This window comes from Pseudomonas sp. GNP014, from assembly GCF_054344005.1.
This window is the reverse complement of the sequence record NZ_JBTGUS010000001.1, coordinates 2,716,631-2,827,330: the sequence shown is the minus strand read 5'-3', so window position 1 is coordinate 2,827,330 and position 110,700 is coordinate 2,716,631. Positions and strand designations below refer to the sequence as shown.

Below are 110,700 nucleotides of genomic sequence, written 5' to 3'. Positions count from 1 at the left end.
CCAGGTGTCCACCGGGAAGGTGCGGCCGGAGACTTCGACAATCGGTGCGTCATCGAAATGTTTGGAGAAGCGCTCCAGGTCGATGGTCGCCGAGGTGATGATGACTTTCAGGTCCGGACGACGCGGCAGCAGGGTTTTCAGGTAACCGAGCAGGAAGTCGATGTTCAGGCTGCGTTCGTGGGCTTCGTCGACGATGATCGTGTCGTAGCGTTCCAGATAGCGGTCGTTCTGGGTTTCCGCCAGCAGGATGCCGTCGGTCATCAGTTTGATCAGGGTGTTGGAATCGCTCTGATCCTCGAATCGCACCTGATAACCGACCAGCGAGCCGAGCGGCGTGCCGAGTTCTTCGGCAACCCGGCTTGCGACGCTGCGTGCTGCAATTCGGCGCGGCTGGGTGTGGCCGATCAAGCCATGCTGGCCACGACCGATTTCCAGACAGATTTTCGGCAACTGAGTGGTTTTGCCCGAGCCGGTTTCGCCGGCGATGATCAGCACCTGATGCTTTTCCAGGGCCTGTTTGATTTCGTCACGCTTGGCCGCAATGGGCAGGCTGTCGTCATAACGAATCACCGGCAGGCTGGCCTTGCGCGCCAGCACCTGATCGCAGGACGCCTGCATCCGCGCCACCCACTGGGCCAGCTTGGCCTCGTCAGGTTTCTTGCGCAGCTCAAGCAACTGCCGCCGCAGCCGGTGACGGTCGGCGAGCATGGCGTGATCGAGGTTTTTCAGCAGTTTGTCGATGGAGGGCGATTCGTCGGTCATCGGGTACGCAATTCGGTCGTCTATTTATGCAGGGGGCGGATTGTCGCAGATTTGGCGGATTTGTGGCGTGTCTGGGGGATTGCGGCCCTCACCCTGGCCCTCTCCCAAAAGGAGAGGTGACCGAGCGAGTCAACTTTGCCAGCTTCACCGACCTGAACGTGCATGACCGAATCCATAATCGCCAAGGCCTTTCAGGTCGATGCTTGCTCCCTCACCCCAGCCCTCTCCCTCCGGGAGAGGGCTGGGGTGAGGGAGTTTTTAAGAGGGCTATTCGTTATCCAACCCTTTACGCCGATAAGGAAAGACATCAATCACTTTCCCGGCGCGAATCGCCTCCTGCAGGCTCTTCCAGTAATCCGCGTTATACAACTCGCCATGCAACTGATCGAACAACTTGCGCTGCCCCGAATCGGCAAACAGAAACGGCGGAAACTCCTCAGGAAAGACATCCAGCGGCCCGATCGAATACCACGGCTCGGAGGCCATTTCGTCCTCCGGCGTGCGCGGTGCGGGGATGTGGCGGAAATTGGCTTCGGTCAGGAAGCAGATCTCGTCGTAGTCGTAGAACACCACCCGCCCGTGCCGGGTGACGCCGAAGTTTTTCAACAGCATGTCGCCAGGAAAGATGTTGGCCGCCGCCAATTGCTTGATCGCCAGGCCATAGTCTTCCAGCGCCTCGCGCACCTGTGCATCGTTAGCGTTTTCCAGATAGAGGTTCAGCGGGGTCATCCGGCGCTCGGTCCAGCAGTGGCGGATCAGCACCGTGTCGCCTTCGACCGAGACGGTGGATGGCGCCACCTCCAGCAGTTCTTCCAGGCACGCCGGATCGAACTTGCTCAGCGGGAAACGGAAATCGGCGAACTCCTGGGTATCGGCCATGCGCCCGACCCGGTCGACGCTTTTCACCAGCCGGTATTTCTCGATCACTGTGGCGCGATCGACGTTTTTCGACGGCGAGAAGCGGTCCTTGATGATCTTGAACACGGTGTTGAAGCCCGGCAGGGTAAACACGCTCATGACCATGCCGCGCACGCCCGGGGCCATGATGAACTGGTCATCGGTATTGGCCAGGTGGTTGATCAACGCGCGGTAGAACTCGGACTTGCCGTGTTTGTAGAAACCGATTGAGGTGTACAGCTCGGCGATGTGCTTGCCCGGCAGTATGCGTCGCAGAAAACCGATGAATTCCGCCGGCACCGGCACATCGACCATGAAATACGAGCGGGTAAAGGAAAAGATGATCGACACGTCGGCTTCGTCGGTGATCAACGCGTCAATCTGAATCCCGCGTCCTTCACGGTGCAGCAGCGGAATCACCAGCGGCCACTGTTCGTCACGGGTGTAGATGCGCCCGACCAGGTAGGCCCCCTTGTTGCGGTAGAGCACCGAAGAAAACAGCTCGACGCTCAGTTCCGGGTCCTTGCACACCCAGTCCGGCAGGTTCTCGCGCAGTTGCGCTTCGAGGCGGCGCAAGTCGCCGGGCAAATCGGCGTAATCTTCGCTGAAGCGGTAATCGGCAAAAATGCTCGCCAGCATCGCGCTCAACTGGCCTTGCGGCTTGTAGGTGCGGGTCTGCGCGGCCCGTGCGCGGCGCAGGCTCGGACGCGTGGTGTGGATGAACATGCAGCCATCGCTGATCAGGTCATGGCTGAACAGCCCGCAGAAGATAGAGTTGTACCAGGTCTCGGACAATTCATCGTCGAAGCGCAGGTCGATGACGCTGATGTAGGCGCTTTTCACCAGTGGCCAGCAACTGACATTCATGAGTGCTTCGTCATCGAAGTACTCCCGCAGGCGGGCAATGGTTTCGCCGACTTTCTCTTCGTAGAGGTTGATTCGCGCCGCCGATGCGGTTTGCGTCTCCTGCCAGCGAGCCTGTTCGAAACGCTCCCGGGCGCCGTCGGTAATGCGCCGGAAATGCTCGCGGTAATCGTCAAAGCCTTCGAGAATCATCCGGGCGATGTCGGTGGCTGGCCATGGCTGCGGCATAGATGAGACCTCGGCGTGCAAGTGGGAATCCGTGCCTGAGCTTAGCCATGGATGCACCGGCAGGAGAAGTGCAATTTCTGCCAAATGCGCGGCAGGGTTGTACAACGACACAGTTTTTATCAAAGTTTTTTTAGTCGACCGCTCGGTCAGCAAAGCCACCGGGCAGTCGCGCACAAAGCCCGCCAACCACGTGGCGCGGAGCCGCGTATTCATTGGCTTGCGGATCCAATAGCCGCCCCAGCGCTCTAGCCTGCATCTCTTCCTCTGTTACTCGTGCTGCAGCAACACTCGGCATGACGTGCGCAGATTGGTCTTACCAAAATAGTGGCACTTTGATATACAAGCCGCCATCACCCTCTTCACAACAAGATCCTCGACTGACGGGGACGACCTCTCCCCCCAAAGATCAAGGAGCACATTGATGTCTATCCGCAATCTGCGCATCGGTTTGCGCGCCGGTTTGAGTTTTGCCGTGCTGGCCAGTCTGTTGGTGATCGTCGGCCTGTTTGGCCTGGGTCAGATGAAAACTCTGCGTGAAAGCGCTGCGGTCATCGAAGAGTCGTGGATGCCGAGCATCGAAAGCATTCATGACGCCGCCGCGAACATTGCCAGCATCCGCCTCGAATCCCTGCGCCTGATCACCAGCACCCAGCCAGCCGTGCGTGACAGAAGCAAAGGCCTGATCAAGGTGCAGCGCGAAGAATTGCTCAAGCGTCTCAAAGACCATGAAGCCTTGCTCACCAGCGATCAGGAACGGGGCATGCTCGCAGGCTTGAGTGCCGACATCGGCAAGTACATGAGCATCCTCGACCAGATCATCAGCCAGATCGACGCCGGGCAAACTGAACAGGCCTACACCCGTTTGAACAATGATCTGGCGCCACAGGGCAGAGTGCTCGACACGACCCTGGAGCAGATGATCAGCCTCAACCAGCAAGGTGCCGACGCCGCCGCCGAGGCCGCCGCCGACATGTACCAGCGAGCGCTGTGGATCGTTGCGACGATTATCGTCACCGCGTTGATTGCCACGCTGTTGCTGGCGTGGCAACTGACCCGCAGCATTACCACGCCGATCAATCAGGCGCTGAAGGTGGCCCAGCGCATCGCCGCCGGCGACCTCAGCGGCGAGATCGTCAGCAGCGGTCGCGATGAGGCCGCGCAATTGCTCGATGCCCTCGCGCAAATGCAGGGCAATCTGCGCTCGACCATTCGCGGCATCAGCGAGTCGGCGCAGCAACTGGCCTCCGCCGCCGAAGAAATGAGCTCGGTGATGGAACAAAGCACCCGCGGCCTGCAACAGCAGAATGACCAGATCGAACAGGCCGCCACCGCCGTCACCGAGATGAGCACAGCTGTGGATGAAGTCGCGGCCAACGCCGTGTCCAGTGCCGAGGCTTCCGAAGCGTCGAACGAAGACAGCAAGCATGGCCACGTCCAGGTCAGTGAAACCATCTGTTCGATTCAAGAACTGGTCACCACCGTGCTCGGTGCCTCGGAACAGGCCGAAGGCCTCGCCACCCAGGCCCAGGACATCAGTAAGGTGCTGGAGGTGATTCGCGGGATCGCCGGGCAGACCAACCTGCTGGCGCTCAACGCCGCCATCGAGGCTGCGCGGGCCGGTGAGGCCGGGCGCGGTTTTGCCGTGGTCGCCGATGAAGTGCGTTCGCTGGCGCAGCGTACGCAGAACTCCACCGAAGAAATCGAGTTGATGATCAGCAGCATCCAGCACGGCACCGGCGCGACGGTCGGCGCGTTGCAAAGCAGCGCCGAGCAGGCCAGTCACACCCTGCGTCGGGCCAACAGCGCCGGGCAGGCACTGGAGAAGATCACCGCGTCGATTGGGCAAATCAACCAGCGCAATCTGGTGATCGCCAGCGCCGCCGAACAGCAGGCGCTGGTGGCGCGCGAGGTCGACCAGAATCTGGTCAGCATCCGCGATCTCTCGACGCAAACCGCGGCCGGCGCCACCCAGACGTCGGCCGCCAGCCAGGAGCTGTCGCGGCTGGCGGTAGACCTCAATGGTCTGGTCACGCGCTTCGTGATCTGAGGGAAAAATTAAATGCCCCGATAGCGGTTGCCATCGCCGGGGCGCTCGGCAACACTCTCGTCCCGATCAAGGAAGGAGTGTTGTCGTGAGCCCTGTCGATATTTTCCGCATGCTGTCGCTGGCCGCCATCTGGGGTGCGAGCTTCCTGTTCATGCGCATTATTGCGCCGGTGATCGGCACGATTCCGACGGCATTCTTTCGGGTGTCGATTGCGGCTGTCGGGCTGCTGGTGATTCTCGGCCTGATGCGTATCAACTGGGATTTCAAGGGCAAGCTGAAAACCGTGATGTTGCTGGGGGTGATCAACTCGGGCATTCCGGCGACCCTGTATTCGGTCGCGGCGCAAGTGTTGCCGGCGGGTTATTCGGCGATCTTCAACGCCACCACGCCGCTGATGGGCGTATTGATTGGCGGCTTGTTCTTCAGCGAGAGGCTCACCGTCGCCAAACTGACGGGCGTGTTCCTGGGATTGTTCGGTGTCGGCGTGCTCACCCGCGCAGGGCCCGTGGCCTTCGACCTGGAATTATTGATGGGCGCCCTCGCCTGCCTGCTCGCGACCACCTGCTACGGTTTTGCCGGATTCCTCACCCGTCGCTGGCTGGACCATACCGGTGGGCTCGACAGCCGACTGTCAGCCGTGGGCAGCATGCTCGGTGCCTCATTGTTTCTCTTGCCGCTGTTCGGCTACAGCGTCATCACCGCGCCACCGGCAAGCTGGGGTGGCTGGAGTGTCTGGCTGTCGCTGCTCGGCCTGGGCCTGGGTTGCACGGCATTCGCCTACATCATTTACTTCCGCCTGCTCAGCTCGATTGGCCCGGTAAAGTCGATGACCGTAACCTTCATGATTCCGGCGTTCGGCGTGCTGTGGGGCGCATTGTTGCTGGATGAGCCGCTGTCGATGGCGCATCTGTATGGCGGGGTGTTGATTGCCTTGGCGTTGTGGCTGGTGTTGAAGCCTGCGGTGGTGAAGCCTGCCGAGGTGGCGGCTCGCTGATTCAGTCTTCGCGGGCAAGCCTGCTCCCACAGTGATTGATGTCGTCCACATCCTGCGGCTCGACACAAAACCCTGTGGGAGCGGGCTTGCCCGCGATGGCGACCGAACAGCCGCCACCTCAACTGGCTATCAGCTGGATTTACGGAACACAAACGCCAGACCGACAATGATCAACAGCATCCCCAGCACGCTCAACGCGGCCAGACGATTACCGAAGATCAGATAGTCCATCACCGCTGTCACCGCCGGCACCAGATAAAACAGGCTGGTGACATTCACCAGATTGCCCCGCGCGATCAGGCGATACAGCAACAGCGTCGCCAGCACCGACACCACCAGGCCCATCCACAACACCGGCACGATAAACCCTGCGCTGTGTTCGAAATGAAACGGCTGGAACGGCACGAAGATCCCGCACAGCAACAGCCCGGCCAGGTATTGCACCGGCAGCGTGCCGAGGGGATTGTCAGTGATGCCTTTCTGCATGATCGAGCCCAGTGTCATGCTCGCCAGCGCCAGCAGACCGAAGAGCATCCCGGCCCAGGACATACCGGCCAGACCGATCCCTTGAAACACCACCATGATCAGCCCTGCCAGCCCCAGCGCCAGCCCGAACAGGCGGCTCGCCGAGCGCTGCCGCTCCATCAATACAACGGTGAGAATCGGCTGCACGCCCATGATGGTCGCCATCACTCCCGGAGTGATTCGGGTGTTAAGGGCCAGCAGATAGAAAATCTGATAAGCCCCCAACAGCACCACCCCGGTGGCGATTGCATAGAGCATCGGCCTGCCGCCCTTGGGCAGCTTCAACTTGAGCAACGGCGCCAGCAGCAACAGCCCGCACAGGGCAATCACAAAGCGAATCAGCAGAAAGGCGAAGGGTGACGCATGGGCCAGGCCCCATTTGGAGAAGATCGCCCCGCTGCTCCACAGCAGAACGAACAGGCTCGTGGACGTCGCCGCGAGCACGGTTTTTTTCGAAAGGACAAACATGAATACCACCTGTAGTCAGGCAAGAAGCCAACTCAGCCGAAGCTGAAGTTCAGTAGGTTTTTCTGGCGGGCGCAGGGGTCAGCAGAGAATGCCGATCAGCCCGAAACGCCAACGCCCGGCGGTGATACGACTGCGCACACCGGCGTGCTACTGACAGGTGGAGGGTAATGACTGATCTGCACAGGCGGCTGATTCCCGCACGGCACGACGCCAGCGTTGACCGCTGAATCGACTACCGCGTTGATGAGGGATGCAGGCATTTGGGCAGATCTTTTTTTGAAGGGTTGGACGTGAGCCATGGGATTCACGAGCGCCGACTATAACCAGCGCGGGACATGGATTGCAATGATTAGGACAAAGGGCCAGCAGGGACAGCTCGAAGGCAGGCGCATAGGCTGATGAGCAACGGATAGGCCCATTGATGGGGAGACAGGGAATGCTCGAAGTCACATGCCAAGCGAACGGACGAATTTGCGGTATCAGTTGTATCGGTCAGAGGCGAGGAAGCAGGCGGCCAATACTTTTGCAAAACTACAGAAAGATTTGCAGCAGAAGGGGATCGTCGATGTCGACCACTCCAGAGTCCGATTTGAAGCTGTCGATGCGCTGGCTCTGAATGCCTATGAAGAATGGCTCGACCCTCATTTTTCATGGCAAGAAATTGTCAGGTGGAAATCCAGAGAACCGATGGGTTTTGATTTGGCTATCTGGTTTGACCATGAGCTCTGCGGGCTGTGCTTTGCAAACCCGAATCAGAGTCGGTTACGCGTGAAAATCGTGCGACTGGAAGGCAAGCCTGGCAACGATCACCCGCTCAAGAGTCGGATCGCGACGTTTGCCCTGACAGCTGTTACTCACTTCGCGCGAATCATTGGCAGTAAGCAGATCGAAATTCAGGAGCCTCTAGCAGGGGTTATTCCTCTCTACCGGCAACTGGGTTTCGATTTCGACTCAGAGGGGCGGCTTGTGATGCCTGTCGACTACGTCTAGTATCAGCTCAACTGCTCATTTAATGATCAATTTCGGAGGCGCCATGAAAAATCTCGTAGAAAGCAAAGCGCCAGACGTCAAATCGACCAACAGCAAGCGCTGTTCTGGGGAGTTGTCTGAAAAAGAGTTGCGCCGAATTACAGAAGCATTGGCAAAGCCCGCCAGTGAGGAGCCGGGAGGTGTTCTCGCCGGCGCCTCATTCACCTTCGCCTCATGAAAAAACCGCTCACAAGGAGCGGTTTTTTTAGTGATTGCGTTCAGCCTCAACCAAACAGCCAATACCCCAGCAATGTCAGCACCACCACCGCCAAAATCGGGCGCATGATGCGGTAGGCCTTGGGATTGCGGCGTTTCCACTGTTTGACCACCCCACTGAACCTGTCGCTGAAGTTCTTGCTCCAGGCATAGGCCTGGTTGATGCCGCCAACACGCTCGTCGTCAAGGTTCTGCGGTGCCGTTGCGCGCCCCAGCCAGCCGCTGATGAAGCGGTTGATGCGAGTCATCAAACGGTTGCTCAACGGACGCTCGATGTCGCAGAACAGAATGACGCGGGTTTTCTCGGTTTCGTTCTTGACCCAGTGCACATAGGTCTCGTCGAACATCACGTCTTCCCCGTCGCGCCAGGCGTAGACCTGACCATCGACGAAGATCCGGCAATCGTCAGAGTTTGGCGTCGACAGGCCCAGGTGATACCGCAGGGAGCCGGCAAACGGATCACGGTGCGGGTTCAGGTGGCTGCCACCCGGCAACAGCGCGAACATTGCCCCTTTGACATTGGGAATCGCACTGACCAGCGCCACGGTCTTCGGGCACAGGGCCTCGGCCGATGGCAGCGGCTTGTCGTACCACTTGAGGTAGAAACGTTTCCAGCCCTTTTTGAAGAACGAACCAAAACCGGCATCGTTGTTCTTCTCGGCGGCACGAATATAGCCCTCGTCGAACAGGTGCATGGCTTCGTCGCGAATGGTTTCCCAGTTGTCGCGCAGCACGTCCAGCTCCGGGAACTTGCTGCGATCCAGATACGGTTTGGACGGCACACCGGAGAACAGGTACATCAGGGCGTTGTACGGAGCGAACAGCGCCGAGTGGTTGACGAACTGACGCAGGACCGGCAAACGCGCCCGACCGCGCAAATGCACGTAGAGGATGCTGCCCACGAACAGCAGCAACACCAACACCTTGGCGGCTAACGAAAAGGTCATCAACGACTCCTTGAATAAAGACAACGCTGCGCAAGGCCCTTTACTCGGCATGGCAGCCGGCCATGATAAACACTACCGGCCTCGGGAAAAACCCGCCCAAGCCAAGATTCAGTGTTAAGAATTGCGCAACAAAGCATTTATTAGCATAACGATCCTGAATCCCGGCTGATTTGAATCAATGGGTTTACTGCTGATTCTCCTGCTCGGTGAACAGATCGCTGAACAACATGCTCGACAGATAGCGCTCGCCGGAGTCCGGCAGGATCACCACGATGGTCTTGCCCTGCATCTCCGGCGTTTCTGCCAGGCGTACCGCTACCGCCATGGCCGCGCCGCACGAAATACCGCACAAAATCCCCTCTTCCTGCATCAATCGCAGCGCCATGGCCTTGGACTCGTCGTCGGTCACCTGCTCCACCCGATCAACCATCGACAAATCGAGGTTCTTCGGCACGAAACCGGCACCAATCCCCTGAATCTTGTGTGGGCTCGGCTTGATCTCTTCGCCCGCCAGCGCCTGACTGATCACTGGCGAGGACACCGGCTCCACCGCCACCGACAGGATCGGTTTACCCTGGGTATTCTTGATATACCGCGAAACGCCGGTGATGGTTCCGCCGGTCCCGACACCAGCCACCAACACGTCGACTGCGCCATCGGTATCGTTCCAGATTTCCGGCCCCGTGGTTTTCTCGTGAATCGCCGGATTGGCCGGGTTGTCGAACTGCGACGGCATAAAGAACTTGTCGGCATCACTGGCAACAATTTCGGCGGCCTTCTCGATCGCACCTTTCATGCCCTTGGCCGGTTCGGTCAACACCAGCTCGGCGCCCAGCGCCTTGAGTACTTTACGGCGCTCGATGCTCATCGAAGCCGGCATGGTCAGCATCAACTTGTAGCCTCGGGCGGCCGCGACAAAGGCCAGGCCGATGCCGGTGTTGCCCGAAGTCGGCTCGACAATGGTCATCCCCGGCTTGAGTTTGCCGCTGCTTTCGGCGTCCCAGATCATGTTGGCGCCAATCCGGCACTTGACCGAATAACCGGGGTTACGCCCCTCGATCTTGGCCAGAATGGTGACGCCGCGCGGCGCGATACGGTTGATCTGCACCAGCGGTGTGTTGCCGATGGAATGGGCGTTGTCAGCAAAAATACGGCTCATGGCTGGGTCCTTATGCAGCATTGAATTCAACGCCCAAGGTAAGCCTGTTGCCCTGCGCAGTCCAGTCAGGTCGAACGTCTGCGGCACACAACAGTCAATCGCTTACATCGTCAGGGAATTACCGTCATGAAGCGTCGCTACAGCTGGCCATTAGGGATTTTTGCCGTCGTCGTTGTGTTGCTGATCGCGCTGCACATCGCCCTGCCCTACATGGTGCGCGACTATCTGAACGGCAAACTGGCGGACATGGGCGATTATCGGGGCCAGATTACCGACGTTGATCTGGCTTTGTGGCGCGGCGCCTACAAGATCAACGGGCTGAAAATCGTCAAGGTCGACGGCAAGGTACCGGTGCCGTTCGTCAACGCCCCCGTGATTGATCTGGCGGTCAGCTGGCACTCGCTGTGGTACGACCATGCCGTGGTGGCGCAGGTGCAGTTCCTCAATCCCGAGGTCAACTTCGTCGATGGCGGGGCCAACAAGCAGAACTCTCAGACCGGTGAAGGCACCGACTGGCGTGCACAACTCAGTAAATTGCTGCCGATCACCCTCGACGAGGTGCAGATCCACGACGGCAAGATCAGCTTCCGCAACTTCAGCTCCAGCCCACCGGTGAATATGAATGCCACCCAGGTCGAGGCCAGCGTCTACAACCTGACCAACGTGGTCGACAAGCAGGGCAAACGCGATGCCCGCTTCGAAGGCAAGGCCCTGCTGCTGGGGCATGCACCACTGGAAACCACCGCCACCTTCGACCCGCTGAGCAATTTCGAAGACTTCCAGTTCCGCCTGCGTGCCCGTGACATCGAACTCAAGCGCATGAACGACTTCGCCTCGGCCTACGGCAAGTTCGATTTCAACGCCGGCCACGGCGACGTGGTCATCGAAGCCCAGGCGAAAAAAGCTCAGGTCAGCGGCTACATCAAGCCACTGCTGCGTGACGTCGAAGTGTTCAACTGGCAACAGGACGTGGAAAACAAGGACAAGAGCATCTTCCGCTCAGTCTGGGAGGCCATCGTCGGCGGCTCGGAAACCGTGCTGAAGAACCAGGCCAAAAACCAGTTCGCCACCAAGGTCGAACTCAGTGGCAACGTGCATCAGCAAAACATCAATGGATTCGAAGCGTTCTTGCAGATTTTGCGCAATGGTTTCATCCAGGCTTTCAATGCGCGGTATGAACGGCCGAAGCCGGATGCGGGCTAAGACTTACGATTGACCACATATCGACCAGACTCTTCAGCTGCCAGCGTGGACTTTTGCTGCAATGAGTCCCAACCGAGACAAGCCAAGGCTAATGACCTTGGCACCGTCTCCCGCCCGTTACTGTATCGGCTGATGCTGCGGGCACTGACACCCAGCGCCTCGGCTGCCTGATTCAGAGAGAGTCCGGTACGTGCGCGCCAACCGATGAAAATACGGGTGTTTTCATCGGCAGTGTTTTGAGCCAGTGCATCCATATAAAGCGTGTCTGCGCCAATCTGTATATCGGGCTCGAGCCATTCGACAGTCCAGCCATGGTCGTCCAGGGTCGCAGTCGCAAACAGTTCGGGATCCAGCAATGGTTGCAGACCTGGATAAGCGTGGATATCTCGGCGCAGATCAAGCGTCAGATCCTGACCATCAATAAAAGTCAGTTTCAATCGAAAATCCGATAGCGCCTGCACAGCCGACAGACGAGGCCTTTTCATGGATAACATCGTTTCCAGTCCTCCCGCCGTCGCGCTTGATGAGCCGCCACCCAAGCCAATGCGTCCTTGATAATCAGCGGTGGTGCCTTGCCCGTCGTGACTTCAACGCTTTCAACGCTCAGCATCACTTCCACCCCGCCACCGATCAAGTGGACATGGGGTGGAGGGTGATCCTTCTCACGCAACTGAATGCGGTATTTGTCGCGAAATCGGTATTTAGTCGTCATGCCCGAAAGGCTATCGCCAAATCGGCGATACCTGAATACTGGCCCCGCGCCGAAACCGAGTCAACATGTGACGCCCCATTCAGAGACTGAATAAGCCGTCTGCGTTCACAGTCGACCGGGCTGCGCGTTATAGTCGGGGCATCCGATTTTTTCGCCCCCGCCCTGCCCGTGCAGGTCGGCGTTACCGTTCGAGGATTAGCAGATGAAGTTCGAAGGCACCCAGGCCTACGTCGCCACCGATGACCTGAAGCTGGCGGTCAACGCCGCTATCACCCTGGAGCGGCCGCTGCTGGTCAAGGGCGAACCGGGCACCGGCAAGACCATGCTCGCCGAGCAACTGGCCGAATCGTTCGGCGCCAAGCTGATCACCTGGCACATCAAGTCCACCACCAAGGCCCACCAGGGTCTGTACGAGTACGATGCGGTCAGTCGTCTGCGCGACTCGCAACTGGGCAACGAAAAAGTCCACGACGTGCGCAACTACCTGAAGAAGGGCAAGCTGTGGGAAGCGTTCGAGTCAGAAGAGCGGGTCATTCTGCTGATCGACGAAATCGACAAGGCCGACATCGAGTTCCCTAACGACTTGCTGCAAGAACTCGACAAGATGGAGTTCTACGTTTACGAGATCGACGAAACGATCAAGGCCAAAAAGCGCCCGATCATCATCATTACCTCCAACAACGAGAAAGAGCTGCCGGACGCTTTCCTGCGCCGCTGCTTCTTCCACTACATCGCCTTTCCGGACCGCACCACCCTGCAGAAAATCGTCGACGTGCACTACCCGGACATCAAGAAGGATCTGGTCAGCGAAGCGCTGGACGTGTTCTTCGACGTGCGCAAGGTGCCGGGCCTGAAGAAGAAGCCGTCGACCTCGGAACTGGTGGACTGGCTGAAGCTGCTGATGGCTGACAACATCGGCGAAGCGGTGCTGCGCGAGCGCGATCCGACCAAAGCCATTCCGCCGCTGGCCGGTGCGCTGGTGAAGAACGAGCAGGACGTGCAACTGCTTGAGCGTCTGGCGTTCATGAGCCGTCGCGGCTCTCGATAAGGGCATCGTCATGCTGCTCAATCTGTTCAATGAAATGCGTGCAGCCAAGGTGCCGGTGTCGGTGCGCGAGCTGCTCGACCTGATCAACGCGCTGAAACAGCGCGTGACCTTCGCCGACATGGACGAGTTCTACTACTTATCGCGGGCGATTCTGGTCAAGGACGAACGGCATTTCGACAAGTTCGACCGCGCGTTCGGCGCTTACTTCAATGGCCTGGAAAAACTCGACGATCACTTGCAGGCGCTGATTCCCGAAGACTGGTTGCGCAAGGAATTCGAGCGCTCGCTGACCGATGAAGAGCGCGCGCAGATTCAGTCCCTCGGTGGCCTCGACAAGCTGATCGAAGAGTTCAAGAAGCGTCTGGAAGAACAGAAGGAACGCCACGCCGGCGGCAACAAATGGATCGGCACCGGCGGCACCAGTCCGTTCGGTTCCGGCGGTTTCAACCCGGAAGGCATCCGTGTCGGCGATGCTGGCAAGCGTCAGGGCAAAGCCGTCAAAGTCTGGGATCAGCGCGAGTACAAGAACCTCGACGACTCGGTGGAACTGGGCACGCGCAACATCAAGGTCGCCCTGCGTCGTCTGCGCAAGTTCGCCCGCCAGGGCGCGGCGGAAGAGCTGGACATCGACGGCACCATCGACCACACCGCCAAGGACGCCGGCCTGCTGAATATCCAGATGCGCCCGGAACGGCGCAACACGGTGAAGCTGTTGTTGCTGTTCGACATCGGCGGCTCGATGGATGCACACGTGAAGATCTGCGAGGAACTGTTCTCGGCCTGCAAGACCGAGTTCAAGCATCTGGAGTACTTCTACTTCCACAACTTCATTTATGAATCGGTGTGGAAGAACAACATGCGCCGCACCTCTGAGCGCACCTCGACCCAGGACCTGCTGCACAAGTACGGTGCCGACTATAAAGTGATCTTCATCGGTGATGCTGCGATGGCGCCGTATGAAATCACCCAGGCCGGCGGCAGCGTCGAGCACTGGAACGAAGAGCCGGGCTACGTGTGGATGCAGCGCTTCATGGAGAAGTACAAGAAGCTCATCTGGATCAATCCGTATCCAAAGGACACGTGGGGCTATACCTCCTCGACCAATATCGTGCGTGATTTGATCGAGGATCAGATGTATCCGCTGACCCTGCGCGGGTTGGAAGAAGGGATGCGGTTTCTGTCCAAATAATTGCTGCTGTCTGGACGGACGCCATCGCGGGCAAGCCCGCTCCCACAGTTCTCGAGTTGGACACAAATCTTGTGAACACCGCTGAACACTGTGGGAGCCGGGCTTGCCCGCGATGCTTTTAGCGAATCGAAAAGCGCTGCAAATACTCGACATGCTCCCGGTGCGCGACTTCTTGCACCACCGGTCTCAACCGCACCTGCGCCCCCGGCAGACACTGCGCCAGACGCGCCAGCGCCAAAGGCGTCAACGCCCCCAACCGCGGATAGCCGCCAATGGTCTGCCGATCATTGAGCAGCACAATCGGCTGCCCGTCCGGCGGCACCTGCACCGCACCCAACGCAATCCCCTCGGAAATCATCGGCTGGCCCTGATACTGCAACGCTTTGCCCAGCAGCCGAATGCCCATGCGGTCGGCGCGACTGTCGAGCGTCCAACGACTGTTGAAGACATCAAACAGACTTTGCCCACTGAACTGGCCGATCTGTGCGCCGAGCACCAGGTCCAGCGGCGTATTCAGCCGCAAATCAGGTCGATGTTCCTGCGACATTTCACGCACCGGCAGCACTTCTGCGTGGTAACTCAGCGTCGCGCCCTTGGCCAGTGGCAATCCCAGCCCCTCGAGACCACCGAGTTCTTCGCGCACCACGGTGGCGCTGCTGCCCAGCACCTTCGGCGCATCAAAACCACCGGGGGCTGCCAGATAAGCCCGGGCCCCGAGCAACGGTTGGGTGAACTGCAGTTGCTGCCCTTTGCCCAGTTTGAAACTGCGCCATGGCGCCAACGGCTGACCGTCGATTCGTGCATCGAGATCAGCGCCGGCCAAGGCCAGCCAGCAATCCTCCTGCGCTACCACGGCAAACCCGCCGAGGGTGATTTCGATCACCGGCAGGTCCAGTCGATTACCCAGTAGCCAGTTGGCCCAGCTCATCGAACACCAATCCGCCGCGCCGCCCTGGGTCACGCCCAAATGGCGAACGCCAAAACGTCCGGCATCCTGCAACAAGCACAGGGGCGTGCTCGCCTCTATCATCAGTCGGCTCATGTCAGCGCCTCCAGCGGGGTGTCGTCGCCGCCAAGATTAATGAACTCGGCGTGACTGACCGCTTCGAATCGCACCGTGTCACCCGGCTGCATCAGGCTGTAACCGTCGCGATGGCGGTCGAACAGTTTGGCCGGGGTGCGCCCGATCAGGTTCCAGCCACCGGGAGACACCACGGGATACGCGGCGGTCTGGCGCTCGGCGATACCGACGCTGCCAGCGGCGACTTTCTTGCGCGGGGTGTCCAGACGCGGCGCTGCCAGCACCTCTTCCACCAGCCCCATGAAGGCAAAACCCGGGGCAAACCCAAGCGCAAAGACCTGATATTCCCGTCCACTGTGACGCCGGATCACCTCCTCCACCGACAAGCCGCTGCGTTGCGCCAACAGGCTCAACTCGGGGCCGACACTGAGGTCGTACCAGACCGGCAGCACATGACACTGGCCGGCCGTTCGGGCATTCGGCGACAGCTCGATCAGGGCTTGCGCGATCAATTCACGGGCCTGATTCGGGCTCAGCGCGGTCAGGTCGTAATGCACCATCAACGTGGTGTAGGACGGCACCAGGTCGATCAACTGCGCGCCAAACGTGGCCCGCAGGCGTTCACTGGCGGCGAGCATCCACGGCATGTTGGCTTCGGCGATTTCATCGAACAGGCGCAGCATCAGGCAGTCCAGGGCCACCACTTCAATCCGTGGGTTCATGGCGCGCTCTGCTGGTTCAGGGCCTCACGAATGCGTTGCACGGCGGCCACCGAACTGGCGTTGTCGCCATGCACGCACAAGGTGTTGGCCTGCAGGTACAGCGCGCTGCCGTCGCTGGCAACGAGGTCGCCGCCACGGGCGATGGTCAGGGCCTGTTCGATGATGGTTTGCGCATCGTGATGCACTGCGCCCGGCTGTTGCCGCGATACCAGTCTGCCGGCACTGTCGTAGGCACGGTCGGCGAAGGCTTCGAACCACAGGGTCACGCCGTACTCGTCACCGAGCTGTTGCGCCAACGCGTTGTCGCGGGTGGCCATCAGCATCAGCGGCAAGCTGCGATCGTAAGCGGCGACAGCTTGAATCACCGCACGCAATTGCGCCGGGTTGGCCATCATGTCGTTGTACATCGCGCCGTGGGGTTTGACGTAGCTGACTCGCCCGCCCTGTGCCCGACAAATGCCGTCGAGGGCGCCGATCTGGTAATGCAGGATGTCTTGCAGTTCTTGCGCCGAATACGCCATCGAGCGGCGGCCGAAACCGACCAGATCCTGATAGGCCGGATGCGCACCGATCTGTACGCCGTGGCTCAAGGCGAGGCTGACGGTTTTGCGCATGATGCCCGGATCACCGGCATGGAAACCGCAGGCCACATTGGCGCAATCAATGAAAGGCATGACTTCGGCGTCCAGACCCATGGTCCAGCTGCCGAAACTCTCGCCAATGTCGCAATTCAATAACAGGCGGCTCACGGTCAACACTCCTGTAGCTTTTTGTCTTTCTATCCGTAGGACAAATGCCCGGTGGGCACTGCCCCCGCAGGTTATCAGTTACTGCGCATCCAGTTGCTTGCCGCGGGTTTCCGGCAGGCTCAACGCCGCCAGGATCACCACCCCGTAGGACACCGCCGCGAACGCGCCGATACCCACGCTCAGCGGGACTTTCTGACTGAGCAAGCCGATCAGCAGCGGAAACAGCGCCGCCAGCGCCCGGCCGATGTTGTAGCAAAACCCTTGGCCCGAACCGCGAATCCGCGTAGGAAACAGCTCGGTGAGAAACGCGCCCATACCGCTGAAAATTCCCGAAGCGAAAAAACCCAGCGGAAAACCCAGCCACAGCATCACGCCGTTGCTGACGGGCATCTGCGTGTATAGCAAGACGATGGTGAACGAGCCGACCGCAAACAGGATGAAATTCTTTTTACGTCCCAACAGGTCGGTGAGATAAGCACTGATCACATAGCCGACGTAGGAACCGACGATCACCATGGCCAGATAGCCGCCGGTGCCGAGCACGCTCAAACCGCGTTCATTCTTGAGGAATGTCGGTAGCCAGGAGGTGATCGCGTAGTAGCCGCCCAAAGCGCCGGTGGTCAACAGGGAAGCGCGGAACGTGGTGAACAGCATGCCGGGGGCGAAAATCTCGTAGAACTTTGCCGAATTCTCCGGGGTTTGCGCAGCCTTGGCCTCGCGATAGATCTCCGGATCTTTCACCAGGCGACGGACGAAAATCACAAAAATCGCCGGCACGATGCCGAGGATGAACAGCGCGCGCCAGGCGTCTTCCGGCGGCAATACCGAGAACAGCAGCGCATACAGAATCGCCGTCAGCCCCCAGCCCAGGGCCCAGCCGGATTGCACCATGCCCACCGCTTTGCCGCGGTCCTTGGCGCGGATCACTTCACCGATCAGCACCGCGCCGGCGGTCCACTCGCCGCCGAAACCGAAGCCCATCAGGGTGCGGGCGATCAGCAGTTGCTCATAGTTCTGGGCGAAGCCGCAGAGGAAGGTGAAGAAGGCGAACCACAGCACCGTCAGTTGCAGGGTGCGCACGCGGCCGATGCGGTCGGAGAGAATCCCGGCCACCCAGCCGCCGATGGCCGAGGCGATCAGGGTGCTGGTGTGAATCAGCCCGGCCTGCCCGGTGCTGATGCCCCACATGGCGATCAGGGTCGGCACCACGAAGCTGAGCATCTGCGTGTCCATGCCGTCGAGGCCATAGCCGATCTTGCAGCTCCAGAACGTGCGACGCTCTTGCTGATTGATGTTGCGATACCAGTCGAACGGCCCCGGACGCGCCGTTGCCGTGGATGCTTCTAGGGTGTCGGGAGCACTCATGGCTTATCTCCGCAGGTTTTTTATTGGTCTTGTTCGTAGCCCCGACGACGCCTATCGTGGGGGCCGGATACGCCGATTTTTGGGCGCGTCGCCCGGCTGCGTCCAACGAATAAAAACCCGCCTTAGGCATAAGAAAAATTTGTCACCCGAGCCGTTGCCATGAATCTGAAGTTTCTCGAGACCTTTGTCTGGGTCGCCCGGCTGAAGAGTTTTCGCCTGACCGCCGACAAGCTGTTCACCACCCAGGCGTCGATTTCCAGCCGCATCGCAGTGCTCGAGGGCGAGCTGGGGGTGAAGCTGTTTTTACGTGATTCACGCGGCGTCAGCCTGACGCCCGAAGGCCTCAAGGTGCTGGACTATGCCGAGCAGATGCTCGACACCATGCAGGCGCTGAAGCACTCGATCGAGACCCGTTCGAGCAAGGTCGGCCGGGTGCGCATCGGGGTGATGGACACGGTGATCCACACCTGGCTCAGCCCGTTGGTGGCGCAGATGACTGATCTGTATCCACGGGTGGAAATCGAGCTGGTGGCGGATACGTCGTTGAACCTCTGCGATCAGTTGCAAAAAGGCTTTCTCGATATCGTCCTGCAAACTGACCTGATCCGCCATGAAAGCGTGCGCAGTCTGGAGCTGGCCAGTCATCCGCTGGGCTGGATCGTCGCCAGTAACTCAATCTACAACCGCGACTACGCCGACCTGGCCGAACTGGCGCAGGAACGGATCATCACCTACTCGAAAAACTCCCGGCCGCATCAGGACCTCCTGGCGCTGATGCAGGCCAACGGCGTGCTGACGCCACGCTTGAATTGCGTGAATTCGGTGTCGGCGATCACGCGGTTGTTGCGTGATGGATTTGGCATCGGCGTGCTACCACCGGTGTTGGTCGCCGAGGAGTTGGCGCGAGGCGAATTGACCTTGCTGGACATTGATCAGCGACCGCCAAATCTGCAGGTGGTGGTGTCTTGGCGGGTGGGGGTTGAGTGGGTCGAGGAAATCGTGACGTTGTGTCAGCAGGTGCTGGGGGACTATGCGCGCAAGGTGGGCGAGAACTACATCACCCTCACTGACTGATCACACCTGTGGTGAGGGGATTTATCCCCGATGGGCTGCGTAGCAGCCCTTAAACCTGCAGCATCAGGTTTATCTGACACACCATAAGGGGGCCGCTTTGCGCCCCATCGGGGATAAATCCCCTCACCACAAAATCCCCTCACTTCAAGGGATTGTGCAGAACTTACAAGCCGCGCACGTCGCGGTCTTCGATCGGCCGGCTCTGGCGCAAACGCCGGCCGCCCAGCACCACCCAGTCAATCAGACGAATCAGGCACTCGATGCCGAACGACAGCAACAACGCCCCGCTCATGCCCCAGATCATCGCCTCTGGCGTCAGCAGGATCTGGTAGCTGTAACCGTTCCAGGTTTCCTTGCGAATGTCGGGATCTGCCGCCAGCACCACCTGCAGAAAACGGATGTACCACGGGCCTTGCATCGCCTGGTATTGCTTGTCCAGCGCGATCTGCCGGTTGAGCAAGGTGCTCAGGCTGTCGGCATCGCTGCGAAACACCGGGTCTTCACTGGCACGGTAATGCGCGACCAGCGCCTGCAAGTCGCCCTTGAAGAACTGCTCGGCAGTACCCTGGAAACCACGCAGACCGGTCTGCGCCTCGATCAGATGCGCCTCGACGCGTTTGGCGTAATCGCTGATGAACCCCGGCACCTGGACACCGATCAACAGGCCCGCCGCAAACAACACCAGCCGTAGATAACTGAGCAACATGGGGTGCAATCCTTATTCGGTCGTGCCCTGGCTGACGCATTCGCCGCGTCGCCACAGGCTCCATTGGCCCGGTTCGTAGCGGGTCCAGGTTTCATTTTCGGTCAAAGGCTCGGTGGCGATCACCGTGACCACGTCGTTGGGCGTGGTTTCGGCCTGGAAATCGACGATCACATCGACGTCCTTGAGCCGTGCCGGACCGAACGGCGCGCGTCGGGTGATCTGTGCCAGTTTGGTCGAGCAATAGCAGAACAGCCAGTCGCCGTCGCTGAGCAGGCAGTTGAACACGCCTTTGCTGCGGTATTCGGCGCACGCGGCGACCAGATCCGGCAACAGCACTTCGATATCGACCGGTTCCGGGAAGGCTGCACGCACGCGGTTGAGCAAATCGCAGAACGCCGCTTCGCTGTCGGTGTCGCCCACCGGGCGGTAGAAACTCTTGATCGGAGTGAAATCGGCGAGCTGGCCGTTGTGCGCGAAACACCAGTTGCGTCCCCACAGTTCACGCACGAACGGGTGGGTGTTGGACAGGCAGACCTTGCCCACGTTGGCCTGACGAATATGGCCGATGACCACTTCGCTCTTGATCGGATAACGCTGTACCAGATTGGCGACTTCCGACTCACTGCTGGCGGCCGGGTCCTGAAACAGGCGCAAACCGCGACCTTCATAGAAGGCGATGCCCCAGCCGTCGCGGTGCGGGCCGGTACGCCCGCCGCGCTGCATCAGGCCGGTGAAGCTGAACACGATATCGGTCGGCACGTTGGCACTCATGCCCAGTAATTCACACATGTGCGGACTCTCGGGATTACAGACGCGGCTCGACCCGCATGCGCTGCGGATTGTTCGGCACCGGCGGACGACCGTAGCGGTCATCACCGGCAGCGCCGAACGGTTGATCGTCGTCACGGTCATCGGCACGCGCCGCCGCTTTGGCGGCCTCGGCCTGCTCGCGACGGGCGCGGGAGGCGCGTTCGATCGGGAAGCGGATCAACACGAAAATCAGGTAGATGCCAAAGGCGATCATGCCGTACATGAACAGGTCGGAAATCGCCCGCCAGGCGTTGTTGCCGACCTTGAAGGCCAGATCCAGCGCAGTGATGGCGATGGACGGTGCAACCTTGGCTTTCACCGGGTCAATGATGGTCGGGCTGAACAGCAACACCGCCATCAGCACCCGCAGCGGCTCGCGCAGCCAGCGCCACATCCAGCGGGTCAGGCGCATCCATACCAACAGGCAGCCTACAGCGGCAAAGGCGTAGAGGCCCCAGGCGATCAGATAGTCGTTCTCGGTCATGGTGTCCATGGCAAGGCAGGCAAAGAGGCGCTTATAGTAACGACTTTTCGTCCGCCAGGCTTGTCCCAATGCCAGACGGCCAGCAGCCAACCTGTGGGAGCGAGCTTGCTCGCGAAAGCGGTGGGTCAGTGAAACAAATGTCATCTGACACGACGCCTTCGCGAGCAAGCTTGCTCCCACAGGGGGCGGTGGCGGTCTCAAGAGCGGCGCCCCCCCTATTTCCGAACATTGTCCGAGAGCCTTCCATGCCCCAATCCGCCCACGTCATCACTGCTCCGATTGCCCACAAGGCGCCCGGTGCCGACCCGTATGCCTGGCTGCAGGAGCGCGACACCGACGCGGTGCTCGACTACCTCAAGGCTGAAAACGCTTATCAGGAAGCACAAACCGCCGACCAGACCGAACTGCGCGAAAGCCTGTTCGAAGAGATCAAGGGCCGGATTCTCGAGACCGACCTGTCCCTGCCCTCGCCGTGGGGTCCGTATCTGTATTACACGCGCACCACCGCTGGCGACGAATACGCCCGGCATTACCGCTGCCCGCGTCCGGCGGACGACAGCCTGACCCTCGACGAAAGCCGCGAGCAACTGCTGCTCGACCCGAACGTGCTGGCCAATGGCGGCTTTTTCTCTCTCGGCGCATTCAGCATCAGCCCGGATCACCAGCGCCTGGCCTACAGCGTCGACGCGTCGGGCGACGAGATCTACACGCTGTTCGTCAAGGAACTGGCCAATGACAAGGTCAGCGAACTGGAATTCGAAGACTGCGACGGCAGCATGACCTGGGCCAACGACAGCCTGACCCTGTTTTTCGGGGTACTCGACGACACCCACCGCCCGCACAAACTGTTTCGCTACCGCCTCGACGGCACCGCCGCCGAAGAGGTGTTCCACGAGCCGGACGGGCGTTTCTTCCTGCATTGCTATCGCTCCAGCTCCGAACAGCAATTGCTGCTGACCTTGGGCAGCAAGACCACCACTGAAGTCTGGGCTCTGGACGCGCATCAGCCGCACCTGGCCTTCACCTGCCTGGCGCCACGGGTCGAAGATCACGAATACGATGTCGACCACGGCATGCTCGATGGCGCATGGACCTGGTTCATCCGCACCAACCGCGACGGCATCAACTTCGCCCTGTATCAGGCGCCGGACACAGGGGTCGCGCCGAGCGAAGCCGACTGGCAGAACCTGATCCCGCACAGCGACACGGTGATGCTCGACGGCGTCACCCTCAACGCCGAGGCCATGACCCTGAGCCTGCGCGAAGGCGGCCTGCCGATCATCGAGGTGCACTCACAGGGTTTGCCCTCGTATCGCGTGCAACTGCCGGATGCGGCCTACAGCCTCTATGTGCAAAACAGCCTGGAGTTCGACAGCGATCGCATTCGTCTGCGCTACGAGGCGTTGAACCGTCCGGCGCAGGTGCGACAGTTGCTGCTGGTCACCGGCGAGCAAACCGTCCTCAAGGAAACCCCGGTGCTCGGCCCGTTCGACGCCGACGCCTACGTCAGCCAACGCCTGTGGGCCACCGCGCCGGACGGCACGCAGGTGCCGATCAGCCTGGTGATGAAGCGCGAAATGGTCGGCAAAGCGGTGCCGCTGTACCTTTACGGTTATGGCGCCTACGGCTCCAGCCTCGACCCGTGGTTCTCCCACGCGCGCCTGAGTCTGCTTGATCGCGGCATGGCGTTTGCCATCGCCCACGTGCGTGGCGGCGGCGAGCTGGGCGAAGCCTGGTACCGCGCCGGCAAACAGGAACACAAGCACAACACCTTCAGCGATTTCATTGCCTGCGCCGAATTCCTGATCCTCAACGGCATCACCACCGCCGAGAAACTGGCGATCAGCGGCGGCAGTGCCGGGGGGCTGCTGATCGGCGCGGTGCTCAATCAGCGCCCGGACCTGTTCGGCGTGGCGATTGCCGAAGTGCCGTTCGTCGACGTGCTCAACACCATGCTCGACCCGGAGCTGCCGCTGACCGTCACCGAATACGACGAATGGGGTAACCCCGAAGAGCCGGACGTCTATGAGCGGATCAAGGCCTACGCTCCTTACGAAAACGTCACCGCGCAGGCCTATCCGGCAACACTGGTGATCGCCGGCTACAACGACAGCCGCGTGCAGTACTGGGAAGCGGCCAAATGGGTGGCGAAACTGCGGGCGACCAAGACCGACGATAACGTGCTGCTGCTCAAGACCGAACTCGGCGCCGGGCACGGCGGGATGAGCGGGCGTTATCAGGGATTACGTGACGTAGCGCTCGAATACGCATTTGTTTTCAAGGTTCTGGGGTTGGCCTGAGGAACTCCGTCGGTCACTTGGGTCTTAATTCCAGACCCTTGTGGCGAGGGGATTTATCCCCGTTGGTCTGCGAAGCAGCCCCAAGAACTGCAAATTCGGTATCTCTGAAGTACCGTATTGGCAGGATTTGCGACTGCTGTGCAGCCGAGCGGGGATAAATCCCCTCGCCACAAAAGCGTGTTCACACGGGATCCGTGTGAGGCCTTGAAATGTGAAAACAAAAAGACCGCAATGACATGTCAGAACCCACTCTACTGAACAACGAAATCCGTGACTGGCTGATGGACTGCGGCCTGTTCGATCAATTGCAGCTGGCGGACTTTGCCGCGGCCTCCGGCTACTTCAGCATCAGCACCGTGGCGCAAGGCGAGGCGATTTTCCACGAAGGCGATGCCGGCAGCTTCATGTGCATCATTCACACCGGGCAGGTCGCGGTGCAGAAAACCGGCGCCGACGGCCAGGTCATCACCATGGCCACCCTGCGCAGCGGCCGCGCCTTCGGTGAAATGGCGGTGCTCGATGGTGAACGACGCTCGGCGACCTGCATCGCCGCGAGCCACTGTCAGTTGCTCAACCTCGGCAAGGACTCGCTGGAAAAAATGCTCAACGACGCGCCGAAGATCGCCGCGAAAATCATCCGCGCCCTCGCCGTTTCCCTGTCGAAACGCCTGCGCATGGCCGACGGCCAACTGGCGGCGCAACAGGTTTAACCGCCAGGGGATTTCGCCTTGGTGCCGCTCGGTTCGATGCCCGGCACCGGTTGATCCTTGCCCGGCGGACTGGGCATTTCGATCGGTACCAGCGGCGGGCTGCCACTGCCGGCACCCGACTTGGGAATGTTGATCGGGGTGATTTGCGGATACGGCGTCGGTGTTGCAGTCCCGGGCGAACCGGGTGACGGCGTCGGGCTGACCGGAATGGTCTGCTGCGCCTGCACTGCAGTAATCGAGAGCGCGGCCAGGGCAATGACCGTTAGAATGGTGCGCTTCATCAAGGGCTCCGTTTGGCCTCTAGTCTGCGCTCAGGCTACTCCCAACGGGCCTGCTTGCCTTCCCCCTTGTAGAGATTTCCATGAAACGTTTCGTTCTGCTCGACACCACGCCGATCCCTGACAACGGTGGCGCCCTGTGCCTGTTCGAGTATGGCGAGGATTTCGTCATCAAGATCCAGGGCGGCGACGGCGGGCAATTGATGAACACGCGCATGCACGGTTCCGAAGATGCGCTGGCCGAGATTCCTTGCCGCAAAGTCGCCGGACGGCCGCACTCGCGGGTGTTGATCGGCGGCCTGGGCATGGGCTTCACCCTTGCCTCGGCGCTCAAGCATCTGGGCAAAAGTGCCGAAGTGGTGGTCGCCGAACTGGTCCCTGGCGTCGTCGAATGGAACCGTGGGCCGCTGGGGGAAAAGTCCGGGCGGCCGCTGCTCGATCCGCGCACGGTGATCCGTCAGGACGACGTGGCCAAGGTGCTGCAAAGCGAGCCGAACGGCTTCGACGCGATCATGCTCGACGTCGATAACGGTCCTGAAGGCCTGACCCAGAAGGCCAACAGTTGGCTGTACTCCGCCGCCGGCCTTAACGCCTGCGCCAAGGCCCTGCGCCCCAAAGGCGTGCTCGCCGTATGGTCAGCCAGCGCCGACCGACAGTTTTCCGACAAATTGAAGAAGGCCGGTTTCAAGGCCGAAGAAGTCCAGGTGTTCGCCCACGGCAACAAGGGCACCCGCCACACGATCTGGATTGCCGAGAAGCTCAAGGGCTGAGCTAAACTCTGCACATATCCGTCATTAGTCTTTTTACAAAGGTGAACCCATGAGTTCGTCCACCCCGACCAACACGTCGAAGCTCGATCGCATCCTTGCCGACAACCAGCGCGACAAGGAGATGGGCTACCGCGACAAGGCCCTGAAGATGTACCCGCACGTCTGTGGCCGCTGCACCCGTGAGTTTTCCGGCAAGCGCCTGAGCGAACTGACCGTGCATCACCGCGACCACAACCACGACAACAACCCGCAGGACGGCTCGAACTGGGAATTGTTGTGCCTGTATTGCCACGACAACGAACACTCGCGCTACACCGATCAGCAGTATTTCAGCGAAGGCTCGCTGAGCACGCCGAAGATCGCCAAGGCCACGCACAACCCGTTTGCTGCATTGGCCGGCCTGATGAAAAAAGAAGACTGAAGATCTTCAGCGCCTGAACAGGCCCAATCGCTGGCAAGCCAGCTCCCACAATGATTTTGGTCGCTCACAAATTTTGTGAACTCCCGAGATACCTGTGGGAGCTGGCTTGCCAGCGATAGGGCCAGAGCAGACACCGCAGATCTCGAATCTGCCCGCCCTCCCCCAATCCCCGTATAATCGCCCTCTTTTTCCCGAAGGCACCCCGCTCGTGGCAGACAAACGTTACAGCTGCATTGGTTTGTACAACCCCAAATCACCGGAGAACGTCGGTTCGGTGATGCGCGCCGCAGGCTGTTACGGCGTGGCATCGGTGTTCTACACCGGCAAGCGCTATGAACGCGCCGCCGACTTCGTCACCGACACCAAGCGCGTGCACTACGACATCCCGCTGATCGGCATCGACGACCTGAAAAAAATCCTGCCGCTCAACTGCGTACCCGTTGCCGTGGAACTGGTCGAAGGCGCCCGCCCGCTCCCCGAATACACTCACCCGGACCGCGCGCTGTACATCTTTGGTCCCGAAGACGGCTCGCTGGATAAAGAGATCCGCGACTGGTGCGAAGACGTCGTGTACATCCCGACCACTGGCTGCATGAACCTCGCCGCCACGGTCAACGTCGTGCTCTACGACCGCATGGCCAAGGGTCTGAATACCCGCTCCGGACCAAAATTCCGCTGAAACGTCGCACATCCGATGGAACGAGCTGAGCGCTGCGGCAGTCAGCTTGTTTATCCATTACTCATTGCCTGGAGAAAGATCATGGCCGAGCTCAAACGCGTCGAACGTATCGAATCCACCCCGTTCCAGAGCCGCTCCGAACAGAACGTCGAAGGCTGGGAACGCATCGGCTCGCTGGCCGGTGGCGTGATCATGGTCGGCAAGGGGCTGCGCCGTGGCGGCGTGTTCGGCCTGATTCAGGTGGCAATTGGCGGCGTGGCGATGGCCCGCGGGATCACTGGGCACAGTTCGATGAAAAGCCTGATCGAGAAGAGTCGTCAGGACATGAACAATGTACGGGCCAAGATCGAGCGCGCCGGGGAAGAATTGAACAAACTCAAGGCCAACGCCGAGGCGGCGACCAGCACCGCCACCGTGACCGGCAACGACTCGGTGATGTCGCCGAAAGCCGGGGTTTGATCAAGGATTTGCGCTGAGGCTTCTGGCCTCTTCGCTGGCAAGCCAGCTCCCACAGTTTCTGTGTCGTTCACCATTTTGATGAACATCCCGAATTCTGTGTCGTTCACTATTTTGATGAACATCCCGAATTCTGTGGGAGCTGGCTTGCCAGCGATAGCGATGTCACTGCAATAACGCGGTATCGAGGACCTTGGAGGACTCGCCCAGAACACTCTCCGCCAGTTGCACAAACCCCTTGGTATCCACCGTCCCCAGATGCATCGCCCCGCGCAGTACATCATCCAGCGAGCGCTTGTTACGCGTCTTCAGGCGAATCTCGCGATCCAGCTCCTGCAGCACCATCACCGCTTTTGAAAGCTGCGCCGGGCTGATCTGCTCGCCGCGCAAGGTCGTCACCTTCTGACTGTCCCTGGCCAACTTCGCCTGCAACGCCTGATAACGCTCATCGCTCATGCCACCCGCGCGGCGCACCAGTTCGATCGCGTAATACTCGGCCAATCCTTCACTGATCCAGTCGCTGCGCTGGGCGTCGTTGATCCGCCCGAACACCTGCGCCAACTCACGCACCAGTGCACTGCTGCCGCTCTCGCTGACCAGCGGCAGCCGCGTGTTCATATAGATGGATTCGTGCGCGCCGAGACTGCCGCGCCACATCGGGTCGTTGGCGCCGACGATCAACAGTTTTTTCGGATGCCGGGGATAGACCGCTTGCACCTGCGGCCAGACGAACGTCAGCAAGGTCAGCACATCCATGCGGCGCATGCCCTGCCCTTGCGGTGAGGCCACGGTAACTTCGGTTTCGCCCAGGCGCGTGCGGCGGCTGCCGAGGTGACCGGCCAGCATCCAGCCCGTCGGGCGGTCGAACAGGCGTGAAGGGTTGTCGATGCGGAATTTGTACTTGCCGATGCGCGGCCAGGCGGTTTCGACGCTTTGCCAGCCGCCGGGCAGTTCGAATTGCAGGCGCGACACCAGCTCGACGCCATCCTGCTGATCGAGCTTGGCCGGCGGCACCAGATCCTCGCCGCGCAGCAGCGCCCAGCTTGGGGTCATGCGCGTGTCGAAGCTGCCGCCCTTGCGACCGTGGCTGACGCTGACGCGGTAGGTCAGACTGGCCTTGTCGCCCGTCGGACGCCAGACGCCCCGGGCCTGTTTGCCCGGGGTCAGCTGCCACTGGCCGTCGGCCTTGAAGTCGCTGTAATGGCTGCCATCACCGAGGTCGAAGTCAAGGCTGCGCACCGCTTCACCTTTGGCCAGGGTCAGGCGCACTTCGGCCTGATCGCTTTGCGGCAACAGGCGCACGTGGTAGTCCAGATCGACTTTCTTCGCTGCCCACACTGGCGCGCTCAACGCCAGCAAGCCCACGCTGAGCGCCCGCCGCAATCCCCCAGCCATACACACTCCTTGGTGAAAGGTGAATCTGCGGGCGCTTAACCGGCCCGGAAAATCAGGTGATCTTCCCAGTCATCCTCCGGCACACTGCCTTCGGCGAGCATGCGCCCGGACTGGGAAATCCGTTCGTGGTGCACCGCGTCGCGATCACCGCACACCAGGTGGTGCCACAACGGCAGGTCCTTGCCTTCGCTGACCAGCCGATAACCACAGGTCGGCGGCAACCACTTGAATTCTTCGGCCTGGCCCGGGGTGAGCTGGATGCAGTCCGGGACAAACTTGATGCGGTTCGGGTAATCGCTGCACTGGCAGGTTTTCAGGTCCAGCAGTTTGCAGGCGATGCGCGTGTAATAGACGCTGTTGTCTTCTTCATCCTCGAGCTTTTGCAGGCAGCACAGGCCGCAGCCGTCGCACAGCGATTCCCATTCCTCGTGATCCAGTTGATCGAGGGTTTTGCGTTTCCAGAACGGTTCGACTTTGGCGGCCATGGCTCAAGCATCAACATCAGGTGGTGAAAAGGCCGCCAGTCTAGTGCCCCCGGCCTTGCGGGCCAAGCGCTGGCGACTGTCGGTAAATCCCGCTTGTCAGGCAAATCACCGCCCAGTAGGGTTCTGCCAAGAATTCATGACTCAAACACAGCAAGGAATCTTTTGATGAGTGCCAACCCTCGCGTTGCCGATTACGCCATTCACCCGCAATTCACCGACCGCTGGTCGCCGCGCGCGTTTACCGGCGAAGCGATCCCGGAAGAAACCCTGCTGAGCTTCTTCGAAGCCGCACGCTGGGCACCGTCGGCTTATAACTCGCAGCCGTGGCGTTTTCTCTACGCGCGTCGCGATACGCCGAACTGGGCGCGTTATCTGGGTCTGCTCAATGAATTCAACCGCAGCTGGGCGCAACACGCTTCGGCGCTGGTGATCGTGATTTCCAAAACCACGTTCACCGCACCCGGCGCCAGTGAAGAGACGCCGGCGCTGTGGAGCACGTTCGACACCGGTTCGGCCTGGGGCCATCTGGCACTGCAAGCGAGCATCAGCGGCTGGCACACCCACGGCATGGCCGGTTTCGATCAGGAACTCACACGCAAGGAGCTGAATATCCCGGAAGGTTATGCGCTGCATGCAGCAGTCGCGGTTGGCAAGCTGGGTGACAAGGCAACGCTGGCCGAGTACCTGCAGGCCCGTGAAGAGCCGAGCCCGCGTCGTCCGCTGAGCGAGCTAGTGGCTGAAGGCGACTTCACCCTTTAAGCCATACTGCAAAAACCACTGTGGGAGCTCGCCTGCTAGCGATTGCGGTGTGTCAAACAACATCCATGTTGACTGACACTCCCTGATCGCCAGCAGGCTAGCTCCCACAGGTTTTGTGCATCATTCAAGTGAGCGGTGGATTTAATATCCGCGGTTGAAATCCACTTCGCCGCGCAACGCCTCGCCGGCCTGATACGCCTTCAGGTTGTCGACAAACAGCTGCACCATCAACGAAGGCGAAGTCGGCGCCGAACTGTGGCCGGTCAGCAACAAACCCCAGGCCGTCCAGAACGGATGGCGTTGTGGCAGCGGTTCCTGGCGGCAGACGTCGATCACCGCGCCGGCCAGATGGCCTTCTTTCAATGCTTCGACCAGATCCGCATCCACTACAGCCACACCGCGCCCGACGTTGATGAACAACCCGGTCGGTTTGAATTGCTTGAACAGTGCCGCGTCGTAGATATCGTGGGTGTGCTCGGTGTTGGGCAGCAGATTGACTACGTAATCCACCTCGCCCACCAGCCGTGGCAGATCCGCCAGCGCCCCGACTTCGACGAACGGCGCCTGTTCGCGGGCGCTGCTGGCGATGCCGTACAACTCGACGCCAAACGGCAGCAGGAACTGCGCCACGCTCTGGCCAATGTCGCCGGTGCCGACGATCAGCACCTTGCGCCCGACCAGGCTCTGACCGGTGCGGTTATCCCACTTGCGCTCGACCTGGCTGACCAGACGCGCCAGCACTTCACGTTCATGACCGAGCATGTAGGTCAGGACGTATTCGGCCATCACCTGACCGAAAATCCCCACCGCACGGGTCAAGCGGTAATCGCGGCGCAAACCGTCGGCCAGCAACGGCGTGATGCCGGCCCAGGTCGACTGCAGCCACTGCGGTTGATGCCCCTGGCGCAACAGGGTCGCGAGCAGATCCGGCTGCCCCAGCCACACCGGGCAATCGGCAGCCTGTCGGGCCAGTTCGGCGGAGTCGCCGCTGGTCAGTACTTCCAGTTCCGGAGCTGCCTGACGCAGCAGCCGGGCGTATATCGCGTGGTCGTGTTCAGCAATCAGAACGCGCATCTTCAAACCTTTCGCAAACCGTGCAGACGGCCACCGGAGTAAGGGTGGCCATCGCGGTAAAAACAGTTCCAGGGTTACCCGAGGCCCAGAACAGGGCCTGGCAGATCAGACCGGATCGTTGCGTCGCAGCAACTCTTCGGGCAAGTGTTCGATGTATTCGTCCTCGGCCGGCGGCATCTGCAGGTGATAGCCCTGCTTGTCGAGGTTTTCCAGCACTACGACGATGTCTTCGCTGGCCAGCTTGCGCTCGGGCGACAGCACCAGATCGAAGGCGTGCTTCGGTTTGCCGAAGGCCAGCATCAATGCTTCCGGCACACGCTCGAGCGCATCGCTCTTGAGCACGTAAAGGTACATGCCGCTGCGCTTGGAGCTTTGGTAAATGGAGCAAATACGTTTCAAGGCTGTTCTCCGGCGGTGGCCAGGCTGTCGAGCAGCTTCTGGCCCATCAATTCGCGGCGCCAGCCACGCAGCGAATCAGGCAATTGGTAAGGCCCCTCGGGGTAGCCGCTTTTGACCAGCGCCTCGAGGGTTTTCTTGCGCAGCATCAGTTCCGGGGCGATGCCCAGACGCTCGGCCTCGGCCTGGCCCAATGCGCGCAGTTGTTTGATCAATGCTGCGGCTTCGATCGGCAATGGCTCCGGTACGGCGGGCGGCCATTGATCAGGCCCCACACTGCCAGAGCGCTTGATCAGATCAAGCAGAAATTGGCCGTCCTGACGCACGGTACGCGGGTGCATGTCTTCGATCTTGCCCAACGCCGCGAGGTTGTCCGGTTGCGTGCGGGCCAGCGGCCACAGCGAATGCTCGCGGACGATGCGGTTACGCGGCAGATCACGGGCGCGGGCTTCCTTTTCCCGCCAGGCACACAGCTCACGCAGAACCGCCAGTTGCGCACGGGACAGTTTCCACGCCAGTTTGGCCTCGCGATAAACCTCGTAAGGATCGGTTTCGCGGCGCAGGTTGGCGACCAGTTCCGCGCCGTCCTCCAACACCCAGGCGAATTTGTCGTCAGACAGTTTTGGCCGCAGTTGTACGAAAACCTCCGCCAGATGCACGGCATCTTCGGCGGCGTAGCTGATTTGCGTGTCGGACAACGGGCGCTGCAACCAGTCGGAACGGGTTTCGCCCTTGGGCAGTTCGATGCCGAGCACTTCCTGCACCAGCCGCGAATAGCCCATCGAGAAACCGAGGTTCAGGTATGCGGCAGCCAATTGGGTGTCGAACAGCGGTGCCGGCAGGCTGCCGGTCAGGCGCAACAGGACTTCGAGGTCTTCGCTGCACGCGTGCAGCACCTTGAGCACTGCCGGGTTTTCCAGCAACGCAGCCAGCGGTTGCCAGGCGTTGATGGTCAGCGGATCAATCAGGTAGGCGCGCTTGCCGTCACCGACCTGCAACAGACCGGCAATCGGGTAGAAGGTGTCGACCCGCATGAATTCGGTGTCGAGGGCAACGAACGGCAGCTGCTGCCACTCGGCGCAAAACTGCGCGAGGCTTTCGTTGTCGCGAATCCAGTGAATATCGATAGCCACACGGCTCTCCCTTGAAGAATGGCGCGCAGTATATATCGCCACCGGCGATTTACGCGCCTGCGAAGGGCAAGAGCTGTAACGAAATGTCCTGCCAAGGAAAAAGAATAGTCTGACAGCGAGAACCGACAGATCTGTATCTGTAGAAGGTGCCGAAGGCTGACGGGGTGCGCCGCGCCTCAGTCCTTGGCCAGCACGCCGTCGATCACCGCGCCACGACAGCCGGCGAACATGTCCAGGCCCGGTCGATAAACCGAACTCTTGATTTCCAGCAGCCCCAGCATCGAGTGGAACAGATTGTCCTGGCTCAGAGGTGTGTCGCGGTTCATCTGCAGACAGTGCGTGTCGAGCGAATAAGCCTTTTGATAGTTGTCGGAGAACCAGGCCAGCATCGCCACATGTTTCTGTTGGTCCGGCGCCAGCATATACGGCGTGCCGTGCAGGAACAGGTTGTACTCGCCCAGCGACTCGCCATGATCCGACAGGTACAACATGGCGGTGTCGACTTTGTCCTGATTGCTGCGCAACACATCGATCAGGCTCGCCAGCACATGGTCGGTATAGACCAGCGTGTTGTCGTAACCGTTGACGATGCTTTCGCGGCTGCAATTGTTCAGCGCATTACTTTCGCACACCGGCGTGAAGTGTTCGTACGCCTTCGGATAACGCTTGAAGTATTCCGGACCGTGGCTACCCATCTGGTGCAGCACCAGCACGGTGTCCTTGTCCAGATGCTCGATAAAACCCTGCAGACCTTGCAGGAGAATTTCATCGCGGCATTCGCTGTTGGCGCACAGAGAAGGGTCTTTCATATTGCTGACGTCTTGCAGGGTGACCCGGTCGCAAGTGCCTTTACAGCCGGACTGGTTGTCGCGCCAGATCACGTCGATCCCGGCATGTTTGAGCACGTCGAGCAGGCCTTCTTCGTTCTTCGCCTTGCTGGCGTCGTAATCCTTGCGGCCCATGTTGGAAAACATGCATGGCACTGAAACGGCGGTTTCCGTGCCGCAGGAGTGCACATCGGTGAAGGCGATCAGCCCGGCTTCCTTGTCCAGTTTTGGTGTGGTGTCACGGTTGTAACCGAGGATGCCGAAGTTTTCTGCTCGTGCACTTTCGCCCACGACCAGGACGGTCAGGGATTTGCGCAGCGGATGTTGCCGTGCCGGATTACGTTGCGCGTCCTCACCGATTTTGACGAATGGCTGCTGCGCCGAGACGACTTGCTCGCGCAAGTAACCGGCCAACGCGCCAATGTAATTGCTGGGCACCAGCATCAAGCGGATTTCATGGTGATTGCGAAACAACGAAGACAGCCCTTGATAGTTGGCCAACGCCACACCACCGATAACTGCAACTGACGCCATAACCACAATAACTTTATAGAGTAACTCTCGATGCCAGCGACGAAAGTTAACAGGGACTTTCCACAACAACCAGGACGGTAAAACACCCAACAAAACAATATAGGCAAACAACTTCAACGACAGCAAGTCACGCACTTCCGTCGCGTTGGTTTCGGCGAAGTTGCGGAACATGCCCGCATCCATCATTACGCCATACTGGCTCATGAAATAAGCCACGCCGGCGCTGATCAGAAAGATCAGTGTCAGGATCGGTTTGAGCAGCGGCCGGAAGGCAAAAAAGGTCAGTACGATGTTGAAAGCCGCCAGGATAATCACCCCGAAAGCCACGCGCATGACGATGCCTTCGCCATCGGCTGCAGTGATCTCGAACAGATGTTGCCACAGCACAAGATTGAAACCGGCCAGAAGAAAGGCACTGGCAATCAACGTCACCCATTCCGGGCGCACGGTTTTTAACTTCAACATAGAGACGGGCAGTTCCTGAAAAGAGGAACCCTGGTTAATTGTGAAAAATTCATTAACCAAGGCGCGACAAACTCTAGGCAGCCCCCCATCAATTTTCTGTGAAAAAGACGCCAACGATTAGTTGGCTAGCGCTAATTCGTCAGAACCTGTCAGGCATTTGAGAACGATTCAGTTTTGACGCAGTAAACACTCCGTGCAGGCGCGGCCAAAGTTTATGTTTTTTTGATCTGGACCTGTAAAAGCAAGATCAACAGATCGCAGCCTTCGGCAGCGCCTGCAGGGTGTGTGGGGTATTTGATTTTTAGGTGGGTTCGTGGATTTTCTGGTTTGCTCGACCGTTGCCGCCACGCGCCTAATCCTCAGTCCCCGTGTCAAAGGTCTGAAGATGGAAAACATCCGCGCCACCTCACGCCCCGCTGTCGGGCTGATGCTCGCCATCGCTCTGGTTGCCCTTAACCTGCGCCCGTCAATGGCGGCGGTCGGCCCGCTGTTGTCGGCGATCCGTGGCGACATTGCGCTCAGCTTCAGCCTCGCGTCATTGCTGACGATGCTGCCGGTGACAGCCATGGGCTTGGGGATGTTTTTCGGCCTGAGCATCGGTCGGCGCCTGGGTGAACGGCGCACGGTCATGCTGTCGCTGCTGATCATCGGCCTGGCAACGCTGTCGCGCTGGTTCATCGACTCGGCCGCAGAACTGATTGTCGGCGCAGTGCTCGCCGGTTTCGGCATTGCGTTGATCCAGGCATTGATGCCGGCACTGATCAAATCGCGGTTTGCGGACAACGTTGCCCTGTACATGGGCCTGTATGTCACCTCGATCATGGGCGGCGCAGCGATTGCCGCCTCGTTCGCCCCGCTGGTGATGCTGCAGACCGGAAGTTGGCGCGCGGGCCTGGCGATCTGGGCAGCACTGGCGCTGCTGGCGTCGATGCTCTGGTGGGCGCAACGCGCAAACCTGCCGCACGCCATGCCCGAAACGCACAAGCAAGAATCCTTTTTCCGTCATCCTCGCGCCTGGTTACTCGCCGTCTTCTTCGGTCTGGGCACGGCGTCCTACACCTGTGTGCTCGCCTGGTTCGCACCGTACTACGTGGAACAAGGCTGGAGCGAACAACACGCCGGGCTGCTGTTGGGTTTTCTGACAGCCATGGAGGTCATTGCCGGCCTGCTGGTGCCCGCTATCGCCAACCGCAGCCGGGATCGACGCTGGGTGCTGAAGGGCCTGCTGTTGCTGATCATTGCCGGATTTTGCGGCCTGACGCTCACCCCTCATCACCTGAGCCTGCTCTGGCCGTGCCTGTTGGGCCTGGGCATTGGCGGATTGTTTCCGATGAGCCTGATCGTCTCCCTCGACCACTTCGACCACCCGCAACGCGCCGCCAGCCTGACCGCTTTCGTGCAAGGCATCGGCTATCTGATTGCCGGTCTCTCGCCACTGCTGGCCGGGACAATCCGCGATCGACTGGGCAGCTTCGAATGGGCCTGGTGGTCACTGACCGCGGTCATGGTCATGATGTGGCTGATGGCACGGCGCTTCGATCCGCGCCACTACGCACGCCAGTTCCATTGAGCAAGCTAGAGGCCTCTGGCCATCTTTTCGCGGTTTGCCGGACGACGTCGTATTGCTAAAAGTTTCTGTCCCACAACTGAACGTGAATTGTCCCACGGGGGTTTCTCCTGGCACCATCGTTCCGTTAGGATCATTCGCACACGTTTGCGCGGATTCAGCGCAAGGAGCACAGCGAGACGGAACGGATGCTGAATAGTAACTTGCTTCGAAAGCTCGACATGCAGGATCTCATGGTGTTTATCGCCGTGTATGAGCAAAGCAGCGTCACCGATGTCTCGGAAACGCTGTTTGTCAGTCAGTCCACAGTCAGTTACTGCCTGAAAAAACTGCGCACCAGTTTCGAAGACGAACTGTTCATCAATACCCGCACCGGCATGCGCCCGACCTACAAGGCCTGCAGCATGTACAGCCATGTGCAGAAGATCCTCGAAAGCATCAACCTGTGCCATGCCGGTGCAGCGGCCTTCGATCCGACCCGGCAAGCGGTCACCTTCAACATCTGCGCTCCGGAATACTTCGAACAACTGATCCTGCCACGACTGTTGAAGCGCTTCGACTTCGATGATTTGCCGGTGATGGTCAACATGCACAAGTTCGAAACCGACGTACCGGCCGACGAGTTACGCGACGGCAGCCTCGACCTGGTGATCAGTTTCGGCCCCAACTTCCATCGCTCTCACGCCGACCTCAAGTCACGGATGCTGCTGGAAGATGATCTGGTCTGTGTCTTCGACAAGCGCGCCACGCCACTGGAACCACGCCTGAGCCTGCAAGCCTTTACCGAACGCCGGCATGTGTTCCCGACACCGTGGACGTCCACCACCAACATGGTCGACGGTTGGCTCGCTCGCCAGGCGCAGAAACGTCAGATTGTTGCGCGCTCGAACAGCTATAGCGCGGCGTTGAAGATGATCACCGGCACCGACTTCATTCTCACCCTGCCGCGCCGCATTCAACGCCTGCTGACCAACGATGCGGTGTTCAAACACTGTGAGGCGCCGAATGGTCTGCCGGGCTTCACCCTCGACATGCAGTGGAGCCAGAACGCCGATCAGGACAGCGCCAACGTCTGGCTGCGCGAGCAGGTGATCAAGGTGTGCAGCGAACTGGAAGTGGCCTGAGCCTTACACGCCGATGGCCGTTTTGCTGTAGGACTCGCGATCAATGTCGAGCAGCTCGACACACAGCTGCACCTCAACCCCGGCCGGCCATTCGCACAGGTCCTGCAACACCGCCAGGAGGCTCTGGGACAACTGTTTCTTGATCTCCGGCGAACGGCCACTGAGCATCGCCAGTTTCACATACACAAACGCACGCTCGCCCATGACCGTGCCGACCTTGAAGGTCTCGACCTTGACTGCCCGGCTCTTGATATCGAATTCCGCCGTGAACTGACCGGACCCCACCAATGTGTTGTTGAGCCGGATCAACGCAACGTCGGCATTGAGCTGCGGCAGATTGGCGGTGTATTCCATGTGCAGGTGTGGCATCGCAAGACTCCAGTGTGGCGACAGAAAGGTCGTACATATACCACAGCGGCGTCCTGCTCTCCTGCGCGACTTTTCGTCAATCTGTCGCCCCTACCCTTGCAGGAGCCGCCGGAGGCCGCGATCTGTTGATCTTGCTTTCAACACAAAAGGCAAGGATTGCAGCCTTCGGCAGCTCCTGCGGAAAAGCGCTCGCCCTCAGGACACGCTGAGCGGCCGCTCGCTCATGAAGGCCTCCAGCCGTGAGCGCAGCCAGCGTTCTGCCGGGTCGCTGTCGACGTGACTGAGCCAGACCATCGACAGGTCCAGCGTCGGCGTCTTGAACGGAAACGGCTCCTTGAACAGCAGCCCCGACGCGGCCATGGCCTCTGCGGTGTAATCCGGCAGGCTGGCGATCAGGTCGGTGCCGGCCAGCAATGCCGGCAAGGCGCTGTACTGCGGCACCGACAACACCACCTGCCGGGTACGCCCGAGCTCCGCCAGCCATTCGTCCGCGAATCCGCTGACGTTGGCGGTGTGAGACACCAGTACGTGCGGGCGGGCGCAATATTCATCGAGAGTCAGCGGCGTATCAGAGGCGTCGGCCCGCAGAATGCTCGGCTGAATGTGCCGCAACAATTTGCGCTTGGCGTTGGCCGGCAGGCCACGGGTCTGACTGATGCCGACGGTGATGTCGCCGGCAGCCAGCAAATCGGGAATTCGCCAGTAATCGACATGTTGCACGACAAACACCACATTCGGCGCCTCCTGACGCAGCGCGCGCAACAGCGGCGGCAACAGGCCGAACTCGACATCATCGGACAGGCCGATGCGAAAGGTCATGGTGCTGACGGCCGGATCGAAGTTGCGCGTCAGGCTCAGCGCCACCGACAGCGAATCCAGCGCAGGCTTCAGATGACGAAAGATATCCTCGGCACGGGCCGTCGGTTCCATGCGGTGCCCCACGCGGATGAACAGCGGATCGTTGAGCATCGTACGCAGCCGGTTGAGCGCCGAACTGATGGTCGGCTGGCCGAGAAACAGCTTCTCCGCCGCCCGCGTCACATTGCGCTCAAGCATCAGGGTCTCGAACACCACCATCAGGTTGATGTCGGCCTTGCGTAGTTCATTGCGATTCATCCCTTGCTCCCCGATCCCCAGATAGCCGGCAGTGTAGAAAGGCCTTGGGGGCGGCGTCCATCGCCACGATGGATCCGCTCACTGTCTAACACTTCGAGGTTTCTGGGTCGCACCTTTCAGAAACATCCGCCAACCATTGGAAACAATTGCCCAATAGCCAAAAACCTCGCCTGCGCTAGGCTTGCGTCGATGCGCCACACAGGCTGGCGCACACGTCTATCGCATGGAGCGAACTGAATGTATTTCGAGATTTACAGGCAATCCAGAGGCACCCCGAGCACCGGCAAAGGGCAATGGCGCTGGAGGCTAAGGGCGGGAAACCACGAGACCATCGCCAGTGGCGAGTCTTATGTGAACAAGGCGGATTGCTTGCATGTGATCGAATTGATCAAAGCAGCGCGAGGGGAAACACCGATAAAGGAGATTTAAGCGCACAACGGTACGCCTGACTTGATTAAACGCGAACAGGCGCCCTCGCGGTCATGACTGTCTGATGCAGGTGTAAGTAAACGCCTGCAAAACAACAAAGCCCCGCTGGTTTGATTCAGCGGGGCTTTGTTCCGGCTCTGCAGAGATTGGAACAGGCAAGACCTGGTCACGCGTTGCCAGATTGATCGCAGGAAACAAAAAAGCCCCGCAGCTTCTCAGCTACGGGGCTTTTTCTATGTAATGGCGGAGAGATAGGGATTCGAACCCTAGGTACCGGTGAAGGTACAACGGATTTCGAATCCGTCCCATTCGGCCACTCTGGCATCTCTCCAACGGCGCGCATCATAACAACACTTTCGCTGGTTGCGAACCCCCCAAACGAAATTTTTTCCGTGCTATCAGATGCTTGCGTCGATTAAAGCGGTACACCCAGACGATTGGCGACTTCTTCGTAGGCTTCGATGACGTCACCGAGGCCCTGACGGAAGCGGTCCTTGTCCATCTTCTTCTTGGTGTCCTTGTCCCACAGACGGCAGCCGTCCGGGCTGAACTCGTCGCCCAGGACGATCGAGCCGTCGCTGAACACGCCGAACTCAAGCTTGAAGTCGACCAGCAGCAGGCCGGCGTCATCGAACAGTTTGCTCAGGACTTCGTTGACCTTGAGCGACAGTTCTTTCATGCGCGCCAGTTGTTCGGTGGTGCCCCAGCCGAATGCCACGACGTGGGATTCGTTGATGAACGGGTCGCCCTTGGCGTCGTCCTTCAGGAACAGTTCGAAGGTGTAAGGGTTGAGCTTCATGCCCTCTTCAACGCCCAGGCGCTTGACCAGGCTGCCGGCGGCATAGTTACGCACAACGCACTCGACCGGAATCATGTCGAGCTTCTTCACCAGGCACTCGTTGTCGCCCAGCAGCTTGTCGAATTGGGTCGGAATGCCGGCCGCTTCGAGTTTCTGCATGATGAAGGCGTTGAACTTGTTGTTCACCATGCCTTTGCGGTCGAGCTGCTCAATACGCTTGCCGTCGAACGCCGAGGTGTCGTTGCGAAACAGCAGGATCAAGCGGTCAGCGTCGTCGGTTTTGTAAACCGATTTGGCTTTGCCGCGGTAGAGTTCTTCACGTTTTTCCATGATGGGCTCCGCTTGCTAAGTAGGTGGGCTAGGCGATGTGGCGCCAGTCGAGCCCTGAATCTTGATCGGCCAGTTGCAGCCAGTCCGGATCGCACCCGAGGGTGTCGACAAAACATTGCCGGGCCAGTTGCGGCAGGTTGTTCTTGCTGCTCAGATGGGCCAGGACCAGGTGTTGCAGGCCCTGCCAGCCCAACTCGGCCACCAGGAATGCCGCCTGATGGTTGTTCAAATGTCCCAGCTCGCCGCCCACCCGCTGCTTGAGAAAGTACGGATAGTGACCACGGGCCAGCATGTCGCGGCAATGGTTGGACTCGATCATCAACGCATCGAGATCCCGATAACCGTCCAACACCCGCTCGCAGTAGGAACCCAGGTCGGTCAGCAGGCCGAAGCGCCGCTGCTGTTGATCACTGAAGACGTACTGGGTCGGTTCCTGCGCATCATGGGCCACGGCAATGACCCCGATGTTCAGAGCACCGATCTGCAGTTGCTCGCCGCCGGCCAGATAGCCTGCGGGTTCAATCGGTTTGCGCATCCCGCGCAGTGTGCCGCGACTGAGGTAGACCGGCAGATTGTAGCGCCGAGACAGTAAACCCACGCCATGCACGTGGTCGGCATGTTCGTGGGTCACAAGTATCGCGCTCAGTTGCGCCGGGTGCACACCCAGGCGCAACAGGCGTTTTTCGGTTTCCCGCAGGGAAAAACCACAATCCACCAGCACATACGTATCAGCACTGGCGATCAGCGTGCCGTTCCCTTGGCTACCGCTGCCGAGAACGGCAAAACGCATGTGATCAGCCCAGATTGTCCTGAATCACGCTCAACACTTTGCGCGCCACGTCAGCCGGTGCGACGGTGTTGATGTTTTTCTCGACGGTCACCTGAATGCTCTCGCCAACCTTGCTCAGGCGAACCTGATAGCGCTCGGCGCGGGCTTCCACTTCTTCCTTGCTCGGCGCACTGCCGAACAGGCTGCTGAAGAAACCAGGCTTTTCGTCTTTCTTCTCGGCTTTTTCGGCCAGGTTGATGTAGTACAGGCCCAGGCTGCGGTTGATGTCTTCAACGCGCCATTCACCCTGTTCCAGTGCACGGCCGACGCTCGACCAGGCACGGTCCAGATCGGTACCGACGTTCAACACCGGGTTACCGCTGCCGTCTTCGCTGAGGCTGACACGGCTCGGCGTATCGAAGTCACGGGAAGCAAGCATCGACACGGAACCGCCCTTCTCGGAGATACGGCTCATGCTCGCCAGCATGTCGTCGACCAGCGCTGCGTCCAGGCCAGTGTTGACCGAACGGTTGGTGAAGGCAACGTCGGCGGTGCTGCCGGCAGGACGCTCGGCGCTGACCACGTAGATTTCGCTGGTGTTGCGCTGCACACCTGGCTCGATACGCACACGAACGCGGGTTTCGCTGTCGCTGGCGATACCGGCCGCGCTCAGGCGCTTGGCCATGGAGGCGGACAGTTCATCGGAATGCTGCCAGGTGGTGGTGAATTCACCGGTTTGCGGACGCTGTTCATCCAGACGGAAACCGTTGTCCTGGAAGAACTGCACAGCCACTGGCCAGACTTCGGCCGGCGGATGCTGTGCCACGACCCAACGTGAGTCACCGCTCTTCTGCAGCGAGTAATCGCTGGCATCGGCAACGGCCGACAACGGTTGAGGACGTGGAACGATGTACTCACCCTTGGCAGTGTCGTCAGCGACGTTGCGCGGGATCGGCAACAGCGGATCCAGACGTTTGGAGGTGCTGACATCCGGTGGCAGTTGCATCGGTGCAGTCTGTTGCGCTTGCAGGTAATCGCTTCCACGGTCGCGGAAATAACCTTCCGGCCCCCAGACCCATCCACAGCCGCTGGTGCTGGAGATAATCAAGGCAAGTGCGGAAAGTCCGGCCATTCGCTTCATGCGTTGTACTTCCTCAATTAAACCAGGACGCTGCACTGGCGCAGGGCCGAGCGAAGCGTTTCATGACAAGGTGCGCTCAGCCAGGTCAGCGGCAGGCGGATGCCTTCGTGCATCAGGCCCATTTCAACCAGAGCCCACTTGACCGGAATCGGGTTGGCTTCGATGAACAGGTCTTTGTGCAGCGGCATCAGTTTTTCGTTGATGGCCCGTGCGGTGTCGGCGTCGCCCTTGAGCGCGGCCTCACACAGGTCGGCCATTTCGCGCGGAGCGACGTTGGCAGTTACCGAGATGTTGCCTTTGCCGCCCAGCAGGATCAGTTCGACGGCGGTCGGATCATCGCCGGACAGCACGATGAAGTCCTTGCTCACGCCGTCGATGATGGCCTTGGCGCGCTTGAGGTCACCGGTGGCTTCCTTGATGCCGACGATGTTCGGCACGCTGGACAGGCGAATCACGGTCTCGGCCTGCATGTCGCAGGAGGTGCGGCCGGGAACGTTGTAGAGAATCTGCGGAATGTCGACCGCTTCAGCGATGTGCTTGAAGTGCTGGTACAGACCTTCCTGAGTCGGCTTGTTGTAGTAAGGAACAACCAGCAGGCAGGCATCGGCGCCGGCTTCCTTGGCGTTGCGGGTCAGTTCGACGGCTTCGCGGGTGGAGTTGGCGCCAGTACCGGCGATGACCGGAATGCGCCCGGCAACCTGTTTGACCACGGCTTTGATCACGGCGATGTGTTCTTCTACATCAAGGGTTGCCGACTCGCCGGTAGTACCGACCGCGACAATGGCATGGGTGCCGTTCTTGAGATGGAAGTCCACGAGTTTGCTGAGGCTGTCCCAGTCCAGACGCCCTTGTGCATCCATGGGAGTGACCAGTGCCACCATACTGCCCGCAATCATGAAACCGCTCCTGCCGGAAAAAGAGAGCGGTAATGGTACTGGCGCCAAGATGCTTGCACAAGCGAAGTACTGCGCTGCCGCCATTCCCCTTGGCGTCGCTTTTCGCTACCCTTCAGACTTTGATCGGTACTGATCAGCTTGTACGCCGGGTTCCAGCCTCCCTTTTCGGCCTCCCAGGCCCCGTTCCTGCGTCGCATCGACGCGCTCCCGCTATAGTGGAGCGAGCCGCGAGCGCTGGCCGGGCCTTTTGAACGGACAGCCTGAACAGGCACGCAGGCTCGCTCCGACGACCAACGCCCGTCAACCTACCGACCGCTCATCGCTTTAGGAATGCTGCATGTCCACCCCCACAGTTCGCGAACAATTCCTTGTCATCAGTGCCCTTGGCGCCAACCCCATGGAGCTGACTAACGTCCTGTGTCGCGCCAGCCATGAAAATCGCTGCGCCGTCGTCACCTCCCGCCTGACCCGCCACGGCGAGTGCAGTGCGCTGGTGCTGGAGATTACCGGTAGCTGGGACGCGCTGGCCCGCCTCGAAGGCAGCCTGCCGGTGCTGGCCAAACGGCACGCTTTCACCGTCAACGTGGTGCGCAGTGCGGCGCTGGAAAACCGCCCGCAAGCGTTGCCGTACGTGGCTTATGTCAGCTCGGCGTATCGCCCTGACATCATCAATGAGCTGTGCCAGTTCTTCATGGATCACAACGTCGAGCTGGAAAACCTGACCTGCGACACGTATCAGGCCCCCCAGACCGGCGGCACCATGCTCAACGCCACGTTCACCGTGACGCTGCCGGCCGGCACACAGATCAGCTGGCTGCGTGATCAGTTCCTCGACTTCGCCGACGCGATGAACCTGGATGCGCTGATCGAACCCTGGCGCCCACAAAACCCAATGTAAGGAAGCTTTCATGGCCGTTGTCATCGACCAACCGGTTACGGATTTCGAAGCCCCTGCCACCAGCGGGCAGACCGTCAGCCTGTCTGCCCTGAAAGGCAAGCAAGTGGTGATCTACTTTTACCCGAAAGACAGCACTCCGGGCTGCACCACTGAAGGCCAGGGTTTTCGTGATCAGTACGCGGCATTCCAGGCAGCCAACACGGAAATTTTCGGTATCTCCCGCGACAGCCTGAAGTCCCACGAAAACTTCAAGTGCAAGCAGGCGTTTCCGTTCGAGCTGATCAGCGACAAGGACGAAGCCGTTTGCCAGCTGTTCGACGTGATCAAGTTGAAGAAGCTGTACGGCAAGGAATACCTGGGCGTTGATCGCAGCACGTTCCTGATCGACAAGAACGGTGTACTGCGCCAGGAATGGCGCGGCGTGAAAGTGCCGGGGCATGTGGATGCGGTGCTGGCGGCGGCTCAGGATTTGAATAAAGCCTGATGTTTTGGCGTCGCTCTCACTGACGCCATCGCTGGCAAGCCGGCCCCCACAGGTTTTGTATGCGCCTGAAACCCTGTGGGAGCTGGCTTGCCAGCGATGAGACCCCACGCCTCAGCCCGATTACAGCAAAGGTGCCACCACCGGTTCCTTGCGCGGCCAGGCATCAAGCACAGCCTTGAACAGCGTCGCCAGCGGGATCGCAAAGAACACCCCCCAAAAGCCCCACAGCCCGCCAAACAACAGCACTGCACAAATGATCGCCACCGGGTGCAGGTTGACCGCCTCCGAAAACAGCAGCGGCACCAGCACGTTGCCGTCCAGCGTCTGAATGATCCCGTAGACCGCCATCAGATAGATGAACTGATCGCTCCAGCCCCACTGGAACAAGGCGATCAACAGCACGGGCACCGTCACCACCACAGCGCCGACATAAGGCACCACCACCGAGACACCCACCAACAACGCCAGCAGCGCCGCGTAATTGAGCCCCAGCGCAACGAAGCCGATGTAAGTCACGCCACCGCAAATCACGATTTCGATCACCTTGCCGCGAATGTAGTTGGCGATCTGCCGGTTCATTTCCTGCGCGACCCGGGTGATCAGCGCGCGCTCGCGGGGCAAATAGCCGCGCACCCACTCGCCGATCATCGACCGGTCCTTGAGGAAGAAGAACACCAGGATCGGCACCAGCACCAGATAGATCATGATGTTGACCAGCAGCGGCAGGCTCGATAGCGAAAACGTCAGCGCCCATTGCCCGAATTTGCCGATCTCGCCACGCGCCGCTTCGATGGCCTGCAGCACCTGCTCATCGGAGACCAGATGCGGGTACCGCTCTGGCAGCAGCAGGAGCAACGATTGCCACTTGGCAAGCATGCCCGGCAGTTCGTTGAACAGCGTGATCACCTGATGCCAGAGCAACGGCAGCACCACGACGATAAACAGCATCAGCACGCCCATGAACAGCGCAAATACCAGCCCCACCGCCGCACCACCCGGCACCCGCAGTCGCTCGAGCGTCACCACCAGGCCCTGCATCAGATAAGCGAGCACCATCCCGGCCAACACCGGGGCCAGCATTCCGCCGAGGGTGAGCACAGCCGTGAAGGCGAGAATCAACAGCACCGCCAGCACCACCGCCTCTTCATCGGAAAAGTAGCGCTGAATCCAGTCGCGTAACACTTTGAACATCAATATTCCTCAGGGGTTTTACGCTGTCGGTTTCAGGCTTTCTTCAACCAGTAACGGTAAACACCGGCGTCGTCTTCTTCGCGCAGCAGCGCATGACCGGCCAAGCGGGCGAAGGTGCGGAAATCGCGTTGCGAGCCCGCATCCGTGGCGATCACCTTGAGCACCGCACCGCTCGGGAGCTTGTTGAGTTCCATTTTTGCCTTGAGCAACGGCAACGGACAATTAAGGCCACTGGCGTCCAGTTCCACGTCATGGGCTACAGCGTCAGTCATTGCGTCACTCCGGATCAGGTCATTCGAGCTGCCTAGAATATCTGGTCGCAAGCCCGGTGTCCGGCTACAGTAAGGTCTTTGTCTTCTAAGGCTTTGTGCATGACTTTTCTGCGCCCTACCCTGCTGACGCTCGCTTGCCTGCTCGCCTCACCGGGCTTTGCCGACGATCTGCCGTCACTTGGCGACGCCAGTTCTGCCATTGTCTCGCCGCAACAGGAATACCAGCTCGGTCGGGCCTGGCTGGCCATGCTGCGCAGCCAGGTTGCACAGCTCAACGATCCGCAGCTCAAGGACTACGTCGAATCCAGCGTCTACAAGCTGGTGGAAACCAGTCAGGTCACCGACCGCCGCCTTGAATTCATTCTGATCAACAGCCCGCAACTCAACGCCTTCGCGGCACCGGGCGGCGTGGTCGGGGTCAACGGCGGCCTGTTCCTCAATGCACAGACCGAAGGTGAATACGCTTCGGTACTGGCCCACGAGCTGGCTCACTTGTCGCAACGTCACTTTGCCCGCGGCGTCGAGGCGTCCCAGCGGATGCAAGTGCCGATGATGGCTGCCCTGCTGGCCGGGATCGTCATCGCCGCAGCCGGCGGCGGTGACGCCGGCATCGCGACCATCGCCGGCACCCAGGCGGCGGCGATTCAGTCACAACGCACATTTTCCCGTCAGAACGAACAGGAAGCCGACCGCATCGGCATCCTCAATCTGGAAAAGGCCGGGTACGACCCGCGCTCGATGCCGACCATGTTCGAACGCCTGATGCGCCAGTATCGCTTCGACGCCAAGCCGCCGGAGTTCCTGCTGACTCACCCGGTCACCGAGTCGCGGATCGCCGACACCCGCAACCGTGCCGAACAGGCCAAACCCGGCGGCATCGAAGACAGCCTGCGCTATCAACTGATCCGCGCGCGCGTGCAACTGATCTACGAAGAAACCCCGGGGCTGAGTGCCAAACGCTTCCGTGCACAACTGGATGAGAACCCGAAGAACAACGTCGCACGCTACGGTCTGGCAATCGCCCAGATCAAGGGCGGCCAGTTGAACGAGGCTCGGGAGAATCTCAAGCCACTGCTGGCAGCGGCGCCGAACGAAATCATCTACAACCTTGCGCAGGTCGATCTGGACATCACCAATAATCGCCTGGCAGATGCGCAATCGCGGGTGGACCGGATGCTCACGCAGTATCCGGGCAACTATCCACTGAATCAGGTGCGCGTGGATCTACTGCTCAAGCAGAACCGCACAGCCGATGCCGAGAAGGCCCTGGAAGGCTTGCTCAAGTCGCGCCCGGATGATCCGGACGTCTGGTATCAGGTCGCTGAAACCCGGGGCTTGTCAGGCAACATCATCGGTTTGCATCAGGCGCGCGCCGAGTACTTCGCACTGGTCGGCGATTACCGTCAGGCGATCCAGCAACTGGATTTTGCCAAGCGCAAGGCAGGCAGCAACTTCCCGCTGTCGTCGCGTATCGATGCCCGCCAGCGCGAGCTGATGGAGCAGGAGCGCATGATCAAGGACATGATGGGCTGATTCTGTCTTTCGGCAAAAAGCTTCAGGCATAAAAAACCGCCTCTTTCGAGGCGGTTTGTTTTTGCCTTCGGCGCTGAATTATTCAGCCAGCTTGAAGGTGATGAAGCTCGCGCGACCTTGACGCAGAACCCGCATCGACACCGAACGGTTCTTCGGCAGTGCCTTGGCGATGTCGGCGAACTCCTTGGTGGAGCCGATGGCCTGGTTGTTCAGGTGAGTGATCACGTCACCCGGCTGCAGACCGATCAGGGCCGCAGGACCATCCTGCACCTCCTTGATCACCACACCACCTTTAAGGTCGTAGGTTTTCTTCTGCTCGGCGGTCAGCTCGCCTACCGAAACACCAAGGCGATTGCTGGTGCTTTCAGTGCCCGACTTCGGCAGCGCGTCCAGCGCCTTGTCTTCGTCCGGAATCGCACCCACCGTCAGCTCGACGTTCTTGCGTTTGCCTTCACGAATCACTTCAAGATTGGCTTTCGCGCCCGCCTTCAGTGCGCCGACCAGATGCGGCAGGTCAGCGGACATGACAATCGGCTGGCCGTTCATGCTCAGAATCACGTCGCCGACTTGCAGACCGCCCTTGGCCGCCGGACCGTCATCCTGGATCTGTGCCACCAGCGCACCGGCCGGCTTTTCCAGACCGAACGACTCGGCCAGATCCTTGTTCACTTCCTGAATGACCACACCAAGCCAACCGCGGCTGACCTTGCCACCGCTCTTCAACTGGTTGGACACATCCATCGCCACGTCGATCGGAATGGCGAACGACACGCCCATGAAGCCACCGGAACGGGTGTAGATCTGCGAGTTGATCCCGACCACTTCACCATTCAGGTTGAACAGCGGACCACCGGAGTTACCCGGGTTGATCGGCACGTCGGTCTGGATGAACGGCACGTAGTTTTCGTTCGGCAGGCTACGGCCCACGGCGCTGACGATGCCTTGGGTGACGGTGTGGTCGAAGCCGAACGGCGAACCGATGGCAACGACCCACTGGCCGGCTTTCAGGTCCTGGGATTTGCCAAGCTTCAGCACTGGCAGATCCTTGCCTTCGATTTTCAGCAGCGCCACGTCGGAACGTGGGTCGGTGCCGATCAGTTTGGCTTTCATTTCACTGCGGTCGGCGAGACGGACGAGGATTTCGTCGGCATCGGCGATCACGTGATTGTTGGTCAGAATGTAGCCATCCGGAGAGATGATGAAGCCCGAACCCAACGATTGCGCCTCACGCTGACGATCACCACGCGGCGAGCGCTGTTGAGGCGGCATGCCACGTTCGAAGAACTCGCGCAGCATCGGCGGCAAGCCTTCCAGGTCTGGCATCTGCTGGTTGACCTTGCGATCCGGCAGTTTCTGCGTGGTACTGATGTTCACCACGGCTGGCGAAGCTTGTTCGACCAATTGGGTGAAGTCAGGCAGATCGGCTGCTTGCGCAGCAGGTACGGCCTGACCGAGCAACAGCACGGTGGCGAAAATGGAGAGATAAGATTTCAAACTTGGTATCGACATACAGCTCCCGTTACGACGAGCAGGGTTAAGCGATATGGAGCAAGGAACACCGGAAACCACCGACCGGCATTTTTGTTCCGGGAACAACAAACAAGGCCAGAGCCGTGAGGCTCTGACCTATAAAAAATTTTCAGGTGTTTTGCAAATGAAAATGCTCAGCAAACATTTCTACGTCTCGGCGACGAAGTGGGAATGACTGGAATCAGCTCACTGCTTGCTGGTTGCAGTGCCATCATTGTTACGCATCGACAGCGCAATTCGTTCGGCTGTGCCAATAGGAATCTCGCCCACCACCGTCACCATCATTTCGCCTTGTGGCGTCGTCAGGCGGCGGGACACGGCAACGGTCGGGCCCAATTGCGTACGGGTATCGGTGACCGTAGCGCCATTCAAAGGCTCGAGGAAAACCGAGAAACGCGCCAGACCGTCGTCATACAGCAAGCTGTTGACCTGGGTCTTGGTTTCCGGATCCTTGTGCGACGTGCTGCTGGTCAGTTCGAAGCCCGGTGGCAACCAGTCGGAATGCCAGACCTGAGCGGTCTTCATGGCTGAAGCCTTGTCACTGTCCAGCGTGACTGGCTTGCAGTCGGCGTCAGCCAGCAAATCCTTGTCCGAAGGGACTTCGTCGGTATTGAGGCTGGTGAACTGGAATCGCTCCAGCAACTGCCCCTTGTCGTTCAGCAGCAACGACTTGAGCGGCAGGCCGGTCTGTTTGTCCAGATGCAGTTCGAAGCCGTAGCGATGCTGATCGCGAGGCGTCAGCGATACGATCACTGCGTCCCGCCCGGCCACGCGCGATTTGCCAATGACGGCAAGGTCATACCAGTTTTTCAGCTTCTGGGGATCGAGAGAACGAGCAGTAGAGTTTGGAGAATCTCCCAACCCCGCAATCAGGGTGCCGCTGACGCATTGAGTATGTCCATCAATGCGCACGACTTCCTGTGCCGAACCGTCGAGCTGGAGCAAACGCTCGCGTACCTGGCCATTCTGGACACGATGCCAGATGTTGTGGGTAGAAAAACTACCATTGCGCTCGTAAACGAAGGTGCCGTGAAAGCTTTGCCGCTGCTCGGCCTGGCCCAGCCGGGTCAACCAGTCCTGGGCCTCATCAGCGTGGGCTGGAACAATGAACCAGCCACTGAGCAGAAGCGAAAGTAGAGGTATGGCGCGCATGATCCTCCTTAACGGTTTTCCAGGCTTGCGGCACGCGCATAAGGCAGTGCGCTTTCAGTACCTTTCAGTGCAGCCTGCTGAGCGTGCTGACGCAGATAGCCTGGCAGACGCTGGTCATGCCAGCCTGGCTGACCTTGCAATACGCCATTGGCCATTGGGCCAGTCGCTTCGGAACTCTCACTGTAGCCTGCCAGAACAGCCGGGCCTTTTACCTGTGGAGTGGCCAGGGTTGGCTGATTGGATTGCTGAGCCAGTTCGGCACCAGCGATTTCGTCCTGGTTGTACAGACGTACACCCGCCAGCACGGCAACGGTCACCGAGGCTGCAACAGCCAGACGACCAAGGCTGCGCCATGGGCTGCGGGATACTTTGGCCGGAGCCGTTTCGTCTTCCAGCGCAGCAGACACTGCCGCAGCGATATCCAGACGTGGAAGCAGCAAATCCTTGTGCATGGCTGCCCGAGCGATCTGGTAACGAGCCCAGGTCTCACGGGTATCCACATCATCCAGTGCATTGAGCACTCGACGCAATTCCAGTTCGTCCGCTTCGTTATCCATCACTGCGGACAGCGATTCCTGCAGGGCTTCACGACTCATGGCGTTCCTCTCTTGGCTGTCGCCGCTGTCTCAGTTTTCCTGCAACAACGGCTGCAGGGCTTTATCGATGGCCTCCCGAGCGCGGAAAATCCGGGAGCGCACGGTACCCACCGGGCATTGCATGACGCTCGCAATGTCCTCGTAACTCAGACCATCGAATTCACGTAAAGTTAAAGCCGTACGCAAATCCTCTGGCAGTTGCTGAATGGTTCGATGGACGGTGCCTTCGATCTCATCCCGCAGCAGTGCTCGTTCTGGTGATTCGAGATCCTTGAGGCCGTGATCGCCATCGTAGAACTCTGCATCTTCGGAACTGACATCGCTATCCGGCGGCCGGCGGCCGCGTGAAACCAGGTAATTCTTCGCCGTGTTAATGGCAATACGGTACAGCCACGTATAAAACGCACTGTCGCCGCGAAAGTTTCCAAGTGCTCGATACGCCTTGATAAAGGCTTCCTGAGCCACGTCCTGGGCTTCATGGGTGTCGTGCACGAAACGCACGATCAACCCGAGAATTTTGTGCTGATACTTCAGCACCAGCAGATCGAAAGCTCGCTTGTCGCCACGCTGAACGCGCTCGACCAGCTGCTGATCCTCTTCCTGGGTTAGCATGAACACTCCTCGATAAGCCCGGAGGAGGCTTGCACAACTAAACGACCAGACTTGCAAACATAGACTCGGGCTTTTCGCAAAAGTTCTCCCCCTCCAAGCAAGTTTCCTGCGGGCTCTGATTTGGCACGCACGAAAAACGCAGCTCGGGATAAACCGGCTGCGCGAATAATCTTGTCATCGGTTTCGCCGGCAGGAATCTAACTGCAGATTCCGCACTGAAGCCGACACGTCCCTTGTTTCTGGCACCGACTATTGATCTTGGGCCTTTGGCAAAAGTTCCAATTATTTATAGCCGGACCGATCCGACATTGGGCAACCCTGCGCTGAAAAATCCTGTTTCAACGCCGATACAGTCGTCTTTTCGCGAACCCGGCGAAAAAAACTTCCGACGAAGCACCCGGCTTTTTTCGTCACAGTAGTTTCACAATGCCATATCGGCGCGGCTATTGTGCCGCCCCACCCCTCTATATACTAGTGGGCTGTGTGGCTGCCTTGACTCGCCGACCCAGCTGTCTTGCGCCAACCCCGATCCGGGTCGCTTTGAGCGGAATCCTGAAATGAGCCAACAGTTCCAACACGATGTTCTGGTCATTGGCAGCGGTGCTGCCGGTTTGAGTCTCGCGCTGACCCTGCCGGGTCATTTGCGCATTGCCGTATTGAGCAAGGGCGATCTCGCCAACGGTTCAACCTATTGGGCCCAGGGTGGCGTCGCCGCCGTGCTCGACGATACCGATACTGTCGAATCCCACGTTGATGACACCCTCAATGCCGGCGGCGGTCTGTGCCATGAAGACGCCGTCCGGTTCACTGTCGAGCACAGCCGTGAAGCGATCCAGTGGCTGATCGACCAAGGCGTGCCGTTCACCCGCGATGAACAGTCCGGCACCGAAGACGGCGGATTCGAATTCCACCTGACCCGCGAAGGCGGCCACAGCCATCGGCGCATCATCCACGCGGCCGACGCGACCGGTGCAGCCATTTTCAAAACCCTGCTGGCCCAGGCGAGGGAACGTTCCAACATCGAATTGCTCGAGCAGCGGGTTGCCGTCGATCTGATCACCAAGCGCCGTCTGGGACTGGATGGCGACCGTTGCCTGGGTGCCTACGTGCTCAACCGGGCCACCGGCGAGGTCGATACCTACGGCGCCCGCTTCGTGATCCTCGCCTCGGGGGGCGCCGCCAAGGTCTACCTCTATACCAGCAACCCCGATGGCGCCTGCGGGGATGGCATTGCCATGGCCTGGCGTTCCGGCTGCCGGGTGGCGAACCTGGAATTCAACCAGTTCCACCCCACCTGCCTGTATCACCCGCAGGCCAAGAGTTTTCTGATCACCGAGGCCTTGCGTGGCGAAGGCGCGCATTTGAAATTACCGAACGGCGAGCGCTTCATGCACCGCTTCGACAAGCGCGCCGAACTGGCTCCACGGGACATCGTCGCCCGGGCCATCGACCATGAAATGAAGCGCCTGGGTATCGACTGCGTCTACCTCGACATCAGCCACAAGCCCGAAGCCTTCATCAAGAGCCACTTCCCGACCGTCTACGAGCGCTGCCTCGGCTTCGGCATCGACATGACGAAGCAGCCGATCCCCGTCGTACCCGCCGCGCACTACACCTGCGGCGGGGTGATGGTCGACCAGAATGGCCGCACCGACGTCACGGGCCTGTACGCCATTGGCGAAACCAGCTTCACCGGTTTGCACGGTGCCAACCGCATGGCCAGCAACTCGCTGCTCGAATGTTTCGTGTATGCGCGCTCGGCTGCAGCCGACATCGTTGCGCAACTGGATGATGTCGCCGCGCCAAGCGCCCTGCCCGTGTGGGACGCCAGCCAGGTGACCGATTCGGATGAGGACGTGATCATCGCGCACAACTGGGACGAATTGCGGCGGTTCATGTGGGACTACGTCGGTATCGTGCGCACCAACAAGCGCCTGCAACGGGCTCAGCACCGTGTGCGCCTGCTGCTGGACGAAATCGACGAGTTCTACAGCAATTACAAAGTCAGCCGCGACCTGATCGAGCTGCGCAACCTGGCCCAGGTCGCCGAACTGATGATCAGCTCAGCGATGGAGCGCAAGGAAAGTCGCGGCCTGCATTACACCCTCGACTATCCCGACCTGCTGCCCGAGGCGCTCGACACTATTCTGGTGCCGCCCACCTACGTCGGCTGAACTTGAGCCGGACCCGCAGGCGTCGGTGCAAGTCCGCCGCCTGCGAGTCACGCGGTACGCAGACCGATCTGACCCGCCACTCCCCACGCAAACGAAAGCGCAGCACCACGATCAGTGGCAGCGCCAGGCTGTCCGGGCGCAGTTGGACAGCCTGCCAGCCATCGGCCTGATTCCACAGTTGCCAGCCATCGGCATCCCGACGCAACCCTCGAAACGCCCTTGGATGGCTCAGCAGAATCTGCCTTGGCAGCACCCGAAAAGCGTGCGCAAGACAGGCGAAAGCCCCGAGCACACTGGCCCAGAGCGGAATCGAAAGCAGAAACAAGGCACCCAGTGCGAACGCCTGGGCCGACAGATACACCGCCAGCAACTGCCTTGAGGCGTGCCAGCGGCATTCGAACGAGTTACTTGGGCTGAACACGGTCCAGAATCATGCGAACCATGCGCTGCAGCTCAGGATCTTCAGACTCGCTGCGCTCCATGAACCAGCCGAACATGTCCTGATCCTCACACTCCAGCAGGCGAACGTACAATGCGCGATCGACCTCGTTCAGATCGGCATAAACCTCTTTCACGAACGGCACCAGCAACACGTCTAGCTCAAGCATGCCGCGGCGGCTGTGCCAAAAGAGGCGATTCAGTTCAACTTGTTCGACCATGGGGCCCTCCTCAAATTTGCCGGCAAGTATACAGGCCCGGCGCGGGCCGCACAGTCGGCTTTGGTCGGGCACCACCGATCCTTTATCAACTACCCATTTCAACAACGCGCCCTTATGATGTGCCCCAGTCTATTTACCCTGCGATGACCCATGGCCGATTCTGCTTTTTTCTGCACCCTGTCTCATGAAGGCGTTCTCGCGGTTCGCGGCGCGGATGCCGGAAAATTCCTGCAAGGCCAACTGACCTGCAATATCAATTACCTGAGCGACACCCGGGCCAGCCTCGGCGCCCGCTGCACGCAGAAAGGCCGGATGCAGTCGAGCTTCCGCATCCTGCTCGAGGGTGACGGCGTGGTGCTGGCGATGGCCAGCGAGCTGCTGGAGCCGCAACTGGCGGACCTGAAAAAGTACGCGGTGTTCTCCAAATCGAAACTCACCGACGAAAGCGCGGCCTGGGTGCGCTTTGGCCTGGAGCATGGCGATACCGCCCTGACCAGCCTCGGCCTCGATCTGCCAGCCGAAACCGACAGCGTCGTGCGCAACGAAGGATTGATCGCCATTCGCGTCTCGCCGCAGCGCGCCGAACTCTGGGCGCCGGCCGATCAGGCCGATGCGAGCAAAGCCAGACTGGCCGCAGCCCTGCCCGAAGCCGGGCTGAATCAATGGCTGCTGGGCCAGATCCGCGCCGGTATCGGACAGGTCATGTCGACCACCCGCGAGCTGTTCATTCCGCAAATGCTCAACCTGCAAGCCGTCGGCGGCGTAAGTTTCAAGAAAGGCTGCTACACCGGCCAGGAAATCGTCGCGCGCATGCAGTACCTGGGCAAACTCAAGCGCCGTCTGTATCGACTGAGCCTCGACACTGCCCAATTGCCAGAGCCTGGCACCCCGCTGTTCGCACCGAGCCACAACAGCTCCATCGGTGAAGTGGTGCTGGCTGCCCACGCCGGGCTAAACATTGAACTACTGGCGGTGCTGCAGGCCGAAGCTGCCGAAGCGGGCGACCTGCATGTGGGCAGCCTCGAAGGGCCCGCCCTGCATTTGCTCGATTTGCCCTACGAACTGGATCGCGACCGCGAAATCCAGCGCTGATCGCAGCGTTTGGTTGCAACACCCTAGAGAGTCTAAATGAGCGAACTGGCGGAAAAGGTCCAACAGGATTTGGTTGAGGCCATCGATAACGATGACCTGGTTCTGCCAACGTTGCCGGAAGTGGCCCTGCAGATTCGCAAGGCCGCTGAAGACCCGGAAATCAGCGTCAGCGACCTGAGCAAAGTGATCGGCCGAGACACGGCGCTGTCGGCGCGCCTGATCAAAGTGGTCAACAGCCCCCTGCTGCGGGCTGCACAGGAAGTCACCGACCTGCACACCGCCATTACCCGCCTGGGTATCAACTACAGCAGCAACCTGGCAATCGGGCTGGTGATGGAGCAAATCTTCCACGCCCGTTCCGAGGTGGTTGAACAGAAGATGCGTGAAGTCTGGCGCAAGAGTCTGGAGATCGCCGGTGTCAGCTACGCGCTGTGTCGGCGCTACACCCAGCTCAAGCCCGATCAGGCCGCGTTGGGCGGGCTGGTGCATCAGATCGGCGTACTGCCGATTCTGACCTACGCCGAAGACCATTACGAACTGCTGTCAGACCCTGTCAGCCTCAACCATGTGATTGATCACATTCACCCGCTGCTGGGCGACAAGTTGCTGCGTGTCTGGGAGTTTCCGGAACGGCTGGTGGAACTGCCGGGGCGCTATCAGGACTTCAAGCGCGATTCGACGACCATCGACTATGTCGATCTGGTGCAAGTGGCGAGCCTGTACTGCCACAAGGACACCGACCATCCGTTTGGGCGGATTGATCCGCTCAGCGTTCCGGCATTTCGCAAGTTGGGGATTGATCCGGAGAACGAGGCGCTGTGCGCGGATCTGGAAGAATCGCGGACGATGTTTTACTGATCCGAAACCGAGACGCTCCCTTCGCGAGCAAACCCGCGCCCACAGGAGACAGCATTCGTCTGTGGGAGCCGGCTGGCTCGCGAAGAAGTCATGACAAACCACGGCAACTCAGCCGGCAATAAAACTGACCCGCACTTTAAGCCCCGCCTGCTCGCCATCATGTAGCGTGATCTGCGCCAGGTGCGCGCGACAGATTTCCCCGACAATCGCCAGCCCCAGCCCTGAACCGGCCACCTGCTGATTGCGCCGGTAGAAGCGCTCGAACACTCGATCGCGCTCCTGCAGCGGGATCCCCGGTCCGTCATCCTCGACCTCAAGCACCGCTGGCGCCGTCACCCGCAAAATCACATTACCGCCCGGCGGCGTGTGGGCCAGTGCGTTGTCCACCAGATTGCTCAGCAATTCATTCAGCAGCGTCGGCTCACCGCGCAGCCACACCGGTTCATCCGCTTCCAGCGCCAGCGCCACCCCGCGTTTGTGCGCCAGCGGTGCCATGGCCATGCCCAACTCACGGGCCAACTGGCTCAGATCGAGCAACTGCGCACCGCCCTCGGCAATCGCCCGCGCGCCGTTTTCGACACGCGCCAGCGACAGCAATTGATTGGCCAGATGGGTCAGACGGTCAGTGCTTTGCGCTGACGACTCCAGCGTGCTGTGCCAGGTTTGCGGATCATTCGAGCGCAGGCCCAGTTCCAGCCGCGCCTTCAACGCCGCCAGCGGCGTGCGCAATTCGTGGGCGGCATCGGCGATAAACTGCGCCTGCCGTTCGAACTGGCCCCGCAGGCGCTCGGTGAAATGATTGAGGCCGCGCACCAGCGGCCACAGTTCATGCTGCACTTCCACCAATGGCAACGGACGTAAATCGTCGGGTTGGCGCTCCTCCACCGCGGTGCGCAAACGCTCCAGTGGACGCAACGCGGCACTGACCGCAAACCACACCAACAGCAACGCACCGATCGCCAGCATGCCCAGGCGCAACAAAGTGTCGGCCGCCAGACTGCGGGCCATGCTGACCCGGGCTTCGTCGGTTTCGGCCACGCGGATTTCCGCCATGCCGTTCATGTTCGGCTCGGTGACCGCTTTCAACAGGCTGACCACACGCACGTTCTGTCCGCGGTAGGTCGCGTTGTAGAAGCGCGCCAGAGCCGGATAATCATCGGTTCTGGGGGTGCCGGGCGGCGGGCCTGGCAGGTTTTCATAACCGGAAATCAGCTTCTGATGGATGTCATTGACCTGGTAGTAAATCCGCCCGGCGCTGTCGTAAGCAAACGTGTCGAGCGCCACGTAAGGCACATCGGCACTCAGGGTGCCGTCGCGTTGCGACAAGCCCGCCGCGATAGTCCGCGCCGAAGCCAGTAACGTGCGGTCATACGCTGTGTCGGCGGCTTCGCGACCATTCCAGTAAGCACTCAAGCCGCTGGCGAGCATCAGCACCACCAGCAGCAACGCGAGGTTCCACAGTAACCGCCAGCGCAGGCTGCTGGGCTTATGCATCGCGGCTTTCCAGCAAGTAGCCGAGGCCACGGAAGGTCACGATAGCCACCGGTTGGCCGTCGAGTTTCTTGCGCAACCGGTGCACGTAGATTTCGATGGCATCGGGGCTGGCCTCTTCATCAAGGCCAAACACCTGCGCGGCCAATTGTTCCTTGCTCATCACCCTGCCCGGCCGGGCGATCAGGGCCTCCAGCACGGCCTGCTCGCGGGAGGTCAGCGTGAGCAACTCTTCGCCGAGGGTGAACCGCCGGGTGTCGAGGTCATAGGCCAGCACACCGCAGCGCTGTTGCCGCTCGCCGCCGAGCACACTGCGCCGCAACAGGGCTTTGACCCGCGCTTCCAGTTCCGTCAGTTCGAACGGTTTGGCCAGGTAATCGTCAGCGCCTAGATTCAACCCGTGCACGCGATCCTTCACATCGCTGCGCGCCGTCAGCATCAGCACCGGCAGATTTTTCCCGCGTGCCCGCAAACGCGCCAGCACTTCAAAACCGTCCATGCGTGGCAGGCCGACATCAAGGATCGCGACCGCGTATTCCTCGCTGCCCAGCGCCAGATCGGCGGCCACGCCATCGTGCAACACATCCACGGTCAGACCGGTGCTCTTGAGCGCCTGAGCGACACTTTCGGCCAGTTGCAGATGGTCTTCGACGAGCAGAACACGCATGGTTTTTTACCTCGTTCAGGGATGGCCGACGCCACGCTTTGCCGCGGAGTTTACAGCCGCCACCGCCGCTGTGAAGCCCGAAAACCGTGAAAGCCAGCTGAAAGGTTAGTGAAAGGTTAGCCCGTTAGAGTCGTGCTACGGACAGTCTCGACTGCCGTCGCTGATGCCACACAGCGCAAAGAAAAACGCCACGAAGCGTTTTCGACCAATAAGAACAATAAACGGAGTACACCCGCATGCAGTCCGTGCAGCCTCAGGCGTCCACGCCTGTTCGCCCTTCCCGCTTCAGCCACGTCACCCTCGCCAGTGCCGCCGCCCTCGCCGGTTTTTCGCCGCTGAGCTACGCCGACTTTATCGAAGACAGTTCCGCCACTTTCGAAACCCGCAACATGTACTTCAACCGCGACTTTCGCGACGGCACCAGTGCCCAGCAAAGCAAGCGGGATGAATGGGCACAAGGGTTCATGCTCAACCTGCAGTCGGGTTACACCGACGGCACCGTGGGGTTCGGTGTCGATGCGTTGGGCATGCTGGGCGTCAAACTCGATTCGAGCCCGGACCGCACCGGCACCGGCCTGCTGCCGACCCATGATGACGGGCGCGCCGCCAACGAATACTCCAAGGTCGGCCTGACCGGGAAAATGAAAATCTCTGCCACTGAACTGAAAGTCGGCAGCCTGATTCCTGAGCTGCCGATCCTCAAACCGAACGACGGGCGCATCCTGCCGCAGACCTTTGAAGGCGGCCTGCTGACCTCTAAAGAAATCAAGAACCTGACGTTCACCGGTGGCCGCCTGGAAAAAGCCAAGGACCGTGACAGCACCGACTTCGAGGACATTGCCCTCAACAACAAGAACAGCCGCTTCGCCGGCACTGCGGTCGGCAAACATTTCGATTTTGGCGGCGTCGATTACAAGTTCACCGACAAGATCACCGGCAGTTACCACTTCGCCCAACTCGACGAAGTCTACAACCAGCACTTCTTCGGCCTGGTCGCCTCGCGTCCGATGGGCCCCGGTACGTTTGCCACCGACCTGCGCTTTGCGGTCAGCGATGATCAGGGCGCGGCCCGTGGCGGCAAGATCGACAACCGCTCGCTCAACGGTCTGGTCAGCTACGCCCTGAGTGGCCACAAATTCAGCGCCGGCTACCAGCACATGTCCGGCGACAGCGCTTTCCCGTATGTCGATGGCAGCGACCCGTACCTGGTCAACTTCGTGCAGATCAACGACTTCGCCGGCGCTGAAGAACGCTCCTGGCAGGCGCGCTACGACTTTGACTTCGCCAAACTCGGCATTCCTGGCCTGAGCTTCATGAGTCGTTACCTGAGCGGTGACAACATCAAGCTCAAGAACGGCGAAGAAGGCAAAGAGTGGGAGCGCAATACCGAGATCAAATACGTAGTACAAAGCGGCGCCTTGAAGGATGTCGCCGTGCGTTTGCGTAATGCCACCTACCGCTCCAACTACTCCGCTCGCGATGCAGACGAAGTGCGTTTGCTGGTGAGCTATAGCGTTGCCCTTTGGTAATTCAGTACGTCCATAACAACAACTCCCAAGGAGACATAGATGAACTTATCACTGCGTAAAGTTGCTCTAGCCGCTGGCGTCATGCTGTTCGCCGGCCAACTCATGGCCGAACCGAAACGTCCGGAATGCATCGCCCCGGCCTCCCCCGGCGGTGGTTTCGACCTGACCTGCAAACTGGCGCAGAGCGCGCTGGTCAACGAAAAACTGCTGACCAAACCAATGCGCGTGACCTACATGCCCGGCGGTGTCGGCGCGGTGGCGTACAACGCCGTGGTCGCCCAGCGTCCGGCCGACGCCGGCACACTGGTGGCGTGGTCCAGCGGCTCGTTGCTCAACCTGGCGCAGGGCAAGTTCGGTCGTTTCGATGAAACCAACGTGCGCTGGCTGGCAGCGGTCGGCACCAGCTACGGCGCCATCGCGGTCAAAAGCGATTCGCCCTACAAGACCCTCGACGATCTCGTTCAGGCCCTGAAGAAAGATCCAAGCTCGGTGGTGATCGGTTCCGGCGGCACCGTCGGCAGCCAGGACTGGATGCAAACCGCACTGATCGCCAAGGCTGCCGGGATCAACCCGCGCGACCTGCGTTACGTCGCGCTCGAAGGCGGCGGCGAAATCGCCACCGCCCTGCTCGGCGGTCACATTCAAGTCGGCAGTACCGACATCTCCGACTCCATGCCGCACATCCAGAGCGGCGACATGCGCCTGCTCGCGGTGTTTGCCGACAAGCGCCTCGACGAGCCGGAAATGAAGGACATTCCGACCGCTCGCGAGCAAGGCTACGACATCGTCTGGCCAGTGGTGCGCGGTTTCTACCTCGGGCCGAAAGTCAGCGACGAAGACTACGCCTGGTGGAAAGCCGCGTTCGACAAACTGCTGGCCTCCGAGGATTTCGCCAAGCTGCGCGATCAGCGTGAACTGTTCCCGTTCGCCATGACCGGCCCGGAACTGGACACCTACGTGAAGAAGCAGGTCGCGGACTACAAAGTGCTGGCCAAAGAGTTCGGCCTGATCCAGTGATCGCCTCTGTCTAGCGGCTGCGTTCCCGGTTGCGGGGACGCGGCACAGGAGCTCCCATGCTTATTCAACGCATTTTCGCCTCGGTGCTGTTGCTGGTCTGTGCCGGCCTGGCCCTGATGGCGTGGCCGTACCAAGCGGCCTTTTCCTACGAACCGGTGGGCCCGCGCGCCTTCCCCCTGCTGATGCTCGGCCTGATGGGATTGGCGCTGCTGTACATGGTGTTCCGCCCGGCACCGATCAAACACAGCGAAGACGAGCCGCCTCTGGATCGCGAAACCCTGACCAAGATCGCGATCTGCGTCGTCCTGCTGCTGGTGTTCGCCGGCACGTTCGAACCGCTGGGTTTCATCATCGCCAGCATCATCACCGGTGTTCCGATGGCTCGCCTGTACGGCGGCCGCTGGGTACCGAGCGTGGTGATCATCAGCCTGATGGCCATCGGTCTTTACTTGCTGTTCGACCGTTTGATGGACGTTCCGCTGCCCCTTGGCCTGCTCAGCGTTCTGGAGAACTGATATGGATACTCTTGGCTATTTGGGTCAGGGTTTCGGCGTCGCGCTGAGCCCATACAACCTGGTGACCGCGCTGTGCGGCACGCTGATCGGCACCGTCGTCGGCCTGTTGCCGGGCCTGGGCCCGATCAACGGCGTGGCGTTGCTGATCCCGATCGCATTTGCCCTCGGCCTGCCACCGGAATCGGCACTGATCCTGCTGGCGGCGGTGTACCTGGGCTGCGAATACGGCGGCCGGATCAGTTCGATCCTGCTTAACATTCCGGGCGAAGCCTCCACCGTGATGACCACCCTCGACGGCTACCCGATGGCCCGCAAAGGCCTGGCCGGTGTGGCGCTGTCACTGTCGGCGTGGAGTTCGTTCATTGGCGCGTTCATCGCCACCTGCGGCATGGTCCTCTTCGCACCGTTGCTGGCGAAATGGGCGATTGCTTTTGGCCCGGCGGAATATTTTGTGCTGATGGTGTTCGCGATCGTCTGTCTCGGCGGCATGGCCGGTGACCGTCCGCTGAAAACATTCATTGCGGCGTTGATCGGTCTGTTCCTGTCAACGGTCGGCATTGATGCCAACAGCGGCGTGTACCGCTTTACCGGCGACAACATTCACCTGACCGACGGCATTCAGTTCGTGGTGCTGGTGTTGGGCCTGTTCTCGATCAGCGAAATTCTCCTGCTGCTGGAAAAAACCCACCACGGCCAGGAAGCGGTGAAAGCCACCGGCCGGATGATGTTCAACTTCAAGGAAGCGGCGTCGGTGTTCACAGTCAACGTCCGTTGCGGCGTGCTGGGTTTCATCATGGGCGTGTTGCCGGGTGCCGGCGCGACGCTCGCCAGTGCCGTGGCCTATATGACCGAGAAACGTCTGGCCGGCGCCAGCGGCAAGTTCGGTGAAGGGGATGCCCGTGGCCTCGCCGCGCCGGAAACCGCGATCGGCGGCGCAGCCTGCGGTGCGCTGGTGCCGATGCTGACCCTCGGCGTTCCCGGCTCAGGTACCACGGCGGTGATGATCGGCGCCCTGTCGCTGTACAACATCACCCCGGGCCCGCTGCTGTTCCAGCAACAACCGGACATCGTCTGGGGCCTGATCGCGTCGCTGTTCATTGCCAACATCATGCTGGTGATCCTCAACATCCCGATGATCCGCATCTTCACCCGCATTCTCGCCGTGCCGAACTGGGCTCTGGTGCCGGTCATCGCGATCATCACCGGGATCGGCGTCTACGCGGTGCACGCCACCACGTTCGACCTGTTCCTGATGATCGGTATCGGCATCTTCGGCTACATCCTGCGCAAGCTGGACTTCCCGCTGTCGCCGCTACTGCTGGGGTTCATCCTTGGCGAACTGATGGAGCAGAACCTGCGTCGCGCCCTGTCGATCTCCAACGGTGCGCTGGAAATCCTCTGGTCGAGCCCGATCACCGTCGGTTGCTGGGTGTTGACGGGGATCATGCTGTTGATGCCGATCATCCGTATCTGGCGCAAGCGTGCGGCTGCGCAACGCGCCATTGCCGATGTTTGATCGCTCCGCGCTCAAATCCTGGTGGGGCACCCCGCTGGTCGGTCTGCTCGGCGGTTATCTCGCCAGTCAGATCGGCTGGCCGCTACCTTGGATGGTCGGCTCGTTGCTGGCGATCATCCTGGTGCGCTGCCTGACGCCCTGGCAGCTCACGGAAATCCCTGGGGGCCGCAAGTGCGGCCAGTGGATCGTCGGCATCGGTATCGGCCTGCACTTCACCCCGGTGGTGATGGAGCAGGTACTCAGTCATTTCGGTTTGATCTTCTTCGGCGCGCTGGTCACGAGTCTGTCGGCGGTGGTCGGCGTCTGGCTGATGCGCCGCACCGGCGAAGATCGCGCCACGGCATTCTTCTCCAGCATGCCCGGCGGTTCCGGGGAGATGGTCAACCTCGGCGCGCGCAATGGCGCGATGCTCAGCCATGTCGCGGCGGGGCAGAGTCTGCGGGTACTGGTGGTGGTGCTGTGTGTGCCGGCCGCGTTCAAGTACCTGCTCGGCGATGGCACGCCGATCGCTCACGCCGGCAGCGTCGACTGGCGCTGGCTGGCGATTCTGTTCCCGGCAGGCGCCCTGCTCGCGTGGCTCTGGCAACGTCTGCGTCAACCCAACCCGTGGCTGTTCGGGCCGTTGCTGGTGAGTGCGGCGGTGAGTATTGGCTGGGACCTGCACATCGGTTTGCCCAATGGCGGCAGTCAGATTGGCCAGTGGCTGATCGGCAGCGGTCTGGGTTGCCACTTCAACCGGCAGTTCTTCCGCCGTGCACCGTCGTTCATGGGCCGTACCTTGATCGGCACGGCACTGACCATGTTGATCGCCACGTTGGCCGCATTGGGCCTGAGTGCGCTGACCCACCTGGATCTGCGCTCGCTGACCCTGGGCATGATGCCCGGCGGCATTGCCGAAATGAGCCTGACGGCGGAAACCCTGCAACTGTCGGTGCCGCTGGTGACGGCGATGCAGGTGATGCGGCTGTTATTTGTGCTGTTTCTGGCGGAGCCGTTGTTCAAGTATTGGAACCGTAATCCCGAGTAGCACCGAGTCGACTTCATCGCTGGCAAGCCAGCTCCCACAGGTTCTTGTGGCTGCCACAGACTATGGGCACCCCCCCAAAAACCTGTGGGAGCTGGCTTGCCAGCGATGGGGCCCTTCAGACCGCCATCAGATCGGAGGAAGCCGCCACTCGATCGGCGTCTCGCCATTCTGCTCAAGAAACTTGTTGGTCCGGCTGAAGTGCCCGCAGCCCAGGAAGCCACGATACGCCGACAACGGCGACGGATGCACCGACGTCAGTACCAGATGTTTGGTTGCATCAATCAGCTTCTGCTTGCTCTGCGCATGGGCGCCCCAGAGCATGAACACCAGATGCGGCTGGCGCTCGCTGACCAGTTCAATGATCCGGTCGGTGAAAAACTGCCAGCCCTTGTCCTTGTGCGCATTGGCGTTGGCACGCTCGACGGTCATGGTGGTGTTGAGCATCAACACGCCCTGATCGGCCCAGCTCTGCAGGTAACCGTGGTTGGGGATGTCGATGTTCAGGTCGCGTTTCAACTCTTTATAGATGTTGACCAGCGACGGTGGCGCCGGCACGCCCGGTTGCACCGAGAAGCACAAGCCGTGGGCCTGACCCGGGCCGTGATACGGGTCCTGGCCGAGGATCACCACTTTGACTTTATCCAGCGGCGTCGAATTCAGCGCATTGAAAATCAGCGGTCCCGGCGGATAGATCTCCTTGCCGGCCGCCCGCTCCTGCTGCAGGAAGTTGCGCAACTCTGCCATGTAAGGCTGGTCGAATTCAGCACGCAGTGCCTCCTTCCAGCTCGGTTCGAGTTTGATACGGTCGTCAGCAGTCATGGTCATACCCGGCAAAAACAATGGGGCGAACCCTAGGAAAGCCGACCACGCTTGTCAATTGATCTGACGCAGATCCGGCACTTTCCCACACAACGATCATACTGATCGTTCAAATTCCCGATCGAGGTCACGATGAATCTGCACTTCGAAGAACTCACCGGCACCGACGGTGCCCGCCTCGGTATCGCCAGCCTGGATGCTGAAAAATCCCTGAACGCGCTGTCGCTGCCGATGATCAACGCCCTGAGCGACAAATTGAACGCCTGGGCCAAGGATCCGCAAATCGTCTGCGTACTGCTGCGCGGCAATGGCGCAAAGGCGTTCTGCGCCGGCGGCGAGGTGCGCAGTCTGGTCGAAGCCTGTCGCGCCCACCCTGGCGAAGTACCGCCGCTGGCCGCACAGTTTTTCGCGGCGGAATACCGCCTGGATTACAGCCTGCACACCTACCCGAAACCGTTGATCGGCTGGGGCCACGGTTACGTGCTGGGCGGCGGCATGGGCCTGCTGCAAGGCGCGAGCACGCGGATCGTCACGCCGAGCAGCCGTCTGGCGATGCCGGAAATCACCATCGGCCTGTATCCGGATGTCGGCGCCAGTTGGTTTCTCGCGCGCCTGCCGGGCAAGCTCGGTTTGTTCCTCGGCCTGACCGGCGCGCACATGAACGGCCGCGATGCGATTGACCTGGATCTGGCCGACCGGTTCCTGCTCGACGAACAGCAACCGGAGCTGATCGAAGGCTTGCTGCAACTGAATTGGCAGGAACAGACCGACATGCAGCTCAACAGTCTGCTCAAGGCCTTGCAGCAGGAAGCCGTGGCGCAAATGCCTGAAGCACAGTGGTTGCCGCGTCGGCAGCAGATTGATGAGTTACTGGACGTGAGCGACGTAACCTGCGCCTGGAAAGCCATCAGCCTGCAACGCGACAGCCACGATCCGCTGATCGCCCGAGCGGCGAAAACCCTGAGCGAAGGTTCACCGCTGACCGCGCATCTGGTCTGGGAGCAGATCCGCCGCGCCCGGCACCTGTCGCTGGCGGAAGTCTTTCAGATGGAATACACCCTGAGCCTCAATTGCTGCCGGCATCCGGAATTCAGCGAAGGCGTCAGGGCGCGGTTGATCGACAAGGATCAGAAGCCGCACTGGCATTGGCCGGACGTCAGCAGCGTGCCGGATGCGGTGGTCGAGGCGCACTTTCACAAGGTCTGGGAGGGGCGCCATCCGTTGGCGGATCTGACGCAGTATTGAGTGTCCAGGACAAAATCCGGGTACAAAAAAGCGGCGCTTTAAGCGCCGCTTTTCATTTGCGGATGATTACCAGCGATTGCCACGTCCGTTGTGGTCACCGCGTCCACTGTGTCGGTCATAGTTGCCACGACCGCGGTGATCGTTATCCCAACCGCCGCGACGGTGGCCATCCCAGCGCCCGCGATCATTGTCGTGCCAGCGACGACTCTCGTAATAACGTGGTGCCGGTTGGTAGTAGCGCGGCGCCGATTGGTAATAACGCGGTTGCTGGTAATACCGCGGGGCTGGCTGGTAGTAGCGAGGCTGCGCGTAATACGTGCTGCCGCCGCTGTAATAGGTGCCGCCCGTGTTGTAGTAGGCCGGTGCGGGTGACGTGTAGACCTCTGAGCTGTAATACGAGTCCGCGTAAGAGTACGGGACGCAACCGGCAACGGAAACCATCAACGCAGCAAGCAGAAGAATTCGTCTATACATGGCGGCCTCCTGGACCGCGGGTAGCCTCGCCAGCGACGCTGGCAGGCGTCAGTCGTTTATTCGGTGACTGACGAGAAATCAGACAGCGTTTTCGGCATCTGGTGCGTTCCCGCAACAAGTTGAAACAAGTGATTGATGAAATCCTGTTCATTTGGAAAACGCTGTCATTCAGCGACTGATCAATGGTGACCACCGTGGTAACCACCGCCGTGATAACCCCGTCCATAGCCGCCCCGATAGCCGTGGCCACCGTAGTAGTAGCGCCCGCCGCCGTAGTAACGCGGACCGTAATAGCCGCCGTAGTAATAAGGCGAGTAATAGCCCGGAGAGTAGTAAGTAGAAGGGTAAGCATCGTAAGGGCCGGCGTAGTAATAACAGCCGGATAAGCCCAGACCGAGCACCGCTCCCAGCAGCACCCGACGCAACGTTTTCTGAATAAGCATGGCGGCCTCCTGAAAGACCTGCGACAGCAGTCGGCACAGACCGGCTGACATCTGGTTTGACTGACAAATCAGGGCCGAGTGCCAACGGTGCATCAGCATCAGATCAGCGGCAGACACGCTGCATCACGGTGCAGTCGCGCACCAACACAAAGCGCCGCTCCGCTGCGCATCAGCGATGATCCACGCCGTGACCCCGCGCCAGAGCGCCTGACGCGACTTGGCACGCCTCTCGCTTTAGCAAACCCGTGCAGGAGTCATCACAGGTTCGCGGCACCACAATTTGCAATGGCTGACTAGGGTTCCGGCTCGCAAGCGCGAGTGGCTGGTCCGAGAGTTGGCGACCTCCAGTTGAGGTTACACGGCGGGACAAAAGCCCGGGAGACAAGCCACCGTTCGCGGTGCCGCGTTGCCTTCCTGTCCGCCCTTGATCAACTGGAGAACCCACCATGTCCCGACTACGTTTGCCCGCCCTGCTCGCCGCTGCGTTCGCCGCACTCATCAGCACGCAATCCTCCGCCGCCCAGAAAGACCACTTCCGCGTGTGCTGGACGATCTACGCCGGCTGGATGCCGTGGGAATACGCCGGCAGCCAGGGCATCGTCGATAAATGGGCGAAGAAATACGGAATCAAGATCGACGTCGTGCAGCTCAACGACTACGTCGAATCGATCAACCAGTACACCGCCGGCCAGTTCGACGGCTGCACCATGACCAACATGGATGCGTTGACCATTCCCGCCGCCGGCGGCGTCGACAGCACCGCACTGATCGTCAGCGACTTCTCCAACGGCAATGACGGCATCGTCCTCAAAGGTGAAGGCAAGACAGTCGCCGACCTCAAGGGCATGGACGTCAATCTGGTCGAACTGTCGGTCTCGCACTACCTGCTGGCTCGCGCGCTGGATTCGGTCGATCTGACCGAGCAAGACCTGAAAGTGGTCAACACTTCCGACGCCGATATCTCGGCTGCCTTCAACACCGCGCAAGTCAACGCCGTGACCACCTGGAACCCGATGCTCTCGGACATCAAGGCTAAACCGGGAGTGACCGAAGTGTTCAACTCCAGCCAGATTCCCGGCGAGATCATGGACATGATGGTGGTCAACAGCGCCACCCTCAAAGACAACCCGGCGCTGGGCAAAGCGCTGACCGGTGCGTGGTTCGAAGTGGTCGAGTTGATGAACGCCAAGAACGCCGCGAGCAAAAGCGCGCTGGAGCACATGGCCAAGGCCTCGGGCACTGATCTGGGCGGATTCCAGGCACAACTGGACACCACCCGACTGTTCGCCACACCGAAGGAAGCCCTGAGCTTCGCCACAAGCAAACAACTGCCGGAAACCATGCGCAAGGTCGCCGAGTTCTCGTTCCAGCACGGCTTGCTCGGCGAAGGCGCGAAAGACACCAGCGCGGTCGGCATGGCCTTCGCCAACGGCGTGACCAGCGGCGACACCGGCAACCTCAAGCTGCGTTTCGATCCGACCTACGTGCAGATGGCCGCCGACGCCAAGCTGTAAGCCACGGAGGATTTGGCCATGCGCCTGATCAATCGCCACCCGGATCGCCCGAGTCGCCTGCTGTTGGTGATCCTGCCGTTCGCCCTGGTGCTGTTCGCCTACTTCATGGGCTCGGCCGAGCGCCTGGCCGACAACCCCAACGACAAACTGCTGCCTAGCGCGGTACAGATGAGCGACGCGGTAAAGCGACTGGCCTTCAATGCCGACAGCCGCACCGGTGACTACCTGTTGTGGCAAGACACGGCCTCCAGCCTGCGGCGTCTGGCCATCGGCCTCGGCATCGCTGCGCTGGCCGGGCTGTGCCTGGGCATCGCTGCCGGCACCTTGCCGTTGTTCGGCGCACCGTTGTCGCCGTTGCTGACGGTGCTGTCGATGGTCCCGCCGCTGGCGATCCTGCCGATCCTGTTCATCGTTTTCGGTCTGGGTGAGTTGTCGAAAGTCATGCTGATCGTGATCGGCATCACTCCGGCCCTCGCCCGGGATCTGGAACAGCGCGCCCGGGAAATCCCCGTCGAACTGCTGATCAAGGCGCAGACCCTCGGCGCCTCGACCTGGACGCTGATGCTGCGCGTGGTGCTGCCGCAACTGCTCCCGCGTTTGCTGATCTCGCTGCGGCTGATGCTCGGCTCGGCGTGGCTATTCCTGATTGCCGCCGAGGCGATCGCTTCCACCGACGGTCTCGGCTACCGGATCTTTCTGGTCCGGCGTTATCTGGCGATGGACGTCATCCTGCCGTACGTGCTGTGGATCACCCTCCTCGCTTGGCTGATGGATTGGGGCCTGAAATACCTGACCCGCCGCGCATTCCCTTGGTATGAGGGGGCGGCCAAATGAGCTTCATCACGGTCAAAAACGTCTGGCAGCAATACGCCGATCAGGTCGTGCTCGAAGGCTTGAACCTGAGCGTCAACGAGGGTGAATTCTGCACCCTGGTCGGTGCCTCCGGTTGCGGCAAATCGACCTTCCTGCGCCTGCTGCTGGGGCAGGAAACCGCCAGTCGCGGCACGATCCTGCTCGACGGCCAGCCACTGGCCAACGAACCGGATGCCAGCCGTGGCGTGGTGTTCCAGCGCTACTCGGTGTTCCCGCATTTGAGCGTGCTCGACAACGTCGCCATCGGCCTTGAACTGCCTTGCTCGCCGTTGTTCGGTCGGTTGTTCGGCAGCGCCAAACGTGAGGCGCGCGAACAGGCCGCGGCATTGCTCGACAAAGTCGGCCTCGGCCATGCGCTCGACAAATACCCGGCGCAGCTGTCCGGCGGCATGCAGCAACGGCTGGCAATTGCCCAGGCGCTGATCATGAAACCGCGGGTGCTGCTGCTCGACGAACCGTTTGGCGCGCTCGATCCGGGCATCCGCAAGGATATGCACGCCTTGCTGCTGGAGCTGTGGCGCGAGACGAAACTGACGGTGTTCATGGTCACCCATGACCTGTCCGAAGGTTTCAGCCTCGGCACCCGGCTGCTGGTGTTCGACAAGGTTCGCCTCGACCCGCACGCCCCCGGCGCCTATGGCGCGCGCATCACCTACGACATCCCTTTGAACAGCGACCGCCGCGCCCAACGCGCCGCCGTCGACGCCCTGCCGTTGCCACTGGCAGGCGCCCTTCGCACCGCTTGAGAGGACTGCTCCAATGACTGATTCGACCCAACTGTTCCCACCGTTTGCCGAAGAAATGCTCCCCGGTGGCGGCCACCGTTCCTTCGTGTTGAAGCGCGGCCAATTGCTGCGCCTGACCGATCTGCGCGGCGGCGCCAACGTCAGCCTGACCCTGCTCAACGCCAACGAAAAAACCGAACGGCTGAACCTGCCCGACAGCCTCAAATGCCAACACACCGCCAAGCTCACCAGCGGCCATTGCCTGTATTCGGACATGGGCCGCGTACTGGCCGCGATCACCGCCGACACCTGCGGCTGGAGCGACAGCCTCGGCGGCGTGCTCTGCGCCGAGGAAGTGGCCGAGAAATACGGCCAGGGCCGTTACCAGGAACTGCGCAACGGCTTCTTCCGCAACGGCACCGACAACCTGCTGGTGGAACTGGGCAAGTGGGGGCTGGGCCTGTCCGACCTGCTGATGACCCTCAACCTGTTCAGCCGCGTGAACGTCGATGACGCCGGACGCTTCCACTTCGTCGAGGGCAACTCCAGGGCCGGCGACTACATCGAGTTGTACGCGCCGATGGACACGCTGGTGGTCCTCACCGCCCTGCAACACCCGATGGATCCGGCACCGGAATACGCGCCAAAACCCTTGAAGCTGAGCTGGATGAACGCCGACGCCAGCGTCGCCGAACACTGCCGCACTTCGCGCCCGGAAAACGAGCGCGGCTTTATCAACACCGACCGTTTGTTCGCCTGAGGATCGCTGCCATGTCCGTTGCTATCGCCACTTCGCAAAAACAACCCGACACAGCGGTGTACCGCGCCACGATTCCGGCCGGTGAACCCTGGCTGATGGAGGTCAAGGCCGGCCAGACCCTGCGCATCCTCGACCTGGAAGGCAATCAGGCCATCGACACCTTGTTCTACAGCCTCGCCAATCCCAAGGAGCGCTACGACGTGCAACGCACCTTGCGTCGGCAAAACAGCGTCTACCTGAGCACCGGCAGCGTGCTGTATTCCAATCTCGGCCACGCGATGCTGACCATCGTCGCCGACACCTGCGGGCGCCACGACACCCTCGGCGGCGCCTGCGCACAAGAGAGCAATACCGTGCGCTACGCCCTGGAAAAACGCTACATGCACAGCTGCCGCGACAACTACCTGCGCGCCTGCGTCCACGACGGGCGGCTAGGCAAAGGCGACATCGGGCCGAACATCAATTTCTTCATGAATGTGCCGGTGACGGCGGATGGCGGGCTGACCTTCGAGGACGGGATTTCGGCACCGGGCAAGTACGTCGATTTGCGTGCGGAGATGGATGTGATCGTGCTGATTTCCAACTGCCCGCAATTGAACAACCCGTGCAACGCCTACAACCCGACACCTGCGCAGCTGCTGGTATGGAACTGACCATGAGCCGATTGCGCCGTTGGCTTTTCGCACTGTGCCAGACGCGTTCCGGGCAGTGCCTGAAATCTCCCAGACACCCCTAAACCTTGTGGGAGCTGGCTTGCCAGCGATAGCGGTGTGTCAGTCACCATTGATGTTGGTAGTGCCGGCGTCATCGCTGGCAAGCCAGCTCCCACAGGGACCTGTAGTGATTTGAAGTAAATGTTTTTTCATCCGGGACGGCCCGGATGTCTGTCGAAAAACGGCGGGACGGCCCGCTTCCCCTTCAGGGGTTACGCCATGTTCGAAAAAATCCTCATCGCCAACCGGGGCGCCATCGCCTGCCGCATCCTGCGCACGCTGCGTGACTTGCAAGTGCAAGGCGTCGCCGTGTATTCCGAAGCCGATGCCGCCAGCCTGCATATCCTGCACGCCGCTGAAGCCCACAGCCTCGGTGAAGGGGCCGCCGCCGGCACTTATCTGGCGGTCGACAAAATCCTCGCCATTGCCACGGCCAGCGGCGCGACTGCCATTCATCCCGGTTACGGTTTCCTGTCCGAGAACGCCGCCTTCGCCGAGGCCTGCGAAGCGCACGGCATCGCGTTCATCGGCCCTACAGCCGAACAACTGCGGGTGTTCGGTCTCAAGCACACCGCGCGCGCGCTGGCAAAACAGCATGGCGTGCCGATGCTCGAAGGCACCGAGCTGCTCGACAGCCTCGACGCCGCGCTGATCGCCGGCGAACAGGTGGGCTATCCGGTGATGCTCAAAAGCACCGCCGGCGGTGGCGGCATCGGCATGCGTGTGTGTCGCAATGCCAGCGAACTGAGCGAGTCGTTCGAAGCGGTGAAACGCCTCGGCCAGAACAATTTCAGCGACGCCGGAGTGTTCATCGAGAAGTACATCCAGCGCGCCCGGCACTTGGAGGTACAGGTGTTCGGCGACGGTCGCGGTGAGGTCATCGCCCTCGGCGTACGCGACTGCTCGGTGCAACGGCGCAACCAGAAAGTCCTTGAAGAAACCCCCGCACCGAACCTGCCGGACGGCATGGCCGAAGCGCTGTGCGCGGCGGCGATCAAACTGGCGCAAGCGGTGAACTACCGCAGCGCCGGCACCGTGGAATTCGTCTTCGACAGCGAGGCGCAGCGCTTCTATTTTCTCGAAGTGAACACACGGCTGCAGGTGGAGCATGGCGTCACCGAACAGGTCTGGGGCGTCGACCTGGTACGCTGGATGATCGAACTGGCGGCCGGTGATCTGCCGCCGCTGAGCACGTTGTATGGCGCGCTGAAACCCGAAGGCCATGCGATTCAGGCGCGACTGTATGCGGAAGATCCGGGGCGCGATTTCCAGCCGAGTCCGGGCTTGCTGACGGCCGTGGAATTCCCGCCGGCCAACGGCATTCGACTGCGCATTGATACCTGGGTCGAAGCCGGCTGCGAGATCCCGCCCTACTTCGATCCGATGCTTGCCAAAGTCATCACCTGGGCGCCGACCCGTGAACAGGCGCGTGCCGAGCTGCATCAAGCATTGGGCGACAGCCTGTTGTACGGCGTGGAAACCAACCGCGATTACCTGCGGCAGATTCTCCTCGGCACGCCGTTCGCCAGCGGTGAGCCGTGGACCCGTTGCCTGGAGCATCTGGTCTACCGCGCCAACACTTTCGAAGTGCTCGGCGCCGGCACGCAAACCAGCGTGCAGGACTACCCCGGTCGCCTCGGTTACTGGGCCGTCGGTGTGCCGCCGTCGGGGCCGATGGACAGTCGCGCCCTGCGCCTGGGCAATCGCCTGCTCGGCAACGCTGAAGGCGCAGCTGCACTGGAAATCACCATGAGCGGGCCGCTGCTGCGCTTCAACTGTGAAGCGGTGATCGCGGTGACCGGTGCGCCGATTGGCCTGACGCTTGAGGGGGAAAGCGCGCCAATGAATACCGCCCTGCTGATCCCGGCGGGCGCGACGTTGCATCTGGGCAGCATCAGCGGCGCCGGAGCACGCAGTTATCTGTGTCTGCGCGGCGGTTTGCAGGTGCCGGATTATCTGGGCAGTAAAAGCACCTTCACCCTTGGCCAGTTTGGTGGCCATGGTGGTCGAGCATTGCGTGCCGGGGATGTGTTGCATATCCCTGCGCTGACTGACCGCAGTACTGGTCAGCAGCTGGCCGAGCACCACATCACCGCGTTGCCGGCGGTGCGGCAGATTCGGGTGATTTACGGCCCGCATGGCGCGCCGGAATACTTCACCGAAAATTACATCGGCACGTTCTTCACCACCTTTTGGGAAGTGCATTTCAACTCCAGCCGCACCGGTGTGCGTCTGATCGGGCCGAAGCCGGAGTGGGTGCGCGCCGATGGCGGTGAAGCCGGGTTGCATCCATCGAACATTCACGACAATCCGTATGCAATCGGTGCAGTGGACTTTACCGGTGACATGCCGGTGATCCTCGGCCCGGACGGCCCGAGCCTTGGCGGGTTTGTCTGCCCGGTGACGGTGATCGAGGCGGACCTTTGGCAACTGGGGCAGCTCAAGGCGGGCGATAAAATCCAGTTCATCCCTGTCTCTCTCTCAAACGCCCGCAACCTCGCCAGCCAGTGGGATACCTGTGGGAGCTGGCTTGCCAGCGATGGGGCCCATCCAGACACCGCATCAACTTCATCGCTGGCAAGCCAGCTCCCACAGGGAATTGTGTCGCCTGTGGTGCTGACGTTGGGTCAGGGGGATCGGCGGCTTGTTGCGCGGGTCTCCGGGGATACTCACCTATTGCTGGAAATCGGCGAGCCTGAACTCAATCTCGTCCTGCGCTTCCGCGCCCACGCGCTCATGCAAGCGCTGGAAAGCAAAACCCTGCACGGCGTGATCGACCTCACGCCCGGCATTCGCTCGTTGCAAATCCACTACCAGCCCGAGCAACTGCCACTCGTCGATCTGCTTGGCATCATCGCCGGCGAATGGGACGCGGTGTGTGCGGCCAACGATCTGCAAGTGCCGTCACGCATCGTGCATTTGCCGCTGTCCTGGGACGATCCGGCCTGCCAGTTGGCCATCGAAAAATACATGACCACCGTGCGCAAGGACGCGCCGTGGTGCCCGAGCAATCTGGAGTTCATCCGCCGCATCAACGACCTGCCGAACCTCGACGACGTGCAGCGCACAGTGTTCGACGCAAGCTATCTGGTGATGGGCCTTGGCGACGTTTACCTCGGCGCCCCGGTGGCGACCCCGCTGGACCCGCGCCATCGTCTGGTGACCACCAAATACAACCCGGCACGCACCTGGACTGCGGAGAATTCGGTGGGCATCGGCGGCGCCTACCTGTGCGTGTACGGCATGGAGGGCCCCGGCGGTTATCAGTTTGTCGGGCGCACGTTGCAGATGTGGAATCGCTATCGTGAAGTCGCCGCGTTCGATGGCAAACCGTGGCTGCTGCGCTTCTTCGACCAGATCCGGTTCTACCCGGTCAGCGCTGACGAGTTGCTGCGTATCCGCCGGGATTTTCCGCTCGGGCGCTTCGAACTCAACATCGAACACAGCCAGCTCAACCTTGCCGATTATCAGGCGTTTCTCAACCGTGAAGCCGAGAGCATCAGCGCGTTTCGGGCTCAGCAACAGGGCGCCTTCAATGCCGAGCGCGAACGCTGGATCACCAGTGGCCAGGCACATTTCGACAGCGAAGAAGCCCTGGCGCCGTGCAGCGAGGATTCGCCGTTGACCGACGGTGAACACAGCGTCGACAGCCACATTGCCGGCAACCTCTGGCAGGTGCAGGTCGAGGCCGGCAGCCGCGTTGCGGCAGGTGATGTGCTGGTGATTCTCGAGTCGATGAAGATGGAAATCCCGGTACTCGCGCCGATGGCCGGGGTGGTGCGCGAGATTCGCGTGCAGCCCGGTTCGGCGGTGCGCGCCGGGCAACGGCTCGTGGTACTCGAACTCGACTGAAGCCAATTGGATAAGGATCAACTCATGAATCTGCAACTCGATGCTCTGCGCCAGGCCTATCGCTGCGGCGCCACCACACCGCGTCAGCTGCTGCCGAAGCTGCGGGAAAAAGCCGCCGCGCTGAACCCGGATTATCACCTGTTCATTCATCTGCTCAGCGTCGAAGAACTGGAGCCGTACCTCGCCGCCCTCGACGGTCGTGACCTCGACAGTCTGCCGCTGTGCGGCGTGCCCTTCGCGATCAAGGACAACATTGATCTGGCCGGCATTCCCACCACCGCCGCATGCCCGGACTTTTCTTACGTGCCCGAGCGCTCGGCGACCATCGTCGAGCAATTGCTGGCGCTGGGGGCGATTCCGCTGGGCAAGACCAATCTCGATCAGTTCGCCACCGGCCTCAATGGCAGTCGCTCGCCTTATGGCGCATGCCCCAACAGCGTGTTGGCGGAGTATCCGTCCGGCGGTTCCAGCGCCGGTTCGTCGCTGGCGGTGGCGCTGGGGGTGGCGAGTTTTGCCCTGGGCACCGACACCGCCGGCTCGGGTCGGGTGCCGGCGGCGCTGAACAACCTGGTCGGGTTGAAAGCCAGTAAAGGCCTGATCTCCACGGCCGGCGTGCTGCCGGCTTGCCGCACGCTGGATTGCGTGACTACGTTCACCGCCACTGCGCGTGAGGCCAGTCAATTGCTGGCGCTGACCGCCAAACTTGATCCGGGTGATGAGTACAGCCGCCGCAATCCATCGTGGAATGACGGCTCGGCGTTTGGTGCGCCACGGGCGTTTCGTTTCGGTGTGCCGCGCGCGCAGGACCTTGAGTTTTTCGGCTGCGTCGAAGGCCCGTTGTTGTTTGGCGATGCCATCGACCGGCTCAAGGCTTTGGGTGGCGAAGCGGTTGAACTGGATCTGTCGCCGTTCCTCGAAGCCGCACGCTTGCTCTACGAAGGGCCGTGGGTCGCCGAGCGCTACAGCGTCGCCGGTGAACTGATGGAGCAGAATCCCGCAGCGGTGTTGCCGGTGATCCGCGCCGTGCTGGCCAAAGCGCCAGCGGTGACCGGCGTGCAGACCTTCCGCGCGCAGTATCGCTTGCAAGCCCTGAAAGCCCTGTGCGACCAGGCACTCGAAGGGCTCGACTGCGTACTGACCCCGACCATCGGCCGCCCGGTGACACTGGCCGAACTGGACGCAGAACCGGTGCTGCGCAACTCCGAACTGGGTTACTACACCAACTTCATGAACCTGCTCGACTACGCCGCCGTCGCCGTGCCGAGCGCGTTCATGGCCAACGGTTTGCCGTGGGGCGTGACGTTGTTTGGCCGGATGTTTACCGATCAATACCTGCTGAGCGTGGCCGATGCGTTGCAGCGTCAGTTGGATTGCGACCTGCCGACACCGGTGAACGCAGCTCGCCATGATCGCGCACGCATCGTGGTGTGTGGCGCGCATCTGCAGGAGTTGGCGTTGAACTGGCAACTCACACAGCGGGGTGGGCGCTTGCTGGAGACAACGTTCAGTTCGCCGGACTATCAACTGTATGCGTTGGCCGGCGGCCCACCACTGCGTCCGGGGATGGTACGAGTCAAGCATGGCGGCGTGGCGATTGCGGTGGAAGTGTGGGAGTTGCCGAGCAGCGAATTGGGCTCGTTCCTGACCGGGATTCCGGCGCCGCTTGGACTGGGCAAGGTGCAGTTGGCGGATGGGCGTTGGGAGAGCGGGTTTATCTGCGAACCGTATGGTCTGGAAGGTGCGCTGGACATCAGCCATTTGGGCGGGTGGCGGGCGTATCTTGAAACTCGGAGCTGATCCAAAAACCAACCCTCACCCTAGCCCTCTCCCGGAGGGAGAGGGGACTGACCGAGGTATCTGTAAGAGGGTTGTCATTCAGTGATACTCCGTCGAACTCAAGTTTTGAACTCAGCAAAATTTAGCCCCCTCTCAGGAGGGCAAGGGGACTGACCGAGGTGGTTGCCAGGTGGTTGCCATGCGGTGATACCGAGCCGAACACAATTTTTGAAATCACCACAATTTAGCCCCTCTCCCTCCCGGGGAGAGAGGAGACTGACCGAGGTGTTTGCCAGGTGGTTGCCATTCGGTGATACCGAGCCGAACACAACTTTTGAAATCACCACAATTTAGCCCCTCTCCCTCCCGGGGAGAAGAGGGGACTTGATCTGGTCAAACGATCCTGGACACAGTTATAGGGTTTTATCCCTTTTCATGCCGCCAGGGTTTCCATGTCTACCGGAGTTCGATAGCCGTTGTGACTGTGTAGCCTGATCCGATTGTAATAGTGGGTCAGGTAGCGCAGCACATCGCTACTGGCTTCATCTTCGTTTCGATAACCGACCTTGGGTATCCATTCAGATTTCAAACTGCCAAAGAAACGTTCCATCGGGGCGTTATCCCAGCAGTTTCCTCGTCGACTCATGCTTTGTTTTATTCGCATCTCCGACAGCGTTTCTCGGAACATTTTGCTGCTGTAATGACAACCCTGATCCGAATGGAACATCAAGTTTTCAGGGCGTCCTCGCGACTCGAAAGCCATCCTCAACGCTTTACAGGTCAGAGCCGAATCGGGACTTCTTGATATCGCCCAACCGACGATGCGTCGGGCATGCAAGTCTAGTACCGCAGCCAGATAAACCCAGTAAGTACCGGCCCAAATGTAAGTCACATCGCCACACCACACTTGATTGGGCGCCTCAACGTTGAATTTACGCTCCAAATGATTGGGGGCGTATTGAGCCTCTGCGCCGCTAGGTTTGTAACGATGTCTGCGTCGTTGCTGGCTCTTCAATCCGATCTCGAGCATCAGGCTACGAGCCATGTAACGACCTACCGACTCCTTTTCGTTACACAACGCCTTTGACAGGCTGCGCGCGCCCATTGAACCGCGACTTTGCTTATGTAATTCAGCAGCCTTGATCTTGAGGCGCTCGCGCTCGGCATCCACTTTTGTCCGCTGTTTCAGACGCTCGTAATAACTGCTGCGGTTGATACCAAACACGCCACACAACTCGGATCTTGGATATTGCTCGCTTAACTCCTCGACCAGCCTTACTGATCGAGGGAATCCGACATCAAGAGAGCCGTAGCCTTTTTTAAGATTTCCTTCTCTCGCTCAATCCGTCGGATTTTTGCTTCCAGTTCTTGGATGCGTTGTTGGTCAGGAGTCATGGCCTTGGACTTCTCAGGCGTCTTACCGTTGCGCTCAGCTCGCAACTGCTCAACCCAGCGACGCAGTGCTGTAGGTCCGACGCCCATTGCTTCGCAGGCTTCACTCACCGAATAGTCTTTATCCAAAACCAGGCAAGCCGCATCCCGTTTGAAATCTGTCGAAAAATATCGTCTAGTCAAATGCCACCTCTTCGCTGGGCGTAGATTACCGCCCTTTAAGGGTGTCCAGAATCATTAAGCCAGATCAACTGACCGAGGTGTTTGCCAGGTGGTTGCCATTCGGTGATATCGAGCCGAACACAACTTTTGAAATCACCACAATTTAGCCCCCTCTCCCTCCCGGAGAAAGAGGGAACTGAGCGAGGTGTTTGCCAGGTGGTTGCCATTCGGTAATACCGAGCCGAACACAATTTTTGAAATCACCACAATTTAGCCCCTCTCCCTCCCGGGGAGAGAGGAGACTGACCGAGGTGTTTGCCAGGTGGTTGCCATTCGGTGATACCGAGCCGAACACAACTTTTGAAATCACCACAATTTAGCCCCCTCTCCCTCCGGGAGAGGGTTGGGGTGAGGGGAGCGATCCTCCTGGCACACCCTCTGCGCCATATCCCCTGCCATTTCAGGCATAAATCCCGCAGTCTTTTCCCGGCCATCCCACTAGAATGCATGCCATCGGGCCACTGCCAACGGAACCGCCATGCCGCTTCGTTCTCCCCTGTACTCGCAACGCTCGCTGGTCCTGACGCTGATCGCCCTCCTCGGCGCCGGGTTCCTCGCCACGTCGTTGCTGAGCTACTACGCCTCCCGCGCATCGATCCGCGACAGCATCGTCAACACCGAACTGCCGCTGACCTCCGACACGGTCTACTCGGAAATCCAGAAAGACCTGGTCCGGCCGATCCTGATTTCTTCGATGATGTCCCGCGATACTTTCATGCGCGACTGGGTGGTCAACGGTGAACAGAACCCCGAGCAGATGACCCGCTACCTCGACGAGGTCATGACCCATTACGGCGCCTATACGGCGTTTTTCGTGTCCGACAGCACCCACACCTATTACCACGCCAAAGGCGTGCTCAAGCAGGTCAAGGTCGATGAGCCGCGCGACACCTGGTACTTCCGCGTGCGCGACATGAAAGACCCGTACGAAATCAACGTCGACCCGGATCTGGCCAACAAGGACAACCTGACGTTCTTCATCAACTACAAGGTCTACGACTACCACAACCGCTTCATCGGCGCGGCGGGCGTCGGCCTGACCGTGGACGCGGTGATCAAGCTGATCGACAAGTATCAACAGCGCTATCAACGCAGCGTGTATTTCGTCGATACCTTCGGCCGGCTGGTGTTGACCGGTGCCGACGGCGGCCCGGAAGGTGCGCACATCGGCCAGCGTCTCGGTGAACTCGAAAGCCTGAAAGGCCTGGTCAGTCAATTGCCCAAACCGCACAGCGGCAGCTACGAATATGCCACCCATGGTCAGGGGCATTTTCTCAACGTGCGGTTTATTCCGGAGTTGAACTGGTACCTGTTCGTCGATAAACGCGAGGACGGCGCGCTGAGTGAAATCCGTCAGTCGCTGTACTTGAATCTGCTGATCTGCCTGCTGGTGACGCTGATTGTCCTGGCGTTGCTCAACCGTGTGATCAAACGTTTCCAGCGCAAAATCCACGCCCAGGCCACCCTCGACAGCCTCACCGAACTGCCCAACCGCCGAGGCTTCGACATTCTCGCCGCACAGGCCCTGCACGAAGCGCAACGCGAGACCAAACCACTGACCGCGTTGTTGCTCGACCTCGATCACTTCAAAGTGTTGAACGACACCTACGGACACATGGCCGGCGATCAGGTGTTGATCGGTTTTGCCCGCGATCTGCAAAGCTGCCTACGCCACGCCGACATTGTCTGCCGTTGGGGTGGTGAGGAATTTATCGTTTTGCTGAAGGACACCGACGGCGACACCGCTCAGAAAATTGCCGAGAAGATCCGCCAACATGTCGAACAGCACGAATATGCCTACAACGGCCACAGCCTCAACCTGACGGTGAGCATCGGTGTCACCACCCTGCAACGCGATGACACCTTGCACAGCCTGCTGTCGCGGGCCGATCATGCGATGTACCGGGCCAAACAAACCGGCCGCAACCGAATCTGCGTGGAAATGCCTCACTCGACTTATGCCTGACTCTGACGTTAAAACCGACCATTGCCCGGCCTGCGGCGCCCGCAACGACTGCAGCCTCGCCGACCCGCACACCGCCGACCGCGAATGCTGGTGCTATGGCGTGACTATCGACCCGGCCGTGCTCCAGGCGCTGCCGCCAGAACTGCGCAACCAATCCTGCCTGTGCCCGCGTTGCGCGCAGGTCGAGGCGCAACTGCAAGCGACCCGGCCGTCGATCCCGTAAGATGCGCGGCCTTTCACCCTGCGAATTCTGAACATGCGTGTCGATCGTTTCCTCAGCAACCTGCCCCGCTACAACCGTCAGCAGGTTCGCCTGTTGCTGGTGGAAAAGCGCGTGCGGATTGACGGAAAAGTCGTCAGCGATCCCCACAGCGAAGTACTCGACTTCAGCCGAGTCGAAGTCGACGACGAAGTGTTACAGGTCGGTAAACCGGCGCGCTACTTCATGCTGCACAAACCACCGGGCTGCGTCAGCGCCACCCGCGACCCGCAGCACCCGACCGTGCTCGACCTGATCGACGAACCCGACAAGGACGATCTGCACATCGCCGGGCGTCTGGACTTCAACACCACCGGCCTGATGCTGATCACCAACGACGGCGCCTGGTCGCGACGCCTGACCCAGCCACAGACCAAGCTGCCGAAGGTCTATTACGTCGAAACCGAAGAAGCGATCGGGCCGGAATACGCGATCACCTTCGCCGAGGGCATCTACTTCGCCTTCGAGGACCTGACCACACAACCGGCGCATCTGGAACGGCTCGGCCCACGCTCGGCGCGGTTAAGCATCGTCGAGGGTCGTTACCATCAGGTGAAGCGCATGTTTGGGTTCTTCAACAACAAAGTCCTGCGCCTGCACCGCGAATCCATGGGCCCGCTACTGCTCGATAACGCGCTAAAACCGGGCGAGTACCGTGCTTTGCGCACCGAAGAGATCCATTTGTTCTAAGCCCGCGACCGCTCAGCAGAAGTTGTCGAACAATTTACCAACGGCACTTGCGCGATCCCCATCCCCCTGCTTGAATCAGGACGTCGGCCAGATTGTGACCGATGAGTCACAACATACATCCAAGAAACTTTTTGCCGGTAGAGAGCCTTCAAGGCTCCGCCTCAGCCGGCAGACTGCCCGCCAATAACAACACCCGTCGACCGTAGTCATGGATCGACATGGGCCAAGCAAATTCCAGGCGTATGCCTACCTGTCACAAAGCTCGTGCAATCTCTATTTGCGCGCATACCCGCTTGCTTGCCAGGAGTCTTATGACATGAGGCCAGAAATCGCTGTGCTGGATATACAGGGTCAGTATCGGGTTTACACGGAGTTCTATCGCGCAGACGCCGCAGAAAAGACCATCATCCTGGTCAACGGCTCGATGGCCACGACTGCGTCGTTTGCACAGACTGTGAAAAACCTGCACCCGCAATTCAACGTGGTTTGCTACGACCAGCCCTACGCGGGCCGGTCAAAAGCCCACAACCGACACGAGAAACATCTGACGAAGGAAGTCGAAGGGCAGATCCTGCTCGAGCTGATCGACCACTTCGCCGCCGAACACGTGCTCTCTTTTTCCTGGGGCGGCGCAGCTACGCTGGTTGCTCTCGCGCAACAGCCACGGCGGATCGAACGAGCGGTGATCAGCTCGTTCTCGCCAGTGATCAACGCACACATGCTCGATTACCTTGAGCGCGGCGTCGATTACCTCGGGCAGCGCGACGGCGATCGCGTCGGGCACCTGGTCAACAACACCATCGGCAAACACCTGCCGTCACTGTTCAAGCGCTTCAACTATCGCCACGTCAGCAGCCTGGCGGAACACGAATACGGACAGATGCACTTCCACATCAGCGACGTGCTGCACAGCGATCGGCAGTGCTATCTGAATGCAGCGAAAAAGATCAACGTGCCGGTGCTGTTTCTAAACGGCGAATGGGACGAATACACCGCCGCTGAAGACGCTCGCCTGTTCGGCAACCACGTGGCACACAGCACCTTCACTACGCTGCAAGCCACCGGGCACTTCCTCGACATGGAACACAAGGCCGCCTGCCGCGATAGCCAGAACGCCTTGCTCGGCTTTCTGAAACCGGCGCAGCAGGCCAGCCGAACGCGTTACTCGTTTGTTCAGGATCAACATGCACTGGCCATTTGAAAAAGCGTCGTCGCGAGCGAGGCTGCAGGGTTGGGATTTTGCTTTGCGCACCGCAGTGCTCGCCCGCGATTGACCGTTTTCAGCAATTTAAAGCGTTCATGAGTAAAAGAAAAACTTCAAATCCGTGGCCGAGTCTGGTACAAAGTCAGCCGCTCTGAGCGGGTATAGTTTAATGGTAGAACAGTAGCTTCCCAAGCTTCCGACGAGGGTTCGATTCCCTCTACCCGCTCCACTCGAATTTTGGTCTCACGTTGTGTTTTTTGACGGGGGATGCAGGAATAGAAAAAACCGGCCTACAGGGCCGGTTTTTTTGTGGCTGGGATTTGAGGTTGGCCGCTTCGACAGCGCAGAACCATTCAGCAACACACCGTAGATTGCAGATTCGCCAGTCCCCCCTCTCCGCTTCGGTTTCTCTAATGACAACAAGTGCAGTCTGCTCAAGGGAATGATCCGCACCCAGGGGCTTTGACCACCCTATCCCCGAGAAGCAAGACACGACCTGATGACCATGCTTGGGATCAATGACGAGGCAACCCAATGAAACTCGGATCCACAAAGGAGTCCAGGAGTCCATTCGCAGACTTCATTCGAAATGCGAAATCGAAAGAAAAGAAGCGCGTTTACAGTGAAGTGCTGACCGAAGCTACCAAAAAACAGAATGAAGTGATGTTGGCGGCGCGTGAAAAGCAGGCCTGAGTACGATATTGAATTTCAAAAACGCCCGACCGATTGCCGGGCTATTTCATTCCATCGAAAACCCCATCTCTCATCTGCCGATTATCGTATTCCACTGGTTACCATTCGCGAACGGCAGCGTTCGGCCCAGAGTGTGTAAAAACGCTTCGCCAAAATTGGAGTGTGCGCGTTTACGTCGAATCTGAAATTTATCGGCACATCAGCAGGTGCGGATTTTACGTAGAAGCGCGATTCTCAGTCCGGGCTTGAGTACCTGTCGCGCTGAAAAACGTTTTTACACAGCCTCGGCCGATAGCAGCCGTTGATGAACGACCCCTTCTGGTTTAAGCCGTTAGCCACTGAGGCATCGCTTGATGCCCCTAGCTAGTTTGATCTCGATGTAGCCCTGCCCTCCGTTCGAAGGCAGACAAAAATGCATTACTCGCAAATGGATTGGATGCCAGAAATCATCCTTCTACCCGCTTCACTCAAACATTGGTCTCACGTCGTGATTTTTTGACGGGGAATGAAGGCACAGCAAAAACGCGCATAAAGAACCGATTTTTTGTGTCCGGGGATTGAGGTTGGCGATTCACATTACAGATCCACTACACTCCACCGGTTTTCACCTCCCGCCCAACCGACTAGCATTTCCCCATCACCCACCACCCTCCCCCTGCGCGGCCATCGACGAATACGCGCCATCACTTTCGAGGGATTCCAATCGCGGCCACTTTGCCGCTGACGATCGAACTCAAAAGAGCACTTCACCATGACGCAAAACATTTACGACGATCCCGAGTTCTTCCAGGGCTACAGCCAGATGAACCGCTCAATCGGCGGCCTCGACGCGGCGCCGGAGTGGCCGGCGCTCAAGGCATTGCTGCCCTCCATGCATGGTTTGAACGTGGTGGATCTGGGCTGCGGTTATGGCTGGTTCAGCCGTTGGGCGGTCGAGCATGGCGCGGCCAGTGTGTTGGCGCTGGATGTTTCGGAGAAGATGCTGGAGCGCGCGCGGGCGACCACGGCGGCGGCGAACATTCGCTATGAGCGCGCCGATCTGGAACAGCTCGACTTGCCCGCCTGCAGTTTCGATCTGGCTTACAGCTCACTGGCGCTGCATTACATCAAGGATTTGCCGGGGCTGTTTGCTCAGTTGTACACGGCGCTGAAACCGGGTTCGCATTTTGTGTTTTCCATTGAGCATCCAATCTTTATGGCACCGCGTAATCCGGGCTGGTTGATTGATGCTGAAGGTAACAAGCGTTGGCCGCTGGACAGCTATCAGATGGAAGGAGAACGGGTGACAAACTGGTTGGCCGAGGGAGTGATCAAGCAGCATAGGACGGTAGGAACGCTGCTGAATTCGTTGATCGATGCAGGGTTCGCCATTCGCCATGTCAATGAATGGGGCCCGAGCGATGCGGAGGTGGCGGCGCAACCGGCGCTGGCGGAAGAGCGGGAGCGGCCGATGATGATGCTGGTGGCGGTGCAGCGCTGAGCGGGTTTACAACTTGAGAAGCCCCCTCACCCTAACCCTCTCCCATAGGGAGAGGGGACTGAACGCGGTGCCAGTACGAGCTACACCGACGTGCGAAATCGAGGCGAACTCAGGTTTTTGAAACAACATAACTCGGCTCCCTCTCCCTCGGGAGAGGGCTGGGGTGAGGGGCCTGTCCGAAAGTGCAGCCAAAATCTCAAGCCGGACAACAGTCCGAATTGATTTTATCGGGTCGCGACGATAAACAACCTGGGAAACGGCAACAACACCGAGCCATCCGCCAACGCCGGATAAGCCCGCTCAACCTCCGCCAGATACTGCTCCAGGTACTGCGTCTTTTCCTCCTCGGTCAGCGGACTCAAAAACGGAATCAAGCCGCTGCCCTTGAACCACTCCACCACCCCCGCCGCCCCGCCAGACAGCTGATGGTGATAGGTCGTGCGCCACACATCGACCCGCGCACAGTGCGGTCGCAGCATGGAGAAGTAATCGCTCGCACTCGCCATGTCGGTACGTTGCCCCGCTGCGCCGCTGAGCTTGCTCGCCCACGGGCCATTCGCAGCGACTTCACGCATCAAGCGGTGGGACGGCTCGTTGAGGTTGTCCGGCATCTGGATCGCCAGACTGCCACCGGCCGACAACTTGCCGGCGAGTGCCGGTAACAATGTTGCGTGATCCGGCAGCCACTGCAGCACGGCGTTGGCAAAGATCACATCGTAAGGGCCGACATCGGCCCATTTATCGATGTACGCGACGTCGAACTGCAACTGCGGCAAGCGCTTGCGCGCGGCCTCGATCATGTCGGAGGAACTGTCCAGGCCGCTGACCGTGGCTTGCGCAAAACGCTGCACCAGCAGTTCTGTCGAGTTACCGGGACCGCAGCCGATATCGACCACCGTTCGTGCCTGTGCCGTGGGAATCGCCGCCAGCAGATCGCGGGCCGGGCGGGTGCGTTCATCTTCGAAAGCGACGTATTGTCTGGCGGACCAACTCATTGCGTTCTCCTGTCGGGGGCATGGCAGCGGTTCGTCACGATACAGGCAGCGCAGTGGGCAGTTCCACAGCGACTGATTGCAAACGATGTCAGATCACCGCGCCGGCTTATCGCAGACCGATTGGTCGTTATGAATGCCGCGACCGTCCGTCGAGTCGCATAAAAGCGATTTTGACAGCTAAAAAAACAAACCTATAGTCAAGTGGCGGCAATCGGAAGGAACCCGATCAGACGATTTCGTGCAAGGAGCACGGCCTGCTCATCTCTCGTGACCGGTGGGTTCCCCCAGTAGTGTGCTCGCAAACGCCATACGGCAAGCAAGCGTCGTCGTGCCTGGACTGCGGGCCGGCGTTCACTATGAAAAAGGAGCATTACCATGTCTCGAGTGACAGATATTCTGGTTTCGATCGACACCGAAACCATTCTGAAAAAGTATCCAAACATCAGCAAGGACCCGAAAAATCCGACGCTGATCGATTGGAAACATGTGTACATGGTTACCAATCAGGACAACGTCGTCAGCGGTCAGGCCGGTGGCGAACTGGATCTCAAGGCGCAGGTCGGCGACCTGATCCGCTGGCGTGAAACCAGTCTGTCGCAGAGCTTCGAACAGGCGGTGATTTTCTACAAATTCATTGGCAACGCCGGCGCCGACCTGATCTCCCCACCCTCGCCACGCAAGGCCAGCGCCTGTGTGGCGGTGCCGAACACCAGCAATCCATCCGTGCCGAGCTGCCAGAAAGTCGATAACCATTACTGGTCATCCGAGACCCTGGACTGCGGTCGCGTGACCTATCACTTCCACTTCCTGATCGTTGACCGCAACTGCCAGATCATCGGCTGCTGCTCGTGGGACCCGTTCATCTCGATCCACAACTGATGATGCGTCGAGCCCCTTGGCAACGAGGGGCTTTACCGATCCGTCGCCGCCCCGGCCGGAACAGGATGCGTTGCCTTGACCGAAGCGGCTGTCGCCTTGAGCCACCATCATGAAAGGAATCCATGATGACCAGCGAACCGATCCGTTCCCCCTCATCCGGCGCCACCAGCGCACAAAATGTGCTGCTGATCGTCGATGCCGAATCCGTGCTTTCCCGGTATCCGAATCCCAGCCTGGACGCTGCTGCGCCGACAAGCATTGCCGACGGCTTCATCTTTTTCGCCACGGGTGACAACTCGAAAGAAATAGTCACAAATGACAGTAAATTAACGATTACGGGGGACATTGATCGTGACCTGCATGTGCGCGCAAGATCCGTCAGCCTGATCGCAGAACACAGCGTTGTCATGTACGCCCTGACCGCTGATGGCGACGCCTTGTCCGATCCGCGCCTGGAGGTCCACACCAACCTGACGGTGCCCGCCCCCAATCCGGACAACCCGGCTGAACCGGGCAGCAAGAACGCCGATGATCACCTCTGGATCTGCACACCGAAAAACAGCGGCACTGCCCATTGCCACTTGAGCTTCATGCTGGTCAATCAACAGTGTGAGGCCGTGGGGTATTTCCAGTGGCAGGTCGACGTCGAGCTCAAGGCATAGCGTACTCGTGAGAATGCCGGTCGAAAGACCGGTTTCTCAGGGACAGATGCGCCACCGGTAGAATTTTCATCCCGCCGTCACTGTCTGAATTTCAGGCATTCCTTATGAGGAACACGGCAATGAAATTCGCGAAAATCTCCCAGAAGCTCGCCCTGTGGGCCGGTAGCCCCAAGACGTTTATGGGGGCGCTGATCCTGATTGGACTGTGGGGCTTGAGTGGGCCGATTTTTCATTACAACGACACCTGGCAACTGATCATCAATACCTCGACGACCATCATCACCTTTCTGATGGTGTTCCTGATCCAGAACACCCAAAACCGCGACACCGACATCCTGCATTTGAAGATCGACGAGTTGCTGTTGGTGACCAAAGAGGCGCAGAACGCGATGCTCGGGCTGGAGGCGCTGGATTTGAAGCAACTGGAAGCGCTGCGCAGGCATTACCGTGCGTTGGGCGAAGGGGAAGTGTTCAATCTTGAGGGGCTGGGCGAGAAGAGCAAGTCGAAACAGGATCTGAATGAGTGTTGATGGTCAGATAAAAGCAAAAGATCGCAGCCTTCGGCAGCTCCTGCAGAAAGAGTGCCGGAGCTATCGAGGGCTGCGATCTTCATATCTTGATCAGCGGCTGGCCTGTAACTGGCGAGCCATTTGCAGATGGCTTTGCAGCTTGGGCAACGTTTCATCCGCGAAGGCTTTGATTTCCGGCACGTCAGTGTTTTGTGCCTCCTGCTGAATCTGCTCGATGGCCTCTTCAGTGGCTTTGACCTGACTGGCGGCATAGGCCTGATCGAAAGAAGCGCCATCGGTCACCTGCGGCATCAATTCCTTGGCCTTGTCTGCGAGTTCTTCACGGGGCGCCACCGGCAGATCAAGCTTCTTGGCGATTTTCGCCAGGTGCTGATTGGCCGTGGTGCGATCGTTGATGACAACGATGGTGTAGTCCTTGACCTCTTTCGATTCGGCCTTGCTGTGGGCCAGACGACTGGCCTCGATGTCGGCCATGCCTTTGGCGGAGGCATCGTTGATGAAATCGGTGGGCGACTGGGCAAAAACGCCAGTGGCACACACGCTCAACAGCAGGCCCCACACAGGTGCAAAAACAGCGTTACGTATACGGGTGGCCATCCGGCTCATGGTCGCGCCCTCCTTCATTCGAAATTCAAGCGGGAGCTTACGCCCCCGCCTCTCAATCAAAACAACCTTCACTTACTTCGATTTTTGAGCGGGCTTGCGGCCCATTTCGGTTTTCGCAGGCTCTTTATCGACGGTCGTGGTGGTGGTTTTCCCACCTTTGCGACCGGCTTCAGACGCCTTCGTTCGATCGTTAGCGAAGTTTCCCGAGTTCGAGTTTCTTGAATTAGGCATGATTCTCTACCTCTTGGTATTGATCGTCGCGAGCAACTGCCCACCTGAATTGAGAATTTTCTGGCTGGCAAAGGTTTAGAAAAGTTGCCGATGTCGCGACGAACGGCGCGCCGCCGATCAGATATCCAGCGCCCGATGGTTCAAGCGTTTCGCCGTGTACATGGCCTGATCGGCGTGGCGAAACAGCTGTTGTTCTTCACTGCCGTGTTCCGGGTAACGGGCGACACCGATGCTCGGTTCGATGTGCAGGTTGTGACCGTCCAGACGCATCGGTTGCACCAGCACCTGGCGGATTTTTTGCGCCACGCTGTCGGCATCTTCCGCGACGTGAACGCTGTGCAGCAGCACGATGAACTCATCGCCACCGATGCGCGCGACGGTATCAGTCTCGCGCACGCACCCCTTCAACCGGTTGGCCACGGTTTGCAACAGCATGTCGCCAACGGCGTGACCAAAGGTGTCATTGACCTGCTTGAAGCGATCCAGATCGACATACAGCAGCGCCATGTTGCCCGACGCTTCCCGGGCGCTGGCGAGCGCAGATTTGAGGCGATCCCGGAGCAATTCGCGATTGGGCAACTGCGTCAGTTGGTCGTACTGCGCCATGCGCTTGAGCCGTGCATGCAATTGCTGACGCTCGATGGCAGTCGCGACCTGGGCACAGACGTATTGCAGCAGTTCCTTGTCCTGTTCGGTGTAGCGCTCGCCGCCGGGCAGACTCTTTACGATCAGTGCGCCGATGGTGCCGTTTTTCGAGTGCAACGGCACGCCGAGCCAGCAGGGTGAATCCTGCCCGGCCACCAACGCGGCGAATTCGGGAGAGGCATCGGGACTGTCCGGTGTCAGCAGGATCGGTTGACCGCTGCGGATCACTTGCGTGCACAGACGTCCGGTGACCGTGCCCGGTTGCTCGGGCTGCAATTCGTGGTCATCGACGTGGTAAGGGAAATTCAGCTTGGCGCAATGTTCATCGTACAGCGCCACGGAGAAGTTCAGCGCCGGTAGCCATTCGCCAATGATCAGGTGGATGCGCTTGAACAGCGCCAGCAAATCCTCTGCCACGTGCGCCGCCTCCGAGATCGCATACAACGCCGCCTGCCGGGATTCGGCCTGCTTGCGTTCGGTGATGTCGCGGGCCACGGCAATGCGCAGTTGATCGACTTCCGACCAGCGTGCCGACCAGAGGATATGGGCGACGCTGCCATCCTTGCGCACGTAGCGGTTTTCGAAGTTGTGTTTGGGGTCGCCACCCATGATTTCATGGGCGGCGGCCAGGGTGCGCTGACGGTCGGCCGGGTGCACCAGTTCGATCATTTGCCGGCCGATCAGCTCTTCAGGTGTGTAACCGAAGATCCGCTCGCAAGCAGCGCTGACAAAAACGAAACGGCCCTGCTTGTCGACCGCGCAAACGGCATCCAGCAATAAATCAATAAAACTCGCCAACGGCGCGGAATTTCGGCTTTCCATGGTTCAGCGTGGGTGTCCGGGTAATGCAGCACTGATCAACCATCCGTGACCTCTTGATTGCGCATCCCTGCACACACCTTCAAGCCTTGTTCGGCATCAGCCCCGGCAGCGCATGCATCAGCGCGTTGATGGCGAAACCGATGAACATCACGCCACACAACCGCGTGATCAGCAATTCGTGACGCTGATACAGCGTCCGCACGCGCTGCGCGCCGACCACGCCAATCAGGATAGCGTAGGCCAGCAGTCCGCCGAGGAAGCTCAGGGCGATCAGCGCCGGCAGCATCGACCAGTTCAGCAATTCAGCGCGGCTCGACAGCAGCGCGGTGAACGTCGCGACTGCCACCGGGTACGCCTTGGGATTGGTCAGACCGAACACAATACCGTGCCAGAACGGCTGGCGCGCCGCGCCTTGCGGTTCGTCACCGCTGCGACGCTGAGCACGCACTGCACGCCAGCCAAGCCAGAACAGGTACAAACCGCTGAGCACGCCGAGTACATCGAACGCAGTGCTGCCGATTTCCCGGGCGCCGACAATGGCGATCAGCGCGGTGCTGCACCAGACCACATCGCCGAGCAGATGCCCGCAGAGAAACCCGGCCCCGGCCCGCCGTCCGTGGGCCGCGCCAATGCCGAACACCGCCAGCACGCCAGGACCCGGCGTGATGCCATAGATGAAACCCGAGGCCAGCACGGCCAGTAACAACGATGGAGTCATGGAAAACCTGCACGGGGCCATTACACGTGGTGGCCAGTCTATAACAGACAAATGTGTCTGATCATGACTCGTCGTAAAAACGCATGCCGGTGTACGGTTTGAACCGACACGCTGCCAGTCGCGAGGCCAGATCACCGACGTGGACTTCGAGCTTGTGGCCATCAGGGTCGAGAAAGTAGAACGATGCACCTTCGCTGCGGTTGTCCCGCCATTGCTGCACGTTGGCCGCTTTTAGCCGCTGGACGAAGTGCGGAAAATCCACCTCGCCGAGGCTGAACGCGTAATGGGTGTAATCGACGGCGGGCGCTGACAGGCGCTGCGGATCGAGTGACAGACACAACCACAGCCCCGGCAGCGACAGGTAGGCACCGGCGTCCCATGTCGCTTCGACGCGCAGTTGCAGCAACTCGTGATAAAACGCCAGGCTGCGATCCACATCGCTGACCGCCAGGGTCAGGTGGTTGAGGCCGGTGAGCATCGGTTCAGTAACCTCTGAGGTCTTCGGGGACGATGTATTGCTGGCCGTCGTAGGTCAGGGTGATCTGTTGGCTTTTCAGGTGAGTGGTTTTCGACACGCACTGGCTGGCGGATCGGGTGTTCTTCATTTTTGTGCCACGGGTGGTGACGATCAGGTCGGCGAAACCATGATGACTCGACGGGCCGATGTCGAGCGTCCTGCGGATTTCCCGGGTATAGCCTTCGCAGTCATTGGTGAATTCACCGTTGTTCTTGTACACGACGAGGCCTTCGAGTACCGGACGCAACTCATCACCCTCACGCACATACAACGCCAGATCGGTTTTCTCATAGGGAATGGCATGGGAACTGTGCACGAACTTGGCGCGCAGGCCAAAGGCCCGAACCTCCGGCGCCAGGCGATAGCGAGCGGTGTCGATGCGCAGATCATCAAAGCGCACCGCATCGGAGTTGAAGGCCCCCGGTTTGCGATAAGTGGCGATGGGCTTGGCGTTACTGGCATTGACGATCGACAGGTCCAGGTCGAATACCCCGGCATCATCGCCGCCGGAATCGGCAAGGTAGGTGGATTTCACCGAGATCGCCTGACTCGGGAAGGCCGGCCAGACATTGCAGCGCGACATGGATGTGCCGTCGAAACTCTGGGTGGTGCAGGCGGCGTTGACCTGAGTACTAACGGCCAGAAAACTGAAGGCAATAAGAAGTCTGGTGGGTGTCAGCATGGTTCTTCCTTGAAAAGAGAGGGGTTGCGGGCGCGTCAGATGCCCTTGAAATCTGCAGGTATGACGTAAGCCTTGCCGTCATAGCGAAGCGTGGTCAGCACCGGCTTGTTGGTCGTCGTTTTCAGCTCGCAGGTTTCGGCGGTTCCCTCGCCAGCCACGCCCGTTGTGACGGACTTGACGATGAGGTCGGCATAGCCGTGAGAGCTGGTTTTAGCCATTTCGAGGGTGCGAACCGTGGTTGCACGCTCGCCGGCGCAGTTGCCGTCCCACTCACCACTGAAACCGTAAACCACCAACCGATCCAGCACCGGGCGCAGATGCCTGCCCTCTTTGACATAGAGGGTCAGCCACGTTTCATCCATAGGATTGACGCGCGAAGAACCTTTGAAACTGACCCGCACACCAAACGCCCGAAGCTCAGGGCTGAGTTTGTAGCGCGCCGTGTCGAGTTCCAGCCCCTGCAAGGCAATGGCATCGGAGACAAAAGCAGATCGCTTGTAGTAATCGGCCAGCATCTCGTTATCTGTACTCGACCTGATCGAGACCACAAGATCGTAAGTCCCGCTGGTATCGTCATTTCCGGCGGTGCCATCCGACTCAAGCTTCGTCGCGGCGTTCAGGGTCTGGCCTGGATACGCCGGCCATTCCTTACAGACCGAATACCCTGCAACATCCCCTTGCTGCGGAGGCAGACATTCCGCCAACGCAGCTTCCGTGATCAACCCTCCACACAGCGCTAAGCAGCCGATCCATCCAGACTTCACTGGCACTTCCCGCTCCTTGATAATGTTTCAGCCGCGCACTATCCCCTCCTCAATCCTGCGATTCAAGCCGTTCAACGCTTGTGCCACGTCAGCACGAACGTGAACGGCGATATCTCCAACGGCGACGGCACCACGATCCATGCCCGCCGCTCGCTCTCACGCACGCGTGCCACACGTGTTGGAGACGTTGCTGCACTGGAGGGGGTGTTGATTCAGATTGGCGGGGGCGAGAGGAATGTGGTGGCTGTTGGCCGATGTGAGAATCCTTGATTTTGTGGTGTTGGCGAGGCCGTCTTCACGAGCAAGTCCGCTCTCCAGGGGATTTGCAAACAACACAAATCCAATGTGGGTGCGGGCTTGCTCGCGAAGGGGGCAGTCAGGTCAGCTCATCTAGATCGGCACGCCACCGACTCAAAACGCGTTGCGGAAAATTTCCTCGATCTGCCGCTGATCCGCCGCCCGCGGGTTGGTCAGGCCACATGCGTCTTTCAAGGCATTGGTGGCAAGCACCGGAATGTCGTTGAGTTTGGCGCCGAGCTCACGCAGGCCACCTGGAATATCGACATCTCTGGCCAGGCAACGGATCGCGTTGATCGCCGCTTGCGCCCCCTCCTCCGGGCTGAAGCCGCGAATGTCCGCGCCCATGGCATGGGCAACATCGGTCAGACGATCGGCACACACCAGCGCATTGAACGTCTGCACGTGGGGCAGCAGCACGGCGTTGCACACACCGTGAGGCAAGTCGTAGAAACCGCCCAATTGATGCGCCATCGCGTGCACATAGCCGAGGGACGCATTGTTGAAGGCCATGCCGGCAAGGAACTGTGCATACGCCATGTTCTCCCGCGCGGCGAGGTCACTGCCGTCGCGCACGGCCAGGCGCAGATTGTTGCTGATCAGGGTCATGGCCTTCAGCGCGCAGGCGTCGGTGATCGGGTTGGCGGCGGTCGACACGTAGGCTTCGATGGCGTGGGTCAAGGCGTCCATGCCGGTGGCGGCGGTCAGGCCTTTGGGCATGGCGACCATCAGTTCAGGGTCGTTGACCGACAGCAGCGGTGTGACGTTACGGTCGACGATGGCCATTTTCACGTGACGCGATTCGTCAGTGATGATGCAAAAGCGGGTCATCTCACTGGCCGTGCCGGCGGTGGTGTTGATGGCGATCAGCGGCAGTTGCGGCTTGCTCGATTGGTCGACGCCTTCGTAGTCGCGGATCTGCCCGCCGTTGGTCGCACACAGGGCGATGCCCTTGGCGCAGTCGTGCGGCGAACCGCCGCCCAGCGATACAACGAAATCGCAGCGACTTTCCTTGAGCAGCGCCAGCCCGGACTCGACGTTAGCGATGCTCGGGTTCGGTTTGGCGCCGTCGAAGATCACCGAGTCGATGTCCTGCATCGCCAGTTTTTCGGCGACCATCGTCGCCACACCGGCCTTGGCCAGCCCCGCGTCAGTGACGATCAGCGCCTTGCGGAAACCGTAATTGCGAATCGCAATCATGGCCTCGTCGAGGCATCCGTTGCCCATGATGTTTACGGCCGGAATGAAAAATGTGCTGCTCATGCGCGTCTCCTGACTGAGGCCGAATCGACTGCTCCGATACGGCGGATGTGCACAGGATCGACCGATCGGTCACGGCCGATGTTGATCTGGCTCAATGCCCGCTCGTGATAAAGTCGCCGCCCATCAGCCCCTAAGTTTTGAGATGTGCCAAGCAATGAGCGATTTTCTGGATGTCGACGCGACCCTCGAAGACTGGAACGCCCTGCGCGCCACCACCGACTTCACAGGCTTGCTGGTGGGCAACGGTGCCAGCCGCGCGGTGTGGGACGACTTCGGCTACGACTCGCTGTTCGAAAACGCCCGCAGCGTGGAAGAGAAACCGCTGAGCCCGTCGGAACTGAGCGTGTTCGACGCGATGCAGACGCGCAGCTTCGAGCAGGTACTCGGCGCGCTGAAAACCACCAGCCGGGTGAACAAGGCGCTGGCCGTCAGTTCGGCGGCACCGCGCAACCGCTACTACGCGATCAAGGAAGCGCTGATCAATACCGTGCACGCGGTACACATTCCGTGGCGGCTGGTGCAGGCCTCAACCCTGGCGACGCTCAACGAAGAACTGGCGCGCTATCGCACGGTGTTCACCACCAACTACGACTTGCTCAATTACTGGGCGCTGCAACACAACAATGAGGCCATAGACGACCTGTTCAACGGCCCCGATGCCAGTTTCGACCTGAGCGAAAGCAGCAGTGAAAAGCCGCGCCTGCTGTACCTGCACGGCGGTCTGCACCTGGTGCGTAATCAGGACGGCACTGCGCGCAAACTGACCTCGACCGAAGGCACCCTGCTCGGCAGTTTTGCGATCAACAACACGATCAAGACGCTGGACGACGTGCCGCTGTTCGTCAACGAAGGGCCGAGCGCGGACAAGCTCAAGACCATCCGCAGTTCGGATTATCTGTCGTTCTGCCATGAGCAGTTGCTGGGGCATGGCGACAGTCTGTGCATCTTTGGCCATGCCCTGGGTGAACAGGACGCCCACATCGTGCGCGCCTTGCGGTTGGCGAAACCGAAGACCGTGGCGATCTCGATTTATCCGCGCAGTGCGGCGTTCATTCAGCATCAGAAGCGGCATTACGCGAAGGTGTTCGAGGGCACGGGCGTTGAGTTGCGTTTTTTTGATGCCAAGAGCCATGCACTCGGCAGCCCGAAACTGTCGGTGCCAGTCGAAGTTTAGTGGCGAGGCTACCGACGCCATCGCGAGCAGGCTCACTCCTACAGGGGATCGCATTTCAACTGTAGGAGTGAGCCAGCTCGCAATAGCTTTAGCCCAATCAACTCATTCTTCGGTGCTGTGCACCACCACCAGCAACTGCGCCTGCACCTCACCCACCGAGCGGATCCGGTGTGGCTTCTGTGCATTGAAGTGCAGCGCATCGCCACGCTCGAGCAGCACCTTCTCGTTCATGAAATCGACTTCCACCTGCCCTTCGTGGACGAACAGAAACTCCTCGCCCACATGCTCCTTGAAGGTCTTGTCGGTGAATTCCTTCGCCGGGTAAATGATGAACGGCAGCAGGTTGCGTTCGCTGACCTGATGCGCCAGCACCGCATACCCGGGGCTCTGATCGTTGGCCGCGAGGGACTGGCGTTCGTGGCTGCGCACCAGGCTGTAGCTGTCGAGGCTGACGCTGTCCTCGGAGAACAATTCCTCGACCTTCACGTTCAGCGCTTTCGCCAGTTTCAACGCGGCAGCGATCGACGGCGTGTTCAACCCGCGCTCGACTTTCGACAGGTAACTCTTGGTCATGCCGGATTTTTCGGCCAGCGCCTCAAGCGTCACCCCAAGTTTTTTTCTCAATAATTTCAAACGGATAGACATGCGCAGCGGTTATTCCAGCAAGGAAGCGACGATTTATGCTTGCCAATGACACTTTGTGTCATATAGCCTCTTTAGTGTCATTTGCTCTCACCCAAAGGACACACACATGGCCAAGACATTAGCACTACCCAAAGAACAACTGGTCAAGCAAGCGCTGACCCAGATGCAAAAAAGCCTGGCGGATAATACGTGGACTGACCGGCAAAAGCTGGCACTGACCTGCCGGATTCTATTCGAGAATGGCCACGACTCCGGTCTGGCCGGACAAATCACCGCCCGTGGCCCACAGCCCGGCACCTATTACACTCAGCAACTGGGCCTGGGGTTCGATGAAATCACCGCGAGCAATTTGTTGCTGGTCAATGAAGACCTGGAAGTCCTCGAAGGGCACGGCATGGCCAACCCGGCCAACCGTTTCCACAGCTGGGTGTACCGCGCCCGGCCAGACGTGAACTGCATCATCCATACCCACCCGGCGCACATTGCCGCGCTGTCGATGCTGGAAGTGCCGCTGCAGATTTCCCACATGGACCTGTGCCCGCTGTACGACGACTGCGCGTTTCTCGAAGGCTGGCCGGGCGTGCCGGTGGGCAATGAAGAAGGTGAGCTGATTGCCGGCGCGCTGGGCGACAAGCGCGCGATTCTGCTTTCGCACCACGGCCAGTTGTCGACCGGCACCACGATCGAAGAAGCCTGTGTCATCGCCCAACTGATCGAACGCGCCGCCAGGCTGCAACTGCTGGCGATGGCGGCCGGCACCATCAAACCGATCATTCCGGCGCTGGGCCGCGAGGCCCATGACTGGGTGTCGAAACCCAAACGCCACGCCGCCGCTTTCAACTATTACGCCCGGCAGAACCTGCGCCAGCACGCCGATTGCCTGAACTGATTTCAGCTTTTTCCGGAGACTCATCATGTCCAACATTCACGGCATCATCGGCTACACCATCACCCCGTTCGGCGCCAACGGTGAAGGCCTCGACCTGCCGGCGCTCGGCCAGTCTATCAATCGCCTGATCGACAGCGGCGTCCACGCCATCGCCCCGCTGGGCAGCACCGGCGAAGGCGCCTACCTGAGCGACGCCGAGTGGGATCAGGTAGCCGAGTTCAGCATCAAACACGTGGCCAAACGGCTGCCGACCATCGTCAGCGTGTCCGACCTGACCACCGCCAAAGCCATACGCCGTGCACGCTTCGCCGAAGCCCACGGCGCCGACGTGGTGATGGTGCTGCCAGCCTCGTACTGGAAGCTCAGCGAAGCGGAAATCCTTGCGCACTACCGCGCCATCGGCGACAGCATCGGCGTGCCGATCATGCTCTACAACAACCCGGCCACCAGCGGCACCGACATGTCGGTGGAACTGATTCTGCGCATCGTCAACGAGGTGGAAAACGTGACCATGGTCAAGGAGAGCACCGGCGACATCCAGCGCATGCACAAGCTGCAACTGCTCGGCGACGCTCAGGTGCCCTTCTACAACGGCTGCAATCCGCTGGCGCTGGAAGCGTTTGCCGCTGGGGCCAAGGGCTGGTGCACCGCCGCACCGAACCTGATCCCCCAGCTCAATCTGGATTTATACGCGGCGTCGCTGGCCGGTGATCTGGAACGGGCGCGCGAGTTGTTCTACCGCCAGTTGCCGCTGCTGGACTTCATCTTGAAGGGTGGTTTACCGGCGACGATCAAGGCCGGGTTGCGCGAGACAGGGCTGGAGGTTGGCGATCCGCGCTTGCCAGTGTTTGCGTTGAGCGAGGCTGGGCGAGGTCAGCTGCAAGCAATCCTCGAGACCCTGCGTTGATCACACACACAATTACCTGTGGGAGCTGGCTTGCCAGCGATAGCGGTGTATCAGTCAACATCAATGCTGAATGATAGGCCCTCATCGCGGGCAAGCCCGCCCACAGGAGCTGTGTGAAATTTGAGAGGGAATTCAGAGCACCGGCAAGGTCTTGTCCTTGACCGTTTTGCTCGGCCCGTTGGCCTTGACGCTGGCGATGCCTTTGGCGCACGCAGCGTCATTGGTGTACGACTCGCTGCTGCCAATGATCTGATGGTTGGCAGCCTTGAGGTTGAAGTACGGATGGCCATCCCTGGTGGTCTTTTTCTCGTAGCGCTCGTCCAGCGGACTGTTGGCCTGCACCGCAGCAATGCCGTTATCGGCGGCCGCACGGGTGGTGTAGAGCTCGCTGGTGAGAATGGTTTCGGCGTTGGCGGCCTTCAGCACAAACCTGAACTGACCGTTGCTGCTTTTGCTCACTTCGTACCATCCGGACATGCTCGATTCTCCTTGGCGGTTGAGAGGTTTCGCGCTTCGAAGTAAAGACCAGCCTCAGACTTCTGTCGCCTGAAGCGGCGCCTTCGCGAGCAAGCTCGCTCCCACAAGGTTCTTCAGCGAACACAAAATTTGTGAGCACCAGAGAAAACTGTGGGGGTTTGCCCGCGATGGGGTCAACTCGGTCAGGGCTATTTCACCAGCGCCCGCACCACCGACAACTCCGGCGCACTCACCCGCCGCTGACTCAGATACCGCGTACAACTCACCCGCAGGAACGAGGCGAAATTCACCACTTCGGCGCGATAGTCCATCACCTCTTCATACAGCTTGGCGATCAGTTGATTGGTGGTCATGCCGTCAACTTCGGCGATTTCGCTGAGGATGTCCCAGAACTGGTTTTCCAGGCGCAGCGTCGTCACCACGCCGCAGATGCGCAGCGAGCGCGAGCGGGATTCGTAGAGAATCGGATCGGCCTTGACGTAGAGCTCGCACATGGACGAATCCTCGTTACAGGGTGATTTTGGTGCCAAGCAAGCCGAGGAAACCGGCCAGCCAGTTCGGATGCGCCGGCCAGGCCGGTGCAGTGGCCAGATTGCCTTGAACGTGGCCGTCCGTCACCGGGATGTCGATGTACGTACCACCGGCCAGGCGCACTTCCGGGGCACAGGCCGGATAGGCGCTGCACTCGCGCCCTTCGAGAACGCCCGCCGCCGCCAGCAGTTGCGCACCGTGGCAGACCGCCGCAATCGGCTTGCCGGCCTTGTCGAAGGCACGCACCAGTTCGAGGACTTTTTCGTTCAGGCGCAGGTATTCCGGCGCACGACCGCCGGGGATCAGCAGGGCGTCGTAGTCGGCTTCGGCGACCTTGGCAAAGTCGAAGTTGAGGGCGAACAGGTGACCGGGTTTCTCGCTGTAGGTCTGATCGCCTTCGAAGTCATGGATCGCGGTGCGCACGGTCTTGCCGGCGGCTTTGTCCGGGCACACGGCGTGCACGGTATGCCCGACCATTTGCAGGGCCTGGAACGGCACCATCACTTCGTAGTCTTCGACGTAATCGCCGACCAGCATCAGAATTTTTTTCGCGGCCATGGGGAGGACTCCTCTGGGAAATGCCTGGGAGTATTCAAGGTAGACCTTATCCGTTCGGGCGGGTAACAACCGGCTACTACCGAGTTGACTTCATCGCTGGCAAGCCAGCTCCCACAGGTTCTGTGTCGATCACCCATTTGGCGCTCAACTCGGACACTGTGGGAGCTGGCTTGCCAGCGATGGCAAACTCGAACTGTACGCCTAAGTCTGTGCCTAGCTGTAACAGCCAGAAGTCCACGGTTTATGGCTTTATGAGGCTCGTTCCCTGCCACCCTCAATTTCGGTCTTCCTATGTCTTCGCGCGAAAACACCGGCATGGCCCTCGGCCTGCTCGGGGTTGTGATTTTCAGCCTCACCCTGCCCTTCACCCGGATCGTGGTGCAGGAACTGCATCCATTGCTCAATGGCCTGGGGCGGGCGCTGTTCGCGGCAATCCCGGCAGCATTGCTGTTGTTGTGGCGCCGGGAAAAATGGCCGACCTGGCAGCAGATCAAAGGCCTGAGCCTGGTGATCGCCGGGGTGATCCTCGGCTTCCCGGTGTTGTCGGCGTGGGCCATGCAGACCTTGCCGGCGTCCCACGGCGCACTGGTCAATGGCTTGCAGCCGCTGTGCGTGGCGCTGTATGCGGCGTGGCTGTCCCATGAACGGCCGTCGAAAGCCTTCTGGGCCTGCGCCGCGCTGGGCAGTGCGCTGGTGCTCGGTTACGCGTTGTACACCGGTGCCGGCAGCATTCAGGCCGGGGACCTGTTGATGCTCGGCGCAATTGCCGTGGGTGGCCTGGGGTATGCCGAGGGTGGCCGCCTGGCGAAGGAGATGGGCGGCTGGCAGGTGATCTGCTGGGCGCTGGTGCTGTCGACGCCGCTGCTGATCGGGCCGGTGCTGTACCTGGCGCTGCAACATCACGGCGCAGTGTCGGCCAGGACCTGGTGGGCTTTTGGCTACGTCGCGCTGTTCTCGCAGTTTCTCGGGTTCTTCGCCTGGTACGCCGGGCTGGCGATGGGCGGGATTGCGCGGGTCAGTCAGATCCAGTTGCTGCAGATCTTCTTCACCATCGCGTTTTCGGCGTTGTTCTTTGGCGAACATGTGGAGCCGATCACCTGGGTATTTGCCTGCGGGGTAATTGCGACGGTGATGCTCGGTCGCAAGACCGTCATCAAACCCCATGTGGGAGCGAGCGTGCTCGCGAAGGCCGACTGACCGTCACAATGATGTCGCGAGCAGGCTTGCTTCCACAGGATCCAGGTCAGGCCAGGTAACCGTCTGCGCGCAGCAGGGTTTCCAGGCAGTGCTCGCTGATGTTGTAGAAATCTTTCAACGCCTGAATCTTCACCAACAGCTGAGCCGGGTCCAGCGGCTCGGCGCGTTTCACCGCCAGAATCATCTTGTTCTTGTTGGTGTGTTCCAGCGAGATGAACTCGAACACCTTGGTCTCGTAACCACAGGCTTCGAGGAACAGCGCGCGCAAGCTGTCAGTGACCATTTCCGCCTGCTGGCCGAGGTGCAGACCGTATTGCAGCATCGGTTTGAGCAGTGCCGGGCTCTGGATCTGCAGACGAATCTGCTTGTGGCAGCACGGCGAGCACATGATGATCGAGGCACCCGAGCGGATGCCGGTATGGATCGCGTAATCGGTGGCGATGTCGCAGGCATGCAGGGCGATCATCACGTCCAGCTCGCTCGGCGCCACGCTGCGCACGTCACCGCACTTGAACACCAGCCCCGGGTGTTCCAGCTTCGCGGCGGCGGCGTTGCACAGGTTGACCATTTCCTCGCGCAATTCGACGCCGGTGACTTCGCCTTCGGCCTTGAGCGTGTTGCGCAGGTAATCATGGATGGCAAACGTCAGGTAACCCTTGCCCGAACCGAAATCCGCGACCCGCACCGGTTTGTCCAGCGCCAGCGGTGACGAGGTCAGGGCGTGGCTGAACACTTCGATGAACTTATTGATTTGCTTCCACTTGCGCGACATGGCCGGGATCAGCTCGTGTTGCGCGTTGGTCACGCCGAGGTCCTTGAGGAACGGTCGACTGAGCTCCAGAAAACGGTTTTTCTCGCGGTTGTGCTCGGCGGACGGCGCTTCACGCAATTGCTGAGGTTTGCTCTTGAACAGCGAAGACTTGCCCTTTTTGCTGTATTCGAGCTGGGCTTCGTCGGTCACGGTCAGCAAATGCGCATTTTTGAACGCGGCCGGCAGCAGCTCGGCAATCACCGCCACGCCTTCGCTCAGCGCCAGATTCTTGGTGATGTCACGGGTCTTGTAGCGATAGACGAACGACAGGTTCGGCTGGGCCTTGACCGTCACCGCTTTGATGATGATCCGCTGCAGATCCGCCTCTTCTCCGACGTACTTGGCCAGCACCAGTTTGATGAAGCCGTTCTGCTCGAGGCTGGTTTGCAGCAGTTCGATGAACTGGGCGTGGTGATCGGGCGCAGGCTTGATGGATGGGGCGGTAACGGACATGAAAAAGCGGCCTCGGACGGGCGAAATCGGGAATGGCGGGTATTTTAGGGGGGATGGGGGTTGGGGACACGCTCTTATTTGCCGAACGGTTGGTTAAAACGGCCCTCACCCTAGCCCTCTCCCAGAGGTAGAGGGGACTGATTGGGGGATATTGACGAGATACACCGACTTGAACGATTTGCCTTGAATCCATAATCGACACGGTTTTTCAGGTCGATGTCGAGCGCAAGACACCTCGGTCGGCGCCCTCTCCCTCCGGGAGAGGGCTGGGGTGAGGGTTTGTCTCACCCCAGCACAATCAACCGATTCGGCAACTCATTCCTCACCTGCGTCACCGGCACATGCACTTTCAGCAATTCCCCACACGCTTCGATACAGGTGACAAACCCCTCCAGCGTGCGCCCTTGCCTGACCTGCTCGGTAAACGCCGCAACAATCAAATCCCAGCTCTTGTTGTCCAGCCGCCGGGAAATGCCCTCGTCCACCAGAATCTCCACGTAACGCTCGGCCTCGCAGACAAAGATCAGCATGCCGGTGCTGCCGACGGTGTGGTGCAGGTTCTGTTCGAGAAATTGCCGCCGCGCCAGGTTCGATGCACGCCAGTGGCGCACGCGGCGCGGGACCAGGTGAGTGGTGACTTTCGGCAGGCGAAACAGCAGGCACAGGACAATGAACAGCCCCCACTGCACCAGTAACAGACTGCGCATGGTCAACCAGCCCGTCAGGTAGTGGACGATGCCTGGCACCAGCAACGCCAGCAGACTGGCCCACAGCAACGGGATGTACGCATAGTCGTCGGCGCGGGCTGCCAGCACCGTCACCAGTTCGGCGTCAGTGTCGCGTTCGACCCGGGCGATCGCCTCGGCGACTTTGCGCTGTTCGTGTTCAGTCAGTAATGCCATGTCGAAAGTGCCTGCTCATTATTCTTTTAATGTCACCAGCCGCCGGACGAACCGCCGCCGCCGAAACTGCCCCCGCCGCCGCTGAAGCCCCCGCCTCCGCCGCCGCCACCAAATCCACCGCCGCCGAAGCCGCCCCCGCCACCGGAGCCGCCACGGCCGGCGGGAAGGATACCGAGCATCTGGCAGACAAACACCGTCAGGATGAACAACATCACCAGAAAAACGAACAACAGCGGATGGCGCGAGACAAAATCGTTTTGCGGATCACCGCTCGACTCATACACCGTCGACGGCTCGTCCAGCGGATTACCGCCGAGCACCACCAGCATCGCCGCCACGCCGTCGCTGATGCCCTTGCTGAAATTGCCGGCCTTGAACGCCGGAGTGATGACCTGGTGGATGATCACCGATGTCTGGGCGTCAGTCAGGCGATCCTCCAGCCCGTAACCGACTTCGATGCGCAGCTTGCGCTCGTCCCGGGCGACGATCAGCAGCGCGCCGTTGTTCTTGTCCTTCTGGCCGATGCCCCAGTGCCGGCCCAGTTGCACGCCGTAATCCTCGATGGTGGTGCCTTGCAGGTCCGGCACCGTGACCACCACCAGTTGCTCGCCGGTCGTCTGCTCGTGCGCCTGCAATTGCTGGCTCAGTTGCGCACGCACCGACGGCTCGATCATTTGCGCTTCGTCGACCACGCGTCCGCTCAGCGCCGGGAACGTCAACTCGGCCCGGGCGCTGACGGCGAACAGCCACAGGATCAGCACCAGGCCTATCTTCAACACACGCATGAATAACCTCGGGTCAGAACTTCACTTCCGGGGCCTTTTCCGCACCGGGGGTCGTGGCTTCGAAGGTTTCGCGAATCGGCAGATCGCTGTACATCACGCTGTGCCAGAGGCGACCGGGAAACGTGCGGATCTCGGTGTTGTACTTCTGCACCGCCAGAATGAAATCGCGCCGCGCCACGGCAATACGGTTTTCCGTGCCTTCGAGCTGCGATTGCAAGGCGAGGAAGTTCTGGTTGGCTTTCAGGTCCGGATAACGCTCGGAGACCACCATCAAGCGACTCAACGCGCCGCTCAGTTGATCCTGCGCCTGCTGGTACTGCTTGAGTTTCTCAGGATTGTCGAGGGTGCTGGCATCGACCTGGATCGACGTCGCCTTGGCCCGGGCTTCGACGACCGCTGTCAGGGTTGCCTCTTCATGCTTGGCGTAACCCTTCACGGTTTCCACCAGGTTGGGAATCAGGTCCGCGCGACGCTGATACTGGTTCTGCACCTGGCCCCAGGCGGCCTTGGCCTGTTCGTCGAGGGTTGGAATATTGTTGATGCCGCACGCAGTCAGCAGCGTTGCCAATATCAGTAACGTGACAACCTGCAAACGCGAACGGTAGATCGGACTGACATTCATCAAAATGATGCTCCCTGGCACATTTCATTTAAAACCGAGCGCGAAACATTCTCGCCGGCTGTTGGGGCATAATCGGCCGCGCCACTGGATTGCGACGGGCCAATGGGCTAAAAAGTGCCCTGCGCGCTCACGCTGCCAACCGTCGGCTGCCGTTTTCCGGCTCTGACTTTTCGAGCCTGCACCCGAACAACAATAGTCGCTCCCTAAATTTTGGCTGGCCGGCATTGCATTGCCGTTTGGGCCCTAGAGAAAAACATTCATGAAGAAGCTGTGTTTGCTGGGTCTGTTCGTCAGCCTGGCCAGTCATCAAGTATTGGCCGCCACGACCCCGGTACCCCTGGAAAACAAGGACGCGTTCATCAGCAACCTGATGAAGCAAATGACCCTCGACGAGAAGATCGGCCAGTTGCGCCTGATCAGCATCGGCCCGGAAATGCCTCGCGAGCTGATCCGCAAAGAGATCGCCGCCGGCAACATCGGCGGCACGTTCAACTCGATCACCCGCCCGGAAAACCGTCCGATGCAGGACGCGGCGATGCGCAGTCGCCTGAAGATTCCGATGTTTTTTGCGTACGACGTGATCCACGGTCACCGTACGATTTTCCCCATTCCACTGGCCCTCGCCTCGAGCTGGGACATGGACGCCATCGGCCAGTCCGGGCGCGTTGCCGCCAGGGAAGCCGCGTCCGACAGCCTCGACATCACCTTCGCGCCGATGGTCGATATCTCCCGTGACCCACGTTGGGGCCGCAGCTCCGAAGGTTTCGGTGAAGACACTTACCTGACCTCGCGCATCGCCAAAGTCATGGTCAAGGCCTATCAGGGCGACACCCCGAGCGCCGCCGACAGCATCATGGCCAGCGTCAAGCACTTCGCCCTGTACGGTGCGGTCGAGGGTGGTCGCGACTACAACACCGTCGACATGAGCCCGGTAAAGATGTACCAGGACTACCTGCCACCGTACCGCGCCGCGATTGATGCCGGCGCTGGCGGCGTGATGGTGGCGCTGAACTCGATCAACGGCATCCCGGCCACGGCCAACACCTGGCTGATGAACGACCTGCTGCGCAAGGACTGGGGCTTCAAGGGCCTGGCGGTCAGCGACCACGGCGCGATCTTCGAACTGATCAAGCACGGCGTGGCACGCGACGGTCGTGAAGCGGCGAAGCTGGCGATCAAGGCCGGCATCGACATGAGCATGAACGACACCCTGTACGGCAAAGAGCTGCCGGGGCTGCTCAAGTCTGGCGACATCGAACAGAAAGACATCGACAACGCGGTGCGCGAAGTGCTCGCCGCCAAGTACGACATGGGCCTGTTCAAAGACCCGTACCTGCGCATCGGCAAGGCTGAAGATGATCCGGCCGACACCTACGCCGACAGCCGCCTGCACCGCGCCGAGGCCCGTGACGTGGCGCGCCGCAGTCTGGTGCTGCTGAAGAACCAGAACGACACCCTGCCGCTGAAGAAAGACGCGAAAGTCGCCCTGGTCGGCCCGCTGGCCAAGGCGCCGATCGACATGATGGGCAGTTGGGCTGCCGCCGGGCGCCCTGCGCAGTCGGTGACCCTGTTCGACGGCATGAGTTCGGTGATCGGCGACAAGGCGAACCTGATCTACGCCCGTGGCGCCAACATCACCAGCGACAAGAAGGTCCTGGACTACCTGAACTTCCTCAACTTCGACGCGCCGGAAGTGGTCGATGACCCGCGTCCGGCCAACGTACTGATCGACGAAGCGGTGAAAGCCGCCAAGGACGCTGACGTGATCGTCGCAGCGGTGGGCGAGTCCCGTGGCATGTCCCACGAATCCTCGAGCCGTACCGACCTGAACATCCCGCAGAACCAGCGCGAGCTGATCCGCGCACTGAAAGCCACCGGCAAGCCGCTGGTGCTGGTATTGATGAACGGCCGGCCGCTGACCATCCTCGAAGAGAACCAGTCGGCTGACGCGATTCTGGAAACCTGGTTCAGTGGCACCGAGGGCGGCAACGCCATCGCTGACGTGCTGTTCGGCGACTACAACCCGTCGGGCAAACTGCCGGTGACCTTCCCGCGCTCCGTGGGCCAGATTCCGACCTATTACAACCACCTGAGCATTGGCCGGCCATTCACGCCGGGCAAACCGGGCAACTACACCTCGCAGTATTTCGATGACACCACTGGTCCGCTGTTCCCGTTCGGTTATGGCCTGAGCTACACCAGCTTCGCCCTGAGCGACATGGCGCTGTCGTCGACAACCCTGAACGCCACCGGCAAGCTCGACGCCAGCGTCACGCTGAAGAACACCGGCAAACGTGACGGCGAAACCGTGGTGCAGCTGTACATTCAGGACGTCACCGGCTCGATGATCCGCCCGGTGAAAGAACTGAAGAACTTCCAGAAAATCATGCTCAAGGCCGGCGAACAGAAAGTCGTGCACTTCACCATCACCGAGGATGACCTGAAGTTCTACAACGCCCAGCTCAAATACGCGGCCGAGCCTGGCAAGTTCAACGTGCAGATCGGCCTGGATTCCCAGGACGTGACGCAGCAGAGCTTTGAATTGCTGTAAGAACGGAAGCTACACAAAAAACCTGTGGGAGCTGGCTTGCCAGCTCCCACAGTGTTTTGGGGTGTTGCAACTAGCCGCGTCTATCGAGGATATTGACCACCACCCGATCCACCCATCCCCACACCCGCTGCTTCACCCGCCGCCACAACGGTCGGCGCTGCCATTCTTCCAGACTCACCTGTTGGCTCAGCCCGAAGTCCTTCACGAAACTCGCCTGCACTGCTGCCGTCAACGACGGATCCAGCGCTTCCAGGTTCGCCTCCAGATTGAAGCGTAAATTCCAGTGATCGAAGTTGCATGAGCCGATGCTCACCCAATCGTCCACCAGCACCATTTTCAAATGCAGAAAGCACGGCTGGTATTCAAAGATCTGCACCCCGGCCTTGAGCAGTCGCGGGTAGTAACGATGCCCGGCGTAGCGCACCGAGGGGTGATCGGTGCGCGGGCCGGTCAGCAGCAGGCGCACATCGACGCCACGCGCGGCCGCTTTGCGCAGGGAGCGGCGAATTTTCCAGGTGGGCAGGAAGTACGGCGTGGCCATCCAGATGCGTTGCTGTCCGCTGTTCAAGGCGCGGAACAGTGATTGCAGAATGTCGCGATGCTGGCGGGCGTCGGCATACGCTACGCGGCCCATGCCCTCGCCCTTGTCCGGTACTCGTGGCAAACGCGGCAGACCGAAATGCGCGGCCGGTCGCCAGGCGCGGCGATAGCGGTTGGCGATCCATTGGCGGTCGAACAGTAATTGCCAGTCAATCACCAGCGGGCCGCTGATTTCCACCATCACCTCATGCCATTCACTGGTGGCGTGGCCCGGCGTCCAGAATTCATCGGTGACACCGGTCCCCCCCACCACTGCCAGACGCTGATCAACCAACAACAGCTTGCGATGATCGCGGTAGAAATTGCCGACCCAGCGCCGCCAGTTCAGGCGATTGTAGAAACGCAGCTCGACGCCGGCCTGGATCAGGCGCTGACGCAGATGCAGGGTAAACGCGAGGCTGCCGTAATCATCGAACAGGCACCGCACGCGCACCCCGCGCTCGGCCGCCAGCACCAGGGCTTGCACGATGGTTTCGGCACAGGCGCCAGCCTCGACCAGATACAACTCAAGCTCGATCTGCTCCTGAGCGCCGGCAATCTGCTCGAGCATGCGCGGGAAAAATTGCGGGCCGTCGATCAACAACTCGAACCGGTTGCCGTCACGCCACGGAAACACCCCACCGCGCATGTCAGCGCGCCGTGAAGATCAGCACCGCACCCACCGGCACTGACAGACTGATGGCTGACAGGTCGGCCAGTTTGCGCAAGGACTCCAGCCCCGGCGCCAGATCGAAATCCTCGGCGTTGATCACCAAGGGCTCCAGCGTGACCACTTGAAACCGGCGGTCATCGAGACGCGTTGCCAGCAGTTCGGCGGGATATTCGTGTTGTTTGCCGTGCAGGTTGACGGTCACCGGCAAGCGCAACTCCAGCTGCGCGCCGGGGGCCAGATCGTTGATCGGCCGCAGGTCGATCCGGGTGGTGATGGTCGCTTCGGGGAATTGCTCGATCTGGAACAACTCTTTGCGCATGCGTTCATCACGCAGCGGGACGCCGCTGTTGATCGAGTCCAGCTCGACTTCGACTTCGGCGCGGCCATCCGGATCGACCTTGCCGTGCAACACCAGAAAGCGCTGCACTTCGGAGACGCTGGCGTTTTTCGTGCTGACGAACGAGAGCCGCGACGACTCGCCATCCAGGTACCAATTGGCCTGCGCCGGCAACGCGGCGGCAGCCAGCAACAGGCTGGACACGGTTGCAATGAGGGGGCGGTTGAACATTGAAGACTCGTGGGGGCAATAAACCTGCACGAACCTTAACCGCCCACGCAGTTATTGCAAACTGATCGCAGCAAATCTAACGATTGGTGAAAATCCCTGTGGGAGCTGGCTTGCCAGCGATAGCGCCAGGGCAGGCTCTATCTCTGTTGACTGAAACACCGTCATCGCTGGCAAGCCAGCTCCCACAGGGTTATCTACTGTCTGGCGGATCGAGGGTTTCAGGGATCGAGGCGACAGCCCTGGCGCTCGCCCTGCCAGCGGGCGCTGTTGCTGCGACCCAGGCCGCTGACAGTGATGGTTTTGCTGGCGGCGTCATCGCTAAAGTGGCGGGTCGGCAGCCACTGTTTCACATAGCCACGGCAATACCCGACGTCGTTGTTCATCACATAACGGCACGAACAATATTCCTTGGCGGTGTAGGCGCTGATGATGTCCGGGAACGCCCATAGATTTTCACGCTCGTAGCCGATCCACCCAAGCAACGCGATCAGCAGCACCAGCAACAAGCGCTTCATGGCTGCACCGCCTTCAACACACGTTTGAGCAATTCGTTGTGGCGGTAACTGCCATCACGATCATCGCCATAGCGCACGATCACCAGTTTTTCACTGGGAATCACGTACAGCGCCTGGCCCCAGTGGCCGAGGGCGGCGAAGGTGTCGGGAGGGGCGTCGGGCCACGGCGAGGCGGCGCCATCGGCCGGGCGATTGAGCCACCATTGCCCGCCGGGAACGGCTTCGTCCTGATGGGCCTTGTAACCGCTGAAGGGTTGACGGTTGAAGGCCAGCCAATCCTTGGGCAGCAATTGCCGATCCTTCCAGCGTCCATCGCGGGCCACCAACAGACCGACCCGCGCCAGATCCCGCGCCGTCAGATAAGCGTAGGACGACGCGACAAACGTGCCGGCGGCATCGGTTTCCCACACGGCGTGGCGGATATCCAGGGGTTCGAACAACGCCGTCCACGGGTAGTCCGGATAACGTTGCGCGCCGACGATGTTTTTCAAGGCGGCGGCGAGCAGGTTGCTGTCGCCGCTGGAGTAACGGAACGCCTGCCCCGGTTCGGCATAGGCTGCGTGATCGGCGCTGAACGCCGCCATGTCTTGATGACCACGGGTGTAGAGCATCGCCACCACCGAGGATTTCAGCGGTGCGTACTCGTAGTCTTCCTGCCAGTCGATGCCTGAGGCCCAGTGCAGCAGGTCGGCGATTTTGATCGTCGGGTGTTTTTCCAGCGGTGGGTAAAACTGCACGGCCGGGTTTTCGAGTTTGAACAGGCCTTCGCCGTACGCCACGCCGAGGACGGTGGCCATCAGGCTTTTGCTGATCGACCAGGTCAGGTGCGGGGTTTGTTCGGTGGTCGGGCCGGCGTAGCGTTCGTAGATGATCTGGCCATCGCGGACGATCAACAAGGCATCGGTGCGGACGCCCTGGCGGGTGCTGTCATCGCGGGACGGGAAGGCGTAACGCTCCAAGACCTCGACGGCCGGGCCGGTGATCTTCGGGCCGATTGGCCATTGTTCGCCGGGCCATGGTTCGGCTTGAACGGTGAAGCAGATCAGCAGCAGAAACAGCGACAGGCCTTTGCACATGACGAGGGCTCTTGGGGATAACCTGCTGAGATTAGTCGGGGCTCATGACAAATTTGAGATTTTGCTGTCCATGAGATCGCCATCGCTGGCAAGCCAGCTCCCACAGGGTTCTTTCGTGAATACAAATTTTGTGAACACCTGTGAAACCTGTGGGAGCTGGCTTGCCAGCGATGGGGCCAGTCAGGACACCGCCAAAGCCTTGGCCAAGCGCTTGGCCCGAGCCCCCGCCGCCAATTGCATCACCCCCTGATCGCGCTGCCACATCTGCGCCCACTCCGGATTGCCCTCGGCCAACGCCTGATCGATCTCGGGTTTGAACGCATCAAACTGCGCAAACAACCCGCCCAGCAACACATGCCCGGCGGGATTGTTCGGCGGCTGCCGACTCGCTTCGGCACACCCGGCCAACAGCGCCAGCAAGCGCAATTGCAGGGTCTGCGGCCAGTCGCTGTCCTGGCCGACGCCGTACAGCCACGCGGTCATCGCGCTCAGGACATAGACATCTTCAAGGGTACGAAACGGTTTGACGTAAGCATCCCAGCCATCACCCGCGAGCAACTCGCACAACGCACCATCCAGCTGCAAACGGCCATGACTGATGTCGGGCATCAACGGTAGCGCCGGCAGTTTTTCCACGCTCACGCCGGGTTCACCGGGATAGACCACGGCCAGACTCAGACGCGGCGTTTCACCGGGTTCCTCACTGCGTGCCGCGATCAACAACCAGTCGGCAGCATCGCCGGCCGTGACGAAATCCTTGCGCCCGTTCAGGCGCAAATCCGTCAGCCGGGTCTGCATGTCTGCCGGGCGCAGGCTGCGCTG

General features: G+C 60.2%; 115 protein-coding genes, 2 tRNA genes and 1 riboswitch (2 of these 118 only partly in view). Of the genes, 53 read left to right on the top strand and 64 right to left on the bottom strand.

The genetic code is table 11. The annotated features are described in order from the left end of the window. Nucleotides 1–762: the 5' portion of an ATP-dependent RNA helicase HrpA gene (hrpA, locus tag ACXX9E_RS12725; RefSeq protein ID WP_458555502.1), read on the bottom strand. It extends 3,150 nt beyond the left edge of the window; 762 of the gene's 3,912 nt are visible here — the first part of the coding sequence; it begins with the start codon at nt 760–762; its stop codon lies off the left edge, out of view. A 267-nt stretch (nt 763–1,029) separates the two neighbouring features. After that, nucleotides 1,030–2,751 (bottom strand): bifunctional isocitrate dehydrogenase kinase/phosphatase, encoded by a 1,722-nt coding sequence (gene aceK, locus ACXX9E_RS12720; RefSeq protein WP_123465542.1) that lies wholly within the window; start codon nt 2,749–2,751, stop codon nt 1,030–1,032. Between the two features lie 421 nt (nt 2,752–3,172). Between aceK and ACXX9E_RS12715 the strand changes: the two genes are divergently transcribed. Next, nucleotides 3,173–4,798: a methyl-accepting chemotaxis protein gene (locus ACXX9E_RS12715; RefSeq protein ID WP_458555501.1), complete on the top strand. Its 1,626-nt coding sequence runs from the start codon at nt 3,173–3,175 to the stop codon at nt 4,796–4,798. An 85-nt stretch (nt 4,799–4,883) separates the two neighbouring features. After that, complete coding sequence (locus tag ACXX9E_RS12710; protein WP_458555500.1) at nt 4,884–5,792, top strand: DMT family transporter; 909 nt, start codon at nt 4,884–4,886, stop codon at nt 5,790–5,792. Between the two features lie 129 nt (nt 5,793–5,921). On the opposite strand, the gene ACXX9E_RS12705 is transcribed toward ACXX9E_RS12710, so the two are convergent. Next, a complete protein-coding gene (locus tag ACXX9E_RS12705) occupies nt 5,922–6,785 on the bottom strand; it encodes a DMT family transporter (RefSeq protein ID WP_458555499.1) in 864 nt (287 codons plus the stop codon). A 450-nt stretch (nt 6,786–7,235) separates the two neighbouring features. On the opposite strand from ACXX9E_RS12705, the gene ACXX9E_RS12700 reads away from it, so the two are divergent. Beyond that, the gene (locus ACXX9E_RS12700) at nt 7,236–7,775 is read left to right on the top strand and encodes a hypothetical protein (RefSeq protein WP_458555498.1); all 540 of its coding nucleotides are present in this window, start codon (nt 7,236–7,238) and stop codon (nt 7,773–7,775) included. Between the two features lie 43 nt (nt 7,776–7,818). Continuing rightward, nucleotides 7,819–7,992: a hypothetical protein gene (locus ACXX9E_RS12695; protein ID WP_185015791.1), complete on the top strand. Its 174-nt coding sequence runs from the start codon at nt 7,819–7,821 to the stop codon at nt 7,990–7,992. Between the two features lie 46 nt (nt 7,993–8,038). Here ACXX9E_RS12695 and ACXX9E_RS12690 read toward each other — a convergent pair whose 3' ends face one another. Next, nucleotides 8,039–8,977 carry an aspartyl/asparaginyl beta-hydroxylase domain-containing protein gene (locus ACXX9E_RS12690; protein WP_186744623.1) on the bottom strand — a complete coding sequence of 313 codons (939 nt, stop codon included), beginning with the start codon at nt 8,975–8,977 and terminating at the stop codon, nt 8,039–8,041. 184 nt (nt 8,978–9,161) lie between these two features. Beyond that, complete coding sequence (gene cysK / locus ACXX9E_RS12685) at nt 9,162–10,136, bottom strand: cysteine synthase A (protein WP_458555497.1); 975 nt, start codon at nt 10,134–10,136, stop codon at nt 9,162–9,164. Between the two features lie 126 nt (nt 10,137–10,262). Here cysK and ACXX9E_RS12680 point away from each other — a divergent pair, with 126 nt between their 5' ends. Next, nucleotides 10,263–11,339, top strand: a complete 1,077-nt coding sequence (locus ACXX9E_RS12680; protein WP_458555496.1) for a DUF748 domain-containing protein — start codon at nt 10,263–10,265, stop codon at nt 11,337–11,339. Here ACXX9E_RS12680 and ACXX9E_RS12675 read toward each other — a convergent pair. Both ACXX9E_RS12675 and ACXX9E_RS12670 read right to left on the bottom strand, forming a co-directional pair. Then, nucleotides 11,336–11,833: a DUF2442 domain-containing protein gene (locus tag ACXX9E_RS12675; RefSeq protein ID WP_458555495.1), complete on the bottom strand. Its 498-nt coding sequence runs from the start codon at nt 11,831–11,833 to the stop codon at nt 11,336–11,338. The two genes, ACXX9E_RS12680 and ACXX9E_RS12675, sit on opposite strands and share 4 nt — an antisense overlap. Beyond that, the gene (locus ACXX9E_RS12670; RefSeq protein WP_458555494.1) at nt 11,821–12,051 is read right to left on the bottom strand and encodes a DUF4160 domain-containing protein; all 231 of its coding nucleotides are present in this window, start codon (nt 12,049–12,051) and stop codon (nt 11,821–11,823) included. Before ACXX9E_RS12670 ends, ACXX9E_RS12675 begins: the two co-directional genes overlap by 13 nt. A gap of 202 nt (nt 12,052–12,253) precedes the next feature. Here ACXX9E_RS12670 and ACXX9E_RS12665 point away from each other — a divergent pair, with 202 nt between their 5' ends. Beyond that, a complete protein-coding gene (locus ACXX9E_RS12665) occupies nt 12,254–13,099 on the top strand; it encodes an AAA family ATPase (protein ID WP_025110627.1) in 846 nt (281 codons plus the stop codon). Nucleotides 13,100–13,109: 10 nt separating this feature from the next. Next, complete coding sequence (locus tag ACXX9E_RS12660) at nt 13,110–14,288, top strand: vWA domain-containing protein (RefSeq protein ID WP_007956512.1); 1,179 nt, start codon at nt 13,110–13,112, stop codon at nt 14,286–14,288. 118 nt (nt 14,289–14,406) lie between these two features. Here ACXX9E_RS12660 and ACXX9E_RS12655 read toward each other — a convergent pair whose 3' ends face one another. From ACXX9E_RS12655 to ACXX9E_RS12640, 4 genes are all read right to left on the bottom strand, one after another. Then, nucleotides 14,407–15,330, bottom strand: coding sequence for a 5-oxoprolinase subunit C family protein (locus ACXX9E_RS12655; RefSeq protein ID WP_458555493.1), 924 nt, complete (start codon nt 15,328–15,330; stop codon nt 14,407–14,409). Further along, nucleotides 15,327–16,031 (bottom strand): 5-oxoprolinase subunit PxpB, encoded by a 705-nt coding sequence (gene pxpB, locus ACXX9E_RS12650; RefSeq protein ID WP_123465522.1) that lies wholly within the window; start codon nt 16,029–16,031, stop codon nt 15,327–15,329. The genes ACXX9E_RS12655 and pxpB overlap by 4 nt, the downstream gene beginning before the upstream one ends. Then, nucleotides 16,028–16,780, bottom strand: a complete 753-nt coding sequence (locus ACXX9E_RS12645) for a 5-oxoprolinase subunit PxpA (protein WP_458555492.1) — start codon at nt 16,778–16,780, stop codon at nt 16,028–16,030. Before ACXX9E_RS12645 ends, pxpB begins: the two co-directional genes overlap by 4 nt. A 78-nt stretch (nt 16,781–16,858) precedes the next feature. Then, the gene (locus ACXX9E_RS12640) at nt 16,859–18,145 is read right to left on the bottom strand and encodes an MFS transporter (protein WP_123465518.1); all 1,287 of its coding nucleotides are present in this window, start codon (nt 18,143–18,145) and stop codon (nt 16,859–16,861) included. Between the two features lie 159 nt (nt 18,146–18,304). On the opposite strand from ACXX9E_RS12640, the gene ACXX9E_RS12635 reads away from it, so the two are divergent. Then, nucleotides 18,305–19,219 (top strand): LysR family transcriptional regulator, encoded by a 915-nt coding sequence (locus ACXX9E_RS12635; RefSeq protein WP_340133375.1) that lies wholly within the window; start codon nt 18,305–18,307, stop codon nt 19,217–19,219. A 163-nt stretch (nt 19,220–19,382) separates the two neighbouring features. Here the strand turns inward: ACXX9E_RS12635 and ACXX9E_RS12630 are convergent, their stop codons facing one another. Genes ACXX9E_RS12630 through ACXX9E_RS12620 form a run of 3 tightly spaced genes read right to left on the bottom strand, consistent with a single transcriptional unit; the run spans nt 19,383 to nt 21,228 of the window. Further along, complete coding sequence (locus ACXX9E_RS12630) at nt 19,383–19,925, bottom strand: DUF2937 family protein (protein WP_128616348.1); 543 nt, start codon at nt 19,923–19,925, stop codon at nt 19,383–19,385. Between the two features lie 12 nt (nt 19,926–19,937). Continuing rightward, the gene (locus ACXX9E_RS12625) at nt 19,938–20,714 is read right to left on the bottom strand and encodes a class II glutamine amidotransferase (RefSeq protein WP_025110635.1); all 777 of its coding nucleotides are present in this window, start codon (nt 20,712–20,714) and stop codon (nt 19,938–19,940) included. Between the two features lie 16 nt (nt 20,715–20,730). Then, entirely contained in the window at nt 20,731–21,228 is a 498-nt protein-coding gene (locus ACXX9E_RS12620; RefSeq protein ID WP_064586450.1) for a hypothetical protein, read from the bottom strand. 236 nt (nt 21,229–21,464) lie between these two features. Between ACXX9E_RS12620 and ACXX9E_RS12615 the strand changes: the two genes are divergently transcribed. Together ACXX9E_RS12615 and ACXX9E_RS12610 are read left to right on the top strand one after the other, a co-directional pair. After that, a complete protein-coding gene (locus ACXX9E_RS12615) occupies nt 21,465–23,519 on the top strand; it encodes a S9 family peptidase (protein ID WP_458555491.1) in 2,055 nt (684 codons plus the stop codon). A gap of 236 nt (nt 23,520–23,755) precedes the next feature. Further along, complete coding sequence (locus ACXX9E_RS12610) at nt 23,756–24,229, top strand: cyclic nucleotide-binding domain-containing protein (RefSeq protein ID WP_123465510.1); 474 nt, start codon at nt 23,756–23,758, stop codon at nt 24,227–24,229. Here the strand turns inward: ACXX9E_RS12610 and ACXX9E_RS12605 are convergent. Further along, nucleotides 24,226–24,510, bottom strand: a complete 285-nt coding sequence (locus ACXX9E_RS12605) for a hypothetical protein (protein WP_123465508.1) — start codon at nt 24,508–24,510, stop codon at nt 24,226–24,228. The two genes, ACXX9E_RS12610 and ACXX9E_RS12605, sit on opposite strands and share 4 nt — an antisense overlap. A gap of 80 nt (nt 24,511–24,590) precedes the next feature. Between ACXX9E_RS12605 and ACXX9E_RS12600 the strand changes: the two genes are divergently transcribed. From ACXX9E_RS12600 to ACXX9E_RS12585, 4 genes are all read left to right on the top strand, one after another. Continuing rightward, a complete protein-coding gene (locus tag ACXX9E_RS12600) occupies nt 24,591–25,277 on the top strand; it encodes a spermidine synthase (RefSeq protein WP_123465506.1) in 687 nt (228 codons plus the stop codon). A gap of 49 nt (nt 25,278–25,326) precedes the next feature. Continuing rightward, complete coding sequence (locus ACXX9E_RS12595) at nt 25,327–25,698, top strand: YajD family HNH nuclease (RefSeq protein WP_007911336.1); 372 nt, start codon at nt 25,327–25,329, stop codon at nt 25,696–25,698. 208 nt (nt 25,699–25,906) lie between these two features. Then, on the top strand, nt 25,907–26,377 hold the full coding sequence (locus ACXX9E_RS12590; protein WP_007911337.1) for an RNA methyltransferase: 471 nt from the start codon (nt 25,907–25,909) through the stop codon (nt 26,375–26,377). 81 nt (nt 26,378–26,458) lie between these two features. Beyond that, a complete protein-coding gene (locus ACXX9E_RS12585) occupies nt 26,459–26,836 on the top strand; it encodes a YgaP family membrane protein (RefSeq protein WP_458555490.1) in 378 nt (125 codons plus the stop codon). Nucleotides 26,837–26,998: 162 nt separating this feature from the next. On the opposite strand, the gene ACXX9E_RS12580 is transcribed toward ACXX9E_RS12585, so the two are convergent. Continuing rightward, nucleotides 26,999–28,228: a hypothetical protein gene (locus ACXX9E_RS12580; RefSeq protein WP_336346968.1), complete on the bottom strand. Its 1,230-nt coding sequence runs from the start codon at nt 28,226–28,228 to the stop codon at nt 26,999–27,001. A 35-nt stretch (nt 28,229–28,263) separates the two neighbouring features. Then, entirely contained in the window at nt 28,264–28,713 is a 450-nt protein-coding gene (locus ACXX9E_RS12575; protein ID WP_003222605.1) for a YcgN family cysteine cluster protein, read from the bottom strand. Between the two features lie 165 nt (nt 28,714–28,878). Here ACXX9E_RS12575 and ACXX9E_RS12570 point away from each other — a divergent pair, with 165 nt between their 5' ends. Further along, nucleotides 28,879–29,472, top strand: a complete 594-nt coding sequence (locus ACXX9E_RS12570) for a nitroreductase family protein (protein ID WP_123465500.1) — start codon at nt 28,879–28,881, stop codon at nt 29,470–29,472. Nucleotides 29,473–29,613: 141 nt separating this feature from the next. On the opposite strand, the gene ACXX9E_RS12565 is transcribed toward ACXX9E_RS12570, so the two are convergent. The 4 genes from ACXX9E_RS12565 to ACXX9E_RS12550 all read right to left on the bottom strand — a co-directional run bounded on the left by ACXX9E_RS12565 (nt 29,614) and on the right by ACXX9E_RS12550 (nt 33,901). Continuing rightward, nucleotides 29,614–30,546: a D-2-hydroxyacid dehydrogenase gene (locus ACXX9E_RS12565; RefSeq protein ID WP_123465498.1), complete on the bottom strand. Its 933-nt coding sequence runs from the start codon at nt 30,544–30,546 to the stop codon at nt 29,614–29,616. Nucleotides 30,547–30,651: 105 nt separating this feature from the next. Next, nucleotides 30,652–30,945, bottom strand: a complete 294-nt coding sequence (locus tag ACXX9E_RS12560; RefSeq protein WP_122608866.1) for a YcgL domain-containing protein — start codon at nt 30,943–30,945, stop codon at nt 30,652–30,654. Next, nucleotides 30,942–32,075: a ribonuclease D gene (rnd, locus tag ACXX9E_RS12555; RefSeq protein WP_322373941.1), complete on the bottom strand. Its 1,134-nt coding sequence runs from the start codon at nt 32,073–32,075 to the stop codon at nt 30,942–30,944. Before rnd ends, ACXX9E_RS12560 begins: the two co-directional genes overlap by 4 nt. A 176-nt stretch (nt 32,076–32,251) precedes the next feature. Next, entirely contained in the window at nt 32,252–33,901 is a 1,650-nt protein-coding gene (locus ACXX9E_RS12550; protein ID WP_458555489.1) for a phosphoethanolamine transferase, read from the bottom strand. Between the two features lie 385 nt (nt 33,902–34,286). Here ACXX9E_RS12550 and ACXX9E_RS12545 point away from each other — a divergent pair, with 385 nt between their 5' ends. Together ACXX9E_RS12545 and ACXX9E_RS12540 are read left to right on the top strand one after the other, a co-directional pair. Further along, complete coding sequence (locus ACXX9E_RS12545; protein WP_458556578.1) at nt 34,287–35,471, top strand: cyanate transporter; 1,185 nt, start codon at nt 34,287–34,289, stop codon at nt 35,469–35,471. A gap of 185 nt (nt 35,472–35,656) precedes the next feature. Further along, a complete protein-coding gene (locus ACXX9E_RS12540) occupies nt 35,657–36,592 on the top strand; it encodes a LysR family transcriptional regulator (RefSeq protein ID WP_458555488.1) in 936 nt (311 codons plus the stop codon). A gap of 3 nt (nt 36,593–36,595) precedes the next feature. Here the strand turns inward: ACXX9E_RS12540 and ACXX9E_RS12535 are convergent, their stop codons facing one another. Together ACXX9E_RS12535 and ACXX9E_RS12530 are read right to left on the bottom strand one after the other, a co-directional pair. Then, nucleotides 36,596–36,961 (bottom strand): 5-carboxymethyl-2-hydroxymuconate Delta-isomerase, encoded by a 366-nt coding sequence (locus ACXX9E_RS12535; RefSeq protein ID WP_458555487.1) that lies wholly within the window; start codon nt 36,959–36,961, stop codon nt 36,596–36,598. Nucleotides 36,962–37,156: 195 nt separating this feature from the next. Continuing rightward, on the bottom strand, nt 37,157–38,077 hold the full coding sequence (locus ACXX9E_RS12530) for a LysR family transcriptional regulator (RefSeq protein ID WP_123465491.1): 921 nt from the start codon (nt 38,075–38,077) through the stop codon (nt 37,157–37,159). Between the two features lie 237 nt (nt 38,078–38,314). Between ACXX9E_RS12530 and ACXX9E_RS12525 the strand changes: the two genes are divergently transcribed. Next, entirely contained in the window at nt 38,315–38,506 is a 192-nt protein-coding gene (locus ACXX9E_RS12525; protein ID WP_123465490.1) for a YegP family protein, read from the top strand. Nucleotides 38,507–38,747: 241 nt separating this feature from the next. Here ACXX9E_RS12525 and ACXX9E_RS12520 read toward each other — a convergent pair. The 5 genes from ACXX9E_RS12520 to dapA all read right to left on the bottom strand — a co-directional run bounded on the left by ACXX9E_RS12520 (nt 38,748) and on the right by dapA (nt 42,441). After that, nucleotides 38,748–38,837: transfer RNA gene (locus ACXX9E_RS12520), tRNA-Ser, on the bottom strand. A gap of 84 nt (nt 38,838–38,921) precedes the next feature. Continuing rightward, entirely contained in the window at nt 38,922–39,635 is a 714-nt protein-coding gene (purC, locus tag ACXX9E_RS12515) for a phosphoribosylaminoimidazolesuccinocarboxamide synthase (protein WP_123465488.1), read from the bottom strand. Nucleotides 39,636–39,663: 28 nt separating this feature from the next. After that, nucleotides 39,664–40,425 carry an MBL fold metallo-hydrolase gene (locus tag ACXX9E_RS12510; RefSeq protein ID WP_123465486.1) on the bottom strand — a complete coding sequence of 254 codons (762 nt, stop codon included), beginning with the start codon at nt 40,423–40,425 and terminating at the stop codon, nt 39,664–39,666. A 4-nt stretch (nt 40,426–40,429) separates the two neighbouring features. Next, nucleotides 40,430–41,545: an NlpB/DapX family lipoprotein gene (gene bamC, locus ACXX9E_RS12505; protein WP_128614644.1), complete on the bottom strand. Its 1,116-nt coding sequence runs from the start codon at nt 41,543–41,545 to the stop codon at nt 40,430–40,432. 17 nt (nt 41,546–41,562) lie between these two features. After that, nucleotides 41,563–42,441, bottom strand: a complete 879-nt coding sequence (dapA, locus tag ACXX9E_RS12500; RefSeq protein WP_123465482.1) for a 4-hydroxy-tetrahydrodipicolinate synthase — start codon at nt 42,439–42,441, stop codon at nt 41,563–41,565. Nucleotides 42,442–42,778: 337 nt separating this feature from the next. On the opposite strand from dapA, the gene ACXX9E_RS12495 reads away from it, so the two are divergent. Both ACXX9E_RS12495 and ACXX9E_RS12490 read left to right on the top strand, forming a co-directional pair. Continuing rightward, entirely contained in the window at nt 42,779–43,339 is a 561-nt protein-coding gene (locus ACXX9E_RS12495; protein WP_186744597.1) for a glycine cleavage system transcriptional repressor, read from the top strand. Nucleotides 43,340–43,349: 10 nt separating this feature from the next. Next, a complete protein-coding gene (locus tag ACXX9E_RS12490) occupies nt 43,350–43,823 on the top strand; it encodes a peroxiredoxin (protein WP_123465475.1) in 474 nt (157 codons plus the stop codon). 120 nt (nt 43,824–43,943) lie between these two features. Here the strand turns inward: ACXX9E_RS12490 and ACXX9E_RS12485 are convergent, their stop codons facing one another. Together ACXX9E_RS12485 and ACXX9E_RS12480 are read right to left on the bottom strand one after the other, a co-directional pair. Next, on the bottom strand, nt 43,944–45,014 hold the full coding sequence (locus ACXX9E_RS12485) for an AI-2E family transporter (protein WP_128614645.1): 1,071 nt from the start codon (nt 45,012–45,014) through the stop codon (nt 43,944–43,946). A 32-nt stretch (nt 45,015–45,046) separates the two neighbouring features. Beyond that, nucleotides 45,047–45,286, bottom strand: coding sequence for a sulfurtransferase TusA family protein (locus ACXX9E_RS12480; protein ID WP_123465472.1), 240 nt, complete (start codon nt 45,284–45,286; stop codon nt 45,047–45,049). A gap of 99 nt (nt 45,287–45,385) precedes the next feature. On the opposite strand from ACXX9E_RS12480, the gene ACXX9E_RS12475 reads away from it, so the two are divergent. Further along, nucleotides 45,386–46,819 carry a M48 family metalloprotease gene (locus ACXX9E_RS12475; RefSeq protein WP_123465470.1) on the top strand — a complete coding sequence of 478 codons (1,434 nt, stop codon included), beginning with the start codon at nt 45,386–45,388 and terminating at the stop codon, nt 46,817–46,819. Nucleotides 46,820–46,897: 78 nt separating this feature from the next. On the opposite strand, the gene ACXX9E_RS12470 is transcribed toward ACXX9E_RS12475, so the two are convergent. Next, a complete protein-coding gene (locus tag ACXX9E_RS12470; protein WP_123465468.1) occupies nt 46,898–48,328 on the bottom strand; it encodes a DegQ family serine endoprotease in 1,431 nt (476 codons plus the stop codon). Between the two features lie 34 nt (nt 48,329–48,362). Here ACXX9E_RS12470 and ACXX9E_RS12465 point away from each other — a divergent pair, with 34 nt between their 5' ends. After that, nucleotides 48,363–48,524: a hypothetical protein gene (locus ACXX9E_RS12465; protein WP_177490577.1), complete on the top strand. Its 162-nt coding sequence runs from the start codon at nt 48,363–48,365 to the stop codon at nt 48,522–48,524. 11 nt (nt 48,525–48,535) lie between these two features. Here ACXX9E_RS12465 and ACXX9E_RS12460 read toward each other — a convergent pair whose 3' ends face one another. Genes ACXX9E_RS12460 through rpoE form a run of 3 tightly spaced genes read right to left on the bottom strand, consistent with a single transcriptional unit; the run spans nt 48,536 to nt 50,709 of the window. After that, the gene (locus tag ACXX9E_RS12460) at nt 48,536–49,501 is read right to left on the bottom strand and encodes a MucB/RseB C-terminal domain-containing protein (protein ID WP_447807654.1); all 966 of its coding nucleotides are present in this window, start codon (nt 49,499–49,501) and stop codon (nt 48,536–48,538) included. Nucleotides 49,502–49,509: 8 nt separating this feature from the next. Further along, a complete protein-coding gene (locus ACXX9E_RS12455; protein WP_128615223.1) occupies nt 49,510–50,097 on the bottom strand; it encodes a sigma-E factor negative regulatory protein in 588 nt (195 codons plus the stop codon). 30 nt (nt 50,098–50,127) lie between these two features. Further along, complete coding sequence (gene rpoE, locus ACXX9E_RS12450) at nt 50,128–50,709, bottom strand: RNA polymerase sigma factor RpoE/AlgU (protein WP_003172477.1); 582 nt, start codon at nt 50,707–50,709, stop codon at nt 50,128–50,130. 557 nt (nt 50,710–51,266) lie between these two features. On the opposite strand from rpoE, the gene nadB reads away from it, so the two are divergent. Next, entirely contained in the window at nt 51,267–52,883 is a 1,617-nt protein-coding gene (gene nadB, locus ACXX9E_RS12445) for an L-aspartate oxidase (protein WP_123465463.1), read from the top strand. Here nadB and ACXX9E_RS12440 read toward each other — a convergent pair. Both ACXX9E_RS12440 and ACXX9E_RS12435 read right to left on the bottom strand, forming a co-directional pair. After that, the gene (locus tag ACXX9E_RS12440) at nt 52,852–53,304 is read right to left on the bottom strand and encodes a protein YgfX (protein WP_128615222.1); all 453 of its coding nucleotides are present in this window, start codon (nt 53,302–53,304) and stop codon (nt 52,852–52,854) included. The two genes, nadB and ACXX9E_RS12440, sit on opposite strands and share 32 nt — an antisense overlap. Continuing rightward, nucleotides 53,288–53,542, bottom strand: a complete 255-nt coding sequence (locus tag ACXX9E_RS12435) for an FAD assembly factor SdhE (protein WP_095049216.1) — start codon at nt 53,540–53,542, stop codon at nt 53,288–53,290. Before ACXX9E_RS12435 ends, ACXX9E_RS12440 begins: the two co-directional genes overlap by 17 nt. A 150-nt stretch (nt 53,543–53,692) precedes the next feature. Here ACXX9E_RS12435 and ygfZ point away from each other — a divergent pair, with 150 nt between their 5' ends. Together ygfZ and ACXX9E_RS12425 are read left to right on the top strand one after the other, a co-directional pair. Then, nucleotides 53,693–54,634, top strand: coding sequence for a CAF17-like 4Fe-4S cluster assembly/insertion protein YgfZ (ygfZ, locus tag ACXX9E_RS12430; RefSeq protein ID WP_458555486.1), 942 nt, complete (start codon nt 53,693–53,695; stop codon nt 54,632–54,634). Nucleotides 54,635–54,670: 36 nt separating this feature from the next. Continuing rightward, nucleotides 54,671–55,492: an HDOD domain-containing protein gene (locus ACXX9E_RS12425; protein WP_123465457.1), complete on the top strand. Its 822-nt coding sequence runs from the start codon at nt 54,671–54,673 to the stop codon at nt 55,490–55,492. A gap of 108 nt (nt 55,493–55,600) precedes the next feature. On the opposite strand, the gene tctE is transcribed toward ACXX9E_RS12425, so the two are convergent. Both tctE and tctD read right to left on the bottom strand, forming a co-directional pair. Then, nucleotides 55,601–56,986, bottom strand: coding sequence for a two-component system sensor histidine kinase TctE (gene tctE / locus ACXX9E_RS12420; protein WP_123465455.1), 1,386 nt, complete (start codon nt 56,984–56,986; stop codon nt 55,601–55,603). Then, complete coding sequence (gene tctD, locus ACXX9E_RS12415) at nt 56,979–57,650, bottom strand: two-component system response regulator TctD (RefSeq protein ID WP_034153139.1); 672 nt, start codon at nt 57,648–57,650, stop codon at nt 56,979–56,981. The genes tctE and tctD overlap by 8 nt, the downstream gene beginning before the upstream one ends. 236 nt (nt 57,651–57,886) lie before the next feature. Here tctD and ACXX9E_RS12410 point away from each other — a divergent pair, with 236 nt between their 5' ends. Genes ACXX9E_RS12410 through ACXX9E_RS12390 form a run of 5 tightly spaced genes read left to right on the top strand, consistent with a single transcriptional unit; the run spans nt 57,887 to nt 63,254 of the window. Further along, a complete protein-coding gene (locus ACXX9E_RS12410) occupies nt 57,887–59,179 on the top strand; it encodes an OprD family porin (protein WP_429541316.1) in 1,293 nt (430 codons plus the stop codon). Nucleotides 59,180–59,218: 39 nt separating this feature from the next. Beyond that, nucleotides 59,219–60,196: a Bug family tripartite tricarboxylate transporter substrate binding protein gene (locus ACXX9E_RS12405; protein ID WP_458555485.1), complete on the top strand. Its 978-nt coding sequence runs from the start codon at nt 59,219–59,221 to the stop codon at nt 60,194–60,196. Between the two features lie 56 nt (nt 60,197–60,252). Next, entirely contained in the window at nt 60,253–60,711 is a 459-nt protein-coding gene (locus ACXX9E_RS12400) for a tripartite tricarboxylate transporter TctB family protein (RefSeq protein WP_128615219.1), read from the top strand. Between the two features lies 1 nt (nt 60,712). Further along, complete coding sequence (locus ACXX9E_RS12395; protein ID WP_458555484.1) at nt 60,713–62,227, top strand: tripartite tricarboxylate transporter permease; 1,515 nt, start codon at nt 60,713–60,715, stop codon at nt 62,225–62,227. After that, nucleotides 62,220–63,254 (top strand): AbrB family transcriptional regulator, encoded by a 1,035-nt coding sequence (locus ACXX9E_RS12390; RefSeq protein WP_186744582.1) that lies wholly within the window; start codon nt 62,220–62,222, stop codon nt 63,252–63,254. Before ACXX9E_RS12395 ends, ACXX9E_RS12390 begins: the two co-directional genes overlap by 8 nt. Before the next feature lie 126 nt (nt 63,255–63,380). On the opposite strand, the gene ung is transcribed toward ACXX9E_RS12390, so the two are convergent. Beyond that, the gene (gene ung, locus ACXX9E_RS12385) at nt 63,381–64,073 is read right to left on the bottom strand and encodes a uracil-DNA glycosylase (protein ID WP_458555483.1); all 693 of its coding nucleotides are present in this window, start codon (nt 64,071–64,073) and stop codon (nt 63,381–63,383) included. A 132-nt stretch (nt 64,074–64,205) separates the two neighbouring features. On the opposite strand from ung, the gene dspII reads away from it, so the two are divergent. Further along, nucleotides 64,206–65,318, top strand: a complete 1,113-nt coding sequence (dspII, locus tag ACXX9E_RS12380) for an enoyl-CoA hydratase/isomerase DspII (protein WP_123465445.1) — start codon at nt 64,206–64,208, stop codon at nt 65,316–65,318. Nucleotides 65,319–65,384: 66 nt separating this feature from the next. Here the strand turns inward: dspII and ACXX9E_RS12375 are convergent, their stop codons facing one another. Together ACXX9E_RS12375 and ACXX9E_RS12370 are read right to left on the bottom strand one after the other, a co-directional pair. Continuing rightward, on the bottom strand, nt 65,385–65,792 hold the full coding sequence (locus ACXX9E_RS12375; RefSeq protein WP_128614829.1) for a hypothetical protein: 408 nt from the start codon (nt 65,790–65,792) through the stop codon (nt 65,385–65,387). A 179-nt stretch (nt 65,793–65,971) separates the two neighbouring features. Further along, the gene (locus ACXX9E_RS12370; protein WP_123465994.1) at nt 65,972–66,235 is read right to left on the bottom strand and encodes a hypothetical protein; all 264 of its coding nucleotides are present in this window, start codon (nt 66,233–66,235) and stop codon (nt 65,972–65,974) included. Nucleotides 66,236–66,517: 282 nt separating this feature from the next. Next, nucleotides 66,518–66,618: riboswitch (guanidine-I (ykkC/yxkD leader) on the top strand. A gap of 63 nt (nt 66,619–66,681) precedes the next feature. Here ACXX9E_RS12370 and ACXX9E_RS12365 point away from each other — a divergent pair. The 7 genes from ACXX9E_RS12365 to atzF all read left to right on the top strand — a co-directional run bounded on the left by ACXX9E_RS12365 (nt 66,682) and on the right by atzF (nt 76,469). Then, nucleotides 66,682–67,749: a putative urea ABC transporter substrate-binding protein gene (locus ACXX9E_RS12365; RefSeq protein WP_458555482.1), complete on the top strand. Its 1,068-nt coding sequence runs from the start codon at nt 66,682–66,684 to the stop codon at nt 67,747–67,749. Between the two features lie 18 nt (nt 67,750–67,767). Then, nucleotides 67,768–68,583, top strand: a complete 816-nt coding sequence (locus ACXX9E_RS12360; protein WP_458555481.1) for an ABC transporter permease — start codon at nt 67,768–67,770, stop codon at nt 68,581–68,583. Beyond that, nucleotides 68,580–69,368, top strand: coding sequence for an ABC transporter ATP-binding protein (locus tag ACXX9E_RS12355; protein WP_458555480.1), 789 nt, complete (start codon nt 68,580–68,582; stop codon nt 69,366–69,368). The genes ACXX9E_RS12360 and ACXX9E_RS12355 overlap by 4 nt, the downstream gene beginning before the upstream one ends. 13 nt (nt 69,369–69,381) lie before the next feature. Next, nucleotides 69,382–70,107, top strand: a complete 726-nt coding sequence (locus ACXX9E_RS12350) for an urea amidolyase associated protein UAAP1 (RefSeq protein WP_186744567.1) — start codon at nt 69,382–69,384, stop codon at nt 70,105–70,107. Nucleotides 70,108–70,118: 11 nt separating this feature from the next. Beyond that, nucleotides 70,119–70,760 carry an urea amidolyase associated protein UAAP2 gene (locus ACXX9E_RS12345; RefSeq protein WP_123465435.1) on the top strand — a complete coding sequence of 214 codons (642 nt, stop codon included), beginning with the start codon at nt 70,119–70,121 and terminating at the stop codon, nt 70,758–70,760. A 279-nt stretch (nt 70,761–71,039) separates the two neighbouring features. Next, nucleotides 71,040–74,672, top strand: coding sequence for an urea carboxylase (gene uca / locus ACXX9E_RS12340; RefSeq protein ID WP_458555479.1), 3,633 nt, complete (start codon nt 71,040–71,042; stop codon nt 74,670–74,672). Between the two features lie 24 nt (nt 74,673–74,696). Continuing rightward, the gene (gene atzF / locus ACXX9E_RS12335; protein WP_458555478.1) at nt 74,697–76,469 is read left to right on the top strand and encodes an allophanate hydrolase; all 1,773 of its coding nucleotides are present in this window, start codon (nt 74,697–74,699) and stop codon (nt 76,467–76,469) included. Between the two features lie 412 nt (nt 76,470–76,881). On the opposite strand, the gene ACXX9E_RS12330 is transcribed toward atzF, so the two are convergent. After that, nucleotides 76,882–78,023 (bottom strand): IS3 family transposase gene (locus tag ACXX9E_RS12330; protein WP_225931040.1). Its coding sequence is split into 2 segments (ribosomal slippage): nt 76,882–77,762 and nt 77,762–78,023, totalling 1,143 coding nucleotides; the frame shifts between segments, so codons are not numbered across the junction. A gap of 517 nt (nt 78,024–78,540) precedes the next feature. On the opposite strand from ACXX9E_RS12330, the gene ACXX9E_RS12325 reads away from it, so the two are divergent. The 7 genes from ACXX9E_RS12325 to ACXX9E_RS12295 all read left to right on the top strand — a co-directional run bounded on the left by ACXX9E_RS12325 (nt 78,541) and on the right by ACXX9E_RS12295 (nt 84,354). Further along, nucleotides 78,541–80,028 (top strand): sensor domain-containing diguanylate cyclase, encoded by a 1,488-nt coding sequence (locus ACXX9E_RS12325; RefSeq protein ID WP_123465429.1) that lies wholly within the window; start codon nt 78,541–78,543, stop codon nt 80,026–80,028. Next, nucleotides 80,021–80,251 carry a cysteine-rich CWC family protein gene (locus ACXX9E_RS12320; RefSeq protein ID WP_458555477.1) on the top strand — a complete coding sequence of 77 codons (231 nt, stop codon included), beginning with the start codon at nt 80,021–80,023 and terminating at the stop codon, nt 80,249–80,251. The genes ACXX9E_RS12325 and ACXX9E_RS12320 overlap by 8 nt, the downstream gene beginning before the upstream one ends. A gap of 33 nt (nt 80,252–80,284) precedes the next feature. Next, entirely contained in the window at nt 80,285–80,977 is a 693-nt protein-coding gene (locus ACXX9E_RS12315) for a pseudouridine synthase (protein ID WP_128615945.1), read from the top strand. A gap of 316 nt (nt 80,978–81,293) precedes the next feature. Beyond that, complete coding sequence (locus ACXX9E_RS12310) at nt 81,294–82,178, top strand: alpha/beta fold hydrolase (protein ID WP_123465423.1); 885 nt, start codon at nt 81,294–81,296, stop codon at nt 82,176–82,178. A 158-nt stretch (nt 82,179–82,336) separates the two neighbouring features. Further along, nucleotides 82,337–82,410: transfer RNA gene (locus tag ACXX9E_RS12305), tRNA-Gly, on the top strand. A gap of 305 nt (nt 82,411–82,715) precedes the next feature. Next, nucleotides 82,716–82,874, top strand: a complete 159-nt coding sequence (locus ACXX9E_RS12300) for a hypothetical protein (RefSeq protein WP_458555476.1) — start codon at nt 82,716–82,718, stop codon at nt 82,872–82,874. Nucleotides 82,875–83,625: 751 nt separating this feature from the next. Continuing rightward, on the top strand, nt 83,626–84,354 hold the full coding sequence (locus ACXX9E_RS12295) for a class I SAM-dependent methyltransferase (RefSeq protein ID WP_458555475.1): 729 nt from the start codon (nt 83,626–83,628) through the stop codon (nt 84,352–84,354). A 224-nt stretch (nt 84,355–84,578) separates the two neighbouring features. Here ACXX9E_RS12295 and tam read toward each other — a convergent pair whose 3' ends face one another. Then, nucleotides 84,579–85,349 carry a trans-aconitate 2-methyltransferase gene (gene tam / locus ACXX9E_RS12290; protein WP_458555474.1) on the bottom strand — a complete coding sequence of 257 codons (771 nt, stop codon included), beginning with the start codon at nt 85,347–85,349 and terminating at the stop codon, nt 84,579–84,581. 375 nt (nt 85,350–85,724) lie between these two features. On the opposite strand from tam, the gene ACXX9E_RS12285 reads away from it, so the two are divergent. The 3 genes from ACXX9E_RS12285 (at nt 85,725) to ACXX9E_RS12275 (ending at nt 87,420) form a co-directional block, all read left to right on the top strand. After that, on the top strand, nt 85,725–86,228 hold the full coding sequence (locus ACXX9E_RS12285; protein ID WP_123465412.1) for an inclusion body family protein: 504 nt from the start codon (nt 85,725–85,727) through the stop codon (nt 86,226–86,228). Nucleotides 86,229–86,353: 125 nt separating this feature from the next. Continuing rightward, nucleotides 86,354–86,890 (top strand): AidA/PixA family protein, encoded by a 537-nt coding sequence (locus ACXX9E_RS12280; protein ID WP_458555473.1) that lies wholly within the window; start codon nt 86,354–86,356, stop codon nt 86,888–86,890. A gap of 119 nt (nt 86,891–87,009) precedes the next feature. Continuing rightward, nucleotides 87,010–87,420 (top strand): low affinity iron permease family protein, encoded by a 411-nt coding sequence (locus ACXX9E_RS12275; protein ID WP_123465408.1) that lies wholly within the window; start codon nt 87,010–87,012, stop codon nt 87,418–87,420. 90 nt (nt 87,421–87,510) lie between these two features. Here ACXX9E_RS12275 and ACXX9E_RS12270 read toward each other — a convergent pair whose 3' ends face one another. The 8 genes from ACXX9E_RS12270 to yiaY all read right to left on the bottom strand — a co-directional run bounded on the left by ACXX9E_RS12270 (nt 87,511) and on the right by yiaY (nt 93,965). Further along, nucleotides 87,511–88,026 (bottom strand): DUF4142 domain-containing protein, encoded by a 516-nt coding sequence (locus ACXX9E_RS12270; protein WP_458555472.1) that lies wholly within the window; start codon nt 88,024–88,026, stop codon nt 87,511–87,513. Between the two features lie 72 nt (nt 88,027–88,098). Continuing rightward, nucleotides 88,099–88,257: a KGG domain-containing protein gene (locus ACXX9E_RS12265; protein WP_003222499.1), complete on the bottom strand. Its 159-nt coding sequence runs from the start codon at nt 88,255–88,257 to the stop codon at nt 88,099–88,101. A 117-nt stretch (nt 88,258–88,374) separates the two neighbouring features. Then, nucleotides 88,375–89,724: a sensor domain-containing protein gene (locus tag ACXX9E_RS12260; RefSeq protein WP_322373925.1), complete on the bottom strand. Its 1,350-nt coding sequence runs from the start codon at nt 89,722–89,724 to the stop codon at nt 88,375–88,377. A gap of 79 nt (nt 89,725–89,803) precedes the next feature. After that, nucleotides 89,804–90,442 (bottom strand): LysE family translocator, encoded by a 639-nt coding sequence (locus ACXX9E_RS12255; protein WP_128614013.1) that lies wholly within the window; start codon nt 90,440–90,442, stop codon nt 89,804–89,806. Between the two features lie 61 nt (nt 90,443–90,503). Further along, nucleotides 90,504–90,920: a fosfomycin resistance glutathione transferase gene (fos, locus tag ACXX9E_RS12250; RefSeq protein WP_186744542.1), complete on the bottom strand. Its 417-nt coding sequence runs from the start codon at nt 90,918–90,920 to the stop codon at nt 90,504–90,506. A gap of 4 nt (nt 90,921–90,924) precedes the next feature. Further along, the gene (locus tag ACXX9E_RS12245; RefSeq protein WP_458555471.1) at nt 90,925–91,641 is read right to left on the bottom strand and encodes a PA3715 family protein; all 717 of its coding nucleotides are present in this window, start codon (nt 91,639–91,641) and stop codon (nt 90,925–90,927) included. A 35-nt stretch (nt 91,642–91,676) separates the two neighbouring features. Then, nucleotides 91,677–92,411, bottom strand: a complete 735-nt coding sequence (locus ACXX9E_RS12240) for a PA3715 family protein (protein ID WP_186744538.1) — start codon at nt 92,409–92,411, stop codon at nt 91,677–91,679. 405 nt (nt 92,412–92,816) lie between these two features. Next, on the bottom strand, nt 92,817–93,965 hold the full coding sequence (yiaY, locus tag ACXX9E_RS12235) for an L-threonine dehydrogenase (RefSeq protein ID WP_123465394.1): 1,149 nt from the start codon (nt 93,963–93,965) through the stop codon (nt 92,817–92,819). Between the two features lie 154 nt (nt 93,966–94,119). Between yiaY and ACXX9E_RS12230 the strand changes: the two genes are divergently transcribed. Then, nucleotides 94,120–95,139, top strand: a complete 1,020-nt coding sequence (locus ACXX9E_RS12230) for a DUF4917 family protein (protein ID WP_447807637.1) — start codon at nt 94,120–94,122, stop codon at nt 95,137–95,139. Between the two features lie 102 nt (nt 95,140–95,241). On the opposite strand, the gene ACXX9E_RS12225 is transcribed toward ACXX9E_RS12230, so the two are convergent. Beyond that, complete coding sequence (locus ACXX9E_RS12225) at nt 95,242–95,784, bottom strand: helix-turn-helix domain-containing protein (RefSeq protein WP_186744534.1); 543 nt, start codon at nt 95,782–95,784, stop codon at nt 95,242–95,244. 106 nt (nt 95,785–95,890) lie between these two features. On the opposite strand from ACXX9E_RS12225, the gene ACXX9E_RS12220 reads away from it, so the two are divergent. Next, the gene (locus ACXX9E_RS12220; protein ID WP_128615973.1) at nt 95,891–96,673 is read left to right on the top strand and encodes an aldolase; all 783 of its coding nucleotides are present in this window, start codon (nt 95,891–95,893) and stop codon (nt 96,671–96,673) included. 22 nt (nt 96,674–96,695) lie between these two features. Next, entirely contained in the window at nt 96,696–97,580 is an 885-nt protein-coding gene (locus tag ACXX9E_RS12215) for a dihydrodipicolinate synthase family protein (protein WP_185015796.1), read from the top strand. A 132-nt stretch (nt 97,581–97,712) separates the two neighbouring features. Here the strand turns inward: ACXX9E_RS12215 and ACXX9E_RS12210 are convergent, their stop codons facing one another. From ACXX9E_RS12210 to ACXX9E_RS12200, 3 genes are all read right to left on the bottom strand, one after another. Then, entirely contained in the window at nt 97,713–98,057 is a 345-nt protein-coding gene (locus tag ACXX9E_RS12210) for a YegP family protein (protein ID WP_123465384.1), read from the bottom strand. Nucleotides 98,058–98,245: 188 nt separating this feature from the next. After that, nucleotides 98,246–98,551 carry a ribbon-helix-helix domain-containing protein gene (locus ACXX9E_RS12205; RefSeq protein ID WP_458555470.1) on the bottom strand — a complete coding sequence of 102 codons (306 nt, stop codon included), beginning with the start codon at nt 98,549–98,551 and terminating at the stop codon, nt 98,246–98,248. A 13-nt stretch (nt 98,552–98,564) separates the two neighbouring features. Next, complete coding sequence (locus ACXX9E_RS12200) at nt 98,565–99,146, bottom strand: DJ-1/PfpI family protein (RefSeq protein ID WP_123465380.1); 582 nt, start codon at nt 99,144–99,146, stop codon at nt 98,565–98,567. A 291-nt stretch (nt 99,147–99,437) separates the two neighbouring features. On the opposite strand from ACXX9E_RS12200, the gene ACXX9E_RS12195 reads away from it, so the two are divergent. After that, nucleotides 99,438–100,343: a DMT family transporter gene (locus tag ACXX9E_RS12195; protein ID WP_222833504.1), complete on the top strand. Its 906-nt coding sequence runs from the start codon at nt 99,438–99,440 to the stop codon at nt 100,341–100,343. A 46-nt stretch (nt 100,344–100,389) separates the two neighbouring features. Here ACXX9E_RS12195 and ACXX9E_RS12190 read toward each other — a convergent pair whose 3' ends face one another. From ACXX9E_RS12190 to ACXX9E_RS12175, 4 genes are all read right to left on the bottom strand, one after another. Further along, a complete protein-coding gene (locus ACXX9E_RS12190) occupies nt 100,390–101,607 on the bottom strand; it encodes a class I SAM-dependent methyltransferase (RefSeq protein ID WP_222833505.1) in 1,218 nt (405 codons plus the stop codon). A gap of 284 nt (nt 101,608–101,891) precedes the next feature. Beyond that, nucleotides 101,892–102,509 carry a TPM domain-containing protein gene (locus ACXX9E_RS12185; RefSeq protein WP_186744524.1) on the bottom strand — a complete coding sequence of 206 codons (618 nt, stop codon included), beginning with the start codon at nt 102,507–102,509 and terminating at the stop codon, nt 101,892–101,894. Nucleotides 102,510–102,541: 32 nt separating this feature from the next. Further along, nucleotides 102,542–103,294, bottom strand: coding sequence for a TPM domain-containing protein (locus ACXX9E_RS12180; protein ID WP_186744521.1), 753 nt, complete (start codon nt 103,292–103,294; stop codon nt 102,542–102,544). A 13-nt stretch (nt 103,295–103,307) separates the two neighbouring features. Beyond that, a complete protein-coding gene (locus ACXX9E_RS12175; protein ID WP_128616228.1) occupies nt 103,308–103,916 on the bottom strand; it encodes a LemA family protein in 609 nt (202 codons plus the stop codon). Nucleotides 103,917–104,175: 259 nt separating this feature from the next. Between ACXX9E_RS12175 and bglX the strand changes: the two genes are divergently transcribed. After that, nucleotides 104,176–106,467 carry a beta-glucosidase BglX gene (gene bglX / locus ACXX9E_RS12170; RefSeq protein WP_186744519.1) on the top strand — a complete coding sequence of 764 codons (2,292 nt, stop codon included), beginning with the start codon at nt 104,176–104,178 and terminating at the stop codon, nt 106,465–106,467. Between the two features lie 70 nt (nt 106,468–106,537). Here bglX and ACXX9E_RS12165 read toward each other — a convergent pair whose 3' ends face one another. From ACXX9E_RS12165 to ACXX9E_RS12145, 5 genes are all read right to left on the bottom strand, one after another. Further along, nucleotides 106,538–107,695 carry a phospholipase D-like domain-containing protein gene (locus ACXX9E_RS12165; RefSeq protein WP_267804440.1) on the bottom strand — a complete coding sequence of 386 codons (1,158 nt, stop codon included), beginning with the start codon at nt 107,693–107,695 and terminating at the stop codon, nt 106,538–106,540. A 1-nt stretch (nt 107,696) separates the two neighbouring features. Further along, nucleotides 107,697–108,287 (bottom strand): YceI family protein, encoded by a 591-nt coding sequence (locus tag ACXX9E_RS12160; RefSeq protein WP_458555469.1) that lies wholly within the window; start codon nt 108,285–108,287, stop codon nt 107,697–107,699. A 218-nt stretch (nt 108,288–108,505) separates the two neighbouring features. Further along, the gene (locus tag ACXX9E_RS12155; protein ID WP_429541328.1) at nt 108,506–108,802 is read right to left on the bottom strand and encodes an amidase; all 297 of its coding nucleotides are present in this window, start codon (nt 108,800–108,802) and stop codon (nt 108,506–108,508) included. Beyond that, nucleotides 108,799–109,878 (bottom strand): serine hydrolase domain-containing protein, encoded by a 1,080-nt coding sequence (locus ACXX9E_RS12150; protein WP_458555468.1) that lies wholly within the window; start codon nt 109,876–109,878, stop codon nt 108,799–108,801. Before ACXX9E_RS12150 ends, ACXX9E_RS12155 begins: the two co-directional genes overlap by 4 nt. 180 nt (nt 109,879–110,058) lie before the next feature. Then, nucleotides 110,059–110,700, bottom strand: the 3' portion of a protein-coding gene (locus ACXX9E_RS12145; RefSeq protein ID WP_458555467.1) for an acyl-CoA dehydrogenase family protein. 237 nt of this gene lie beyond the right edge of the window; the window shows 642 of its 879 coding nt (coding positions 238–879); the start codon falls outside the window, past its right edge; its stop codon occupies nt 110,059–110,061.

Bases quoted from the DNA above. Each gene is read 5' to 3' on its own strand.
- aceK (WP_123465542.1), bottom strand. From the start codon at position 2,751: ATGCCGCAGCCATGGCCAGCCACCGACATCGCCCGGATGATTCTCGAA.
- ACXX9E_RS12715 (WP_458555501.1), top strand. From the start codon at position 3,173: ATGTCTATCCGCAATCTGCGCATCGGTTTGCGCGCCGGTTTGAGTTTT.
- ACXX9E_RS12705 (WP_458555499.1), bottom strand. From the start codon at position 6,785: ATGTTTGTCCTTTCGAAAAAAACCGTGCTCGCGGCGACGTCCACGAGC.
- ACXX9E_RS12700 (WP_458555498.1), top strand. From the start codon at position 7,236: ATGCCAAGCGAACGGACGAATTTGCGGTATCAGTTGTATCGGTCAGAG.
- ACXX9E_RS12695 (WP_185015791.1), top strand. From the start codon at position 7,819: ATGAAAAATCTCGTAGAAAGCAAAGCGCCAGACGTCAAATCGACCAAC.
- ACXX9E_RS12690 (WP_186744623.1), bottom strand. From the start codon at position 8,977: ATGACCTTTTCGTTAGCCGCCAAGGTGTTGGTGTTGCTGCTGTTCGTG.
- cysK (WP_458555497.1), bottom strand. From the start codon at position 10,136: ATGAGCCGTATTTTTGCTGACAACGCCCATTCCATCGGCAACACACCG.
- ACXX9E_RS12680 (WP_458555496.1), top strand. From the start codon at position 10,263: ATGAAGCGTCGCTACAGCTGGCCATTAGGGATTTTTGCCGTCGTCGTT.
- ACXX9E_RS12675 (WP_458555495.1), bottom strand. From the start codon at position 11,833: ATGTTATCCATGAAAAGGCCTCGTCTGTCGGCTGTGCAGGCGCTATCG.
- ACXX9E_RS12670 (WP_458555494.1), bottom strand. From the start codon at position 12,051: ATGACGACTAAATACCGATTTCGCGACAAATACCGCATTCAGTTGCGT.
- ACXX9E_RS12665 (WP_025110627.1), top strand. From the start codon at position 12,254: ATGAAGTTCGAAGGCACCCAGGCCTACGTCGCCACCGATGACCTGAAG.
- ACXX9E_RS12660 (WP_007956512.1), top strand. From the start codon at position 13,110: ATGCTGCTCAATCTGTTCAATGAAATGCGTGCAGCCAAGGTGCCGGTG.
- ACXX9E_RS12655 (WP_458555493.1), bottom strand. From the start codon at position 15,330: ATGAGCCGACTGATGATAGAGGCGAGCACGCCCCTGTGCTTGTTGCAG.
- pxpB (WP_123465522.1), bottom strand. From the start codon at position 16,031: ATGAACCCACGGATTGAAGTGGTGGCCCTGGACTGCCTGATGCTGCGC.
- ACXX9E_RS12640 (WP_123465518.1), bottom strand. From the start codon at position 18,145: ATGAGTGCTCCCGACACCCTAGAAGCATCCACGGCAACGGCGCGTCCG.
- ACXX9E_RS12635 (WP_340133375.1), top strand. From the start codon at position 18,305: ATGAATCTGAAGTTTCTCGAGACCTTTGTCTGGGTCGCCCGGCTGAAG.
- ACXX9E_RS12630 (WP_128616348.1), bottom strand. From the start codon at position 19,925: ATGTTGCTCAGTTATCTACGGCTGGTGTTGTTTGCGGCGGGCCTGTTG.
- ACXX9E_RS12625 (WP_025110635.1), bottom strand. From the start codon at position 20,714: ATGTGTGAATTACTGGGCATGAGTGCCAACGTGCCGACCGATATCGTG.
- ACXX9E_RS12620 (WP_064586450.1), bottom strand. From the start codon at position 21,228: ATGGACACCATGACCGAGAACGACTATCTGATCGCCTGGGGCCTCTAC.
- ACXX9E_RS12615 (WP_458555491.1), top strand. From the start codon at position 21,465: ATGCCCCAATCCGCCCACGTCATCACTGCTCCGATTGCCCACAAGGCG.
- ACXX9E_RS12610 (WP_123465510.1), top strand. From the start codon at position 23,756: ATGTCAGAACCCACTCTACTGAACAACGAAATCCGTGACTGGCTGATG.
- ACXX9E_RS12605 (WP_123465508.1), bottom strand. From the start codon at position 24,510: ATGAAGCGCACCATTCTAACGGTCATTGCCCTGGCCGCGCTCTCGATT.
- ACXX9E_RS12600 (WP_123465506.1), top strand. From the start codon at position 24,591: ATGAAACGTTTCGTTCTGCTCGACACCACGCCGATCCCTGACAACGGT.
- ACXX9E_RS12595 (WP_007911336.1), top strand. From the start codon at position 25,327: ATGAGTTCGTCCACCCCGACCAACACGTCGAAGCTCGATCGCATCCTT.
- ACXX9E_RS12585 (WP_458555490.1), top strand. From the start codon at position 26,459: ATGGCCGAGCTCAAACGCGTCGAACGTATCGAATCCACCCCGTTCCAG.
- ACXX9E_RS12580 (WP_336346968.1), bottom strand. From the start codon at position 28,228: ATGGCTGGGGGATTGCGGCGGGCGCTCAGCGTGGGCTTGCTGGCGTTG.
- ACXX9E_RS12575 (WP_003222605.1), bottom strand. From the start codon at position 28,713: ATGGCCGCCAAAGTCGAACCGTTCTGGAAACGCAAAACCCTCGATCAA.
- ACXX9E_RS12570 (WP_123465500.1), top strand. From the start codon at position 28,879: ATGAGTGCCAACCCTCGCGTTGCCGATTACGCCATTCACCCGCAATTC.
- ACXX9E_RS12565 (WP_123465498.1), bottom strand. From the start codon at position 30,546: ATGCGCGTTCTGATTGCTGAACACGACCACGCGATATACGCCCGGCTG.
- ACXX9E_RS12550 (WP_458555489.1), bottom strand. From the start codon at position 33,901: ATGTTGAAGTTAAAAACCGTGCGCCCGGAATGGGTGACGTTGATTGCC.
- ACXX9E_RS12545 (WP_458556578.1), top strand. From the start codon at position 34,287: ATGGAAAACATCCGCGCCACCTCACGCCCCGCTGTCGGGCTGATGCTC.
- ACXX9E_RS12540 (WP_458555488.1), top strand. From the start codon at position 35,657: ATGCTGAATAGTAACTTGCTTCGAAAGCTCGACATGCAGGATCTCATG.
- ACXX9E_RS12535 (WP_458555487.1), bottom strand. From the start codon at position 36,961: ATGCCACACCTGCACATGGAATACACCGCCAATCTGCCGCAGCTCAAT.
- ACXX9E_RS12530 (WP_123465491.1), bottom strand. From the start codon at position 38,077: ATGAATCGCAATGAACTACGCAAGGCCGACATCAACCTGATGGTGGTG.
- ACXX9E_RS12525 (WP_123465490.1), top strand. From the start codon at position 38,315: ATGTATTTCGAGATTTACAGGCAATCCAGAGGCACCCCGAGCACCGGC.
- purC (WP_123465488.1), bottom strand. From the start codon at position 39,635: ATGGAAAAACGTGAAGAACTCTACCGCGGCAAAGCCAAATCGGTTTAC.
- ACXX9E_RS12510 (WP_123465486.1), bottom strand. From the start codon at position 40,425: ATGCGTTTTGCCGTTCTCGGCAGCGGTAGCCAAGGGAACGGCACGCTG.
- bamC (WP_128614644.1), bottom strand. From the start codon at position 41,545: ATGAAGCGAATGGCCGGACTTTCCGCACTTGCCTTGATTATCTCCAGC.
- dapA (WP_123465482.1), bottom strand. From the start codon at position 42,441: ATGATTGCGGGCAGTATGGTGGCACTGGTCACTCCCATGGATGCACAA.
- ACXX9E_RS12495 (WP_186744597.1), top strand. From the start codon at position 42,779: ATGTCCACCCCCACAGTTCGCGAACAATTCCTTGTCATCAGTGCCCTT.
- ACXX9E_RS12490 (WP_123465475.1), top strand. From the start codon at position 43,350: ATGGCCGTTGTCATCGACCAACCGGTTACGGATTTCGAAGCCCCTGCC.
- ACXX9E_RS12485 (WP_128614645.1), bottom strand. From the start codon at position 45,014: ATGTTCAAAGTGTTACGCGACTGGATTCAGCGCTACTTTTCCGATGAA.
- ACXX9E_RS12480 (WP_123465472.1), bottom strand. From the start codon at position 45,286: ATGACTGACGCTGTAGCCCATGACGTGGAACTGGACGCCAGTGGCCTT.
- ACXX9E_RS12475 (WP_123465470.1), top strand. From the start codon at position 45,386: ATGACTTTTCTGCGCCCTACCCTGCTGACGCTCGCTTGCCTGCTCGCC.
- ACXX9E_RS12470 (WP_123465468.1), bottom strand. From the start codon at position 48,328: ATGTCGATACCAAGTTTGAAATCTTATCTCTCCATTTTCGCCACCGTG.
- ACXX9E_RS12465 (WP_177490577.1), top strand. From the start codon at position 48,363: ATGGAGCAAGGAACACCGGAAACCACCGACCGGCATTTTTGTTCCGGG.
- ACXX9E_RS12460 (WP_447807654.1), bottom strand. From the start codon at position 49,501: ATGCGCGCCATACCTCTACTTTCGCTTCTGCTCAGTGGCTGGTTCATT.
- ACXX9E_RS12455 (WP_128615223.1), bottom strand. From the start codon at position 50,097: ATGAGTCGTGAAGCCCTGCAGGAATCGCTGTCCGCAGTGATGGATAAC.
- rpoE (WP_003172477.1), bottom strand. From the start codon at position 50,709: ATGCTAACCCAGGAAGAGGATCAGCAGCTGGTCGAGCGCGTTCAGCGT.
- nadB (WP_123465463.1), top strand. From the start codon at position 51,267: ATGAGCCAACAGTTCCAACACGATGTTCTGGTCATTGGCAGCGGTGCT.
- ACXX9E_RS12435 (WP_095049216.1), bottom strand. From the start codon at position 53,542: ATGGTCGAACAAGTTGAACTGAATCGCCTCTTTTGGCACAGCCGCCGC.
- ygfZ (WP_458555486.1), top strand. From the start codon at position 53,693: ATGGCCGATTCTGCTTTTTTCTGCACCCTGTCTCATGAAGGCGTTCTC.
- ACXX9E_RS12425 (WP_123465457.1), top strand. From the start codon at position 54,671: ATGAGCGAACTGGCGGAAAAGGTCCAACAGGATTTGGTTGAGGCCATC.
- tctE (WP_123465455.1), bottom strand. From the start codon at position 56,986: ATGCATAAGCCCAGCAGCCTGCGCTGGCGGTTACTGTGGAACCTCGCG.
- tctD (WP_034153139.1), bottom strand. From the start codon at position 57,650: ATGCGTGTTCTGCTCGTCGAAGACCATCTGCAACTGGCCGAAAGTGTC.
- ACXX9E_RS12410 (WP_429541316.1), top strand. From the start codon at position 57,887: ATGCAGTCCGTGCAGCCTCAGGCGTCCACGCCTGTTCGCCCTTCCCGC.
- ACXX9E_RS12405 (WP_458555485.1), top strand. From the start codon at position 59,219: ATGAACTTATCACTGCGTAAAGTTGCTCTAGCCGCTGGCGTCATGCTG.
- ACXX9E_RS12400 (WP_128615219.1), top strand. From the start codon at position 60,253: ATGCTTATTCAACGCATTTTCGCCTCGGTGCTGTTGCTGGTCTGTGCC.
- ACXX9E_RS12395 (WP_458555484.1), top strand. From the start codon at position 60,713: ATGGATACTCTTGGCTATTTGGGTCAGGGTTTCGGCGTCGCGCTGAGC.
- ACXX9E_RS12390 (WP_186744582.1), top strand. From the start codon at position 62,220: ATGTTTGATCGCTCCGCGCTCAAATCCTGGTGGGGCACCCCGCTGGTC.
- ung (WP_458555483.1), bottom strand. From the start codon at position 64,073: ATGACTGCTGACGACCGTATCAAACTCGAACCGAGCTGGAAGGAGGCA.
- dspII (WP_123465445.1), top strand. From the start codon at position 64,206: ATGAATCTGCACTTCGAAGAACTCACCGGCACCGACGGTGCCCGCCTC.
- ACXX9E_RS12375 (WP_128614829.1), bottom strand. From the start codon at position 65,792: ATGTATAGACGAATTCTTCTGCTTGCTGCGTTGATGGTTTCCGTTGCC.
- ACXX9E_RS12370 (WP_123465994.1), bottom strand. From the start codon at position 66,235: ATGCTTATTCAGAAAACGTTGCGTCGGGTGCTGCTGGGAGCGGTGCTC.
- ACXX9E_RS12365 (WP_458555482.1), top strand. From the start codon at position 66,682: ATGTCCCGACTACGTTTGCCCGCCCTGCTCGCCGCTGCGTTCGCCGCA.
- ACXX9E_RS12360 (WP_458555481.1), top strand. From the start codon at position 67,768: ATGCGCCTGATCAATCGCCACCCGGATCGCCCGAGTCGCCTGCTGTTG.
- ACXX9E_RS12355 (WP_458555480.1), top strand. From the start codon at position 68,580: ATGAGCTTCATCACGGTCAAAAACGTCTGGCAGCAATACGCCGATCAG.
- ACXX9E_RS12350 (WP_186744567.1), top strand. From the start codon at position 69,382: ATGACTGATTCGACCCAACTGTTCCCACCGTTTGCCGAAGAAATGCTC.
- ACXX9E_RS12345 (WP_123465435.1), top strand. From the start codon at position 70,119: ATGTCCGTTGCTATCGCCACTTCGCAAAAACAACCCGACACAGCGGTG.
- uca (WP_458555479.1), top strand. From the start codon at position 71,040: ATGTTCGAAAAAATCCTCATCGCCAACCGGGGCGCCATCGCCTGCCGC.
- atzF (WP_458555478.1), top strand. From the start codon at position 74,697: ATGAATCTGCAACTCGATGCTCTGCGCCAGGCCTATCGCTGCGGCGCC.
- ACXX9E_RS12325 (WP_123465429.1), top strand. From the start codon at position 78,541: ATGCCGCTTCGTTCTCCCCTGTACTCGCAACGCTCGCTGGTCCTGACG.
- ACXX9E_RS12320 (WP_458555477.1), top strand. From the start codon at position 80,021: ATGCCTGACTCTGACGTTAAAACCGACCATTGCCCGGCCTGCGGCGCC.
- ACXX9E_RS12315 (WP_128615945.1), top strand. From the start codon at position 80,285: ATGCGTGTCGATCGTTTCCTCAGCAACCTGCCCCGCTACAACCGTCAG.
- ACXX9E_RS12310 (WP_123465423.1), top strand. From the start codon at position 81,294: ATGAGGCCAGAAATCGCTGTGCTGGATATACAGGGTCAGTATCGGGTT.
- ACXX9E_RS12300 (WP_458555476.1), top strand. From the start codon at position 82,716: ATGAAACTCGGATCCACAAAGGAGTCCAGGAGTCCATTCGCAGACTTC.
- ACXX9E_RS12295 (WP_458555475.1), top strand. From the start codon at position 83,626: ATGACGCAAAACATTTACGACGATCCCGAGTTCTTCCAGGGCTACAGC.
- tam (WP_458555474.1), bottom strand. From the start codon at position 85,349: ATGAGTTGGTCCGCCAGACAATACGTCGCTTTCGAAGATGAACGCACC.
- ACXX9E_RS12285 (WP_123465412.1), top strand. From the start codon at position 85,725: ATGTCTCGAGTGACAGATATTCTGGTTTCGATCGACACCGAAACCATT.
- ACXX9E_RS12280 (WP_458555473.1), top strand. From the start codon at position 86,354: ATGACCAGCGAACCGATCCGTTCCCCCTCATCCGGCGCCACCAGCGCA.
- ACXX9E_RS12275 (WP_123465408.1), top strand. From the start codon at position 87,010: ATGAAATTCGCGAAAATCTCCCAGAAGCTCGCCCTGTGGGCCGGTAGC.
- ACXX9E_RS12270 (WP_458555472.1), bottom strand. From the start codon at position 88,026: ATGAGCCGGATGGCCACCCGTATACGTAACGCTGTTTTTGCACCTGTG.
- ACXX9E_RS12265 (WP_003222499.1), bottom strand. From the start codon at position 88,257: ATGCCTAATTCAAGAAACTCGAACTCGGGAAACTTCGCTAACGATCGA.
- ACXX9E_RS12260 (WP_322373925.1), bottom strand. From the start codon at position 89,724: ATGGAAAGCCGAAATTCCGCGCCGTTGGCGAGTTTTATTGATTTATTG.
- ACXX9E_RS12255 (WP_128614013.1), bottom strand. From the start codon at position 90,442: ATGACTCCATCGTTGTTACTGGCCGTGCTGGCCTCGGGTTTCATCTAT.
- fos (WP_186744542.1), bottom strand. From the start codon at position 90,920: ATGCTCACCGGCCTCAACCACCTGACCCTGGCGGTCAGCGATGTGGAT.
- ACXX9E_RS12245 (WP_458555471.1), bottom strand. From the start codon at position 91,641: ATGCTGACACCCACCAGACTTCTTATTGCCTTCAGTTTTCTGGCCGTT.
- yiaY (WP_123465394.1), bottom strand. From the start codon at position 93,965: ATGAGCAGCACATTTTTCATTCCGGCCGTAAACATCATGGGCAACGGA.
- ACXX9E_RS12230 (WP_447807637.1), top strand. From the start codon at position 94,120: ATGAGCGATTTTCTGGATGTCGACGCGACCCTCGAAGACTGGAACGCC.
- ACXX9E_RS12225 (WP_186744534.1), bottom strand. From the start codon at position 95,784: ATGTCTATCCGTTTGAAATTATTGAGAAAAAAACTTGGGGTGACGCTT.
- ACXX9E_RS12220 (WP_128615973.1), top strand. From the start codon at position 95,891: ATGGCCAAGACATTAGCACTACCCAAAGAACAACTGGTCAAGCAAGCG.
- ACXX9E_RS12210 (WP_123465384.1), bottom strand. From the start codon at position 98,057: ATGTCCGGATGGTACGAAGTGAGCAAAAGCAGCAACGGTCAGTTCAGG.
- ACXX9E_RS12205 (WP_458555470.1), bottom strand. From the start codon at position 98,551: ATGTGCGAGCTCTACGTCAAGGCCGATCCGATTCTCTACGAATCCCGC.
- ACXX9E_RS12200 (WP_123465380.1), bottom strand. From the start codon at position 99,146: ATGGCCGCGAAAAAAATTCTGATGCTGGTCGGCGATTACGTCGAAGAC.
- ACXX9E_RS12195 (WP_222833504.1), top strand. From the start codon at position 99,438: ATGTCTTCGCGCGAAAACACCGGCATGGCCCTCGGCCTGCTCGGGGTT.
- ACXX9E_RS12190 (WP_222833505.1), bottom strand. From the start codon at position 101,607: ATGTCCGTTACCGCCCCATCCATCAAGCCTGCGCCCGATCACCACGCC.
- ACXX9E_RS12185 (WP_186744524.1), bottom strand. From the start codon at position 102,509: ATGGCATTACTGACTGAACACGAACAGCGCAAAGTCGCCGAGGCGATC.
- ACXX9E_RS12180 (WP_186744521.1), bottom strand. From the start codon at position 103,294: ATGCGTGTGTTGAAGATAGGCCTGGTGCTGATCCTGTGGCTGTTCGCC.
- ACXX9E_RS12175 (WP_128616228.1), bottom strand. From the start codon at position 103,916: ATGAATGTCAGTCCGATCTACCGTTCGCGTTTGCAGGTTGTCACGTTA.
- bglX (WP_186744519.1), top strand. From the start codon at position 104,176: ATGAAGAAGCTGTGTTTGCTGGGTCTGTTCGTCAGCCTGGCCAGTCAT.
- ACXX9E_RS12165 (WP_267804440.1), bottom strand. From the start codon at position 107,695: ATGCGCGGTGGGGTGTTTCCGTGGCGTGACGGCAACCGGTTCGAGTTG.
- ACXX9E_RS12160 (WP_458555469.1), bottom strand. From the start codon at position 108,287: ATGTTCAACCGCCCCCTCATTGCAACCGTGTCCAGCCTGTTGCTGGCT.
- ACXX9E_RS12155 (WP_429541328.1), bottom strand. From the start codon at position 108,802: ATGAAGCGCTTGTTGCTGGTGCTGCTGATCGCGTTGCTTGGGTGGATC.
- ACXX9E_RS12150 (WP_458555468.1), bottom strand. From the start codon at position 109,878: ATGTGCAAAGGCCTGTCGCTGTTTCTGCTGCTGATCTGCTTCACCGTT.